This is a genomic window from Acetobacter sp. KSO5, from assembly GCF_044094635.1.
Classification (GTDB): Bacteria; Pseudomonadota; Alphaproteobacteria; order Acetobacterales; family Acetobacteraceae; genus Acetobacter; species Acetobacter cerevisiae.
The window spans coordinates 1,970,343-2,085,685 of sequence record NZ_CP172014.1; the positions used below are offsets into that span (position 1 = coordinate 1,970,343).

The 115,343-nt window shown below is 54.4% G+C and carries 88 protein-coding genes and 1 pseudogene (2 of these 89 cut by a window edge); 35 read left to right on the plus strand and 54 right to left on the minus strand.

Annotated features, from left to right (window positions below; translation table 11 throughout):
• The 3 genes in view from ACHQGU_RS08955 to ACHQGU_RS08965 are tightly spaced (at most 38 nt apart) and all read right to left on the minus strand, a layout consistent with a single transcriptional unit that may run on beyond the window.
• Window positions 1-170 carry the 5' portion of a dihydroorotate dehydrogenase-like protein gene (locus ACHQGU_RS08955; RefSeq protein WP_395494726.1) on the minus strand. 835 nt of this gene lie to the left of the window's left edge, so only the first 170 of its 1,005 coding nucleotides appear in the window; the start codon lies at window positions 168-170; its stop codon lies off the left edge, out of view.
• A gap of 38 nt (window positions 171-208) precedes the next feature.
• On the minus strand, window positions 209-3,784 hold the full coding sequence (gene nifJ / locus ACHQGU_RS08960; RefSeq protein ID WP_395494728.1) for a pyruvate:ferredoxin (flavodoxin) oxidoreductase: 3,576 nt from the start codon (window positions 3,782-3,784) through the stop codon (window positions 209-211).
• Window positions 3,785-3,798: 14 nt separating this feature from the next.
• Window positions 3,799-5,496 (minus strand): NAD(P)-binding protein, encoded by a 1,698-nt coding sequence (locus tag ACHQGU_RS08965; RefSeq protein ID WP_395494729.1) that lies wholly within the window; start codon window positions 5,494-5,496, stop codon window positions 3,799-3,801.
• 356 nt (window positions 5,497-5,852) lie between these two features.
• On the opposite strand from ACHQGU_RS08965, the gene ACHQGU_RS08970 reads away from it, so the two are divergent.
• The 10 genes from ACHQGU_RS08970 to ACHQGU_RS09015 all read left to right on the plus strand — a co-directional run bounded on the left by ACHQGU_RS08970 (window position 5,853) and on the right by ACHQGU_RS09015 (window position 20,430).
• Entirely contained in the window at window positions 5,853-6,836 is a 984-nt protein-coding gene (locus tag ACHQGU_RS08970) for an HlyD family secretion protein (protein ID WP_395494731.1), read from the plus strand.
• The gene (rbbA, locus tag ACHQGU_RS08975) at window positions 6,836-9,574 is read left to right on the plus strand and encodes a ribosome-associated ATPase/putative transporter RbbA (RefSeq protein ID WP_395494733.1); all 2,739 of its coding nucleotides are present in this window, start codon (window positions 6,836-6,838) and stop codon (window positions 9,572-9,574) included. The genes ACHQGU_RS08970 and rbbA overlap by 1 nt, the downstream gene beginning before the upstream one ends.
• Window positions 9,574-10,701: an ABC transporter permease gene (locus ACHQGU_RS08980; protein WP_062143882.1), complete on the plus strand. Its 1,128-nt coding sequence runs from the start codon at window positions 9,574-9,576 to the stop codon at window positions 10,699-10,701. The genes rbbA and ACHQGU_RS08980 overlap by 1 nt, the downstream gene beginning before the upstream one ends.
• Window positions 10,702-12,150 (plus strand): TolC family protein, encoded by a 1,449-nt coding sequence (locus tag ACHQGU_RS08985; protein ID WP_395494735.1) that lies wholly within the window; start codon window positions 10,702-10,704, stop codon window positions 12,148-12,150.
• 109 nt (window positions 12,151-12,259) lie between these two features.
• Window positions 12,260-12,952 (plus strand): TetR/AcrR family transcriptional regulator, encoded by a 693-nt coding sequence (locus ACHQGU_RS08990; protein ID WP_395494736.1) that lies wholly within the window; start codon window positions 12,260-12,262, stop codon window positions 12,950-12,952.
• 776 nt (window positions 12,953-13,728) lie between these two features.
• Window positions 13,729-15,120 (plus strand): NAD-dependent succinate-semialdehyde dehydrogenase, encoded by a 1,392-nt coding sequence (locus ACHQGU_RS08995; RefSeq protein WP_062250001.1) that lies wholly within the window; start codon window positions 13,729-13,731, stop codon window positions 15,118-15,120.
• Between the two features lie 180 nt (window positions 15,121-15,300).
• Complete coding sequence (locus ACHQGU_RS09000; RefSeq protein ID WP_395494737.1) at window positions 15,301-16,593, plus strand: NAD(P)/FAD-dependent oxidoreductase; 1,293 nt, start codon at window positions 15,301-15,303, stop codon at window positions 16,591-16,593.
• 192 nt (window positions 16,594-16,785) lie between these two features.
• Complete coding sequence (locus tag ACHQGU_RS09005; protein WP_062247694.1) at window positions 16,786-17,277, plus strand: acetate uptake transporter; 492 nt, start codon at window positions 16,786-16,788, stop codon at window positions 17,275-17,277.
• 158 nt (window positions 17,278-17,435) lie between these two features.
• The gene (locus ACHQGU_RS09010; RefSeq protein WP_395494738.1) at window positions 17,436-18,494 is read left to right on the plus strand and encodes a Rieske 2Fe-2S domain-containing protein; all 1,059 of its coding nucleotides are present in this window, start codon (window positions 17,436-17,438) and stop codon (window positions 18,492-18,494) included.
• A 286-nt stretch (window positions 18,495-18,780) separates the two neighbouring features.
• Window positions 18,781-20,430 carry a phospholipase C gene (locus ACHQGU_RS09015; protein WP_395494740.1) on the plus strand — a complete coding sequence of 550 codons (1,650 nt, stop codon included), beginning with the start codon at window positions 18,781-18,783 and terminating at the stop codon, window positions 20,428-20,430.
• 52 nt (window positions 20,431-20,482) lie between these two features.
• On the opposite strand, the gene ACHQGU_RS09020 is transcribed toward ACHQGU_RS09015, so the two are convergent.
• Complete coding sequence (locus ACHQGU_RS09020; RefSeq protein WP_395494741.1) at window positions 20,483-21,070, minus strand: NADPH-dependent FMN reductase; 588 nt, start codon at window positions 21,068-21,070, stop codon at window positions 20,483-20,485.
• A gap of 33 nt (window positions 21,071-21,103) precedes the next feature.
• On the minus strand, window positions 21,104-21,973 hold the full coding sequence (locus ACHQGU_RS09025; RefSeq protein ID WP_062248763.1) for a pirin family protein: 870 nt from the start codon (window positions 21,971-21,973) through the stop codon (window positions 21,104-21,106).
• 119 nt (window positions 21,974-22,092) lie between these two features.
• On the opposite strand from ACHQGU_RS09025, the gene ACHQGU_RS09030 reads away from it, so the two are divergent.
• Window positions 22,093-23,037, plus strand: a complete 945-nt coding sequence (locus tag ACHQGU_RS09030) for a LysR substrate-binding domain-containing protein (protein ID WP_062274589.1) — start codon at window positions 22,093-22,095, stop codon at window positions 23,035-23,037.
• A complete protein-coding gene (locus tag ACHQGU_RS09035) occupies window positions 23,034-24,227 on the plus strand; it encodes a low temperature requirement protein A (RefSeq protein WP_395494743.1) in 1,194 nt (397 codons plus the stop codon). Before ACHQGU_RS09030 ends, ACHQGU_RS09035 begins: the two co-directional genes overlap by 4 nt.
• A 42-nt stretch (window positions 24,228-24,269) precedes the next feature.
• On the opposite strand, the gene ACHQGU_RS09040 is transcribed toward ACHQGU_RS09035, so the two are convergent.
• From ACHQGU_RS09040 to ACHQGU_RS09055, 4 genes are read right to left on the minus strand one after another with little or no spacing between them, the layout of a single operon-like run.
• Window positions 24,270-25,004, minus strand: a complete 735-nt coding sequence (locus ACHQGU_RS09040) for a hypothetical protein (RefSeq protein WP_395494745.1) — start codon at window positions 25,002-25,004, stop codon at window positions 24,270-24,272.
• A gap of 10 nt (window positions 25,005-25,014) precedes the next feature.
• A complete protein-coding gene (locus tag ACHQGU_RS09045) occupies window positions 25,015-26,538 on the minus strand; it encodes an efflux transporter outer membrane subunit (RefSeq protein ID WP_395496409.1) in 1,524 nt (507 codons plus the stop codon).
• Between the two features lie 4 nt (window positions 26,539-26,542).
• On the minus strand, window positions 26,543-27,619 hold the full coding sequence (locus tag ACHQGU_RS09050) for an HlyD family secretion protein (protein WP_395494746.1): 1,077 nt from the start codon (window positions 27,617-27,619) through the stop codon (window positions 26,543-26,545).
• A 15-nt stretch (window positions 27,620-27,634) separates the two neighbouring features.
• A complete protein-coding gene (locus ACHQGU_RS09055; RefSeq protein WP_395494748.1) occupies window positions 27,635-29,272 on the minus strand; it encodes an MFS transporter in 1,638 nt (545 codons plus the stop codon).
• 120 nt (window positions 29,273-29,392) lie between these two features.
• Between ACHQGU_RS09055 and ACHQGU_RS09060 the strand changes: the two genes are divergently transcribed.
• On the plus strand, window positions 29,393-30,316 hold the full coding sequence (locus ACHQGU_RS09060; protein ID WP_395494749.1) for a LysR family transcriptional regulator: 924 nt from the start codon (window positions 29,393-29,395) through the stop codon (window positions 30,314-30,316).
• A gap of 39 nt (window positions 30,317-30,355) precedes the next feature.
• On the opposite strand, the gene ACHQGU_RS09065 is transcribed toward ACHQGU_RS09060, so the two are convergent.
• The 3 genes from ACHQGU_RS09065 to ACHQGU_RS09075 form a co-directional block, all read right to left on the minus strand.
• On the minus strand, window positions 30,356-30,763 hold the full coding sequence (locus ACHQGU_RS09065; protein WP_395494750.1) for a lytic transglycosylase domain-containing protein: 408 nt from the start codon (window positions 30,761-30,763) through the stop codon (window positions 30,356-30,358).
• A 143-nt stretch (window positions 30,764-30,906) separates the two neighbouring features.
• Complete coding sequence (locus ACHQGU_RS09070) at window positions 30,907-32,178, minus strand: NAD(P)/FAD-dependent oxidoreductase (protein WP_395494752.1); 1,272 nt, start codon at window positions 32,176-32,178, stop codon at window positions 30,907-30,909.
• Complete coding sequence (locus ACHQGU_RS09075) at window positions 32,175-33,608, minus strand: aldehyde dehydrogenase family protein (protein WP_395494754.1); 1,434 nt, start codon at window positions 33,606-33,608, stop codon at window positions 32,175-32,177. The genes ACHQGU_RS09070 and ACHQGU_RS09075 overlap by 4 nt, the downstream gene beginning before the upstream one ends.
• 29 nt (window positions 33,609-33,637) lie before the next feature.
• On the opposite strand from ACHQGU_RS09075, the gene ACHQGU_RS09080 reads away from it, so the two are divergent.
• The gene (locus ACHQGU_RS09080) at window positions 33,638-34,297 is read left to right on the plus strand and encodes a methylamine dehydrogenase (protein ID WP_395494755.1); all 660 of its coding nucleotides are present in this window, start codon (window positions 33,638-33,640) and stop codon (window positions 34,295-34,297) included.
• Here the strand turns inward: ACHQGU_RS09080 and ACHQGU_RS09085 are convergent.
• The 10 genes from ACHQGU_RS09085 to ACHQGU_RS09130 form a co-directional block, all read right to left on the minus strand.
• On the minus strand, window positions 34,294-34,797 hold the full coding sequence (locus tag ACHQGU_RS09085) for a cystathionine beta-lyase (RefSeq protein ID WP_253556341.1): 504 nt from the start codon (window positions 34,795-34,797) through the stop codon (window positions 34,294-34,296). The genes ACHQGU_RS09080 and ACHQGU_RS09085 overlap by 4 nt on opposite strands.
• Window positions 34,775-35,248 carry a cytochrome c gene (locus ACHQGU_RS09090; RefSeq protein WP_062143320.1) on the minus strand — a complete coding sequence of 158 codons (474 nt, stop codon included), beginning with the start codon at window positions 35,246-35,248 and terminating at the stop codon, window positions 34,775-34,777. Before ACHQGU_RS09090 ends, ACHQGU_RS09085 begins: the two co-directional genes overlap by 23 nt.
• Entirely contained in the window at window positions 35,245-35,847 is a 603-nt protein-coding gene (mauA, locus tag ACHQGU_RS09095; protein ID WP_395494758.1) for a methylamine dehydrogenase (amicyanin) small subunit, read from the minus strand. Before mauA ends, ACHQGU_RS09090 begins: the two co-directional genes overlap by 4 nt.
• Window positions 35,834-36,427, minus strand: a complete 594-nt coding sequence (locus tag ACHQGU_RS09100) for a redoxin family protein (protein WP_395494760.1) — start codon at window positions 36,425-36,427, stop codon at window positions 35,834-35,836. The genes mauA and ACHQGU_RS09100 overlap by 14 nt, the downstream gene beginning before the upstream one ends.
• Window positions 36,427-36,951, minus strand: coding sequence for a MauE/DoxX family redox-associated membrane protein (locus ACHQGU_RS09105; protein WP_395494762.1), 525 nt, complete (start codon window positions 36,949-36,951; stop codon window positions 36,427-36,429). Before ACHQGU_RS09105 ends, ACHQGU_RS09100 begins: the two co-directional genes overlap by 1 nt.
• Window positions 36,948-38,153 carry an amine dehydrogenase large subunit gene (locus tag ACHQGU_RS09110; RefSeq protein WP_395496410.1) on the minus strand — a complete coding sequence of 402 codons (1,206 nt, stop codon included), beginning with the start codon at window positions 38,151-38,153 and terminating at the stop codon, window positions 36,948-36,950. Before ACHQGU_RS09110 ends, ACHQGU_RS09105 begins: the two co-directional genes overlap by 4 nt.
• Before the next feature lie 68 nt (window positions 38,154-38,221).
• Window positions 38,222-39,547 (minus strand): amino acid permease, encoded by a 1,326-nt coding sequence (locus ACHQGU_RS09115; RefSeq protein WP_395494764.1) that lies wholly within the window; start codon window positions 39,545-39,547, stop codon window positions 38,222-38,224.
• Window positions 39,544-41,526: an NAD(P)-binding protein gene (locus ACHQGU_RS09120; protein WP_395494765.1), complete on the minus strand. Its 1,983-nt coding sequence runs from the start codon at window positions 41,524-41,526 to the stop codon at window positions 39,544-39,546. Before ACHQGU_RS09120 ends, ACHQGU_RS09115 begins: the two co-directional genes overlap by 4 nt.
• Window positions 41,527-41,572: 46 nt before the next feature.
• A complete protein-coding gene (locus ACHQGU_RS09125) occupies window positions 41,573-43,564 on the minus strand; it encodes a TonB-dependent receptor (protein ID WP_395494767.1) in 1,992 nt (663 codons plus the stop codon).
• Window positions 43,516-43,809 (minus strand): hypothetical protein, encoded by a 294-nt coding sequence (locus ACHQGU_RS09130; RefSeq protein WP_395494769.1) that lies wholly within the window; start codon window positions 43,807-43,809, stop codon window positions 43,516-43,518. The genes ACHQGU_RS09125 and ACHQGU_RS09130 overlap by 49 nt, the downstream gene beginning before the upstream one ends.
• Window positions 43,810-44,473: 664 nt before the next feature.
• Between ACHQGU_RS09130 and ACHQGU_RS09135 the strand changes: the two genes are divergently transcribed.
• A complete protein-coding gene (locus ACHQGU_RS09135) occupies window positions 44,474-45,016 on the plus strand; it encodes a cupin domain-containing protein (RefSeq protein WP_043551040.1) in 543 nt (180 codons plus the stop codon).
• Here ACHQGU_RS09135 and ACHQGU_RS09140 read toward each other — a convergent pair.
• From ACHQGU_RS09140 to ACHQGU_RS09160, 5 genes are all read right to left on the minus strand, one after another.
• Window positions 45,006-46,256 (minus strand): c-type cytochrome, encoded by a 1,251-nt coding sequence (locus tag ACHQGU_RS09140; protein ID WP_395494771.1) that lies wholly within the window; start codon window positions 46,254-46,256, stop codon window positions 45,006-45,008. The two genes, ACHQGU_RS09135 and ACHQGU_RS09140, sit on opposite strands and share 11 nt — an antisense overlap.
• Window positions 46,253-48,430, minus strand: coding sequence for a molybdopterin cofactor-binding domain-containing protein (locus ACHQGU_RS09145; RefSeq protein WP_395494773.1), 2,178 nt, complete (start codon window positions 48,428-48,430; stop codon window positions 46,253-46,255). Before ACHQGU_RS09145 ends, ACHQGU_RS09140 begins: the two co-directional genes overlap by 4 nt.
• The gene (locus ACHQGU_RS09150; RefSeq protein WP_062248735.1) at window positions 48,420-48,881 is read right to left on the minus strand and encodes a (2Fe-2S)-binding protein; all 462 of its coding nucleotides are present in this window, start codon (window positions 48,879-48,881) and stop codon (window positions 48,420-48,422) included. The genes ACHQGU_RS09145 and ACHQGU_RS09150 overlap by 11 nt, the downstream gene beginning before the upstream one ends.
• Window positions 48,882-49,151: 270 nt before the next feature.
• The gene (locus ACHQGU_RS09155; protein WP_062144536.1) at window positions 49,152-49,544 is read right to left on the minus strand and encodes a tautomerase family protein; all 393 of its coding nucleotides are present in this window, start codon (window positions 49,542-49,544) and stop codon (window positions 49,152-49,154) included.
• Between the two features lie 43 nt (window positions 49,545-49,587).
• A complete protein-coding gene (locus ACHQGU_RS09160; protein ID WP_395494776.1) occupies window positions 49,588-50,937 on the minus strand; it encodes an aspartate aminotransferase family protein in 1,350 nt (449 codons plus the stop codon).
• A gap of 128 nt (window positions 50,938-51,065) precedes the next feature.
• Here ACHQGU_RS09160 and ACHQGU_RS09165 point away from each other — a divergent pair, with 128 nt between their 5' ends.
• The 5 genes from ACHQGU_RS09165 (at window position 51,066) to ACHQGU_RS09185 (ending at window position 66,149) form a co-directional block, all read left to right on the plus strand.
• Complete coding sequence (locus tag ACHQGU_RS09165) at window positions 51,066-52,469, plus strand: PLP-dependent aminotransferase family protein (protein WP_395494778.1); 1,404 nt, start codon at window positions 51,066-51,068, stop codon at window positions 52,467-52,469.
• A 185-nt stretch (window positions 52,470-52,654) separates the two neighbouring features.
• A complete protein-coding gene (locus tag ACHQGU_RS09170; protein WP_062144703.1) occupies window positions 52,655-53,218 on the plus strand; it encodes an RNA polymerase sigma factor in 564 nt (187 codons plus the stop codon).
• Window positions 53,196-54,095, plus strand: a complete 900-nt coding sequence (locus ACHQGU_RS09175) for a DUF4880 domain-containing protein (protein ID WP_395494781.1) — start codon at window positions 53,196-53,198, stop codon at window positions 54,093-54,095. Before ACHQGU_RS09170 ends, ACHQGU_RS09175 begins: the two co-directional genes overlap by 23 nt.
• A gap of 97 nt (window positions 54,096-54,192) precedes the next feature.
• Complete coding sequence (locus tag ACHQGU_RS09180; RefSeq protein ID WP_395494783.1) at window positions 54,193-57,069, plus strand: TonB-dependent receptor; 2,877 nt, start codon at window positions 54,193-54,195, stop codon at window positions 57,067-57,069.
• A 521-nt stretch (window positions 57,070-57,590) separates the two neighbouring features.
• The gene (locus ACHQGU_RS09185; RefSeq protein ID WP_395494785.1) at window positions 57,591-66,149 is read left to right on the plus strand and encodes a GH36-type glycosyl hydrolase domain-containing protein; all 8,559 of its coding nucleotides are present in this window, start codon (window positions 57,591-57,593) and stop codon (window positions 66,147-66,149) included.
• Between the two features lie 106 nt (window positions 66,150-66,255).
• Here ACHQGU_RS09185 and ACHQGU_RS09190 read toward each other — a convergent pair whose 3' ends face one another.
• The 7 genes from ACHQGU_RS09190 to araD all read right to left on the minus strand — a co-directional run bounded on the left by ACHQGU_RS09190 (window position 66,256) and on the right by araD (window position 74,258).
• Window positions 66,256-66,741 (minus strand): heme-binding protein, encoded by a 486-nt coding sequence (locus ACHQGU_RS09190; RefSeq protein ID WP_062273283.1) that lies wholly within the window; start codon window positions 66,739-66,741, stop codon window positions 66,256-66,258.
• Between the two features lie 71 nt (window positions 66,742-66,812).
• Window positions 66,813-67,466: a heme-binding protein gene (locus tag ACHQGU_RS09195; RefSeq protein ID WP_395494788.1), complete on the minus strand. Its 654-nt coding sequence runs from the start codon at window positions 67,464-67,466 to the stop codon at window positions 66,813-66,815.
• Window positions 67,467-67,590: 124 nt separating this feature from the next.
• Complete coding sequence (locus ACHQGU_RS09200; RefSeq protein ID WP_233419988.1) at window positions 67,591-68,460, minus strand: DoxX family protein; 870 nt, start codon at window positions 68,458-68,460, stop codon at window positions 67,591-67,593.
• Between the two features lie 86 nt (window positions 68,461-68,546).
• The gene (locus tag ACHQGU_RS09205) at window positions 68,547-69,917 is read right to left on the minus strand and encodes a carbohydrate porin (protein WP_395494790.1); all 1,371 of its coding nucleotides are present in this window, start codon (window positions 69,915-69,917) and stop codon (window positions 68,547-68,549) included.
• Window positions 69,918-70,070: 153 nt separating this feature from the next.
• Window positions 70,071-71,564 carry a CoA-acylating methylmalonate-semialdehyde dehydrogenase gene (locus ACHQGU_RS09210; protein ID WP_395494793.1) on the minus strand — a complete coding sequence of 498 codons (1,494 nt, stop codon included), beginning with the start codon at window positions 71,562-71,564 and terminating at the stop codon, window positions 70,071-70,073.
• Window positions 71,565-71,607: 43 nt separating this feature from the next.
• Window positions 71,608-72,447 carry an HpcH/HpaI aldolase/citrate lyase family protein gene (locus ACHQGU_RS09215; protein ID WP_253551040.1) on the minus strand — a complete coding sequence of 280 codons (840 nt, stop codon included), beginning with the start codon at window positions 72,445-72,447 and terminating at the stop codon, window positions 71,608-71,610.
• Between the two features lie 32 nt (window positions 72,448-72,479).
• Window positions 72,480-74,258, minus strand: a complete 1,779-nt coding sequence (araD, locus tag ACHQGU_RS09220; RefSeq protein WP_395494795.1) for an L-arabinonate dehydratase — start codon at window positions 74,256-74,258, stop codon at window positions 72,480-72,482.
• Window positions 74,259-74,384: 126 nt separating this feature from the next.
• Between araD and ACHQGU_RS09225 the strand changes: the two genes are divergently transcribed.
• The 7 genes from ACHQGU_RS09225 (at window position 74,385) to ACHQGU_RS09255 (ending at window position 83,120) form a co-directional block, all read left to right on the plus strand.
• Window positions 74,385-75,302, plus strand: coding sequence for a LysR family transcriptional regulator (locus ACHQGU_RS09225; RefSeq protein ID WP_253551038.1), 918 nt, complete (start codon window positions 74,385-74,387; stop codon window positions 75,300-75,302).
• Window positions 75,303-75,460: 158 nt separating this feature from the next.
• Entirely contained in the window at window positions 75,461-76,834 is a 1,374-nt protein-coding gene (locus tag ACHQGU_RS09230; RefSeq protein ID WP_082779527.1) for an MFS transporter, read from the plus strand.
• Between the two features lie 50 nt (window positions 76,835-76,884).
• Window positions 76,885-78,084, plus strand: coding sequence for an L-dopachrome tautomerase-related protein (locus ACHQGU_RS09235; protein ID WP_395494799.1), 1,200 nt, complete (start codon window positions 76,885-76,887; stop codon window positions 78,082-78,084).
• A 75-nt stretch (window positions 78,085-78,159) separates the two neighbouring features.
• Window positions 78,160-78,885: a gluconate 2-dehydrogenase subunit 3 family protein gene (locus ACHQGU_RS09240; RefSeq protein WP_395494801.1), complete on the plus strand. Its 726-nt coding sequence runs from the start codon at window positions 78,160-78,162 to the stop codon at window positions 78,883-78,885.
• A gap of 77 nt (window positions 78,886-78,962) precedes the next feature.
• Window positions 78,963-80,738 (plus strand): GMC family oxidoreductase, encoded by a 1,776-nt coding sequence (locus ACHQGU_RS09245; protein WP_395494803.1) that lies wholly within the window; start codon window positions 78,963-78,965, stop codon window positions 80,736-80,738.
• A gap of 2 nt (window positions 80,739-80,740) precedes the next feature.
• Window positions 80,741-82,009, plus strand: a complete 1,269-nt coding sequence (locus tag ACHQGU_RS09250) for a c-type cytochrome (RefSeq protein ID WP_395494805.1) — start codon at window positions 80,741-80,743, stop codon at window positions 82,007-82,009.
• Between the two features lie 259 nt (window positions 82,010-82,268).
• Complete coding sequence (locus ACHQGU_RS09255) at window positions 82,269-83,120, plus strand: alpha/beta hydrolase (RefSeq protein WP_395494807.1); 852 nt, start codon at window positions 82,269-82,271, stop codon at window positions 83,118-83,120.
• A 14-nt stretch (window positions 83,121-83,134) separates the two neighbouring features.
• Here ACHQGU_RS09255 and ACHQGU_RS09260 read toward each other — a convergent pair whose 3' ends face one another.
• Window positions 83,135-84,346, minus strand: coding sequence for an MFS transporter (locus tag ACHQGU_RS09260; protein WP_395494809.1), 1,212 nt, complete (start codon window positions 84,344-84,346; stop codon window positions 83,135-83,137).
• A 200-nt stretch (window positions 84,347-84,546) separates the two neighbouring features.
• On the opposite strand from ACHQGU_RS09260, the gene bdcA reads away from it, so the two are divergent.
• The 4 genes from bdcA to ACHQGU_RS09280 all read left to right on the plus strand — a co-directional run bounded on the left by bdcA (window position 84,547) and on the right by ACHQGU_RS09280 (window position 87,340).
• On the plus strand, window positions 84,547-85,260 hold the full coding sequence (bdcA, locus tag ACHQGU_RS09265; RefSeq protein WP_395494811.1) for an SDR family oxidoreductase: 714 nt from the start codon (window positions 84,547-84,549) through the stop codon (window positions 85,258-85,260).
• A 63-nt stretch (window positions 85,261-85,323) separates the two neighbouring features.
• Window positions 85,324-85,935, plus strand: a complete 612-nt coding sequence (locus tag ACHQGU_RS09270; RefSeq protein ID WP_395494813.1) for a TetR/AcrR family transcriptional regulator — start codon at window positions 85,324-85,326, stop codon at window positions 85,933-85,935.
• Between the two features lie 172 nt (window positions 85,936-86,107).
• The gene (locus tag ACHQGU_RS09275; RefSeq protein WP_395494815.1) at window positions 86,108-86,869 is read left to right on the plus strand and encodes an SDR family NAD(P)-dependent oxidoreductase; all 762 of its coding nucleotides are present in this window, start codon (window positions 86,108-86,110) and stop codon (window positions 86,867-86,869) included.
• A 30-nt stretch (window positions 86,870-86,899) separates the two neighbouring features.
• A complete protein-coding gene (locus tag ACHQGU_RS09280; RefSeq protein ID WP_395494817.1) occupies window positions 86,900-87,340 on the plus strand; it encodes an SRPBCC family protein in 441 nt (146 codons plus the stop codon).
• Window positions 87,341-87,357: 17 nt separating this feature from the next.
• Here ACHQGU_RS09280 and ACHQGU_RS09285 read toward each other — a convergent pair whose 3' ends face one another.
• A complete protein-coding gene (locus ACHQGU_RS09285; RefSeq protein ID WP_395494818.1) occupies window positions 87,358-88,623 on the minus strand; it encodes an AGE family epimerase/isomerase in 1,266 nt (421 codons plus the stop codon).
• Window positions 88,616-89,476, minus strand: a complete 861-nt coding sequence (locus ACHQGU_RS09290) for a glucose 1-dehydrogenase (RefSeq protein ID WP_395494820.1) — start codon at window positions 89,474-89,476, stop codon at window positions 88,616-88,618. The genes ACHQGU_RS09285 and ACHQGU_RS09290 overlap by 8 nt, the downstream gene beginning before the upstream one ends.
• A gap of 315 nt (window positions 89,477-89,791) precedes the next feature.
• Here ACHQGU_RS09290 and ACHQGU_RS09295 point away from each other — a divergent pair, with 315 nt between their 5' ends.
• The gene (locus ACHQGU_RS09295; protein WP_395494822.1) at window positions 89,792-90,880 is read left to right on the plus strand and encodes a glycosyltransferase; all 1,089 of its coding nucleotides are present in this window, start codon (window positions 89,792-89,794) and stop codon (window positions 90,878-90,880) included.
• Here ACHQGU_RS09295 and ACHQGU_RS09300 read toward each other — a convergent pair.
• The 7 genes from ACHQGU_RS09300 to glgA all read right to left on the minus strand — a co-directional run bounded on the left by ACHQGU_RS09300 (window position 90,789) and on the right by glgA (window position 101,789).
• Window positions 90,789-91,421, minus strand: coding sequence for an SAM-dependent methyltransferase (locus tag ACHQGU_RS09300; RefSeq protein WP_395494824.1), 633 nt, complete (start codon window positions 91,419-91,421; stop codon window positions 90,789-90,791). The two genes, ACHQGU_RS09295 and ACHQGU_RS09300, sit on opposite strands and share 92 nt — an antisense overlap.
• Window positions 91,418-92,149, minus strand: coding sequence for a PIG-L deacetylase family protein (locus ACHQGU_RS09305; RefSeq protein WP_395494826.1), 732 nt, complete (start codon window positions 92,147-92,149; stop codon window positions 91,418-91,420). The genes ACHQGU_RS09300 and ACHQGU_RS09305 overlap by 4 nt, the downstream gene beginning before the upstream one ends.
• Window positions 92,146-93,279, minus strand: a complete 1,134-nt coding sequence (locus tag ACHQGU_RS09310; protein ID WP_395494829.1) for an acyl-CoA dehydrogenase family protein — start codon at window positions 93,277-93,279, stop codon at window positions 92,146-92,148. Before ACHQGU_RS09310 ends, ACHQGU_RS09305 begins: the two co-directional genes overlap by 4 nt.
• A 228-nt stretch (window positions 93,280-93,507) precedes the next feature.
• Window positions 93,508-96,084 (minus strand): malto-oligosyltrehalose synthase, encoded by a 2,577-nt coding sequence (gene treY, locus ACHQGU_RS09315; RefSeq protein WP_395494831.1) that lies wholly within the window; start codon window positions 96,082-96,084, stop codon window positions 93,508-93,510.
• Entirely contained in the window at window positions 96,081-97,838 is a 1,758-nt protein-coding gene (treZ, locus tag ACHQGU_RS09320; protein ID WP_395494833.1) for a malto-oligosyltrehalose trehalohydrolase, read from the minus strand. The genes treY and treZ overlap by 4 nt, the downstream gene beginning before the upstream one ends.
• Before the next feature lie 33 nt (window positions 97,839-97,871).
• A complete protein-coding gene (glgB, locus tag ACHQGU_RS09325; RefSeq protein ID WP_395494835.1) occupies window positions 97,872-100,100 on the minus strand; it encodes a 1,4-alpha-glucan branching protein GlgB in 2,229 nt (742 codons plus the stop codon).
• Window positions 100,101-100,151: 51 nt separating this feature from the next.
• On the minus strand, window positions 100,152-101,789 hold the full coding sequence (gene glgA, locus ACHQGU_RS09330) for a glycogen synthase GlgA (protein WP_395494837.1): 1,638 nt from the start codon (window positions 101,787-101,789) through the stop codon (window positions 100,152-100,154).
• Window positions 101,790-102,018: 229 nt separating this feature from the next.
• Between glgA and glgX the strand changes: the two genes are divergently transcribed.
• Together glgX and ACHQGU_RS09340 are read left to right on the plus strand one after the other, a co-directional pair.
• Window positions 102,019-104,139 (plus strand): glycogen debranching protein GlgX, encoded by a 2,121-nt coding sequence (glgX, locus tag ACHQGU_RS09335; RefSeq protein WP_395496411.1) that lies wholly within the window; start codon window positions 102,019-102,021, stop codon window positions 104,137-104,139.
• Window positions 104,140-104,327: 188 nt separating this feature from the next.
• A pseudogene (locus ACHQGU_RS09340) lies at window positions 104,328-104,625 on the plus strand (plasmid stabilization protein).
• A 246-nt stretch (window positions 104,626-104,871) separates the two neighbouring features.
• On the opposite strand, the gene ACHQGU_RS09345 reads toward ACHQGU_RS09340, so the two are convergent.
• Window positions 104,872-105,375, minus strand: coding sequence for a ferritin-like domain-containing protein (locus tag ACHQGU_RS09345; protein WP_062248181.1), 504 nt, complete (start codon window positions 105,373-105,375; stop codon window positions 104,872-104,874).
• Between the two features lie 138 nt (window positions 105,376-105,513).
• Between ACHQGU_RS09345 and ACHQGU_RS09350 the strand changes: the two genes are divergently transcribed.
• Window positions 105,514-105,894 carry a hypothetical protein gene (locus tag ACHQGU_RS09350; protein WP_395494839.1) on the plus strand — a complete coding sequence of 127 codons (381 nt, stop codon included), beginning with the start codon at window positions 105,514-105,516 and terminating at the stop codon, window positions 105,892-105,894.
• Window positions 105,895-106,052: 158 nt separating this feature from the next.
• Here ACHQGU_RS09350 and ACHQGU_RS09355 read toward each other — a convergent pair whose 3' ends face one another.
• The 9 genes from ACHQGU_RS09355 to ACHQGU_RS09395 all read right to left on the minus strand — a co-directional run.
• Window positions 106,053-107,396 carry an IS1182 family transposase gene (locus ACHQGU_RS09355; RefSeq protein ID WP_395494532.1) on the minus strand — a complete coding sequence of 448 codons (1,344 nt, stop codon included), beginning with the start codon at window positions 107,394-107,396 and terminating at the stop codon, window positions 106,053-106,055.
• A gap of 53 nt (window positions 107,397-107,449) precedes the next feature.
• Complete coding sequence (locus ACHQGU_RS09360) at window positions 107,450-108,718, minus strand: MFS transporter (protein WP_395494841.1); 1,269 nt, start codon at window positions 108,716-108,718, stop codon at window positions 107,450-107,452.
• Between the two features lie 92 nt (window positions 108,719-108,810).
• Complete coding sequence (locus ACHQGU_RS09365) at window positions 108,811-110,334, minus strand: carbohydrate porin (protein WP_395494843.1); 1,524 nt, start codon at window positions 110,332-110,334, stop codon at window positions 108,811-108,813.
• Window positions 110,335-110,735: 401 nt separating this feature from the next.
• A complete protein-coding gene (locus tag ACHQGU_RS09370) occupies window positions 110,736-111,671 on the minus strand; it encodes an electron transfer flavoprotein subunit alpha/FixB family protein (protein ID WP_395494845.1) in 936 nt (311 codons plus the stop codon).
• Window positions 111,671-112,432 (minus strand): electron transfer flavoprotein subunit beta/FixA family protein, encoded by a 762-nt coding sequence (locus ACHQGU_RS09375; RefSeq protein ID WP_395496412.1) that lies wholly within the window; start codon window positions 112,430-112,432, stop codon window positions 111,671-111,673. The genes ACHQGU_RS09370 and ACHQGU_RS09375 overlap by 1 nt, the downstream gene beginning before the upstream one ends.
• Before the next feature lie 15 nt (window positions 112,433-112,447).
• Window positions 112,448-113,305: a sugar phosphate isomerase/epimerase family protein gene (locus ACHQGU_RS09380; protein WP_395494847.1), complete on the minus strand. Its 858-nt coding sequence runs from the start codon at window positions 113,303-113,305 to the stop codon at window positions 112,448-112,450.
• A gap of 2 nt (window positions 113,306-113,307) precedes the next feature.
• Entirely contained in the window at window positions 113,308-114,459 is a 1,152-nt protein-coding gene (locus tag ACHQGU_RS09385) for a dihydrodipicolinate synthase family protein (protein ID WP_395494849.1), read from the minus strand.
• 8 nt (window positions 114,460-114,467) lie between these two features.
• A complete protein-coding gene (locus ACHQGU_RS09390) occupies window positions 114,468-115,235 on the minus strand; it encodes a 3-ketoacyl-ACP reductase (protein WP_395494851.1) in 768 nt (255 codons plus the stop codon).
• Window positions 115,232-115,343, minus strand: the 3' portion of a protein-coding gene (locus tag ACHQGU_RS09395; RefSeq protein WP_253551108.1) for an acyl-CoA dehydrogenase family protein. The gene runs 1,031 nt beyond the window's last position; the window shows 112 of its 1,143 coding nt (coding positions 1,032-1,143); its start codon lies beyond the right edge, outside the window; its stop codon occupies window positions 115,232-115,234. Before ACHQGU_RS09395 ends, ACHQGU_RS09390 begins: the two co-directional genes overlap by 4 nt.

A 115,343-nucleotide genomic window follows, 5' to 3' on the forward strand; every position in this document is an offset into this window, starting at 1 on the left:
TGCACCTCCTGCGCGGCAATCTCCTCCTCAAAAATGGAGGCCATGACAATGGCCGCCGCCCCTGCATCCGCTACACGCAGAATGTGATCCAGATCGGCCGTCAGAGGTGATGCGGACGCCACAATGGGGTGCCGCAGGGAAAGGCCCAGATACTGTGTTTCAAGGTTCATGCTCTTTAACTCCCCGGTTCTTTGAGACCCTGCGGTTTTCAGTTCACATCTTCCCAGTGCGGCAGGAAGCGACTGCCGTCACGGGCGGCCAGATCCTCATAGAGACGATAGCGCTCATTCAACGCCGCCTGCGCCTGATGGAGCATATGCGCCGCTGCTTCCGGATGCGTGCGGGTAAGCGTTTTGTAGCGCAGTTCCTGATAGGCATAGTCTTCCAGCGGGATACGGGGCCGGGTTGAATCCAGCCGGAACGGGTTCAGCCCGCTTTTGCGCATGGTCGGGTCAAACCGGAACAGCGGCCAGTAGCCAGAGGCAACAGCCCGGGCGGCCTGCTTCATGCCTGTGCGCATATCAATGCCGTGTGCAATACACTGGGAATAGGCGAGGATAATGGACGGCCCCTCATACGCCTCGGCTTCCCGCATGGCGATGACGGCCTGCTCCGGGTTTGAGCCCATCGCAATCTGCGCCACATAGACATTCCCGTAGGAAATAGCCTGCATAGCCAGATCTTTCCGCGGAGACCGCTTACCAGCCGCCGCAAACTTGGCGGAAGCCCCCAGCGGCGTCGCCTTGGAGGACTGACCACCCGTGTTGGAATACACTTCCGTATCCAGCACCAGAACATTCACATTCCGCCCCTGTGCCAGCACATGGTCCAGACCGCCGGAGTCAATGTCGTAAGCCCAGCCGTCACCACCAATAATCCAGACAGACCGGCGGATGAGGAAGTCCGCCACGGACAGCAGCATGATGGCATCGGGGGCGTCCACATCCTCCAGCTTCTGCTTAAGAGCCGCAACCCGTTTCCGCTGCTCGGCAAAATCCGCTTCCGTATGCATGGAAGCGCTCAACAGAGCCTTGGCCAGATCCTCACCCACCAGAGCGGACTGTTTCTGCACCAGCTGGCGCGCCAGAGCCGTCTGTTCATCCGCGGCAATACGGAAACCCAGCCCGAATTCGGCATTGTCTTCAAACAGCGAGTTGGACCACGCCACCCCGCGCCCTTCAGCATTGGCTTTCCAGGCATGGGCTGGCGTATTACCCGCAAAAATGGCGGAACAGCCTGTGGCGTTCGCAATCTGAAGCCTGTCACCAAACAACTGGGAAACCAGCTTCAGATACGGTGCCTCACCACACCCAGCACAAGCCCCGCTGAACTCAAACAACGGCTCAAGGAACTGCACGCCTCGGACGTTGGCTTCATTAATACTGGCCCGATCCATATCCGGCAGTTTTTCAAAAAACGCGATATTCTGGCGTTCCTGTTCCAGAATAGGCAGTTTCTCTTCCATATTAATGGCGCGTTTTTCCGTTTCCGGCACAATGGCCGGGCAGTTTTCTACGCACACGCCACAGCCGGTGCAGTCTTCCACGTAAAACTGGAGCGTAAAGCGAGAATCCGGATAACCCCGCGCGTTAATCTCAGCCGTTTTGAAAGACGTCGGAGCCCCTTCCAGATCCTCCACATCATACATTTTCGCGCGGATGACACTGTGCGGACAGACAATGCTGCACTGGCCGCATTGTAGGCAGGCATCCGCGTCCCACACAGGTACTTCCACCGCAATATTCCGTTTTTCATACTGCGTGGTGCCACCGGGGAATGTTCCATCCACCGGCATATGGCTGACAGGGATCAGATCTCCCCGCCCGGCCATGATCTCACCCGTCACCTGTTTGACAAACAGCGGCGCAGTCTCCGGCACAACCGGCGGCATTGGCACCGTGCCAGTGGCCTGTGCCGGCACCTTGACTTCATGCAGGGCCGCAAGGGCCGCATCCACAGCGCGGAAGTTCAGCTGAACAACAGCATCCCCCTTCGCCCCGTAAGATTTCTGAATAGCCTTCTTGATTTCTGTAATCGCTTCATCCGCAGGCAACACATTGGAGAGATGGAAAAAGCAGGTTTGCAGAATGGTGTTCACACGCGGGCCAAGCCCCAGAGTCAGCGCGACATCAGACGCGTTGATGACGAAGAACCTCAGCTTTTTGGAAACAATCTGATCCTGCACTTTTCTGGGCAGATGGTCCCAGACCTCCTCTGCGGAATAGGGGCTGTTCAGCAGGAAGGAAATGCCATCATTCGCTGCGCCCAGCACATCGCGCCGGAACAGAAAATCAAACTTGTGGCAGGCAATAAAATCGGCATGGCGGATCAGATACGGCGCATTGATCGGGCTTTTACCAAACCGAACATGCGAAGCCGTCTGGCCGCCGGATTTATGGGAATCATAATCAAAATAGGCCTGTGCAAACCAGCCGGTTTTTTCGCTCAGGATCTTAACGCTGTTCTTGTTGGCCCCCACCGTGCCATCGGCCCCCAGACCATAGAACAGGCAACGCACCGTGCCTTCCGGCTCAATGTCAAAGTTTTCATCATAGGTAAGGCTGGTGTGCCCCACATCATCCAGAATACCGACGGTAAAGTGGTTTTTAGGTGACGGCCTGGTCAGTTCATCAAACACCGCCCGCGCCATGGCTGGGTTGAAGTCTTTGGAAGACAGACCGTAACGCCCGCCAATCACGCGCGGCATATGCGGGAAGGCCCCTTCCCCTACCCCTTCGGCCAGCACGCCCACCACATCGGCATGCAGCGGTTCCATCGGCGCACCCGGCTCCTTCGTGCGGTCCAGCACCGCAATAGATTTGACGCTTTTCGGCAAGGCATCCAGAAAATGCTTCGCCGAGAACGGGCGGAACAGCCGGACCTGCAAGACACCAACCTTCTGCCCCTGCTGGCACAACCATCTGGCGGTCTCCCGCACCACTTCCGCGCCCGAGCCCATACACACCACAACGCGCTCGGCATCCGGTGCGCCCTCGTAGCGGAACAGCTGGTACTGGCGGCCCGTGAGGGAGGCAAAGCGATCCATGGCGGACTGCACAATATCAGGCACGCGCTCATAGAACGGGTTTACGGATTCACGGCTCTGGAAATACGTGTCCGGGTTTTGCCATGTGCCCCGGATAAACGGATTTTCCGGGCTCAGCCCGCGTTTACGGTGGGCCAGCACCAGCTTGTCATCAATCATGGCGCGGATGGTCTCATCCGGAAGCAGATGCAGCCCGTTATATTCGTGCGATGTGCGAAACCCGTCCGTGAAGTGAATGAACGGAACACGCGCCGCCAGCGTAGAGGCCTGCGCAATCAACGCCAGATCATGCCCTTCCTGCACGGTGCCTGCGCCCAGAATGGCAAAACCCGTGGTACGCACAGCCATGATATCCTGATGGTCCCCAAAGATGGAGGACGCCCCGGCCGCCAGCGCACGCGCCGCGACATGAAAGACAACGGAGGTCAGTTCCCCCGCAATCTTGAACATGTTGGGGATCATCAGCATAAGCCCCTGTGAGGACGTAAAAGTGGTGGTCAGCGCACCACTTTGCAGGGAACCATGCACACACCCGGCTGCCCCGCCTTCGGCCTGCATTTCCTGCACCACCGGGATCGTCCCCCAGATGTTGCGGATCCCCTGATCCGACCAGGCATCAGCCAGTTCCGCCATGGTGGAGGACGGCGTGATGGGATAAATGGCGCAGACTTCGTTTACGCGATACGCAATATGGGCAACTGCGGTGTTGCCATCCATGGTCACACTTTGATCGGTCATGACGCTTTCCCTTCTCACGCGCGCACTTTGAAATCGACCGGCGCAATGGGCTCGCCAAGACTGCCGGTGGTCGCGTTTTCATCCTGTGGTTCAGGCTGCATTTCTATGGCGTGGCAGGGGCACTGGGCAGCACACAGCGCACAGCCCGTGCAGAGATCGAGAGAGACCTCATACCTCTTCCCGCGCCCCAGCCGGGTAATGGCCTGCTCCGGGCAGGCGGCAAAACAGTTGTCACATTCAAAGCAGTTACCGCAGGACAGGCAGCGGCCAGCCTCATAGCGCGCCTCCCGCTCACTCAGCCCTGCGGTGACTTCTTCAAAATCGCTGCGGTCAGTCAGAGGCCGTTCCTGCTGCGTGCGGCGCGGCGCATTCCGGTAGTCCGGCAGATGCAGCATGTCAAAGCTCACCACCGGATGACTGACCGGGTGCACGTAGGTCTCGCCGTTCAGATAGGCATGAATGGCGTGCGCGGCGCGTTTGCCGTGCCCCGTCGCCGTTGTCATGGTCCGTGCACCGCCAATGCAGTCACCGCCAGCAAAAATCCCGGCCTCGCCGGTCATTAGCGTGGTGGCGTCCACCGCAACCGTATCGTTTTTCTGCACGGTGATTTTGGGCGTCGTCGCCAGCAGAGACAGATCACTATGCTGCCCCACCGCCATCACGACAGAGTCCGCAGCCAGCGTGGTGGTCTCGCCGGTGGGCGTGACGCTGCCATCCGCATTCATGGTCACGTTTTCAACGGTAATTCCGTCCGCGCCAAAGTGATCCACCACGTTCAGCCAGCGGATTTTTACACCCTCGGCAAAGGCCTCAGCAGCCTCACCCGGCAGGGCTTCCATGTGGTCTTTATCGTAACGGAAGACGATCACAACATCTTTCGCGCCAAGGCGTTCAGCCGTGCGCGCGGCATCCATCGCCACGTTACCCCCGCCCACAACGGCCACCACACGGCCAAGCTGTGGCTTTTTCTGCTCGCTGACATCATCCAGGAGACTGACGGCATCGACCAGACGCTTCCCGTCCCCTGTTGGCACGTTCAGATGGTTGGCCAGTTGCGCGCCCACGGCCACAAAAACCGCATCAAACCCACCTTCTGCCCTGGCTTTTGCCAGATCATCCACCCTTACGCCGCATGTCAGCGTCACGCCGGGCATGGCTGTAATCCGGGCAATTTCCTGCTGGAGCTCTGTGCGCGGCAGGCGATAAGCCGGAATACCGTGCATCATCATCCCGCCCGGTTCCGCTGCGGCATCCCGCACTTCCACCGCATGCCCCTGCCGCGCCAGATGATAGGCGCAGGACAAACCAGCCGGGCCAGCGCCGACAATCAGAACCTTCTTGCCGGTTGAAGGGGCCGCTTTAAACGTCCAGCCGTTTTTGAGCGCTTCATCCCCCAGAAACCGCTCCACCGCATGGATGGAGACCGACTCATCCAGAGACCCGCGGTTACACCCGCTCTCACACGGATGGTAACAGGCACGCCCATGCACAGCAGGCATGGGGTTGTTCGCCACCAGCGCACGCCAGGCCTGCTCATACTCTCCGGCCTGCGCGTGGGAAAGCCAGCCCTGAATATCCTCACCTGCCGGGCAGGCCTGATTACAGGGCGGAAGGAAATGTTCGTAAACCGGCTGTTGCCACCGTCGGCTTCCTACACCGCGCCGCGCAGTGTCCTGCATAATCTGCGTCATATCGTGGAGCTTCATAGGCATTGTCATTCCCCCGTCGCGTGCGGCACGAAATTTAAGGCACTGAGCAAAACTGCCGCAGGCACGCCCGACACGTCATTCAGGGTGCCACCATATAAAACCCGAACACTCTGTCAACTTTACAACTTTATGAAAAATGAAGAATTTTTATGGATTTATTGATCTAGATTATTGCACCACAGAAAAAGCTAAATTTCCGCATGAAACCAGCATCAATCCAGACTTAAACGGTTCCGTATGACGCTCAATCAGGTTCTGAATAATAACTTGACGTTTCCGTCATAAATTAAGCATAGTGCCGCCTCCATACATGACACCTCATCATCACCCATCTGCTTTTTTGCCATACAAGGTTTGTTGTGAAAGCTCCTGTAAAAATCGCGATTATTGCCGCCTCCCTTCTTGTGATCGCTGGGGGAGCCTTTGCATGGCACCATCATCAGCTGACCGAAAGCGTGCCTGAAGGTATTCTCTACGGAAACGGGCGGCTGGAATTTACCCGCGTGGATGTGGCCGTAAAATATCCAGGTCGGGTTACAAAACTTCTGGCGCATGAGGGCGATACCGTCGCGGCCAATCAGGTTCTGGCGCAGGAAGATACCGCCACCGTGCAAAGCCAGTATGATCAGGCCGCAGCGCAACAGAGCCGAGCCAGCAGTGCGGCAGACCGCGCCGCCGCGGAACTGGCCGCGCATCAGGCGTCCCTTCGCCTTGCGCAGGATGAACTGCGTCACGCACAAACCATGCGGCGGCAAAACCTTGTTTCTGACATGGAAGTGACGCAGCGGCGCACGCAGTTTGAATCCGCTCAGGCTGCCGTCCGCGCCGCGACACAGGGTGTGCAGGAAGCCCTGCATGCAAAGGAAGGCGCTGCCGCACAGGTCCGGCAGATCCAGACTGTTCTGGATGATATGACAATCCGCGCCCCCGTTGCAGGCCGCATTGAATATCGCATTGTGGAACCCGGCAGCGTGCTGGCACCGGGCGGGCGCGTTTATTCCATGCTGGACCCGGTTGACCCGTATATGACTCTCTTCTTCCCCACCGCCGCCATGAGCACGCTCAAGGTAGGAGATGAAGCCCGCATCAAGTTTGACGGCGTGGCCTCTCCCGTCCTGGCCACTGTCTCCTTTATTGATAGTCAGGCCCAGTTCACGCCCAAATATGTGGAAACGGCGACAGAGCGGGAGCAGCTTGTCTATCGCGTCAAACTGCGCGTCACACCGGAAGAGCAGCAGCATCTCGGGGCACTTCTGAAGGCAGGCATGACGGGTGAAGGCTATATCAGGCAGCGCCCGGATGCCGCATGGCCACAGGCAGCTCAGCGGAGCGGCGCTGAGTAATGAGCGCCCCTCCGTCTGAAATCCGTGTAGAGGGCGTGCACCATGCCTATAATGGCCGCGACGTTCTGCATGATGTTTCGCTCACCCTCCCCGCCGGGCAGACCATTGCCTTTGTCGGGCCGGATGGTGTTGGCAAATCTACCCTACTGGGGCTGATTGCCGGCGTGCGGCGCCTGCAAAGCGGCAGCATCCACACGCTGGGCGTGGATGTCAGCAACAAGGCCGAGCGCGAGGCATTTCTCACCCGCCTCGCCTTCATGCCGCAGGGTCTGGGGAAAAACCTCTACCCAACCCTGTCCGTGCGCGAGAATATCGACTTCTTTGGTCGCCTGTTTGCGCTGGATGCACCCACCCGCGCCAATCGCATTACGCATCTGCTGGACTCAACCGGCCTTGCGCCCTTCCCCAACCGGCCTGCCGGCCAGCTTTCAGGGGGTATGAAGCAGAAGGTCAGCCTGTGCTGCTCTCTGGTCCATAACCCCGACCTGCTTATTCTGGATGAACCCACCACCGGCGTGGACCCGCTCTCCCGCCGCCAGTTCTGGGCGCTGGTGGACCAGATGCGTGCCGAGCGGCCGTCCATGACCGTAATCGTCTCCACGGCCTATATGGATGAAGCCGAGCGCTTTTCCTGGCTGGTCGCCATGAATGACGGACGTATTCTGGCCTCCGCTCCCACAGCGGACGTTAAAAAACAAACCGGCACCACCACAGTGGAGGCCGCCTATACCTCCATGCTGCCGGAAGCCGACCAGAAGGAAATTTCCGACTTCACCATCCCGCCCTATCAGGATGATGGCAGCCCCCCTGTCATTGATGCGGAAAATCTGACCCGCCAGTTCGGCTCCTTCAAAGCGGTGGATAACGTGAGCTTCCGCATCAAACGCGGCGAGATTTTCGGCTTCCTTGGCTCCAATGGCTGCGGCAAATCCACCACCATGAAGATGCTGACCGGACTGCTGGACATCACCAGCGGCACGGCCACCCTGTTTGGCCGCAAGGTCACACCGGGGGACATGTCCACGCGCATGCGCATTGGCTACATGTCTCAGGGCTTCTCACTGTATGAAGAACTGACCGTCCGGCAAAACCTGATGCTTCAGGCTGAACTCTTCCGCCTGCCGGTCGCCGAGGCCAAAAAGCGCGTCGCAGACATGCTCTCAAGCTTCAAGCTGGATGAGCACGCCGACAGCCGCCCGACGGGCCTGCCACTCGGCATCCGGCAGCGCCTGCAACTTGCCGCAGCCTGCATCAACTCCCCCGACATTCTTATTCTGGATGAACCCACCTCCGGCGTGGACCCGGCTGCGCGAGACATGTTCTGGAAGCATCTTGTCGCCCTCTCGCGCGACCAGCATGTGACCATTTTTGTCTCCACCCACTTCATGAATGAAGCGGCACGCTGTGACCGCATTTCCCTGATGGACAAAGGGAAGGTTCTGGCCATGGGCACCCCCGATGAAATTATTCAGGAAGCCCACGCCGCCACGCTGGAAGATGCGTTCATCGCGTTTCTCGAACATGCCGGCAACAGCGTCAACGCCGCCAGCACGCCGCAGCAACAGGCTCGCGCCAGCACGGCTCCAGCGCGTAAAATTCCGCCTTTCATCCGCTGGTTCTCACGCTGCTGGGCTTTTGCCCGGCGAGAGGCCGTGGAACTGACGCGCGACCGCCTGCGCCTGATGTTCGCCATCCTTGGCCCGACCATCCTGCTGCTTATTTCGGCCTATAGCGTCTCGTTTGACATCAACACCATTCGCTACACAGTAGCGGATTATGACCACACCCACGCCAGTCGGGAGCTTGTCGAGCAGTTCCGCGGGTCGCACTATTTCCATGAGACCGCCTATTCTCCCGACCGGGAGACTGTGGAAACCCGTATTCGGCAGGGGAAAGTCGCCCTGGGGCTGGATATTCCGGATGGCTTCGGGCGGGATCTGGCCGCAGGCCGCAACCCGACAGTCGGCGTGGTGATTGACGGCGCAATGCCGTTCCTCAGCGCCAACGTCCGCGCCTATGTAGATGCCGTGTTGCTGACCTACGCCGCCAGTATGCAGAAAACCCTGCCACCCTCCGCCACGGCGCACCTGACACCCGTCACTATTGTGCCCCGCTTTGTCTATAATCAGGAATTCCGCAGCATCTACGCCATGACACCGGGCACTATCATGCTCGCCCTGATCCTCATCCCCACCATGCTGACAGCGCTTGGCGTGGTGCGGGAAAAGGAAATTGGCTCCATCATGAACCTCTATGCCTCCCCGGCCAGTTCCGGGCAGTATCTGGTGGGCAAGCAGCTCCCTTACGTGATGCTGGCCATCATCGCCTATCTGGTGCTGGTCGTGTTGTCGGTCACTGTGCTGGGCGTGCCACTCAAAGGTTCCTTCATTGGTCTGACCATCGGGGCGCTGCTCTATATTCAGGCCTGCACCGGGCTGGGGCTACTGATTTCAACCTTCGTCAGCTCTCAGGTCGCGGCCATTTTCGGCACGGCCATCATCTGCCTGATCATGTCCGCCAACTTCTCTGGCCTGCTCTATCCCATTTCCACCCTTACCGGCGTGACCTACTACCTCGCCGAGACGTTCCCGGCCTCATGGTTCCAGCTTATCTGTCTGGGCAGCTTTACAAAGGGGCTGGGGGTTACGTCCTTCCTCTCCATGTATGCCGCTCTGGGAACGTTTGCGGCGGTTTACATGCTGGGGGCACGCCTTTTCCTCAAGAAGCAGGATTCATAATGCTGCGCTGGGTCATGAATGTCGGCCTGCTGTGCCGCAAGGAATTCTACAGCCTGATGCGGGACTTCGTCCTGATGGGGCTGATTGTCTTCTCCTTCTCCTTTGCCATTGTGCTGGTGGCGCATGGCGTGAAGATTGACGTCTCCAACGCCACCGTGGCGTTTATTGATGAGGACCATTCAGCCCTCTCCCGCCAGCTCCGCTCCGTGGTGCTGCCGCCTTACTTCAAACCGCCAACCCTGACGGACCGCGCCAACAGCAAGGCTGGCATGGATAACGGCACCTATAACTTTGTGATTGATATCCCCCCGCGTTTTGAGGCGGACACGCTGGCAGGCCGCACCCCGGACATACAGGAACTGATTGACGCCACCGCCATGACACAGGCCGGGCTAGGCGCTGTCTATCTGCAACAGATCTTTATGGGGGAAGTGCAGGCTCAGCTGCACTCTCCTGACCTGAACAAGCTGATGCCCTTCCACGGGGAAAGTCGTATCCGCTTTAACCCCAATAGTGAATCCGCATGGTTTACCTCCGTCATGCAGGTCGTCACCAACGCGACGGTTCTCTCTATTGTTCTGGTCGGGGCTGCCGTTATCCGTGAGCGAGAACACGGCACCATTGAGCATCTGCTGGTGCTGCCCGTCTCCGCCAGTCAGATTGCCGTGGGCAAAATTCTGGCTAATGGCGCGGTCATCCTTGTTGCCAGCCTGCTCTCCCTCTGGCTGACGGTGCATCTGTGGCTTGGCGTGCCCATTGCGGGCAGCCAGCTGCTGTTTGCCGCCTGCCTCATTCTGTATCTTTTCTCCGTCACCTCTCTGGGCATGATGCTGGCCACCATCGCCCCCAACATGCCCCAGTTCGGGCTGCTGGTCGTGCCGGTGTATGCCGTGGCCTACCTGCTCTCCGGCGCGGCCACACCGGTGGAAAGCATGCCGGACCTTGTGCAGTCCCTCGTGCGGTTCTTCCCCACCACCCAGTTCGTGAAAATCTCACAATCCATTCTGTATCGCGGTGCTGGCCTTGAGAGTATCTGGCCCTCGTTGCTGGCCATTGTGTTCTCCTCCACTCTTTTTCTTGCCATGGCGCTGCTCCGCTTCCGCTCCATGCTTGCCCGTCAGGACTGAATGCCGATGTCTTTTTCAGCACCTTCCGCCCGGCTGCTGCTCACCACGCTTCTGTGCTCGGGTGTGGTCGCCTGCTCCCCTTTCAAGACTAAGATGCCTGCCTCACAGGTCGCTGTGCCCACGCAATTCACGGCAGCACCAGCCTCTACGCAGGCCACCGACCTTACCGCATGGTGGACCGCCTGGCAGGACCCGCTGCTAAACCAGCTTGTGCAGCAGGCTCTGGCGGCCAACCCGGATATCCGTGTGGCGCAGGCCCGCGTGCAGGAATCCCGCGCTTATACCCAGATGGCCAAATCCGCCCTGTATCCAACCATAGGAGCCACAGCGGGCATGATGGGCGGCGGTTTAGACTGGCGGCACCCGGTTCCACCGCTGATGAAAATGGCGGCCCCGAATATTCAGGACCCCGCAACGGATGGTCACCTTGCAGGCATCACCATGGCGTGGGAGCCGGATATCTGGGGTGGCAATCTGGCCAAAAAACGCGGTGCAAAGCAGATGGCGCTGGCATCAGAAGAGATGCTGCACGGCACCCACATGGCGATTGCTGCCGATGTTGCGGCCAATTACGTAACGGCACGCGGCCTGCAACAGCGCATTGTGCTGCTGGACCAGTCTGTCAGCACGCTTCAGTCTCTTCTGCGCTACGCTTCTGCCCGCTTTGATGCCGGCCAGACCACGCAGGCTGATCTGGAAACCATCCGCGGACAGATTGCGCAGGCACAGGCGCAGCGCCCCATGCTGGTCTCCTCTCTGGATGCCTGCCGCCACCGGCTAGCCATTCTCTCAGGCCAGCCGCCCGAGCAGGCTCCGGACCTCTCCTCTCCGGCCCAGTATCGCGTCCCTGCCCCACCGGCGACCGAACTGCCCTCCACCGTTCTGGAACGCAGGCCGGATGTCCGGCTGGAAAAGCATGTTCTGGAAGCCAATCTGCAACGGTTGATCAGCACCAAGACCGACCTCCTGCCGCGTTTCGGGCTGGAGTTTTTTGGCGGTGATGGCCGCCTGCGGTTTGATGGCATTCCCGGCGTTTCCAGCACCGGCGGCCTGATGGCGGTCAATGCCTACCTGCCCATTTTCACCGCAGGCCGAATACAGGCCAAAATCCGGGCCTCCGATGCCCAACTGCATCAGGCTCTTGCCACGTATGATCAGACCGTCCTGACGGCTCTGGCAGAGGTGGAAGATGCGTATGAAAGCCGGAGCAGCGCAGACCAGAACATCACCAGCCTGACAGCGGAGGTCACCGCGCTCACACAGGCGACCTCTCAGGCCCGTGGATTGTATGAAGGCGGCCAGTTTACCATGCAGGACGTTCTGACAACGCGCATCAAGAAGATTACCGCGCAGGATGATCTGGTGAGCGCGCAAACACGGCAGGCGCTCAGCACCATTCAGCTTGCCCGCGCTCTGGGTGGCGGCTGGAGCAGCCAGTCTCCGTCATAACCGGCACGCTTGCTTTCCGTAGGACATTGGAACACAAAGATTATTCAAGGATTGAATAATAGCCACCCCGTCACTCAGCCTAAAAAGGCCTGAAGGAGCCTAAAAAGAATTGAGCACCCAGCAGCAGCCCTCTCCTGAGGACGTTCCCGTAGAAGCGCCCGCCAAACGGAAAGCCTACCGAACCTCCAAGAAGAGAGAAATGACAAGAGCCTTCAAGGAGGAGGCTTTTGAGCGTGCGGCGTGGAATGTGTTTTCAACCATCGGGCTGGATGCCGCAACGGTGCGGGACATTGTCTCCCTGAGCAATGTTTCCCCCGGCAGCTTCTATAATTATTACAAAACCAAAGAAAAAATCTTTGATATCCTGCTGATCAAAGTTGCTGATCGCGTCAAGAATATTGTCCTGCAATCGCGTTGCCCCATGGACAATCTGGAAATGATGCTCACCAGGAGCCATCAGGCTGTTCTGCGCGAACTGATTAGCATTAACGGCGCACCGCGCTTTTTTGAACTCAACCAGCATCATATCCGCGCCCGCCTGTTCACCATGAAGGAAACGCGGGACATGCTGGAAGACCTCAAGCAGAACATCCTGCGCCTGATGCCGGTGAAAACCATCTCACCAGACCGGCTAAGCTTTATTGCCGCCACTCTGCTCACGATGGGCCTTGAATCCCTTCTCTATATGGCGCGCAATCCGCTGCTGGATATTGATGAAACCGCCCGCCTTTCAGGCTGTATGGCCGCAGGTAATGTCCGGGGGGCCATGGCCTTCCTCTCCGGGATGCAGTCCGGGGACTGAACAAACGCCCCGCTTGCTGCCGACTTGTGGACTGCTCCCTCTATAGAGACGCACTTTAGAAAATGCAGACTCATCTATATTCAAACGAATACAGAATACTGCGCAAATTTCCCGACAAATCTTCTCTAACAAGACAGAGAACATCTTTTTCACCCTGCCGATCTTGGCATTTCTGTCCCGAACAAGAGAAAAATCGACATGTTCTGCCCCACTCGTTAGATAAAAAAAACGAATGGATCGATTTCTTTTTATTCTACTGCCCAGCATAAAGCATCGACCAACAGTTTTCTAAATCAACTCCCCAGAAAATATATTTTCAGAAGAAAATTTCAAATATCATGTAAATAAAGAAGAATGACCTTACAATCTATGAAAACACCAAAATTTCTGACCACTTAGACTTGTTAAAATAATGTCATTGTCATCACGAAATTATGATATTGTCCAGATCATGCCGTTATTTCCATACTGATTCAGATTAAGTGTTATCAAAAATCCCATATTATTTATAGATTGACCATGTCTATATCCACTAATATACAGACAAACACCAACTGAACGGTTTGCAGCAGCAGTGAGCGAGGCCCCCTTTTGCTCCCCCTACACAGGGTTTGCAGAAGCGCACCCCCTTTCTGCCGGAAAGTGACCGGTCTATATTTTTCTCAGGCCTAAGGGTTGGCGATGATGCAGCGTGTCTCACTCTGCTCGTCCTGATCGGATACCGCAGCGGCGGGATCGCTCTCCTTTTCCTGTTTTTGAGTTTTTATGAGGTACTAATGGCTTACGCGACAACGAACCCTTATACAGAGGAAGTGGTTGCTACTTTCCCTGAGGCAACAGATCAGGAAGTTCAGACTGCGCTTTCCGAGGCCCATGCTGCCTTTGAAAAATGGCGTGACACATCTTTTGCTGAACGTGCGCGTATTATGAACGCCGCCGCCGCCATTCTGCGGCGTGACATTGACAAGTATGCCGGTCTGGGCACGCTTGAAATGGGCAAGACTTTTGCTGAATCCAAAGCTGAAGTCATTCTTTCAGCCGAAATTTTTGAATATTACGCAAAATATTCGGAAGAGCTTCTGAAGCCGGAAGCCCTGCCCGTAGCTGACCCGGCAACCGGCAAGGCCCAGCTGGTGCATGAACCGCTTGGTATCGTGTTCGCCGTTGAGCCGTGGAACTTCCCGTTCTATCAGGTCGTCCGCATCATCGCACCGCAGCTTTCTGCCGGTAACGCCGTGCTGCTCAAGCATGCGTCCAACCTGCCGCAGTGTGCTGCCTCCTGTGAAGATCTGATGATCGAAGCCGGGCTGCCCAAGGGTCTGTTCCGCAACCTGTACACGGCCCGCTCTCACACGGCCATGATCCTGGAAGACCCCCGCGTTTGCGGTGTGGCCCTGACGGGTTCTGAAGGTGCTGGCTCCATCATTGCTGGTGTTGCTGGTAAAGCCCTGAAAAAATCCATGATGGAACTGGGTGGCGCAGACGCATTCATCGTTCTGGATGATGCTGACGTTGAAAAAGCCGCCAAATGGGCTGTCATGGGTCGCCACTGGAACGCTGGCCAGGTCTGTGTGTCCGCCAAGCGTCTGATTGTGGCTGATGCGATTTATGATCGCTTCCTGGACCTGTACAAAAAAGGCGTTGCCGAGCTGAAGGCTGGCGACCCGATGGACCCGTCCACCACACTGGCTCCGCTGTGCTCCCGCGCAGCAGTTGAAGATCTGCACCGTCAGGTTGAAGAAGCCGTCAAGCATGGCGCCAAGGTTGAAGTCATCGGTCCGGAAATTCCGGAAAAAGGCACCTTCTTCCGCCCGCTGCTGATGACCGGTCTGGACGGTGAGAACGCAGCACGCCACTGGGAATTCTTCGGCCCCGTGACGCAGCTTTACCGCGCCAAGGACGAAGCAGATGCCATCCGCATCGCTAATGACTCCCCCTATGGCCTCGGTGGCGCTGTCTTCACCAAAGACGAAGCCCGTGGTGCCCGCGTTGCAACCAAGATCCGCACCGGCATGGTCAACATCAACCACCCGCTGATCCCCAAGGCAGACCTGCCCTTCGGCGGTGTGAAGCGTTCCGGCTTTGGCCGCGAGCTGGTTGGCCTTGGCATCAAGGAATTCGTCAACCACAAGCTGATTAACATTGTGGACATCGACGCTCCGGCCTGATCACGCTTACTGGCAGGCTCCTTTACGGGGGCCTGCCTTTTTACACAGTAATTCTTCATAAAAATTAAGTCTTCTTTTTATTCATGAGACCTCGTGTTTCATGAACCGATCCTTTGCGCGCAAAGCCTTTTCCAAAAATCACCCTTCGGCTGACTTTCTCAAAAGAGGCACGTAAAACTCATGGCACCCAGGTCTGAAATTCTGATTGTCGGTGGCGGCGTGGCGGGGCTGGCTCTTGCAACACGTTTAGGAAAAACGCTTGGCAGGCAAGGCAAAGCACGCATTACGCTAATTGATAAAAGCTTCTCGCACGTCTGGAAGCCCATGCTGCACTGCTTTGCAGCGGGCACCGTGCTGAATGAAAATGATCGCATTAGCTTTATCTCTCAGGCCAGCCAGCATCATTTTGAATTCTGGCCGGGCGAGGTCATTTCGGTCGACCGCGCCAAACGCGAGGTCGTTTTAAGCCCCTTTCATGCGTCTGACGGCACCAAAGTGCTGGAAAGCCGCACCATGACGTATGATGCCATTGTTCTGGCCGTCGGCAGTTGCGCCAACGATTTTGGCACCCCCGGCGTGACAGACCATTGTCTGTTTATTGACAATCTTGTTGAAGCCAATGCTTTCAATGAGAAGTTCAGAATGGAAATTCTCAAGTCCTTTGCCAATAGTTCCAAGCTGGATATTGCCATTGTCGGCGGTGGAGCGACAGGCACCCAGCTTGCGGCTGAACTCCATAAGTCTTTGGAAATTGTAGACCCGGTCAGCCTGCATGCCTTTGGCAAAGCGCCTCCCAAACTCAGCGTCACGCTGCTTCAGTCCGGCCCGCGCATTCTTCCTGCCTTTCCTGAATCCGTCTCTGCCGCGGCGCAGCTGGAGCTTGAGCGGCTGGGTGTTAATGTCCGCACCTCAGCCCGCGTTGCTGCAGCGGACGCAACCGGCTTTACCCTGAAGGACGGCTCGCACGTATCCGCCACTCTGCGGGTGTGGGCAGCGGGCGTCAAAGCCCCGGAAGTCACCAAGGCCTATGGCGGCCTGTCCCTCAGCCGTTCCGGGCAGATTGTGGTCAACCCCAATCTGAGCTCCGTAGATGATGACAGGATTTTTGCCATGGGGGATTGCTCCTTCATTACCGAGGAACCATTACCTGCAACAGCACAGGTTGCCCGACAGCAGGCCTGCCACTTAGCCACACACCTGCCTGCCTGGCTGGAACAAGGAAAACCCGTCCCCTCCTGTATTTTCCACAATAAAGGGGCGATTGTCGCACTTGGCAATTACAATGGCTGGGCCGCTTTTCCGGGAGGCCGCGTGGTAGGTGGCGGCCTGATGCATGGGCTCTCCGCCCGCATGGGCCACATCATGTTGTATCGCCGGCACCAGATGGAACTGTTCGGGGTCTTCCGCGGCATGGCGTCTATTTTTGCCGATTGGGTTGAAACCATCATTCGGCCGCCGGTGCGTCTGGATTAAGCTCGCCAGACCCAGCCAGCCCCCCGTTCTGACAGATTTGTGAGCAATCCAGAATGTGATCAGAATACCATCGGATTTTAATATCTTTTCCGCCTCACACAGTCATAGGATAAGGAATAACACTAATAAAAAACAGGAATAAATCCGGTGAATAACGAAAAATTCTATGCCAATCCGGGCCCGCTGGGCCTGATGGGATTTGGCATGACGACGGTTCTCCTCAACCTTCATAATGCCGGGCTGGTGTCCATGGGGTCCGCCATTCTGGCCATGGGCCTCATTTTTGGGGGTGCCGCGCAGATTTTTGCCGGGATCCTCGAGTTTTTCAACGGGAATACGTTTGGGCTGACGGCCTTTACCTCCTATGGCGCGTTCTGGATTTCTTTTGTTCTGCTCATTGTTCTTCCCCATTTTGGGGTGATCGCGGCCTCCTCCCCTGCCCTCATCGGTAGCTATCTGCTCATCTGGGGCCTTTTTACCGCAATCCTTTTTATCGCGACCCTCAGAGCCTCCCGGGAATTACAGGTTATTTTTGCAACACTTGTCATTCTCTTCGGGCTCCTCGCAGCCGGAGAATTCACCGGGCAGGCTATTTTCACCACCATTGCGGGCTTTGAAGGGCTTATCTGCGGATTTTCCGCCATCTATCTGGCAGGCAAAGAACTTTTACAGGTGCGAAACTGAGAATTTGGCAGAAAGTGAGAAGCGCTTTCTCCCCCCGCTCTCATTTCCAGAATGGCCACACCGTAAAACAAGTATATCCATAAGAATATAATCAATGACATAGTTTGCCTGAAGGGGTGACTGTAGCACCCCGCTTTCGCCCCCTCAGGAGCTTTGACGTGACGACATCAGCCAGTGCCAGCAAGACCGACGCCAGACTGCCCCGGGATGTGAGTTTTCATGAAGAGGACTGGCTCATTCTGGCGTCTTACTGGTATCCGGTCGCCCTTGTTCGGGAACTTGAAGAAAAACCGCTGGGTGTAACGCTGCTCGATGCCCCCCTTGTCCTGTATCGGGCCGGGAATGAGATTGTTATTGCGGATGATCTCTGCCCCCATCGTGGCGTGCCCCTCAGTATGGGTAAGGGAAATGGGCAGACCGTGGCCTGTGCCTATCACGGCTTCCAGTTTGGCCCGCATGGCCGGTGTGTAAAGGTCCCGGCGCAACCCGACAACGCCATCCCCAAACGCCTGAATTTGCAAACTTATCCCGCAGTGGAGCGGTATGGGCTGATCTGGACCTGCCTGCGCCCTCAGGGAGAGGCTTCACTTCCCGCTATGCCCCATTGGGACGAAGCGGGTTTTCAGCAGATTACCTGCCCGTGGATTGATATTGGCGGCTTTGCGGGGCGACAGGTTGAAGGATTTATCGACGTCGCCCATTTTGCCTTTGTGCATACAGAAACATTTGCAGACCCGGATAACGCGGTTGTGCCCTCATACATGCCCAAAATCACGCCCTATGGCTTTGAGGCCGAGTATCGCAGCGATGTAAGCAACTATCCGGTTGGGCATAAGGACCATAAGGACCATAAGGGCAGCGGGTTCGAATGGCTCCGCCATTTCCGGGTGCATGTGCCCTTTACGGCAACGCTGGAAATTCATTTCCCAGAGGATAAACGGCTGGTGATCATGAACGCTGCCTCGCCCGTGTCTGCCCGAAAAACCCGGATGTTTGCCCCCATCTGCCGTAATTTTGATACGACACTCCCTGTGCAGGATGTTTACGATTTTAATCGTAAAGTGTTTGAAGAAGACCGCGCTCTGGTCGAAGCCCAGAAACCTGAAAACCTGCCACTGGATACGTCTCTGGAAGTTCACGTCATGGCGGACCGTAGCTCCATTGCCTACCGGCGCGCGTTACGCACCATTGGCCTGAGCCAGTTTTTTACATCCTGAAATCGTTCGAAAGGCCGGAGAGGCTCGCGGCGCACTCTCCGGCTCCCTATGCTGTTTCCGGCGTGAGCACGTATAGAAATCGCCCGGCGCTATGTCCTTACTAGCAAGTAATGTTAATGTTTTTTGAAATTCACACAGAGTCCTTCACCGCGCGCATTCCAAAAAACCGCCCTCTCACTGTAAAAACCTCTAAATTTTTATAGAAAACGCTTTTTTTCTGTTCTTCATCAAAGACGAGACCTTATGCTATAAGCCCCGCTTCGAAGCCGATTTTGCAGGGATGCCCATGTTCAAAACTTTTTGCAGCATTTTGTGCCTGAGCACATCACTGCTGACACTCGCCTCTTCCGCATGGGCAGCCGAGCCTGACACTACGACCAAAACGCCAATCAAACATCTGGTCGTGATCTATCAGGAAAACGTCGCGTTCGATCATTATTTTGGCACTTATCCTGTAGCAGCCAACCCGGCCGGGGAACCTGCTTTTAAAGCCTCTCCCCAAACGCCGCACGCCAATACCCTGCTCAGTGCCCATTTGCTGGAAACAAACCCCAATACAAACCCGGAAAACGGAAAAAATGCGTCGCTCCCGTTCCGGCTCGATCGCACGCAGGCCAGTACCGCAGACCAGAACCATCTCTATACCGCCGAACAGATGGCCTATCATGATGGCCATGCCGACCTGTTCCCCCGTTATACAGGCCGCGGCACGTCCGGCGGCACCGGAGCATTTGCCACCCGCGGGCAGGTGATGGGCTATTTTGACGGCAATACCGTCACCGCCCTGTGGAATTACGCCCAGCGTTTTGCCATGAGCGATGCGGCTTATACTGACACCTACGGCCCCTCCACCCCCGGCGCGCTGGAGGCCGTCTCTGGCCAGACCAATGGCATGAAAATTATTGCCACTACCCAGAAGCCCTCCACCAAAGAGGCTGTCTCGCCTTACATTGCGGACGGTCAGGGCGGCTGGACGATGATCAATGATATTGATCCGGCTGGCGATGTCTGCTCCGTCAAAGGCAATCAGGTGATGATGACCGGTAAGAATATCGGTGACCTGCTGACGGCCGGCAATGTGTCCTGGGGCGGCTTTATGGGTGGCTTCAATCTGCAAACCAAAAATAGTGACGGCACAACAGGCTGCCAGCGCGCGACATACTCCCCCGTCGTGCATGAAATGATTACAGACTACATTTCACACCACAACTGGTTCCAGTATTACGCCAGCACGGCAAACCCGACGCACGCACGCCCCAGCTCACTCGCCGCCATTGGCCATACCCTGAGTGCAGATGGTAAAACACCCGACCCTGCCAACCATGAATATGATCTGGAAGACTTCAAAGCTGTTGTTGCAGCCCATCGTCTTCCGGCCGTCTCCTTCATCAAACTGCCAGCATTTCAGGATGGCCATGCTGGCTATTCCGACCCGCTGGATGAACAGCAGGGCATCGTCCCACTGGTGAACATGCTGCAACAGCAGCCGGAATGGCGCGATACCGCCATCCTTATTGCCTATGATGATTCAGACGGCTGGTATGACCATGCCTTCATCAAACCTCAGCACGGATCTTTTGATGGGGAAGTTGACCAGTTGAATGGTCCGGGCCGCTGCGGAACCGGCACGCCTTTCCCGGGTGTTGAAGGCAAACCCGTCAATGGACGGTGCGGACCGGGTACACGCATCCCGTTTATCCTCATCTCGCCGTGGGCACGCAGCAATGCCGTGAGTCATGTCCAGATCACCCAAAGCTCCATTCCCCGCTTTATCGAGGATAACTGGCTAAACGGTCAGCGCCTTGGTGGTGGCTCGTTTGATGCCGTGGCCCACGACCTCAACGATCTGTTCGACTTCACCGCGCCGCCGCGTCTCACCCCACTCCTGCTTGATCCGGAAACGGGAACGCCTCTTTCTCAGCCGGCGTCCAAGTAAAGTTTAATCGCTGATCAGGCTGGATGCACCATCACATCCAGCCTGAATGCTTTCAGACGTCTTCGGATTTATGCGGTGCAATCTGATGCGCCAGATCAGCAAGTGCAGCAATCTGGCGCGTCAGATAAGCCCGGGTTGACTGGTCCGTCAGTTCCAGCCGGTCCGTATCAAACTTGCTCATTGCCTGCCCGATCATCACTTCAGGCCTGTTCAGAACAAACGCATCCAGAAAAACAAGGCTCTGCCGCAGGTGATATTGCGCCCGCGCGCCACCGATAGCTCCGGGAGAAACCGTCTGCAAAGCCACCGCTTTTCTGGCCAAAGGCTGCGGTGTTACGCGGGACAGCCAGTCCAGCGCGTTTTTTAAAACACCGGGGATGGAATAGTTATATTCGGGCGTCACAATAATCAGTCCGTCTGCCGCACGGATCTGCTCTGCCATGGTCAGAACGGGAGCAGGAAATCCCTGCTCCTGCACATCCTGATCATAATGCGGAAACTCCGCTACGGACCCCAGAGGCGTAATGGTAATGCCTTCCGGAGCCAGTTCGGGCAATGTCCGGGCCACAATACCGTTCAGTGACCCTTTACGCAGGCTCCCCAAAAGCGTGACAAAATGAAGTGGTGCAGACTGCGTCATCAACTTTTTCCTTTTTTGCTCTTTTCTGATTTATCAGGCGTGAATGCCGCCAAATCGCCCGCCATTGAAATCCTCAATCGCCTGCCGGATCTCTTCCTGCGTATTCATGACGAAAGGTCCGTATCCTGCAATCGGCTCATTCAGCGGCTCTCCCGTCAACACCAGAAAGCTGGACGCTCTGGAGGCTTGCAGCGTCACAGTAGCCCCCTCATGCCCTAACAAAGCGAACTGCGCGGCACCGAGTTCCTGCGTCCCGTTCAGAATCAGATGCCCCTCCAGAGAAACAATGGCCGCGTTGTGCCCTTTGGGCAGATCCAGCGTAACCTGCGCCCCTTCATGCAGCACACCATCCCACACGTTCAGTGGAGAAAAGATGCGGGCTGGCCCATGGGTTCCCTCATAGTCCCCGGCAATAATCCGCAGATGGCCAGCCTTGTTGGCCAAAGGCACCGTCGGGATATTCCCTGCAAGGATGGTCTGGTACGCCGCAGGCACACCTTTGTCCTTTGCTGGCAGGTTCACCCACAGCTGTACCATGCGGAAACTGCCGCCGGTTTTGGCGTAGGCGGGAGAATGGAATTCCTCATGCTGGACGCCATTACCAGCCGTCATCCATTGCACATCACCCGGGCCGATAATGCCACCGCCGCCTGATGAATCCCGGTGTTCAACCTCACCATCGTAAACAATGGTTACGGTCTCAAACCCCTTGTGCGGATGCTCCCCTACGCCCCGCCGTGCGTCGGTGGGTTTGAATTCATGCGGCCCGGCATAATCGAGCAGCAGAAACGGGCTGAGATGTGTGCCGAACTGACTGTAGGAAAACAGCGAGCGGACGGGAAAACCATCCCCCACCCAGTGGCCCCGATCATTCCCATACGTGCCAAGAATTTTCTTTTGCATTGTCATCATCCTGTCTGATTGCCCAAGGCCTGTGCCTCTGTGCTTGATAAGGACTATGCGTTGCTCTTATTGTCGCAGGAAGAGCGCTCAATCGAACAATGCGTTCCACAGGCAGGACGATGAGAGACCTCAACGACTTTGAATATTTTGCGCAGGTCGTCAAACACGGCGGCTTTTCTGCGGCGGCGCGGGCAACAGGCCTCCAGAAATCCCTCCTCAGCCGACGGGTCCGCCTGCTGGAAGACCGGCTGCATACGCGCCTCATCCAACGCTCGTCCCGCCATTTCAGCGTAACAGAAACCGGGCATCGGTTTTACGAACATTGTCTGACCATGCTGGCAGCCGCCGACACCGCCGAGCAATCCGTCGCCCAGCTTCAGGCTGAGCCGTGCGGGCAGATCCGGCTAAGCTGCCCGGTGGCCCTTCTGACTTTTCAGTTCGGCGCGCTGCTGGCCCGCTTCATGCTGCGCTACCCCGCTGTCACCCTTCAGCTTGAAAGCACCAACCGGCAGGTGGATGTCCTGAAGGAAGGGTTCGACCTCGCCATCCGCGTGCGCTTTCCACCGCTCGCCCCGTCCGACCTCGTCATGCGGACGCTCGACACCAGCACGCAATGCCTCATTGCCGCGCCCTCTCTGGTGCCCAAGCCTCTTGCCTCGCCTGCTGATCTGAACGGCCTGCCCAGTCTGGACTTCAAAACCCATCCCGGCACCCATTCCTGGCTGCTGGAAAATCAGCAGGGGCAGACCGCCACGGTTTTTCATGAACCCCGCCTTGCCACGGATGATATGGCCGTGCTGCGGGAAGCCGCCCTGATTGGCAGCGGCATTGTGCAACTCCCCACCATGATGATCTGGCAGGATATTGAGGCCGGACGCCTTGTGCAGGTTCTTCCCGGCTGGCAACCCCGCGCAGGCATTATCCACGCGGTTTTCCCATCCCGACGCGGGCTTGTGCCCGCCGTACGCGCCCTGCTTGATTTTCTGGCGCAGGAATGTGCTACGCAACGCGGGTTTGCCGCAGAAGCGTTCAAGGCGCCCCCTTCTCAACGGAGTTCTTCATGACTGCACAGGATGCCTCATCTCATCCCCTCATGCGCCAGCCGGGAGCAGACAATACCCGCGTAATGAATGAGGAACTGTTTTTTGATCTGGTCTATGTGTTTCTTGTCACCCAGATCAGTCATGGCCTGCTGCATCATCTAACGCCTCTGGGCGGCCTGCAAACCCTTATCCTGTGGTTCGCCGCATGGCTGGGCTGGCAATATACCGGCTGGGTGACAAACTGGTTTGACCCGCGCGTGCCCGCCCTGCGTGGCGTACTGTTTCTCACCATGGCACTGGCCCTTGTGTGCGGCGCAGCTGCTCCGGAAGCGTTTGGGGAACGTGGGCTGGCCTTTGCGCTGTGTTACACCCTCATGCAGGTCGGCCGCTCCGCCTTTATTGTCTTCAGCCTCCCGGCCTCTCATCCTCTCGCCCCCAATTACCGCCGTATTCTGGGCTGGGGCATCATTGCCGCCTGCTTCTGGATTGCCGGCGGGTTGGCCTCACCGGAAGCCCGCGTGCCGTTATGGGCCGCCGGGGTCGCCTGCGAATATTTTTCTCCCATGTTCGGGTTCTGGCTGCCAGGACTGGGCCGCTCTCACACATCGGACTGGACCATTTCAGGCAGCCATATTGTGGAACGCTGCCAGCTGTTTGTAATTGTCGCCCTTGGGGAAACCATCATGGCCTCTGGTCTTTCCCTTGCGGAAAGCGAGCACTGGTCATGGATTGAGTTTGGCGGTTTTGGCGCAAGCTTTCTCTGCACCCTCGCCATGTGGTGGCTGTATTTTGAAACCTCCAGCGAGGAAGCCGAACACGCCATCAGCAGTTCCTCCGATCCGGGCCGGATGGGAGCGTACTTCCATTATCTGCATGTCATTCTGATTGGCGGGATTATCGTCACCGCTGTCGCCATGGATATGCTTCTGGAAAATCCAGTTGAGGAGGCCAAAGGGGCCCCCGCTCTGGTCATGACACTCGGCCCTGCACTCTACCTGCTGGCCAGCACTGCTTACCGCTGGGTCGCCACACGTCGGCTGGCCTCCAGCCAGATGGTTGGTGTGGCTCTGCTGCTTCTGGTCGGGTTTGCCGGGCAGTCGCTTCCTTTATGGATGCTGGCGTTCTGCGAAACGATGCTTTTCCTGATCATCAGCGTTATCGGGTCCGGCAAAATTGCACGGAGCAAGGCCTGTTTCGGCAAAGCCCCCTAACAGCCTGCGCCCTGACCTGCGGCGTACCCTGCGCCGCTCCGGTCAGGTCGAAGCCACATCCGTCAGCAAAACAACAGCCTGCTCCTGCGCCATCACCGTCAAATCTCTGACATCGCTCACAGCCGCAGCATCCCCCGCCTGCAACACAGCATCCGCAACATTGACCATCCCCGACACTACCAGCAGATACAGGTCACGGTTTACACTGGTGCTGTAAGCCGCCCCCTCTCCCGCTGGTATAACGGCATGTAGCAGGCGCGCGCCCGCACTCAGGGCCACTGGCGCGCCATCTGTAACGACCTCACTTTCCTCGGGATCATCTTCAGGGAAACCGGACGCCAGAATTCTAAAGCCACCATCTTCCCCTTGCGGAAAACTGAGGCGGCTTTCCTGCCGTGGCATCCCTTCATCCGTATCCGGCAAAAACCAGAACTGGAGAAAAGACGCCCCCTCCGGCCCGGCTTGCCATGCCAGCTTCTGGCAACCTGAACCCGTGCTGATCAGATGCAATCCGTCGGCCTGAATCTCCTCCGGTGCAAACGCGTCAATCTGTGCCGTCAGGCTCCCTGCCCGCACCCATGTCACCACGTCAACCGCAGCTTCAGGCCCCAGATGATAGACCTCAGAGGGACGCAGCGTGCCCTGATTGAGAACCCGCAATCGCCCATCATGCTGATGGGCAGGGTCCTGATAATCCGCAAAAGCAAAATGGCACTGGAGCGTCAGCGTATCCGACTGCGCGGAACTAAGCGTCGCGCCTCGTCTCACTGTTATCATGGATTATCCCTCAGGCCGGTATTCTGGCAGGCGTCTTTTCAGGATAGATATCCTGCCACCCTCCGCCCACAGCGCGATAGAGATGCGTGACAGACCCGGCCACCTGCGCCGTGGCTGTAGCCAAAGCGCTCTGTGAGGAGAGCAGCGCATTCTGCAAAGTCAGCACATTCAGGAAGTCAGACGCCCCCTGCACATACTGAGCTTTGGCCGTTTCCACAGCAATCTCGTTTTCATGCACGGCTTCCGCCAGTTCGTCGCGCCGTCTTTGAGCCGCAGTGAAATCCGCCATGGCGTCATCAATTTCCTGCCAGGCTTTCAGCACCGTGCGCTGGAACAGGGTGGCGGCTTCCTTCTGCTGCGCCTTGCGTAAGTGCAGCTGGCCAGTCAGGCGTCCACCTTCAAAAAGTGGCAGCGTCGCCGTCGGACCAAAGCCATACTGGCGCGAAGCCCATGACCCTAACCCACTGAACTGAAGCGCCTGAATATCCAGACTGCCGGAGAGCGTCACACGCGGGAAAAAGTCCGCAATCGCCACACCAATGGCTGCCGTCGCCGCATGCAGATGGTCCGCCGCCATGCGGATATCTGGCCGACGCTCCGCCAGTTCCGACGGCAGGCCAACCGGCACCACAGCTGGCACAGACGGAATGCCCGAAGGTTTGCCCAGTTCGGCATCCAGCGCACCCGGCTCCCGCGCCACAAGGAAACTCAGCGCATTCAGCATATGCGTTTCCTGCGCTTTAAGGGGAGCCAGACGAGAGGTGAAGGTATGCAGCTGGCCCGTCGCCTCCGCCACATCCAGCCGCGTTGCCGCCCCCTGCTGGAACCGCAGGCTCGTCAGCCGAACACTGTTGTTGGCCACGTCGATATTATGCTCAAGAATGCCAACCTGCGTTTGCGTAGCCCGCAGGTCGATATAATCCTGTGCCGTCTCCGCCATCAGGGAAACCAGCGTATCGCGGCGCATTTCCTCGGTTTCCTGCGTCGCTGCTGTCGCTGCTTCTACTTGACGCCGGACATGCCCCCAGAAATCCACTTCCCACGAGGCATTCATCCCGTATTGCGGCAGGTTGAAGGAGGGATTGCCCACGCTCCCCGGCAGCGCCGTCGGACCAAAGCCCTGTGAGCCGGAGGCAATAGAGCCCGCCTGCTCCCGCTCCATGGTGCCAAGCAGCCCCAGCACACCATTCGTGCTGGCCCGCTCCCGCCCATAGGAGGCATTGGCTTCCACATGCGGCATTTGCGCCGCACTGGCTATGCGCCGCTCTGCCTGACTTTGCATCAGGCGCAGACTGGCGGCTTTCAGGTCCAGATTGGAGGACGCGACCTCATGTTCCAGCTTCGTCAAAGCGGGATCATTAAACAGTTTCCACCACTGCGGATCGGTGGACGCTGTGGTGACGCGGCTTTCCGCTGGCGGCTGCGTATCCCGCCATGCGGCAGGCGCTTTGACCTGCGGCTTGTGATAGGTCGGCCCGACCGTGCAGCCCGCAAGAGCCACCATTGAAAAGCTGGCAAGAAGAAAGCGCTTCATGGCGTTACTGCCAGACATAGCGAGCGTCATTGGCATGCGGCCCTTCCGGCTTTGATGACGTATCGATATTGGCTTCCACCGACATGCCAACCCGCACCCTGGCCGCCAGCGGCTGGTCCGCATCAAAGGTCAGCTTGACCGGAATACGCTGGACCACCTTGGTAAAGTTGCCGGTGGCATTGTCTGGCTGGATAGGAGCAAAGGCCACGCCCGTTGCCGGAGCCAGTGAGTCCACATGCGCCTTGAGCGGATGGCCGGGGAACGTATCCACCCAGATGGTCGCCCGCTGCCCGGCCTGCACTTTGGTCAACTGGGTTTCCTGAAAATTGGCCAGCACATAGGCCGCATGGGTCGGCACAACCGCCAGAATACCCGAGCCCGGATGCACATAATTCCCCACGCGCACGCCACGTTCACCCACCACGCCATCCATGGGGGCCGGAATGGTGCAGTAGGACAGGTTAAGGTCCGCCTGCTTTTCATCCCCCTGCGCACGCACCAGCACACCACGAGCCCGCTCAAGCTGACCTTTCAGCACAGCCACCTGACGGATGGCGGCATCTACCCCGGCCTGATCCCGCGCAATAGCCGCTTCGGCTTCCTTCTCATGCGCTTCGGAGGACTGCTTCTGCTCAATGGTCCCCGCCCCGCCGGAAGAGAGGTTGCGGTATCGCACCGCATTCTGCCGGGCAAACATCAGGTTGGCCTGATCCGCCTGCACGGCCGCCCGCGCTTCCGCAATGACCGCATCCTGCCGGGCCAGTTCGGCCTCAAGGTTGGTCACATCCCCCTGTGCGGCCAGCCTGTTCCCCTTCGCCACATCCAGTGCGGCGCGGTAATCATCGTCCTCAATATGGGCCAGTTCCTCGCCCGCATGCACCTGCTCGTTGTCCTGCGCAATAACGCGGTCAATACGCCCGGAGACCTTGGGCGCAACCGTGGGGAAATCCGCCGTTACATACGCATCATTGGTGTACTGGTTCACACCATCCCCATTGACCCAACGCGCCCCACCCCACGCAATGAGGGCAAGAACACCTGCGGCACAGCCTGCGTAAAGCAGAGGTTTTTTGTAAATCATGGTCAGAGTTCCGGATTAACGAGCGGGAGTGTTGGGAGACGGCGCACGGGGCGGGTAGACACGATGCGGCAGCACCAGGTTCATCACCGCATAGCCAAGGCAGACGACAATCAGCAGGGCGTAGATATCGTTGAGTGCGAGCACGAGAGACTGCTCATGCACGTAGGTATGAAAGACCTGCAGGGAGTTCCGGGCCACATGCCCGCTATCGGGCGACGTGCCGGAAAGCTGCTGCGTGATGGGGTTCCCCATGCCCTGCAAAGCCAGAGCATGCGTGCCGTGATGGTCCAGCAACATGGTGGAATGATACTGCTCACGCCGGCGGCTGAGTGCGGCAAACAGCGCGTAGGCCACTGCATTGGCCAGCCCCTTGAGCATGTTCACCATGCCGGAGATAAACGGCCCATCCGCAGGCCCCATGGCCATAGTCGCCAGCATCAGGGTCGGGATCACCGTCATCGGCTGGCCGAATACCTGCAGGATCTGGAGCGGGTAGAAATTGTCCCGCACCCAGTCCACCGTCAGCCACGTGCCCAGCCAGGCCGAAGCCGCAAGGCACAGCATGCCCCCGGCCAGCACAAAGCGGCAGTCCACCATGCGGCGGTTACAGATGGCCGCAATCAGCGGCAGCATAATCAGCTGTGGCAACGCCACCACCAGTGAGACAGGGGCCGCCTGAATAGGCCTATAGCCGCGCACAGATTCCAGATAGAGGGCGGGAATTTCCCCCATAATGGAGCAGATCGCCAGAATACCGACCAGTGAGAGCAACGACGCCTGAATATTGCGGGACCGCCAGTACTGAATGCGGAAATAGGGGCTGGGATGATAGGCCTCGTTAATGACGAACACGATAAAGGCCGCCATGCCCCAGAAGGTCAGATTAGTGATGAGGGGCGAGCGGAACCAGTCGAGCCTGTCCCCCTGATACAGCACCGTCACCAGCGAGCAGATGGCCGGCACGCCCACAATCAGCCCGAACCAGTTGAACTTCTCAAACCGCTCAAAATGCATGGGGTCACGCGGCAGGCCATACGCCATCATGCCCACGGCAACCACGGCAAGCGGGATAATCTCCCAATACAGCCAGTGCCAGCCCACATGCTCAAACCAGAAGGCTTCCAGCGGCAGGCCAAGATTGGGGCCAAAGGTCGCGCTCATGGCATAGCCACCAATACCGAAGACGCGGATCTGCGGTGGCAGATATTTGAGCATCACGGTCATCAGCACCGGCGGCAGGCAGCCCCCCGCCAGCCCCTGAAAGGCCCGCAAAATGCAAAGAGAGGTCACATCCGGCATGAACGGCGCGGGGATGGACAGGATCGCCATCACCGTCGTCATAAAAATGGAAAAACGGTAGATTGAGAACGTCATATAGAACCACGGCGTGAAGGCCATGGCCGCAATATTGAACGCCTCATAAATGGAGATGACCCACGTCCCCTCATCGTGGCCGATATGCATCGCACCCCGAATGTCGGACAGGCCTATTTCAGTCACATGTTCATTAAAGCCTGCAATATGCACCGCCAGCAGCATGCCAAGGCAGCCAATGACAGTCCGCAGACCAAAAGGCGGAATATAGGACGGTCGCGGTGGCGAGGCGTGAACGACAGGCTCACCGACCGCCTGTGGAGGGGCGACGTTGTTCATGGCCGCACATGATCCTGAGAGCCAGCCTGCCGACAACCCTCATTTGTGGAAAGCGACGACTTCGATTTTCGGAAGAATAATTTCTGGTCAATCCGCCAGACAAAATCTATTTCTGGAGGGATGAAACGCTACGATCTCGATCTGCTTCGTTACCTCAAGGTGTTGACTGAAGAAGAGAGTGTATCCCGTGCGGCCCGCCGCATGAAGGTCAGTGAACCTGCCATGAGCCGCCAGCTCGGCAAGCTCCGGACCACCTTTGCAGACCCCATTTTAGTGCAGGCCGGTCGGCGTATGATCCCTTCGGCCTTTGCTACCGGCGTTCTCAGTCAGGTGCAGGATCTGGTCCACAGTGCGGACAGCCTGCTGGAAACGCGTGCCCTCGCCAATCTGGCCAACATGGCCCCCACCTTCACCATCCGCGCGAATGATCTGGTGGTGGCCGCCCTCGCCCTGCCGCTTCTGAAAGCCCTCAAGCAGGAGTGCCCGCGCTGTGAAGTGATATGGGCTCCGGAGCTGGATGCCGCGGCCTCTGACCCGTTACGGGATGGCGGCATTGACCTGTATCTTGGCGCGACCGACCTGATGAAGCCCGAAATCCGCCGCCAGACAGTCCTGCGAGACCACATGCAAGGACTGGTGCGGAAGGATCACCCTATTCTTGCCGCTCCCATCACGCCTCAAAGCATGGTGCTTTACGATTACATCAGCGTCTCCCGCAGAGGCCGGGCACGCGGCCCCATCGACTGGATGCTGCAAAACCAGCACGGCCTGACACGCCGGATTGCCATGGTGGTTCCCACCTATCATTGCATGGTGGAAAGCATGAAGGAGACGGACCTCATCCTTCCCCTCCCCGGCCTTGTCATCAACCATATCTCGTTGAAGGCTCTGGGGCTGGCCTCTTTTGAATTCCCGCTCTCCCTGCCGAGCGTTGAAGCCTTTCAGGCCTGGCACCCCCGGCGGGATACGGACCCCGTCCACCGCTGGCTGCGGGAAACACTGTTCCGGGTCTCCCGCAAAGTGTTTGAAAAATGCACCCCTTAAAGCGCACCTTGCTGGCTGACCGCGCGAAATCACACCCCGTCACTTATTGGTGGCAAACATGGATGAGGCCATGTTCAGCACCTTCCGCCTGTAAGCCGCACTCAGCGTTGGCGTGTGGGAATGATAATAGCCGATAGCCCGCATCACATCGCCATGCGCCTCATCAATATAAGTCCGCATGATGAGCGCTGAGGCCGCCACATTAAAACAGGGATCTGAAATCAGGCGCGTGGCGGTCGCTGGCACCGAGAGATGACGGATATCAGCCAGAGGCTGCACCCAGCGCGTGTTGATCTGCATCAGGCCCAGATCCGCACTGCCATCCCCGTTCGGATGCACCATCCCTGTCACACCCCCTTCGACCTTCTGGATCACGGGCAGAACACGCGGGGGAATATGGTAATGGTTGGCGCTGGCAATCATGCAGGCAAGAAGTGAAACGGGCATAGTCATCCTGAGTTCAACGGGCTGTGGCTGCTCCCCTTTTTGACGTTTGTCTTAAAAGAGCACCGGAGCATCCCACTTTTCTCCCTATGGACCCAGTCAGACTTTTTCAAGGCGTGGACTGGAAGCCCAGCCCTCACCGTGCATCAGACGCGCCCCAGCCGATCCGCCAGCCTCCCCCATAAGATGCGCCCTGCCACACCCATTTTCCACCCAAAATGCCCGGCTATGGGTTTGACCGGGGTTGGCGGAAACAGCGCCGTGCCCTGCCCCGTCACGTATTGTGCGATATGTTGCCCCATAACCGTCGCCATCGCCACGCCACGCCCATTATAGCCCACACAGGCCAGCAACCCCGGCTCCGGCTCATGCCAGTGGGGATAATGGTCCAGCGTGACACCCAGCTGCCCGTTCCAGCCATGGGTCCAGCTGATATCGCGCAGTTCCGGCCAGAGCGTTAACGCCCGCTGAACCAGATACGGAAAAGCCGAAGCCCCGTGTAAATGATGAGAATAGGATCGGCCGCCCATCAACAACCGTCGCTGCGCATCCACCCGGTAGTACGTAGTAATCTGGCCCAGTTCATACAAAACCTCATGCTGCGCCAAAATCCGGGCGGCATGCCCCTCTGGCAGCGGAGTGCTGGCGACAATACCGCTATAGACCGGCACGACAGACCGCCGCAGAGCGTCCCACGCTTTGTCTGTATAACCGTTTGTCGCGAAAAGCAGTCTATCAGCACGGACAGAACCCTGCCCTGTCTGCACCTGCCACGCGTCACCCTGACGGGCAAAAGACGAGACCCGCGTTCCCCCGTACAGGCTCGCCCCGGCTTTGACCGCAGCCTGTGCAAGACCCCGCGTATAAGCCAGCGGATCAAGCTGGCCGCCCCGTGCATCCAGCATCCCACCGCAATACAGCGCATTGCCGGAGCGTGCCTGCATGTCCGCTGGCTCCAGCCATTGCACCGGCCAGCCACGCCTCAGGCACTCGTCGGTCAGTTGCCGCAAAGGCGCAAGTTGGGCGGGCGCTGTAGCGGCTCTCAGCGTTCCGCCACGCAGGGCCGAGCACGCAATGCCATGCTGCTCAATCAGATCAAAAACCAGATTGGGCGCATTCCAGGCTGCGTCCACAAGAGCCGGACCATACACCGGACCGAAATCCTGCTCCACTTGCGAGGGAAGAGGTTTGAGGCCGGGATTCACCTGCCCCCCGTTGCGCCCGGAAGCCCCCCAGCCGGGCTGTTCGGTCTCCAGAACAACCACCTTCACACCTTTTTCGGCAAGGTGAAGTGCTGTCGAAAGCCCGGTCAGGCCAGCCCCTACAATGACAATATCGGCATGCGTGCTGCCATCCAGAGGCGGATAGACCAGACCATCCCCGCCATCTGCTGCGTAAAGGCTGGCTACCGTGTTCATGCGCCCTCGCCATATCCAATAATAGCTTTAATTTCCAGAAAGTCTGTCAACCCGAACGAGCTGCATTCACGCCCGTTGCCGGACTGGCCATAGCCACCAAATGGTGCCGCCACGGTCCATGCTGCCCCGTTGATATTCACGTTCCCCGCGCGCAGACGGCGCGCCACGGCTCTGGCGTGCTTCAGGTCACCAGACTGAACGTAAGCTCCCAGACCATAAGGCGTATCATTGGCAATCTGAATGGCCTGCTCTTCATCATCATAGGCCAGAATAGACAGAACAGGGCCAAAGATTTCCTCGCGTGAGACCGTCATATCCGGCGCAACATTCCCAAACACGGTGGGCTTGACGTAATACCCGGTTTCCAGTCCTTCCGGTTTCCCAAGGCCGCCTGTTACGAGGGTCGCCCCTTCTTCAATACCTTTGGCAATCAGTTTCTGAATACGGTCATACTGCACGGCACTCACAACCGGGCCAAGCTGCGTGGTTTCATCCGCCGGAGAACCCATTTTGAAGGACTCAGCAGCCGTTTTAGCAATCTGCATAGCCTGTTCCATCTGTGCACGCGGCACCAGCATGCGCGTTGGCGCATCACAGGACTGGCCGGAATTGCTAAAGCAGCCTTTAACCCCTCTCGTCACCGAATCTTCAAAATCTGTATCAGGCAGAATAATGTTTGGTGATTTCCCACCAAGTTCCTGATGCACACGCTTGACCGTTTCCGCTGCCAGTTTTGCAACAGCAATACCGGCACGGGTCGAACCGGTAATGGAAACCATATCCACATCCGGGTGGCTGGCAATGGCTTCTCCCACACCGGGGCCATCACCGTTCAGCATATTATAAACACCCGGCGGCAGGCCTGCCTCATCCAGAATTTCCGTAAAGACCAGCGCACTGAGCGGTGCAACTTCGCTGGGCTTCATCACCACCGTGCACCCTGCGGCCAGCGCGGGCGCGACCTTGCACATAATCTGGTTCATCGGCCAGTTCCACGGTGTAATAAGCCCCGCAACCCCAACTGCCTCACGGGTGATCAGAATATCACCCCGCATTTCGTCAAACACGTAGGTTTTAAGAGCTGAAATCATTTCTTCCAGATGCGCCATGCCAGCCCATGTCTGGCTGTCCCGCGCCCGGGCAATGGGGGAGCCCATTTCCTGAGAAATCGCCTGCGCCATATCTTCAGAGCGCTTTTTATAGACAACAAGAATACGCTCCAGCACAGCCAGACGCTCTTCCCGCGTGGTGACGGACCATGCCGGAAAGGCCTTGCGGGCAGCGGCCACCGCCCGGTTTACATCCTCAGGTTCCCCAAGTGCGATCGTGCTGCACACCTCTTCCGTTGCAGGATTGATAACATCCAGCGTGCGGCTGCCCACCGGGTTAACCCACTGGCCGTTATAATAAAATTGCAAAGCATGAGACATGGCGTGCGCGTTCCTTAAAGGAGGATATTTTGATCGACCATCAGGCCATTTGTTGCAATAGTCAGGCAAACAACCGGGAACTGATGGATATGAAGGCTCTGATACTGGCGCAGGGCACACTGTGGATCATCATGGTGCTGACTGCCACTGTCGCCCTGCTGCTGCTCAAACAGGTTAAAGCACTGTACCGCAAAATTGCGCCCCTTGGCGCTCTGGCTCCGGTCAACCCCACGGCCTCCCGGCTGGATGCCCATCCCCAGACAACCCTGGACGGGCAGGACGTCATCATCGGTGGTCAGAGGTCCAATGGCAGAAAATTGCTGCTGCTGTTTATCTCCGGAACCTGTCCGATCTCGCAAAAAATGGTGTCCATTACCCGTGATTTTTGCGTTCGTGAAAAACTTGACCTGCTGTTTGTGGGGGATGACACCCCGCAGGCGCAGGAAGAAGCGGTCTCCACCCTTGGCATTACCCCGTGTGACATGGTCAATTCCGCCACAATCGGCCGCCTGCTGGGCGTAGACCGCGTTCCCTTTGCAGTGCTTCTGGCCCCGGATGGCACGGTGGAAGCGCGCGGGCTGGTCAACAACCGGGAACATCTGGAAAGCCTGCTGAGCGTTATGGAAACGGGCCACAGCTCCATTCAGTCTTTTCTGGAAGCCAACCCGCATGCTCTTTCGCCCTCTTAACGGGGGCACTGCGCCGCAGCGCGGGCCAGCACCTCGGCGCGCAAGGCCAGAAGATCCGTTGAGGCAATCGGCTGTGCCCTCAAGGTATGAATTTCCGCAGCCGTAAAAGGTTTGGTGCCTGCCGGGGTGCTGGCCCCGCCCATACGAAACAGCACAAAATTCATGACATCTGCCAGGTCCTGATCATCCCGAATCAAGGACATGGAAACACCCGGCACCCGCCCGATATAGGCCCGCCCCTCTGCTGAGCAGGCAAATGTGCCGACATGGTCTCGCAAAATCGGTACAAATGTGCGGGCTGAAACACCCTCAATCCCGTGGCAGCCACCACAATGAGTCAGATAGTTTGTCGTCGCATGGTCCAGCATCGCGGCCCCTGCTGTGGGCGCTGTGTCAGCCCACAACAGAAACGCAGACACCGCCCCTGCCAGACAAACCATGCGTCTGGCAGGCCGCAGCGTGCATTCCCCTACAACATTACGGAATAGGGTGAGCAGCATTCAGCGCATTCCGTTCAGCCTGAACTTCCGGACCTTTCTTGGGGGTTGCGCGGGCTGCCTTCACATCATCCGCCGTAATGGTCGGGGCCGGTGAGGTATCCCCCAGAGACGCAACATAGGTCAGCACAGCCGCAATATCATCATCAGAGAGCGCCTTGAGAGACGGCATGAACCCGGCATAAGCCGCGCCACCGGCCTGAATGGGGCCGTGCAGACCGTTCAGCACAACATCCATCAGATATTTCTTGCCTTCAGGCGTGGCTGCAATTTTATCAATCCGGTTTTTCAGAACAGGAAACTGGCCCGGCATCCCTGCCCCACCAGCCTGATGGCATACGGAACAGTTGGTGTTGTAAACCGTCAGCCCGTCAGAGGCTGCGTGGGCAGAACCCGCCAGAACCGGAGCCGCGGCAAGAACACCAGCCAGAAGACGTAAACCGTGTTTAATCATGATGCATTCCCAACAATAACAGAAGTCGAACAATTATAGATCAGTGCGCCTGTACCAAAGCACCAGATGATATCATTATTGGCCTGAGGCCGGTAGCTCGGCTGGTCACCCTCCGTGCCAACGCACAGGGGCTGGCTGCACGCATCCTGTCCGCAACAGTCCCGATACGCAACAAGGTAGGACTGCCCGTCTCCGGGATTAAAGCAGGTGCCAATCCATGAGGTAGGTGAAGGGCTCGTCCCCGGCGGGCAGCTATGAACACCCCCGCCACAGGATGCGCACAGGAACCCGTCAATCGCGCAATAGCGCCAGTAATTACAGGCCGTAGGGTCCGTCGTCTGGGCATCAGCCGCAAAGGGTGTGGGGGCCTTGAATTTGGGTTTAGCGGCCTGTGCGGCAGACGCCCGCTCGACCGGCAAAGTCGGGATCAACGCCCCGAACGTCACCCATGCCCCAACGCGCCCAAGCAGGCCCCGGCGGGAACTATGACCTGCAACGTGGCGGGTCAAACGCTCAATCGTGCGGTCCAGCAGGCTGTGTGCCGTGCCGTCCTTTTCAGCGCGCGCTCCGGAATGTGCGGACACATCAGACTGCGACATGAGAGGTCTCCTTCATTTGGGCCTGACGTGCCTGCGGCAACGTAGCAACCAAAGATTCAATTTCGCGGCGGCTGCTGGCAACGTCCCGCGCCGTGATGACACCACGGGGGTCAAGCACCACCAAAGTCGGCAGGCGGCCAATCTGCATCAGCAAAAGCAGTTCCATGCTGACCAGCAACGGCACGCCCTCAAGTGGCGTCCGCTGCGCCATGGCCGAAAGGGCGGCAACATCGCCCTCGCCTATCAGCGCCAGATCAAGCCCATGCTCCTGCGCCACAGCACGCGCCACAGGCAGAGCACGCTTACAGACGGGGCAATCAGCCGAGACAAACATCAGCATCATGGCGCGGCCAGCAGCACTGGCGCCCCCAATGGCAACCGGCGCATCGGCCAGCGTGCGGGCGGTAACCTGAGGCAGCGCCTGCCCAGCCTGCAAGCCGGACAAAACCGGCTGCACGCCAATGGGAGCCAGCCGCTCATGCAGCACACCAATCTGGCGGGCCAGCACAAACACACCTAGCGCCAGCCCCAGCGTAAAGACGGTCAGCAACAATGTGGACACTGTGAGAATAATCAGCATCAGCTCAGCGCCTCCGCGCCAGTAAGAGACGCCGTTGCTACGCACAGCAGCAGAAGGGAAACGCCCATAAGCAACCCTTCAACACACAGCAGGCCAAACTCCGGCTGACCGCATAGCCCAACCAGAAAAACCAGCACGGCCAGCGCCACATTGCGCAACACAGAAGCCCATGACAGGCGCGCATCCACACCCGGGATACACCCGCAGGACAGATGCGTGCGGCCTCGCGCCACGTTGATCCCCATCGCAGCTGCAAACACCAGCAGCAACACCGCCGAGACCAGTCCAGCCGCCAGTGTAGCAGCACCAGAGAACAACCAGATCCCGAGAAGGGTTTCCGTCACAATAATGGTGTAGGCAGCCGGAAACGCCCCATCCAGCGGCAACAGGCGATAGGCTGCAATATCTGAGGCAAACCGGGCGCTGTCAGTAGCTTTGCCAATACCGGTGAACAGGAACAGCGCACCAAACGCCCCGCTGCCCAACGCCCCCAGCATCTGAAGTAAAAGGTTATGCACGCTCATTCACCCAGCGCGACAGTGAAGTACAGGTCATCGCCCAGATGAGACATCTTGTGCAGCTGCCTGCCGCTTTTCATGTCCCAGATAAACAGATCCCCCGCATTATCGTTGGTAAACAGGAGCGGTTTATCATCCTGCGTGACGCCTACCATTGTGGCCGGCACAGGCAACGGAATACGCCGCACCAGTTTATGCGTTGCAGTATCCAGTTCCCAGATTTCCGTGCCCGGCTTTTTATGGGTCCAGAATGTGCCTTCATGCATCAGCACAAACAGGTGCCCGCTGGCATAATGAAGAGCCGAGAGCTGCCAGCCGCCCGGACGCCATGTTTTAGCGAAAGGTGCCTCAGCAGCAGGGGCTTTTTTCATACCAGCTGCTTCCTGAATAGACCAGGGTGCTTCCACCTTGCTGTCAGCAGACAAGGCGGTGGGATAAACAAGGCCGCTATAGGAAATAAACCACGTTTTGCCATCAGACCGCCGGGTGGGGCTGTGCTCAAAAACAGCGTCCTTTTCCGGGTCAAAAAACGGCTTGGTGTGCGCAACCTTTGCTGTGCCATTCTTCAGGCTGACATTGGCAAGGCCACCGTCCGCACAGATGGACGTAAATCCGTCATTCCCCCACGGATAGGCCAGGGCGCAACCCGGCAGATCAACAGTCTGGGTGACCTTATGCGTGGCCGTATCCACAACATGCACCGCATTGGTGGGCACCATGGAAAATACATACACACGTCCGCCATCCTGACTGATAGCAAGATCATTTTTCTTGGGCGTGACCAGCGCCCGGCCCGGCAGCACTTCATCATTCGTAATGGTCAGCGTCTGCGGGTCATACGCGGGCAGAAGGTCAAGTCGATCCCCGCGATTACCGCGAGACCAGACAGTCTCCGCCACATAAAACGCCCGGCCTTTGGGGTCCTGCACAACGTTGCCGTTATAGGCCGCCTGCACCATGCCGAGCAGCTTCCCCTTGTCCGCATCCACAACGTAAATACGGCCATCCTTGGCGTGTGTGCCCGCAGTATCCTGCACCAGAATACGATGCGGCGTGACCGGAGAAAGCTTGATAATGTCGCTTTCTTCTTCCTGCACAACCGGCTCATCTGCCCACGCTTTAAGGGACGCTACGGAAGACGCTCCCAGTGCCACAAGACCCAGCACAAGAGCCGCCGAGCCGGACCGGAGAGCTGTGGAATAGCGCATAAAATCAAACCCCTTGGCTGATAGAGCAGATGAATACGCAGCCGCACTGCGCAGGGAGAAAAAGAGTGTCATTCTCTGGCTCCAGATGCAACGCCACCGGAACGAAGTTTTATCCAGCCACCCAACGTAATAAGGCACAGGGCGACCGCCCCGACAGCCAGTTCATGCCGTGTTTCCGGCGCACCCAGCATGGAAAGCAGAACCCCCACGAGCATGATGATCGCCAGCCAGCCCTTCCATGCGCCCGGCCGATACAGCCGCAACCGCGCACAGACAATGAGGATATTATAGACCATGATAAATGCCCCGGTTGTGGCCACCAGAAAGGCAAACACCACACCGGGCGAGAGAACGGCCGTGGCAGAAACCAGCAACGCTACAGCAGCACTGGCCAGCACCGCCCGGCGCGGCAGATGCGCCTGTGGCGCCATGACCTGCAAGGCGCGTGGCGCATCCCCCCTGCGGGCCATTTCATACACCACGCGGGATGTGGCGTATAAACCTGAATTGAGCGTCGACAATGTTGCGGACAGAATGACCAGCGTCATCACCACACTGGCATAGGGCACATGGAAGCGCTCAAGCGTCATGAGGAAAGGTGAAATTCCACGCACGCTCTCCGACCAGGGCAAAAGGCACAAAATCAAGGTAATTGAGGTCAGATAAAAGACCAGCAACCGCACCGCAACCGTGCGCGTAATCCGGGCAATATTGCGATCCGGATTATCTGATTCCAAAGCCGCAATGGTCGCAATCTCGCTTCCCGTCATGGAAAACAAAACAGTGGGCACAGCAGCCAGAAAGGCAAAAGCGCCCATCGGCATAAAGCCACCATGCCCCAGAAAATTGTCTGCAACCGGCACAGAATGGCTGCTGAGCAACACAACACCAATCACGACAAACAGACAAATGGCGGCAACTTTGATCAGCGCAAACCAATATTCACATTCGCCATAATTTCTCACAGACATCAGATTGATGGCCGTCATAACGGCAAGAATGACAATTTCAATCACCGCATACGGCACAGGCACATACGGCGCGATGAGAGACGCCGAGGCAATCACTTCCACACCAAGCGTCGTCACCCAGACCATCCAGTAAACCCACCCAGCCACAAAACCGGGCAACGGTCCGAGTGCATGCCGGATCTGGCTGACAAAAGACCCATGCCCCGGCGCATGCAAGGCAATATCTCGCAGCATGATATTGACCAGAAAAACCATGAGGCCAGAGAGGGCGTAAGAAATCAGGACGCTCGGCCCTGCCGTCAGAATAGCCCCCGAGGACCCAATAAAAAGCCCCGCGCCAATTACACCACCAAGAGAAATCATGGTGATATGACGCGGCCTCAGGCTTTTGGCCAGCTGTGGGCCAGAAGATTGCGCCGTCACAGAGTACTTCCCCCCGGCATTGCTGAAACAAACGGGAACGTCTGCCGCTCCAACAGTTCTACAACAGCACGGTGCGCCTGTTCAAACGCCGCATCGGTATGCGGGCTGGCGCCGGCATCTGAATTCGCAATAGCAATCCGGCCAAACGGCTGACGCGCTTTAACGCAAGGCCGCTCAGACGTTTCTGTAAAGACCCAGTCCAGTGGCTCGTACAGGCTATTATACGTATACGCATAACCATGAGGCCACCGATTGACTGTTATGGCTGCAATATCCCGGGGGGCATCAAAGCCGCCCGGCCCCAGAATACGCTGTAACTGGCTGCGGATTTCTTTTTCAAACTGTTCAAACGTCAGCCCCAGAAGCACGCTGCGTCCGGCCCGATATTGCTCACGCTTTGAAAGACCGGGCACCCCGAATGTCTTGATCATCCGGACGACAATCGGCTTTTCCGGGTCCGTGGGGGCTTTCAGTCCGCCGAGAGACATCGGTTCCGCTAGTTGCACTTCTTCAAAAAACATTCCTGGACAGGAAATTTCTGCCACACCCAGTTTTTTAAATGCACGCCAGTTTTTTAAGGCAACATTGACGTACGCAATCGGCCCTTTAACACCATAAGCCAGCGCTTCTTTTTGCGGAGCAGGCAAGCTGGGCACCATGTAAGGGATAATCATGTTCCAGCATGCCAGCACCACCTGTCGCCCCTGCACTTTGCTGATCTGCGCCGGAGTCGCTTCTCCGGCAGGGGCGCAAAGAACGGAAACTGTTTGCGCCGTCTCCGGCACACCATCATGCGCAACGTGCAGCGCCAGCGTGCCTAACCGGATACGAACAGGCTGATTTGGCTGGTCGAGTTTTTCATAAGCAAACCCGGCAAGACCCATATCATCCTGAGACCGCGCTTTTGTCGCCCCCGGCACCAGATGTGAGACCAAAAGCCGAGCCAGTGTCGCATTGCCATCAGGAAAGTGAGCAGTCTCTTCGGAATCTTTCTGCCGCCCATGCTGGCCGCCCTGTAAATCAGACAGCAGGCCATCCGGCACATCGCCCAGCCCCAGACCGGAAAAACCCGGATACCCCATGACCCACGCAAACAGCGCGGGCAGAGCATCCCCTCCAACGCAAAAAATACCTGCGCCTGTTTTTTGAAATATGGCGACGGCTGTAGGATCAACCTTAGCAATAATCAGCAGATAATCTTTGTAAGAGAGAGTCGCGAGCGCCTTCTTTTTCTCAGGAACGCTTTGGCCTGCCATATAATCAGGCTGCGTTGAGGAGACAATCCTGACAAGATCCTGCCGTGCTTTTTCAGAAAGCGGTGCATTTTTCAATGCCTCTTCTGAAATATAGCGCCATTGCGCGGCGGCATTCTCTTTGCTTTTAGGCATCAGATAATCATGCGGCCAGATTTCCTGATTGAAAAACAGCCCGGAACGCAGCCCCATCTGCTCATACAGGTGGCTTGTTTTAATATTTTCCTTTTTATACGCGTCTATATTCACACCGATGTCAGACAGGATCATCGTCGCCCACTGGTTATAGCGTTTCGGAGATTCCATCTCCAGCGTGCCACCGTTGAGAACAAGTCTGTGACCATCAACAGAAAACTCATTCCTCTTGGCGTGCCCACCAAAATCATCATGATTTTCAATAATCAGAACAGTTTTTTCAGGTCCGGCATATTTGCGATAAAAATGCGCTGCGGCCAGACCACTCAGTCCACCGCCCACCACAACAAGATCATAAACTTCATCGGTTGCTTTGATATTTTTTTCCTGAAGGGTGCCATCCCGCAACGCGTGAGCTGCTTCAAACGCCCCGGGATGGCTACCCCGCAAACCTGTGCGCAAAGGAGGAGCCACAAAACCCTCTGTTGACGCAGCCTGCGCAGAAGCCGAAAGCCCCTTCACAACCCCACTCAGCGCGGTGGGAACCAATATTCCCCCGATAAAATCTCGACGTGTGATGCGTGCTGGCATTCTGACCTCAGTGTATGACGTGTGCAGGATAGACAGAATTGTAAGGTCAGAACTCCGCGCTAACCGTCCCAAAGAATTCACGCACTGCACCACGCTCAAGAGACTGATAATCTCCCGACATCGGGTTCCCATTCTGCCCCATCATGGAGATATATTTTGAGTTGAAAAGGTTATAGACATTGAAGTCTACAGAAAGGTTTTTCGCGAAACCAACTTTACCGAAATTATAGCGTGCTCCCGTGCTTGCCAGCCAGTAACCGGGCACTGAGGTATCATTCACATAGCTGAAGTAACGCCTTGAATAATAATGCACGTCAAAATGTGTTTCAAGCCCCTTCCAGCGATAAGACAGATTGGCCTTATACATAAACTGCGGGAAGTTAACGATTTTCTTTCCTTTTGTGTAATAAACACCCTCTGATGTATTAATATTTCCGCCATATGTGGAGTGGTTGTAGCTCACGCTATTATAGATCGCCAATCCCTTGATCGGTGTAAGGGTCACTGCAGCATCAACACCGTTGGTATGCACCGTTGTGGGCACCACAGTATTGACCGGTGCCAGAATTGTGCCTTCCGTTGCCGTCTGCAAACGGTTTCTGGCATCCGCATGATACCCTGCCAGACTGGCCTGAATCAGCTTGTCTGTATACCGATACCCCACCGCATAGACCCAGTCTTTTTCTGGTGAGAGGTTACGCTGCAACCTACGGAACGTATCCTGATCCTGCACAGACCAGGGAGACTGCCCGACACCATTTGCCGTAACCTGATAGCTCCGCATATTTTCGGCCAAATCAAAATAGAATTCATGGTTTTTCAGGAAGCGATAACTCGCCCCAACATGCGGGAGGAAGGCACTTGCTGCCGTCATGCCGCCGTTAGGAAGCGCATCCACGCCGGTATAGTCGGAATTATTGTAATTTGCGCCACCCGCCGTCGTTGCCAGCATGGATTTGAACCCCGCAGTAATCCGCAGGTTGGTAATGGGCCGCCAGGTATCCTGCAAATGATAGGTAAAGTTGTTGGTGCGCCAGCTAAACCCATACCCCTGCCGGAAGGCGCGGCCATAGACATTGTAAGGCCCTACAGTTTTAAGAGGTGCCCCTTCCCCCAGAGCCGGTTCGTTATACCAGAAAAGCCCTGCATCCTGATTGTTGTTTTCATACCAGACGCCTGTATCAATGGTATGATTAGCAATTTTATAGAGAAAGCTTGTCGTAAAGCCATACCGTTCCTGACGGTTCTGCCACACTTCTTCGGAAAGCGGGGCACCGGTCCCTTCAGACGGCACGGTGGCATCGGAATACGTGTAATAACCAGTCTGACTGGTGCCATACAGCGTGGTACGCCACCGCAGCGCATCCGTCAGTTCAAGATCAAAATTCAGGCCGCCCGTATAGTCAACTTCATGCTGGCCGCCGTCATAAAGATACGGAGAGTCACCATTGGCATTAATCGCATCCGTCGTCGGAAGCGTAACGTTGCCTGCAGCGTAGTTATAGGCCAGTCCATAATTGGGATAGAGATGTGGGGTGCGCCAGCCCAAGCCATCCAGCATGGCCAGAGAGGTATCCCAATATCCCCATTCCTGCAGGTCGCTCCAGTTGAAAAAGGCTTTCATGACACTGTTATTGCCAATCGGCTGTACCAGCTTGGCATCAACCTGCTGCTGAAACTGGGACCCGCCACCAGCCCACAATCCTTCATCAGAGCGGGAATAAGCCGTCATGAACTTGGTGCCGGTATTATTCAGCTTGCCACTGTCGAAACGTGCATACGTGCGATAAGAGCTATAACTCCCAAAACCCTGAGAGATCTTGCCGCCTAGTTGGTCTTTCGGGTCTCCGGTCTCAAACTGCATCGTTCCACCCAGCGTGGAAGTAGAGGGAACAGCAACGCCCCCCGGCCCTTCGGACACAATTGTGCGCTCGATATCGTCTGAAATAGCCGCCTGAACAATGTTGTATCCGTTGGTGCTCTGATACGTCATATCGTTAAGCGGAATGCCATCCAGAGTTGCGCCCAGCTGATCCATAAAAAACGCACATAAATGCTGGAGCCCCACAGGTCCAACCCCATTGGATCTGTAGAACTGAAGCTCACACCAGGCAGGCGATCAACCGCTTTCAGCACAGATGTCCCCGGCGTGAACTGCTCCATGATGGCTTTGGAGACAACGTTATCCGCACCCCGTGAAACACTACGGTGCGAACTGACTTCCAGCGCCTCACTGCCGCCCTGTACAGGCCCATGATCACGATGCCGAATAGCAGGCGCCACCCGCCCGGACGCCTTTCGCGATGCACCTGATGCAGCCAGCACCGCAGGCTTGCTGTGAGGGACATGATGCACCTGCGTTGACACAGGAGCAGAGACCTCTCCCGAGGCCGCCTTTGCGGGATCTGACACAAGAAGCGCAGGCATTGTTAAGGCCGAGAAGGACAATGCACATCGAAGAGGCAGTTTCCGGCGGGAAGTGACCATCTCTGCGAGTTTCATTTTTCTGCTCACGTCTGTTTCTTCCACTTTGAAATGCCGAAAAAGGCAGGATTTAAAACGCTTTTCTGCGTTCAGATGAGCCTGAATTCTACGGAGACATAAGACTTAAAGCTGCCCGGAAAACCTCTGCGCGTTCGCCTCGCAATGTGAACTTTCTTGCACAGATACAAAACAGATTCGGTATCAGCAGTATCTTACAGACCTCACAAGAAACGTTTCTTTTGTGTGATGATATGGAGAACAATGCCTTATCGCAACAGTTTTATAAGGTTTTTCAATCTCCGCGGCCTTCAACAGTTCCCCGGAGCATGTGTTCATTATCAAAAACACTTCAAACACTAATAGGATGCAAAGATATCGAACGCACCCTGCGCCTTCCCCTTGTCAGAACGCCTGTTTTTTCATTACGGTTAAAAAATAGAGAGCAGCGAAAGAATCAGACGTTATGGATGTTGGCGGCACACTTTACGCTTTACGCACGCAACGCGGCCTGTCCCAGCGCGAACTGGCGAGACGATGCGGCGTTGCCAATGGCACAATCTCACTAATTGAATCCAACGCCATCAACCCTTCAGTCGGGCTGCTGCGTCAGATTGTCCATGCTCTGCCAATGAATTTATCGGAGTTTTTCGCCTTCGAGCATCTTGAAGAGCGTAAGCTTTTCTACCGTGCGTCTGAACTGCGTGAGATTGGCGGCAAAGGGATTTCTTACCGCCAGATTGGCACAAACCTGAATGGCCGCGCCCTGCAAATGCTGGATGAAGTCTACGCCCCCCGCACAGATACGGGCAAAACCATGCTGCATCACACGGGGGAAGAAGGGGGCGTGGTCATCAGTGGGGAAATAGAAGTTACTGTGGCCGACCAGCGCGCTATTCTCGGCCCCGGGGACGCCTATTATTTTGACAGCAATCTTCCCCACCGCTTTCGCAACATTGGCAAGGAACCCTGCCACATTGTCAGCGCTGCAACGCCCCCTAGTTTTTAAAAGCAGACGGTTTGATGTCCGTCTGTGTGTTGCCAAAATGGGCCAGAACGTAAGAGGCAATGGCTGCAAGCTCTTCCTCTGTATAGGCTTTTGAAAAACCGGGCATAAAAACGCGTCCTTGCCCCGTCTCTAGCGCTGTGCCGCTGCGCAAAACCTGCACCAGATTATCCGCCGCAGGATCTGACACACTATGTGCCCCAGCAAGCGCGGCCCACTCAGACTGTCGGCCGCGTCCATCCGGTAAATGGCACCCGGCACAGGCCTGTGCAAAAAGCCCCTTCCCTCTGCGTGCAACATCGCTCAAGGCATGGTCTGCCTGAGGCGACATAGCCTGTGCCACCGGCCCTTCTGCAATAGGCGGCAGACTGCGCAAATACGTAACCATGGCTGCAATATCAGCCTGCGTCATATAGCGCAGACCATGTTCCACAGCTTCTGCCATCGGGCCAGAGGCCGCCCCCTTGCCACTGGCTTTACCGGTCGAGAGGTAAGAGGTCAGTTGTTCGTCTGTCCAGCCTCCCAAACCGTGCTGCGTATCTGAGGTCAGATTATAAGCACGCCAGCCAACCTGCACGGCCCCGGCGTAAGCTTTACTACTCAGGCCGTACGTTATGGTGCGAGGGGTATGGCACTGGCTACAATGCCCTAACGCTTCCGTCAGATAAGCCCCGCGGTTCCATTGTTCCGATTGAGCTGGATCAGCCTGGAAGCGTTTGTTCGGGTTATTCAGCCAGTTCCAGAATATCATGCTCCATCGCTGGTTGAACGGAAAATACAGCTTATTCTGAGGAGCAGGCACATTCTCAGGCTTCACGCTAAACAGATAGGCCTTGATAGCCAGCGCATCTGCATCACTCAGCAGTGTATAAGCCGTATAAGGCATGACGGGATAAAGATGCTTCCCTCCACGCCCCACACCGTCTCGCAACATTTTCAGCCACTCGTCATCTGTATAATTGCCAATCCCGGTTTGCTTGTCTGGCGTAATGTTAACAGCAAAAATTGTGCCAAAAGGCAGCACGAAAGGCCGGCCGCCTGTAAGACTTCCGCCTTTAGGTGCTACGTGACACGCCGCACAGTCCGCCGCCCGGAAAAGATACTCTCCTCGTTTGATGAGCTCGGGCCGCGTATCGGCCTCAGCTCCCGGAGCACTGTCAGCAAACGCCATGCCACTGTAGAAACTCAGCGCAACGGCTGTCGCCCCGCGCAAAACATGCTTCAAAGAGCAAAGCGACATCATGCCTTTTCTCCGCCAAGCTGTTTGGCAAATGGAATGCGGCGCAGGCGTTTTCCGGTTGCGGCGAACAGAGCGTTTGCCAGCGCGGGGGCCGCTGCAACAGTGCCCACCTCCCCAATCCCGCCAATTTCTGCTTCAGGATCTGGTACCAGATGCACCTGGATATCCGGCGTCTCGTTCAGACGCATCATGCGGTAGTTGTGGAAGTTGGTTTGTTCAACCCGTCCGTCTTTCAACGTGATTTCATTATAAAGCGCCATCGTCAGCCCAAAAATGAGGCCACCCTGAATTTGCGCCACAATACCATCGGGAAAGACAATCGGCCCGCAATCCACGGCGCTATGCACCTGAACAAGACGGATCGACCCATTTTTCTCAACAGCAACTTCCAGCACGGTTGCCGCCCATGTCTGAAAAGAATAATGGAGCGCAATCCCCATCCCATGGCCCGGCGGAAGCGTCTTCCCCCAGCCGGACTGCTTTTCCACTTCGTTCAACACTTTCAGCGCGCGGGGCTGATGAGCGGCCAGCTTTTTACGAAGCGCCAGCGGGTCCTGTCCGGATTGATGTGCGAGTTCATCAATCATGCTCTCAACAACAAACACATTATGTGTTGGGCCCACCCCCCGCCACCAGAGGGTCGTCACCGCATCGGGTTCATCCCGGACAAATTCAACCAGTTGGTCCGGCATGGCATAAGGGGTTTGCGCAGCCCCTTCCACAGCATCCGGGTCCAGCCCTTTCTGCATCCCCTCCGGATACCAGCGCGCCGTGACGGATGAACCCGTCGTACGATGATGCCATCCGCTAATCGCACCATCCTCAGTCAGCCCCGCAGAAATCCGATCATAATAATACGGGCGGAACTGATCCTGCGTCATATCTTCTTCCCGCGTCCAGATCAGCTTCACAGGGTAAGACACCTGTTTTGCAAAACGCGCTGCCTGACCGATGGAATGGGAATCCAGCCTGCGCCCAAAACCCCCGCCAATCAGGTGATTATGCACGGCAATATTTTCCGGACGTAAACCCGTTGCATCAGCCACTTCCTGCCGCGCTCGCCCAGGCACCTGCGTGCCAACCCAGACATCCGCCCCGTCAGGCCTGATATGCAGGGTTGTATTAATCGGCTCCAGCGGCGCATGCGCCAGAAAAGGAAGCTCATAAACAGCATCAATACGCGTGTGCGCCTGCTTCAAAGCCTCCTGCGCATTACCGTTTTTGACAGCCACTACACCAGACTGTTCTGATGTCTTTTTCATACGGGCAATAATATCATCGGTGGAGGTGGTTGCGTTTGGACCATACTCCCATTGCGGAAAAGCCGCTTCCATCCCCTTCATGGCTGCCCACATATGCTCGCCTATGACGGCAATCGCATCCGGCAACGTCACCACATCCACCACACCCGGAACAGCTAGTGCTGCCGCCCGATTATAGCCGGTCAAATGGCCGCCTTTAACCGGGCACGCCATGATACGCCCGATTTTCATGCCCGGTATCTGTGCATCTATCCCGAACTGCGCGCTTCCGTTTGTTTTCGCTTTTGTATCCAGCCTGCGGGGGCTTGTGCCAATCAGGGTGAAATCAGAAGCGGGTTTAAGAGAAACTTTTGTCGGCACAGGCTGATGCGTCGCTGCCTCCGCAAGCTCTCCATAAGACAGGCTCCGCTCACTGCCCGGATGAAAAACGCGCCCATCCCGGGCCTGACAGGCACTTTCTGCCACACCCCAGATTTGTGCAGCAGCAGCAACCAGCATCATGCGGGCCGCAGCCCCGGCCTCCCGCAAGGGGACCCAGCTATCCCGCGTCGAGGATGATCCGCCCGTTTCTTCCTCGCCTGCCACACTATCAACATAGGCAGGATCAGCCGGTGCGGCCTCAACAGAAACCTGATCCAGTGTCACGCCCAGCTCTTCTGCCAGCAGCATGGAAATACCGGTGTAAATTCCCTGCCCCATTTCTGCATAACGCATGATCAGCGTCACAGCGCCCTGCGGCGTAATCCGAATGAACGCATTCGGCCTGAATACAACCCCCGTCGCTGTATCCTGCGCCTGAGAAGCCTTTAAAAGCGGCAACCCCGGCAGAAAAGCAGACAACAGAAAACCGCCGCCCCCGCTTAACGCAGCTCCCAGCAAAGCCCGGCGGGATGTGGGCAAATTTTTACGCTTCATGGCTGGCGGCTTTATGAATGGCTTTGCGAATACGTACATAGGTCCCGCAGCGGCAGATATTGCCAGCCATAGCCTCATCAATATCTGCATCCGTTGGCTGCGGGATCTGCTGTAACAGGGCCGTTGCAGCCATAATCTGCCCGGACTGGCAATAACCACACTGAATGACTTCCTCATCCAGCCAGGCCTGCTGCACCTTCGCCCCGGTTTCTGTATGTTCAATTGCCTCAATGGTCAGAATATCATGCCCGGCAGCAGCGGCGACCGTGAGCAGGCAGGCTCTGACAGGCTGCCCATCCAGATGCACCGTGCATGCCCCACACTGTGCAACTCCGCACCCGTATTTTGTGCCCGTCAGACCAAGAATATCGCGCAACACCCAAAGCACCGGCATATCCGGCGGCACATCGACCTCGCGTAATACATTATTGACTTTGAGATCAAACCTCATGCGAGCCCAGCCTTACTGCGATTATTTTGGATATCCGCCAGACAGGATACCTCATTCTCGGCCAGAGAGCGCACTAAAAATGCACATGCCCGTCTTTTTAGAAGATATTTCCGTTATGGAGACCCAATACACACATAAGGCAACTGCCTTATTGTGCATTTCTCTCCTTACCTTCCGCCGGAAATCCTATTTGATTTCTTAAAATCAGGGCGAGAATGCATCAGCCATCACGAACTATATTTATAGAAACATAATGGCTGATATTTGATGTCAGAGGTCGCCAGTTAGAAACTGCGCACGCCCCAGACCAAAGCTCCAGTGTTCGTCAGAATTCTGCACAATGGACACCATGAGGTCAGCCGGCTTCAGCCCACAGTCTTTCTCCAGCTTTTCCGCCAGAAGGCGGTAAAACTCGGTAATCTGTTCTTTTGAGCGAGGGCGAGACACAACCTGAAGCAGCACCACCTTATCGGTACGGGGAATATCCAGCCCGGTATCTTCAATGATCATGTGGGTTTTATCGTGCTCAGAAACGAGCTGATACCGGTCACGCTCCGGCACTTTGAAAGATTCCAGCATGGCAGCATGCGCGGAATCCAACAGTTCGCGAATTTCCGTCGCGTTACGGCTACCTTTGACAATATGAAAATGCAGAAGGGGCATAAAGAACAATCCTTTTCAGAAAGAATGAGTAAAAACTCGCAACTCAGCCGACGGTTTCAATCACATTTCGGAGTGTGAGCATCATGTCTTTCAATTCCTGCTCAGTGGAAATGAAGGGAGGTCCAAAGGAAATGATGTCCCCCGTCACCCGCAACAGAAGCCCCTGACGGAGCCCTTCTTCAAACACGGCTGTGCCACGCACCCCGGCTCCGGCTTCCGCAGGTTTCAGTTCAACCGCAGCGGTCAGACCAATATTGCGAATATCTGCAATATTTTTCAGGCCTTTCAGACTATGAGCAGCATCTTCCAGAACCGGTTCCAGCGCACGCACACGCTCAAACAGCCCTTCACCCTCCATTACATCCAGCACGACATGCCCCACGGCAGCGGCAAGCGGATGGCCGGAATAGGTATAGCCATGGCAGAATTCGATGGCGCTCTTCGGGCCCGTCATGAAGGTGTTGTAAATCTCATCCGTTACAATCACGCCGCCCATCGGTACAACACCGTTGGTGACCGCCTTGGCAAATGTGATGATATCCGGGGTCACCCCAAAACGCTGCGCTGCAAAAGGCGCGCCCATGCGCCCAAAGCCGGTAATCACTTCATCAAAAATCAGCAGAATACCGTGCTGGGTGCATATCTCGCGCAGCCGCTGCAGATAGCCAAGTGGCGGCACAATCACGCCCGTTGAGCCCTGCACAGGCTCCACAATGACCGCAGCAATGGTTGAGGCGTCATGCAACGCCACCAGCCGCTCCAGATCTTCCACCCGATGCGCGCCCCATGTTGGCTGCCCACGGGTAAACGCCATATGCTGAGGCTCATAAGTATGCCGAAGATGATCAACTCCCGGCATCATACCTGCAGCAAACATCTTGCGGTTAGAGAGAATCCCTCCCACCGACATGCCGCCAAACCCGACGCCATGATACCCCCGCTCCCGCCCGATCATACGGAAGCGATTGCCCGCACCTTTAAGCCGATGATAGCCCAGAGCCACCTTCAGAGCTGTATCGACGGCTTCAGACCCGGAATTGGCAAAAAACACATGGTTCATGCCTTCAGGTGCCATGTCAGCAATACGCTGAGCCAGAGACAGCGCGCCTTCATGCGTCACCTGGAAACAGGGTGCAAAATCAAGCGTCTCCACCTGCGCTTTGACAGCCTCGGCAATCAGCGGGTGCCCATGCCCCAAAGGGGTGCACCACAATCCAGACAGCGTATCAAACACCTTCTTGCCATCAAGTGTCTGATAATAAGCCCCTTTAGCAGACACCAGCGTGCGGGGTGCCGGGTTAGCCTGCAACACCCGGGTCGCCGTAAAGGGTTGCCAATATGCCCCCTTTTCCACAGCGGCAACTGGATCAAAGTTTCCCGTCCCATTCGGCATTGACTGCTGTTCCTCTTATTCCCGCCAACGCAGTGCATCAGGCGTATTCGATAACAAACAGTAACGGCTTCCCTCTTTCAGGCCTATGTACAGTTGCGCATATTTTCCACAAACTGTACTGCATTCTTATGGTTAAGATAGCATCTCCATCCATTGCGCTTGATCCAGGGCTGCCTGCCTCCCTCATTTCCCAACTTGTTGCGGCTATTACCGAGCAGATCCACACTGGCACCCTTCTGACGCAGGAGCGCCTTCCGTCCATTCGTCGCATGGCAACGCTCTGCAATGTTAGCCCTATTACTGTCGCCAACGCTTATACGCGGCTTGTGTCCGCAGGCCTGCTCGATGTGCGTGATCGGGGTGGCTATTACGTCAAAGCCTCACCGCTTCTGGCGACACAACGGCCGCCCATCGACTCACTCTGGCTTTTGCAACATGCGTATGAGGACAACGCCCCCATCATCAAAGCCGGATGCGGCTGGCTGGCCCAGCCTTACATTTTTGCAAATGCTGTAAAGCAGGGCCTGAAAGCCCTTGAGCAATCACCCCACCTCGCCTCCATACTGGATTATGGAAGCCCTTATGGCCTGACGGAACTCCGCCGAGCCATTCGTCGGCTTCTGGCAAAACGTGACATTCCCTGTGCTGAAGACGGCATCATTCTGACGCATGGCGCCAGTCAGGCACTGGAACTGGTCTTGCGGACCTTAACCCAACCAGATGACACCGTGCTGGTGGATGACCCCGGCTACTGCAACCTCTATCCGCTTCTGCAAAGTCTGGGTCTCAACGCTGTCGGCATAGCCCGCACACATGCCGGCCCCTCCCCCGAATTATTTGAGCGCGCCCTCAAAACGCATCAGCCCAAGCTGTTCATAACAACCTCAATTCTCCACAACCCGACAGGCAGTTGTGTGACGACTGACAATGTGGCGGCGATCCATGCCCTCGCCATCAAACACGGCGTTGCCATTATTGAGGACAATATCTTTCTGGATTTAGCGCCGGAAAGCCAGCCCTGTCATGCGCGGCATGATAAACTCCAGAATGTCATTCATATTGGTAGTTTTTCTAAAACCATTGCGCCCGGCCTGCGCGTCGGCTATCTGGCCTGCGCGCCTGATGTTGGTAAACGCATCCTGCGCTACAAAATGGCCGCCAGCCTGACCAGCGCTGGATTAAACGAAGCAACGGTCCTGCATATTATAAAAACTGGACAATACGGCCCTCACTTGACCGACCTGAGAGAACGCTTGTTTCAGGCCCAGAAAACTGTCTGCCAGTCTTTAGTCGCCGTTGGCATGACGCTGTCTCTGCGCCCGATGGGCGGCCTGTTTGTGTGGGCACGCTTCAGGAAAGACGTCACCACACACGCCATTGCAGAACGGGCCGCAGCGGAAGATATCCTGCTAGCACCCGGCTCCCTCTTTCGCCCGGAACGCTCGGAGTCACAGTGGTTCCGCTTTAACGTCACCCACTCCAACCACGACCGTCTCTACGCTTTTTTAGAGAAAGAAAATAAAGGTCGGTAAAGAGACGCAGACTTTGCTCTGATACCTTACCTGAGAAGCATAATCGCTGCATTCCTCCCGGACATACATCCAGCTCAAGCAGAGAATGACGAAAATGTCATAATACTCAGAGTGTCATAATAGTTTCACAAACAAACAATGGCAAACTGCTAAATAGCCTCTGCATTAAGAGGTGACATAAGGTTATGCTAGAGAACACAGAGCGTAGCCATTGGCTGGCGAGTTATATTTTACCAAATGAGCATATAGTCCGCTCATGGCTTGCACGTTTCCCGGACTTTGAGGCTGATGATATTATTCAGGAAGCCTATGTTATCCTCTCCGAAGCAGACGTTAGCAATGTTACAAATCCCGTCGGCTATTTTCATACCATTTGCCGCAATCTGGTTATACGCCACTATAAAAAAGCGCAGGTCGTTAGTGTTACGGCTATTGCTGATTTGCAACATGACATTCTGATAGACCAGACACCTTCTGCGGAGGACATTACCACTGCCCGCGCAGAACTCCGGTTTCTGGAAGACATCATAAAACAACTCCCCGAAAATTGCCGATATGTCTTTATTGACAGAAAAATAAATGGCCACACACAAAAAGATTGCGCAAAGAAACTCGGCATATCAGAAAGAAGTGTCGAAAAGCGGCTTGCCAGAGCGCTTGTCCTGATCTCCAAATTTTATGGACAGCGTGAAAAAGCCCCCCAGAACACACAAACAGGACTGACCCGTGGCAACAAAAGACTCTCTTGATGACGTTGCCGCACGCTGGGTTGCCCGCATAGACCGTGGTAGCCTTACAAACCAAGAAAAAGATGATCTGGAAACCTGGCTACAGACCGATATCCGGCACAAAGGCGCTTTTTTACGCAGTCAGGCCGTATGGCACGCGACAGACAGAGCCAAAGCCCTTTACAGCCCAACGCTTAACCTGCCTCAACACAAACAAAGACCATCCCGACGGGCATTTATGTCTGCTGCTGTGGCTGCCTCTGTAGCGGCATTTTTCATCCCTGCAGAAAGCGGGGAAGCCAGCACACGCTATAGTACGCAAAAAAACATCCTGCATTGCGAGAATAGCAAGCAACACAGAATAGTGCTGGATTGCTATACTCAGCTCGAAGACAAATCAGAACAGACCTCTTTGCTCATGGGGCAATGCTTCATTACCGACAGGCACCGTTACGTCAAAACGCAAAATTTGCGGTTTGTGCTTGATGGCAGTCTTTTGCTCACAAAAAGCTCTTCTTACGAGAATGCCGTTGTAGTTGATGGCACAGCGATCATGCATGGCCACAGGCTGAATGAGCACAAACACTTCTCTGTGGGAGCGCAGGTGACTGTAACACCACAAGGCAGGTTGCACTTCAGCACTGTTGATCAGGATAACCTTGCACGTCTGACGGCATGGACCCAGGGCCAGGTCTCTCTGGCGACAGAAACACTCTCTGAAGCCACAGATATTTTTAACCGATACAACCAAAAACAGCTGGTTCCTTCCTTCAGACTGGCAGACATGCGCCTTTCAGGCCTGTTTGACCTTAACCGCCCAGATGTCTTTGCCCAGGCCGTCAAAGCCATTCTCGGCGCTCATATCAAGGAAGATGCTGGCCATATTTTTCTTGAATAAGAGCCGTCTCGAAACTGTCACAAAAAAAGACGGAGGGAATGAGCGGGGGAAAGACTCATTGAAAGTATGATGTGTCTATCTCACTAAGGTTCCAAGAATGTCTTTTTCAGGTCGGTCTCGCCTACTCGCTCTTTCTACTTCTGTAGTGTGCCTTATCCCAACCCTTTCCATTGCACAGGACAAACAAAGCACCTTTGCTATTCCCGCACAAAAACTTACGGCTGCCCTCATGGCTTTCAGCCGGCAGACAGGGCTTCATATTGCGTTTGACGGCAAGGTAGCAGATAACCTGCGCTCTGCCCCCCTTTACGGAAAGATGGATAACTTCTCAGCACTGCATAAGCTTCTCGGAACAAACATCTTCAAAATTGATGCTTCTAACCAAAATTTCATAACACTCCGAGCAAAAACAGCCCAAAAAACTAAAACATCGGAACAGGCCAGAGAAGATAACCTGACCGTACAAGGGCATAGAAGAGAACTTCGTACTAAACGCAATTTTGCCGGTGTGGTAGACACCGCCACCTATGACGATATCTCCAACCTTGGGGGTGCCACCTCTATTGCCCAGATGCTCACGCAACTACCGGGTGTTACTGGCATTCGTAATGGGGATGAACCCCGCTACATCAGTGTGCGTGGCGTTTCTTCTGACCTGAACCAGACAACATTAGATGGCATAACACTCGCCAGCATTAGTGATGGTGGCAGCATCAGGCGCCGTGTAAACTTACAGAACATACCAGCCGAAATGACGGGTGAAGACAGTATTTATAAAACTTTTACCGCCGAGCAGGATGGCGGGGCCATTGGTGCGGTTATTGATATGAATCCCCGGAGCGCTTTTGACCACAAAGGCCTCTACAAATACATTAACGCTTATGGCATCTACTCGACCGAAAAAGGGTCCGCAGGCGCTAACAGGATCCCTGGTATGTCCCCCCACCTGGGGCAAGGCGCTAAAGCTGTTTTTTCCGATAGATTTGGGAAAAACAATGAATTTGGGATTATGACCTCATTCCGGTACCAAAAACGGACGCGCAATACGAGCAAAACATGGCAGGAAGATAGCTACAACTATTACGACACCAAAGGTAAAATCCTTAAACCCAACGCCTCCACCACCCCCGGCTGGAACGGCATGACGGCCCCCCGCTACGTTGATGGTGGCAGCTATTCCAATGACCTCAATACTTTAGGGGGAGCAGCCCGTTTGGAATGGCGTCCGAAAAATACCGGATTAAGTGCGTCAGTCATGGGCTACGCCTACCAGAGGTGGGAAGACTCCTTTATGGAGCATAACGAATATCTGCTTGACGATACGGGGATATGGAACCAAACGCCCACGAGTGGGCGAGAATATATTTACAGAGCCCGCACTATTGGTCGTAAAGATAACTGGAAAATGAATACCAATGGTGTTTTGGGCAATTTGAACTGGCACGACAATATTTCAACCCTTAAATTACGCGCTGGTTACACTTGGGAAGATTACTTCAATCATGAGCCCTATGTCACCGCCAGAGTTTACCCCAGTGAAAAAGGGAATAAGGCCGTTTTTGCGGACTACACCATCGACAAAGAAAGAGTAGCAACTCTTACAGATATTAGCGATATGAATAAACTGCTTAACAGCGGTTATACATTTCAGACAGTACAACAAGAGTACGACCGCGACCATGAAGGCGTGGCAAACGTGCGTCTGGACTACACACGCAACCTTAATCCTGACTCTCACGGATTTGGGTTTGCAAGTGGGTTTGAATGGCGCAGCCTGGATGCGACCAATTCCTCTAACCAGCTTTGGTATAACCCTGGAGGAGATGCGACTTCCAGTATGTTTATTCCAGACATGAAAAACCCTAATGGACCTTTTTTTGATCTGACCCATTTTGCGTGGGATAAGCAAACGCTTGACGCAGACAAGTCACGTAGTTACACGCAACTGGCTTATTTCCGCTATAAAGAACAGCTTTTTGACGGCTACGTCTCCCTTCACTACAAATGGCGGCATTCACAACTCATTGCAGGTGTTCGGGCAGACGCTGTAAATTTCAATGCGTTTATTCCTGAAACAGACGGGGCAAATGCAACTGGAAAAATCAATAAGAAGAACGGTGGTTACATCAACCCCTTGCCTTCTTTAACCTTTGTGCATGAATTTCCTCGTGATTTAATACTTCATGCAGTTTACAGCCAATCTGTTGGGCGCCCACAACCAACAGATCTTGCTCAGGCCGAACAATATAGCTGTGGTAACAGTGACGATACGCAGGCTGGGAGTGTGAATTGCTCACTGACGCGCGGCAACCCCAATCTGCGCCCGCGTCAGGCGCAAAACTTTGATGTCTCAATAGATAAATTCTTCAACCATGGTCGTGGTGTTTTTAGCGTCGCTTATTTCAACAAAATAATAAAACACGACATTTACACAACGAGATCTACAGAGCTTATTAATGATGAACTCACATACGTTAAACAACCGCGCAATGCCAACACCTCAACACTTATGGGTGTTGAAGTTTCTGTTGTGAACCGCAGCATTAAAGGCCCATGGAATCAGTCTTTTGACGTCAATGCCAGCGGCACATGGATGCGTGGCCGGATGACTTATGAAGGTGCAAATGTTTCCTACAAACTCAATCAACTCCCTGAGCAGCCAAAGTATATTTTTAACGGGAGCGTAACCTGGCACATTCCGCAAATACGCGGCGCACTGAAAGCATCCTTTTCTTACTCAGCAAAATACCTCGAAGGACTGAATGATGATCCGACGCAAATTTATGGTTATGGCTCGCAGCCAAGTTTAGACATTGGCGCATGGCACGACATTACGGACAGTCTTCGCTTTAAATATGAAGTTTATAATCTGGCTGGGTCACATACACGGATGTATTACGGTAAAAACCTCAATCGCCTTGAAGCAAAAGAAAACTACGGCCGCAGCATCTATTTTGAGGTCGTTTACAACTAACGGACTCTCCACGCCAACGACAGATCACTCCCTTAAAACCACTTTCCCTCCTTTTACTCCGTGGCCCTTTACGGGGTCACGGTATTTCAGCCTATAAGGGTGACCTGTCTCAACCAAGAGCAGACCGGCTCTGTCAGGCCGAGTGCACTGGCAGCAATATTCGCGCCCAGAGGGCGGGGAACTATTCCCTATGCCCCACGTTGTTGTTCGTAGTGACTCATCCCCTCCATCGCAAAAGCTGGAGAGAGGTGAATACTCTTCTATATAAATCAAAGCGTTTCAATTCTTCTGTGACACCTGGTGATCAAGGAGAAAACCATGAAGATGCAGCCTCATCTACGTCGGGCTGCTTCCCTTACTGCCAGGAGCGATACGGCAGAACGACTGAAAACGATTTTCTAAACCCAACTGGCTTACAAGAAAAACTTGCATAATGTCAGCAATCCGCTCGCGCAGAAGCCTTTTCCGAAAACAAAGACAAAAACCCTTTTCTCTTCCAAGCGCTAAGACGGAGCAACAGCATGGACGGCTCTACGGATTTTCCTCAACATGCAGCGGGTCGGGCCGACCGCCCGTCTTTCTGGCTGCGTCTTTTCAAACCCGATACATCCCTTTACTGGCAGAATGACGGAGCACCGGTAAAAAGTGAGATTTTCGGCATTGAGCGCCTTGAGGCACATGCCCGTAGTCTGGCCGTTGCTCAGACAATTACTCACAAAAGCAAGACGAGCAGTTATCCATTAAAACACCGCCTCGCAGAAAATGGTATTTTCCTTCGCAAAACAGATGCCGCTATTACAGAAGCGCTGCAGGCCGGGAAACAGTTAACACCTGCAGCCCAGTGGCTTGCCGACAATTATGCGCTTATTGATATGCAGATCAGGGAAACAAGCCTTGACCTGTCTCCCGGTTACTATGCCCGCCTGCCCAAGCTGGCAAACGGACCGTTTGAAGGATTACCCCGGATTTTTGGCGTGATGTGGGCGCTTGTCGCCCATACTGACAGCCACCTGCATCAGGATGTCCTTTGCCGCTATCTTCTGGCCTACCAAAGTGTGACGCCTCTCACCATTGGGGAACTCTGGGCTGTTCCCATGACCTTGCGGATTGTGCTCATTGAAAATCTGCGCCGGACCGCTCACGCCATCATCGACAATAGTAACAGTCGCCGCGCGGCTGATCTTTTTGCCGATAAACTTGAAAAAACTCGTAAAGACGAAGGCCTTTCTATCCAGAAGGTTCTCTCTCTCGTTGAGCCAGAAAGCCTGACCCCGGCTTTTGTTGCCCGTCTCGTTCATCGGTCAAGAGGGCTGGATCTGGAAAAGGATCCCGCTCTGGTCTGGCTAGAGCAACGTCTGGCAGACAAGAAAAGCAGTATTGAAAAAACCATTCAGGACGATTTTCAAAATCAAGGGGCGTTCAACGCTACTGTTCGCAATATCATCACGAGTCTACGCTTGATTACCGGGCTGGACTGGACAGAAATCTTTGAGCAGATCTGTTTGATTGATAAAGCCTTCACCAACTATCCGAGCTTTACTCAGGCCGATTTTGCAAGCCGGGACCTGTACCGCAAGGCCATTGAAGATCTGGCGCTTGGCAGCAAGGCCTCGGAACTTGATATTGCCCATCGCGCCATTGCCTTTGCACAACAGGCGCAGGAAACGCACGCCTCGGACCCGCGCAAAAGCGACCCTGGCTATTACCTTCTTCTGGACGGTCGCCTGGCGCTCGAAGCCGAAGTGGGGTTCACCCCTCCCCTTTCCAGAAAAGTTATACGGGATTTCTGCCATCGTGGAATTACCGGATATAGTCTGGCTATTTTCATCCTGTCACTCTTTTTCCTTAGCATTCCCATCTGGATTTCAGAAAAAGAATACACCCCCACCTTCTGGCTGGTCCTTGTCGTAATCTGCGCCGCAATCCCAACATCTGAGGCTGCTGTCGCCTGCATCAACAGGCTCGCCCTCCGTGCGGTTAAAGTCACCATGCTGCCGGGTCTTGAGCTGTTGCAGGGCATCCCGGACCATATGCGCACTCTTGTTGTCATTCCCGCCCTTCTAACAGATGCAAAAACTGTCAAAGAGCTTCTGACGCGACTTGAAATCCACTATCTGGCCACGCACGACAGGAGCGTCCATTTTGCCCTCCTGACCGACTGGAAAGATTGTGACACCGAAGCCAGTCCGGATGATGGCGTGCTTTTGCATCAGGCCGTTACCGGTATTGCTCTATTAAATCAGCGCTTTGGCGCATCTCCTAATGGAGACAGATTTCTGCTTTTGCATCGTCGCCGCATCTGGAGCGAGAGTGAGGGCGCATGGATGGGATGGGAGCGCAAGCGCGGAAAGCTCCATGAGCTAAACCGACTGCTACGCGGCGCCACCGACACGACGTTTCTTGACGACCAGAGCCGTCTTCTGCCGCAAAATGTTCGCTATGTTGTCACGCTGGATGCGGATACACGCCTCCCTCTGGAAACAGTGCGGCGCTTGGTTGGCAAGCTTGCTCACCCTCTTAATAGCCCGCAATTCAATCCTGAAACCCGAAGAATTGAGAAAGGCTATGCCATCCTGCAACCGCGGGTGACGCCTTCTCTCCCTGTTGGGCATCACAGTACGGTCTTTCAAAAAATCTATTCCACGTCCAGCGGGATCGATGCCTATTCCGCAGCCATCTCGGACCTTTATCAGGACATGTTTGGAGAAGGGTCCTACGCGGGGAAAGGCATTTATGACATTGATGCTTTTGAAGCCGCTCTGGCCGGCCGTGTACCGGAAGGCACCCTTCTGAGCCATGATCTGTTTGAAGGCATTTTTGCACGCGCTGCGCTCGCCTCTGACATTGAAGTTGTTGAGGAATTCCCGACCGATTACATGGTCTCTGCTCAACGGCTGCATCGCTGGACGCGCGGCGACTGGCAACTCTTGCCGTGGATCATTTCCGGCACAACAAAAACACCGCGACCGCATGACCGCCTGTCCGGAATTGCGCGCTGGAAAATGCTTGATAACCTGCGCCGGACACTGTGCGCTCCGTTCACACTCATCACCTTACTGGCATGCTGGCTTCTTACGCCAGACAACGCGGCCATCTGGACGCTCTTTATCCTTTTGATAGTCGCTCTTCCCGCCTTCCTGCCTGTTCTGCCGGATCTTTTCCCACGGCGAGAATGGATCACCTTCCGGAGCTACTTCACCGTCATTACGTCACACCTCATGACCGCAGCCATCATGACGGCGCTCAATCTCACGTTTCTGGCCCATCAGGCCTTTCTTATGATGGATGCAATCTGTCGCACCTTCGTGCGGGTCTTCATAACGCGGCGCCTGCTGTTGCAGTGGGTTCCGGCGGCCCATACGGCCCACCTGCTCCAGTCGGGCATGGCGCAATATTATCAGAAAATGCTGGCAGCTCCCATTTTTGCTGGCGTGCTCACCCTTTACGTCATGTGGACAGACCCAGAGACCCTCCTCTTATGTGCACCTCTTGCCTGCCTGTGGGTTCTGTCCCCCGCTCTTGCTCTATGGACCAGTCGCTCTCCGATCATCCCGTCTCAGTCACGTCCATCGCGCACTGATATCAGAACACTCCGCCTCACTGCGCGCAGGACGTGGCGTTTTTTTGAAACCTTCGTGACGCCAGCAGACAATATGCTGCCACCAGACAACTTTCAGGAAGACCCCAGCCCCGTTCTGGCCCGACGCACATCGCCAACCAATATTGGTCTCTATCTTCTCTGCGCCATCAATGCGCGGGACTTTGGCTGGTCAGGCCTTCAGGACACAGTGGAACGGCTGGAATCCACCCTGAAAACAGTCCGCAAAATGGAGAAATACCGGGGCCATTTATACAACTGGTATAGCACAGAAACCCTTGAGCCTCTGAATCCTCTTTATGTTTCTACAGTGGATAGCGGCAATTTCGCCGGGCATCTCATTACCGTTGCCAGCACCTGCCGTGAATGGCTCACGCAGGAAACTGAGCCTCATGACTGGCGGCCCGGCCTTTCCGACGCCATCACAATCGCCATTATGGAAATTACTTTTAGAGACGGAATACGCCTTCAGCTCACCAAACAGCAGCGCGTTCTGCTCAGATCTCTTGGAAAACTGAAAAATGCAGTCCTGTCCGCACCAGAAGACAAAACGAGCCTGACTCTGACGCATTTCCTCCAGCAGGCGAAAATTATTGCTGAGCATGCAGCCCATCTGTTTCCGTTCCCGGAAGAGTCATCCATACCTTCATCCAGAGACCCGGCCTTCTGGGCCTCTGCTCCGCTCCGCACGCTGGAAAGTCACCTTCGTGACTTCGACCAGTCCCGAAAATCCGGCCTTCTTGAACGGATCCAAGCGCTGGAATATCAAGCCCAACAGCTTGCGAACGAGATGGATTTCAGTTTTCTGCGCGATACATCGCGCAAACTGCTGTCCATTGGCTTTCTGGTGCAAGACGATACGGCGGATGCCAACTGTTACGACCTTCTGGCATCGGAAGCACGGCTGGCTGTGTATTTTGCCATTGCCAAAGGGGACATTCCCGCACGGGACTGGTTCCGCCTTGGCAGGGCCATAACGCCTTCTGGCAATGGGGCAGCGCTTGTCTCATGGTCCGGGTCGATGTTCGAATATCTCATGCCGTCTCTGGTCATGCGGGCACCCGTCGGCAGCCTGCTGCAGGAGACAAACGCCCGGATTGTCCAACGCCAGATCGCCTATGGACAAAGCCGAAACATTCCATGGGGTATCTCCGAGGCCGCTTATAATGTCCGGGATCTTGACTATACCTATCAGTATTCGAATTTTGGTGTGCCCGGACTCGGTCTCAAACGTGGCCTTGCGCAGGATATGGTTGTGGCTCCGTATGCTACCTTGCTGGCCGCGATGATTGATCCACAAAAAGCTGTCGCCAACCTCTCCGTTCTGGAAAAAACCGGTGCACAAGGACGATACGGCTTTTTTGAAGCACTGGATTACACGCCCGAACGTATTCCAGAGAACCAGACTGTGGCGATTGTCCGCGCTTACATGGCACACCATCAGGGTATGTCCATTCTCGCAGTTGCCGATACTGTTCTGAACGGGGTCATGAGAACCCGTTTTCATAATGACCCAACCATGGCCTCTGCGGAACTCCTCCTGCAGGAGCGCGCGCCAGACAAAAGCGCTGTGGCCCGCCCTCTTCCTGCCGAACAGGCTATTCCCGCCCCGGCCCCCGAAGCAACGATACGCGCAGGCCGTTACTATAGCACGGCCTACACGCAGGAGCCGGTAACGCATCTGCTTTCAAACGGTCGTTATACTGTCATGCTCACATCCGCTGGTTCTGGTTATAGCAGTTGGCAGGGACAGATGCTTACCCGGTGGCGGGAAGACCCTACGCTCGACCAGCATGGTTCTTATTTCTATCTGAAAAACGTTAAAACAGGTTTTGTCTGGTCTGCGGGCATCCAGCCCTGTGGCACTATACCCGATGACTATCTGGTTGGTTTTCACGAAGATCGTGCAGAAATTTCCCGCCGGGATGGGGCACTCACCACCACTCTGGACATCATGGTTTCCGCAGAAGATGATGCTGAGGTTCGGCACCTCACGCTCTCCAATGCAGGCCATGAGACGCAGGAAATCGATATTACCTCCTATGCTGAACTCGCGCTTCTGGCCCAAGACGCAGACCTGGCACATCCAGCGTTCACCAAGCTGTTTGTTCAGACCGAATATCTTCCTGAAGCCAAAGCGCTTATTGCCACGCGCAGGCGCAGAACCCCGGATGAGGCAGAAATCTGGGTAGCCCATCTTGCCGTTTCTCCGCTTCCCATCCGCATGGGAACAGACCGGGCAGACTTCATCGGTCGCAACCACACCGTGCGATCTCCGGTCGCCTTGACGAGAAAAACCGCGTTATCAGGACAAACAGGAACTGTGCTTGACGCCTCTTTCTCTCTTCGTTGCCGGGCAGCGCTCAAACCGGGCACCACAACGCGCATTTCTTTCTGGACCATGGCAGCATCGTCCCGGGAAAAACTTCTGGACCTGATTGATACGCACAAGGATGCTGCCGCTCTGGACCGCGTGCGCACTCTGGCCTGGACACAAGCACAAATCCAGTTGCGTCACCTTGATATAAACCCGACGGAAGCAGACCTGTTCCAGCGTCTGGCAAGCCATATCCTATTTGCAGGCTCTTCTTTGCGCGCATCATCCCCTGCCATCAGGCTTGGCGCGGGCCCCCAGACGGGATTGTGGGAACTCGGCATTTCAGGCGACCTCCCTCTCGTTGTTCTGACAGTCAAGGAAAATTCAGGGACAGACATCGTACGTCAGGTTCTGCTGGCTCATGAATATTTCCGCCTCAAACAACTTCCGATTGATCTGGTTATCCTGAACGACCACCCCTCTTCCTACCTGCAGGATCTCCAGATCTCTTTGGAAAATCTGGTGCGTTCCATTCCTAAAGCCGCAACAGGGGCCGGGTCAGTTCGTATTTTACGGACTGATCTGCTCTCCCCCGGCACTCTGGCTCTTCTCCTGTCCGTTGCGCGCGTTGTTCTGGGCGCAAAAGACAGCCTTGAGGAACAGCTTGATCTGGCAGAATCCCAGCCTGCACAGACGCCGCCTGCCTTTCAGCCTCTTCCCATTTCCGAGCCTGCCGCATTTGATACGCCCCCCGTGCCAGAACTGGAGTTCTTCAATGGTTACGGTGGGTTTGCAAATAATGGCGAAACTTATGTTGTTGTGCTGTCTCCGGGCACGTCCACACCAGCTCCGTGGATCAACGTCATAGCCAACGAGACATTCGGCTTTCTGGCCTCAGCAGAAGGCAGCGGACACACATGGGCTCTTAACAGCCGGGAACATCAGATCACACCCTGGTCCAATGACCCGATCAGCAATCCTCCAGGTGAGATTTTCTATCTGCGAGATGAAGAAACTCATACTGTCTGGAGCCTTACCGCCGCAGCCCGACGAGACGCCGGCGCAACTTACGTCACCCATCATGGGCGGGGCTATACGCGCTACGAGCGGATAGCCCACGGCATTGCCAGCAGCCTGTTGCAATATGTGCCACCAACAGACCCGATAAAACTCTCACGCATTCAGCTGCATAATCTTTCAGGACAGTCCCGCACCCTGTCCCTCACCAGCTATGTGGAATGGGTTCTGGGAACCTCCCGAACGAAAACAGCACCTTTCATCACTACCGAAACAGACTCAAAAACCGGCGCCCTTTTTGCCAGAAACCAATGGGATGGGACCTATGGCTCCCGTATAGCCTTTGCCGATCTGGGCAGCTACGTCACGACCATTTCCGGAGATCGCAAGAGTTTTGTTGGGCGCAACGGGTCTCTGGATAACCCGGGTGCCTTTACCCATTCTGATGGCGTGCACAGCGCAACAGGAGCCGGGCTGGACCCCTGTGGCATCCTCCAGACCCTTATTACGCTGCCTGCCAATGGCCGTGTTGAAATTGTCTTCCTGCTTGGTGAGGCGTCGGACGAAGCTGAAGCAAGGCGGCTTATTCTCCAGTATCGCACGGCAGACCTTGATGACGTTCTGCAAGCCGTTACTGCAAAATGGAATACAGTCTGCCATGCCATTCAGGTCAAAACCCCTGATAGAAGCATGGATATCATGCTCAATGGCTGGCTTTTGTATCAGACCCTCTCCAGTCGCGTTCTGGCCAGAGCGGGCTTTTATCAGGCCAGTGGCGCCTTTGGCTTCCGGGATCAGTTGCAGGATGGCATGGCGCTCGCAACATCCTCCCCGGAGCGTGTTCGGGAGCATATTTTACGGGCAGCATCTCGCCAGTTTCCTGAAGGCGATGTGCAACACTGGTGGCTTCCCCAAACTGGCTCTGGTGTCCGTACCCATATTTCTGATGATTGCACCTGGCTGGCCTACACAGTAGCCCACTATGTCACGACAACCGGAGACAAGGCAGTCCTGGACGAAAGCATAGGCTTCCTTGAGGCTCCCCCTCTGCCGATTACAGAACACGACCACTTTACGGTTCCCGCACTCTCTTCTGAAAAAGCCAGTCTGTTTGAGCATTGTGCGCGGGCACTGGACCATAGTCTACCTGTGGGAGACCACGGCCTGCCACTTATGGGAACAGGAGACTGGAATGACGGGATGAACAGGGTGGGAGAACAGGGTCGAGGAGAAAGCGTGTGGCTTGGCTGGTTCCTCTACACCACGCTGAAGATATTCATTCCTCTTGCCCTTGAGCGACATGACACGGCTCGAGCCTCAGCCTGGCAGAACCACACTGAAAAGCTGGCCAATGCTCTGGAACGCGCATGGGATGGAGACTGGTATCTGCGTGCCTATTTTGATGACGGCACGCCCCTTGGCTCTCACAAGAACACTGAATGCCAGATTGATGCCATTTCCCAGTCCTGGGCCGTTCTGTCTAATGCGGCTTCTCCCGAACGCACGCATCACGCCATGTACTCGGCTGTTGAGCATCTTGTCCGCCCGCAGGATGGACTGATCCTTGTTCTCACACCGCCTTTTGACAAAGCGCTGCCTGATCCCGGTTATATCAGAGGCTACCCGCCCGGAGTGCGGGAAAATGGAGGGCAATATACCCATGCGGCACTCTGGACAGTAATGGCCATTGCAGCACAGGGAGACGGCAATCAGGCTCATGCTTTGTTCAGCATGCTTAACCCCATCCAGCACGCCCGCACACAGGAGCAGGCAAACCGTTACAAACTGGAACCTTACGTGGTTGCTGCGGATATTTATTCAGTAGCTCCGCACATCGGGCGAGGTGGCTGGTCCTGGTATACCGGGTCAGCCGGATGGATGCAGCGCACAGGCATTGAATCCCTTCTCGGCATTCGCATTCAGGGAGACATGCTTTTGATAAGCCCGTGTATTCCACAGGAATGGCCTGAATTTGAAGTCACGCTCCACTGGCGCAGCAGTCAGTATCACTGCATCATCAAGAACCCCAACCGGGTCAGTCACAGCACATCACCAGGCCTGACCGTCGATAATATCTCTTTGGGGAAAACAGACAGACTTCAACTCCAGGATGATGGAGCAAGTCATACAGTTATTTATACGATTTAGTTAAAATTATTTGCATAACTGCGATATTAAGAGAACAAGATATTCTCTTAATATCGCGTTGTAGGCAGGAAAAATTATTACCCGATATCGTCCTGCTCCTTAAAATTTATGGGTGAAAACCGCCAGCGGTATCCGTCGCAACTGCATCATCCAGATCATCCGTAGCACCACTCACCCCCACGGCACCAATAAGATACTGGCCGTTCATGACAGGGGCAGAACCCGGCACGGCCGTAATGCCCGGCAGAGTTGTGAGAAATGCCTGATTCTGGCTAACCCGTTCTGCCAGAACTTTCCCACGGGAACTGTAGAGAGCCGCCGTTCGGGCTTTCTTGATGGCTGTTTCGTCAGTGCCTGTCTGAGAATCATCCATCCGCGTAAATGCCAGCAACCTGCCGGATGCATCCACAATGGCAATGCTCACTTTCATGCTCCGCTGCTTTGCCGCGGCTTCTGCTGCATTCAGCAAACTTTTTGCGCCAGCACTGCTGAGCACAGTGCGCGTCAACACCTTGCTGTCATCAGCCTGCGCCGCAGCCATTGTGGAGAAGCTTGCAAGAATGGCCAAAGGCCCGAGAAATTTAAGTTTCATGTGACGTCCTGACCTGAAGAAGTTTTACCAACTTTTATTTTTGTAAAAAGCATTTCCTGTCGCATGACGCTTCAGTGAAAATGCTTTGCCGTATCGACCACAAGCGCCTGCTCAGCTTCGTTCGTATCACCACTGGTGCCAATGCTACCGACTACAGTTTCACCCTGCTTGAAGACCGCACCACCCGCTGAAGGCAGAATGCCAGGAACAAAACCGATTGGAAGATTTTGCGCACGTGCCGCATCAAAAAACTCAATCGTATTGCGGGCAAAGCGTGCCGCAGATTTTGCTTTGGCAATTGAAGCCTCTACGCATCCTGCATAGGCGCCCTGCATCCGAATGAAAGCGACAAGATTTCCATCGGTGTCTTCAACAGCAATGCACAGCTTAAGGTGACGGCTTTCAGCCAGACCAACCGCATAATGCGCCATATCCATCGCAGCATCTGTCGTAATGTTGAGCTGCGGCGCCGTTGAGGCCGCCTGCGCCAAAGCGGGTGAGGCACACAAAAGAGTGGACGCAAAAGCTGCAAGTATTTTTTTCATTGCAAAGGGTACCTTATTGGAGATGTTCTTATTGACCCAGTCGTGACGTTTACTCTTTCCCTCCGCCAAGATTGCAAAATCATAAACGTCACACAGTAGAAAACTCGATACCGAAACCATCGGATCAAAAAAGAACTTACAATCAATACAGTATAAATCAATAAATATTTTATTTATCACGCTTATGTGATGATTAATTCCAACAATTACTACAGGTTAATATTTTTTATTTTAATCTATACCGACAAAATGACCCATCCCGGTATCTGCCTATCCTGACATCTCCCTCAAAAGCATAACCCATTCAGTCCCTGGTCATCACATAATCGGGGCGCGTTGAAACGCAGAATGGCATCAGGAATCGTGGCATCCGTCCATGCGCAATCAGCCAGCCATCAAGGGAGAATTTTCCTGCTCCTGCAATGGCAAAACTGGCAAAAAATACGATCATGAGCATCGGATATTCCCAGCCGCCGACCGGTGCATTATTCCACGTAAAGCCATCCTCAAAATGGCGGCCATATTGGTTGGCAATCAGATAATAAAGCGCCGCGCCAACCCCAGCCATCCGGGTCAGAAACCCCATCCCGACACCAATCGCGATTGCAAGCTCACACAGGCCCGCCACAATAACCGCATTACCCCCAGATGAGAGTCCAAACCCAACAAACACCTGCGCCATATGGTGGAAGGAGTCCGCGCCGGCAAAAAGCTTTTCAGCAAAATGCCCGACCATATCAAAACCAAAATAGATGCGGATTACCGCCAGCTGCCATTGCAAATGCCCATTCCATCCAGATGCCCGAAATCGCGTCCAGTCATGGATCATGCAATCCGCATAGAGGGCCAGATAAATCAGGAACGTGATGCTGGAGCTCGCCATGCCAGGAAAAGAGTCATGAATAGCCGCAACCCGCCAACTGATGACAAAAGGCAGGAGCGCCCCCAGGAAGCCAATCACAAAGCTTTTTGGCATCACAAAAACTGCAATGCTCAGGGCAAGGATATCCAGCCCTATTGTGGACCAACGTGCAAAATCTGGAATAACGGGCACGATAAAGGACGAATAGACCATTGTGCCGACAGACACAGCCAGAGCCACCCATAAGAGCCAGTAAGGCACATAACGCGGGCTTAACGCTGCAAAAGACGGAACCAACACATTTGGCTTCATGAACATTGTTTTTCTTCTTGTGAAAGATGCCAATTTTTAGCCATACAAAACGCATGACCTTATCCGAAACTCTTCCTTCAGCACCGTCATAACGTTACATGGGCATTCACCCCCAGCACCGCAGCATTCCTGACACGTCCGGAGCCTCCCGGCCGCCAGAAATACTGAAAATCCGGCGCAATATCGATGCCATTGCAGACGTGTACATTGTAAGTCGCATCAAATATGGACTCACGGCTTGCCAGAAGAGGTTTGTTTGGGGAGAGAGGGTCCAGCAGAATAGTCCCCTGCCCCGGCTGCCAGACCGATTTGACATTTGGACCATAACGCAACGCAGACCATGTCAGACCCAGCGCATCACGCGGACGGCCAGCAAACTGCCCGACATCTTCAATCCCCACATACGCCTGATCCGAGATAACAGAGATCCCGGACGTCACATGCGTATAACCACCCAGAATGATGATGCCACTATCTGAATATTTCCCGTTCCGCACCAGCATCTGATCAAAGGCAACGTAGCTGATCATCTGGCCGTGCCGCCACCGTGTGGGGGCGTCTGTCGTTGCATCATTGTACGCATGCGGGGAAGAATCCCACAGCATGCCTGCTTTATAATGACCATTCAGCCTATGAGGCCCAAACGCAGGCTCATACCCTCCCCCAAGAGCCAGTGTTACACCTGTTATATGGTCACCACCCCAGTCCGTCCCCGCTGTGCCGCCTTTGAGGGGACTGGTCTCATACGCTCCAAACGTAACATACGTTGGCTTGGTTGGACGCACGCGCAGGACTGCGGACCATGCTGTTCCCGGCCAGGAAGAATAGCCGTCGGTCAATGACGTTGCACGAGGCTGACTACAGGTGGCCCCGCCCATGACCAGACATTGCAACGGGCTGGAATCAAAATCCGGGCCCGGTGCATACCGTCCTGCCGTCAAAATAATCCTGCCATGCAACCATTTTTTTTGTGCATAGAAATACACCAGATGTATGAGCACGTTCCCGCCCCCACCATAAATCTGTTGTGGGTTAACCACCCCATCCTGCAGGGCATCTGTTGAAAGCCTTCTGCCATGACGCTGAACGACAGTGATTGTGGTCGTGAAATCCGGAATATTGAAGATTTTTCCCCAATCCAGATCAACCTCCATGGCAACCTGCCCAGCGAAATCCTGTGCCTTGCGTGTGCCTCCCGTAAGATTGCCTGCAAATTCCGACCAGTCATCCAGCAGAATATCAACACCTTTTTTTGAAAGCGATGAGCGCCAGCGTCCCACTTCGCCTTCCAGAAGATGTGTGACGGGCGGAGCAGGCGGATAATCGGAATCAGGCGGTATCGCGTTAAGAATTTCTGGCCGAGCGCCTGGGCCAGTCACTGTGGACTGTGCCCAGGTTTCGGTCGCAGGAACCAGCATCGCAACCACCAAGGCCACGACGAGTGAAAAACACCGCATGACGCGCGGCCACTACAAAGTTGAACGAAAGTAAAACATTCTGAAACCTCTTTTATTTTTCTTATTATGGATTTCTTTGTTGTTGTTTTTGTGAGGACGGAACGCTGCCATCTTTCTGATGGCTTACGCGCTCCTTTTTAGTCTGCTACCGATTTAGCCGTGCGTCGGCATAGAAAATTCTGCCCCGGCCCGAATACCTGTCGGCCAACGCTGGGTGACAGCCTTCATACGTGTAAAGAAACGCACCCCCTCCGGGCCATGCATATGATGGTCACCAAACAGGGAATCCTTCCATCCCCCAAAGGAATGAAACGCCATTGGCACCGGGATCGGCACGTTAATCCCGACCATTCCAGCGGTTACACGATGCGTGAAAGTGCGTGCGCTATCACCATCCCGCGTAAAGATGGCAGTACCATTCCCGTAGGGGCTGCCATTAACCAGCTCAAGGGCCGTTTCAAAATCTGGCGCACGCATCACGCACAGGACCGGGCCAAAAATTTCCTCGCGGTAGATCTCCATTTCCGCTGTCACATTATCGAAAAGCGTGCCGCCGAGGAAAAATCCGTTTTCATGCCCCTTCACCACAAGCTCACGCCCGTCGACAACCAAAGTCGCGCCCTGTTCAACACCTGTATCAATCAGCTGCCGAATTTTTGCCCGGTGCTGCGCAGTGACAACCGGCCCCATCTCACTGCTTTCATCCGTGCCGACGCCAATCCGTAGCGCCTTAGCGCGGTCTACAATCATTTCAACAAGCGGGTCCGCTACCGGCCCAACGGCCACAGCAACGGAAATAGCCATACAGCGCTCTCCGGCTGATCCATAGGCTGCGCCAATCAGGGCATCAACGGTCTTTTCAAGATCGCAATCAGGCATGACGATGGCATGGTTCTTCGCCCCACCAAGGGCCTGAACCCGCTTGCCGGCTGCCGTGCCGGTTGCATACACATGCTTTGCAATAGGCGTTGAGCCAACAAAGCTGACCGCTGAGATGGCAGGATGCTCAAGGATTGCATTGACCATATCCTTGTCACCATGCACCACCTGGAACACACCGTCCGGAAGCCCGGCTTCCCTGAAGAGATCCGCCAGAAGAACAGACGCTGACGGATCCCGCTCAGACGGCTTCAGGATGAAACAGTTCCCCGTCGCAATAGCCATGGGCGCCATCCACAAAGGCACCATGACCGGGAAGTTAAACGGTGTGATACCTGCGGTAATCCCCAGAGGCTGGCGCATGGTCCATGCATCAATGCCACGGCTGACCTGCTCGGTATATTCACCTTTGAGAAGTTCAGCCGCACCCGTGGCGAACTCCACCACTTCCAGACCACGTGTCACTTCACCTTTGGCATCCGAGAGCACCTTACCGTGTTCAGCGGTAATAATAGCCGCCAGCTCGTCACGATGCGCCTCGATCAGATCACGCGCTTTAAACAGGATACGTGCACGCGTCAGCGGGGGCGTTTCGGCCCAGTCTGGAAAAGCCTTCTGTGCAGCAGCAATCGCCGCTTCCAGGTCATCCGCATCACCCAATGCCACCTGATGCGCAACCTCACCCGTCGCCGGGTTAAAAACATCAGACCGACGCGTGCCATGCCCCTCCGTATGCTGTCCACCAATAACGTGAGGAATTGTCACCATTTTTTGCTCCTGCTGTTCAGAGATATTGAATAGAAAAGAAAGGTTAATAAGAGGCCGGGACTTCGTGCCGGATAGGCCCCTCTTTTTCCGGCGCAGACGGTGAAGCAATCAGCCGTCGCACCTCTGCAACGCTGTCCTGTGCGGCTTGCGCAAGCAGGCGCACATCATTGGAAACTGTGACCAGATCACACCCCCATGAAAGCGCTTTGGCGGCATAGGCAGCAGAACCGTTATGCAACCCCATGCGGAGACCGGCAGCGTGCGCCGTCTTCCTGATATGATGGATGGCCTCCAGCATCTCCGGCTCTTCACGATCAAAACCAGTGCGGTAGCGCCTGCCTGTCAGCCCGAGCGTGAGGTCTGCCGGACCGACATAAACGCCATCCAGACCGGGTGTGCGAACAATCTCTTCCAGATTGCTCACCGCCTCGGCTGTTTCGATCATCGCAAAGCACAGCACTTCATCATCAGCGACAGCCGCATAATCGCTTCCAAGTGCAAAATTTGCCCGCGTGGGGCCGAAGCTCCGGCAACCATGCGGCGGATACCGCACATAGGAAACCAGTCGCTCTGCATCTGCGCGAGTATTGACCATCGGGCAGATGACGCCCCACGCCCCGGCATCAAGCGCCTTCATGATAGCCCCCGGTTCAAGCCAGGGAGCACGCACCATAGGCGCTACGCCTGATGCCCGCAGAGCCTGAAGCATGAGCAGCATGGTTTCATAGCCAACGGCGCCATGCTGCGTGTCAATCGTCACGGAATCATATCCGCAGGACGCCATGATCTCGGCTGAAAAAGGGCTTGCGATAGAAAGCCAGCCGTTGATGGCCCCTCTTCCCTCTGTCCAGATTTTGCGTATCGGATTTCTCTGCATGTTCATCACCCTGTACCTGCCTGTTCGACCGGAGAGGCTTAATAAATGACCGGTTCCGGCACGGGCGTGCCAAAATCTGTCTGGAGAAAATCGAAATCACAGCCTTCATTGGCCTGTCGCATATGGTGGGCGGCCATCCAGCCATAACCACGCTCATAGCGGGGTTTAGGGGGCACCCACGCAGCACGGCGTCGCTCCAGTTCATCCTCTGGAACATCCATGGAAATTGAACGCTGCTCGACATCCACGGAAATGATGTCTCCCGTTTTCAAAAGCGCTAATGGACCGCCGATATAACTCTCCGGTGCCACATGCAGCACGCAGGCCCCATAGCTGGTCCCGCTCATGCGGGCGTCTGAAAGGCGCAGCATGTCGCGCACGCCCTGCTTGATAAGCTTTTTAGGGATTGGCAGCATGCCCCACTCCGGCATGCCGGGCCCACCCAACGGACCCGCATTACGCAGCACGAGAACGTGATTAGGCGTAACATCCAGCGTTTCGTCCTCAACCGCTTTCTTAAGGCTGGGATAGTCATCAAAGACCAAAGCCGGTCCGCTGTGTTTATGAAACTTCGGATCACAGCACGCAGGCTTCATCACACAGCCATCGGGGGCGAGATTTCCGCGCAGAACCGTCAGCGCTCCCCCGTCTTTCCCGGTAAACATCGGTTTATCGAGCGGCCGGATCACATCATCGTTATAAACCTCAGCTTTCCCGATATTTTCACCCACAGTTTTGCCCGTTACCGTCAGGCAGGTCAGTGTCAGGAAATCGGAAATCCGGTTCATCAAGGCCGCAATGCCACCGGCGTAATAGAAATCCTCCATCAGATAGGTCTGACCAGTAGGCCTTACATTTGCGATAACTGGCACAGTGCGGCTAGCACGATCGAAATCGTCAAGACCGATATCCACCCCTGCACGTCGAGCCATAGCAATCACATGGATAATGGCGTTTGTTGAACACCCCATGGCCATTGCTACAGCAATAGCGTTAAAAAATGCCGGTTTTGTCTGAATTTTTGATGGCTTCAGGTCTTCCCAAACCATCTCGACAATGCGTCGGCCAGAACTTTTGGCCATCCGGATGTGATTGGAGTCAACCGCAGGGATCGAGCTGGCTCCGGGTAACGAGAGGCCAATCGCTTCCGCAATCGCCGTCATGGTGCTGGCCGTACCCATTGTCATGCAGGTGCCAGCACTCCGGGCAATCCCGGCTTCCACACCCTGCCAGTCTTCCTGTGTGATTTTTCCGGCCCGCAGCTCGTCCCAGTATTTCCAGGAATCCGCTCCGGAACCAAGGGTTTTCCCATGCCAGTTCCCCCGCAGCATCGGTCCGGCTGGCACATAAATTGCGGGGATATCCATGCTGGTTGCACCAAGCAGAAGGCCGGGTGTGGTTTTATCGCACCCGCCCATCAGTACCGCCCCATCTACAGGATAAGCCCGCAGCAGTTCCTCGGCTTCCATCGCCAGCATGTTGCGGTACAACATGGTTGTGGGTTTCATGAAGTTTTCGGAAAGCGAAATGGCGGGAAGTTCCAGCGGAAACCCGCCTGCCTCCAGAATTCCACGTTTGACGTCTTCTGCCCGCTGCCGGAAATGCATGTGGCAGGGGTTAATATCCGACCAGGTATTAAGGATGGCAATAACGGGTTTTCCCGTCCAGTCTTCGGGGTCATACCCCATCTGCATTGCGCGGGAACGATGCCCGAAACTACGTAAATCGGCCGGGCCAAACCACCTCTCACTCCGAAGCTTGCGCTTTTCGGGAGCATTCGCAGCCGCATCTGGCTGAGCTCCGGCATCTTTCGTCATGCTCTCACTCTCCTTGCCCCCGCCTTCTCCAAAACAGGGGGCGGGTGTTTGTGCGGCAAGTTAGGACGTGACAGAGGAAGAGTGTCCAACTTAGATACAGCATTGATCGAGATAGGATTGATATCGATGCTTCAGCTCACCCAGGTGCGTTGTTTTGTCGCCGTTGCAGAAGAGCTTCATTTTGGGCGCGCTGCAGCCCGACTGAATATGACGCAACCGCCCCTCAGCCGGCAGATCCAGTTGCTTGAGCATGCTCTTGGTGTCGCACTGCTTGAACGCACCAGCCGCCATGTGCGCCTTACACAGGCCGGAATTGTCTTCCTGCCGGAAGCAAGACGCCTGCTGCGGGGGGCTGAGGATGCCGTCCTGGCGGCTCGCCGTGCCGGGCGCGGGGCACTGGGGCAAATTGCCATCGGGTTCACCCCCTCCAGCAGCTATGACTTCCTGCCGCGGCTGATTTCCGCCCTTCAGGCCGAATATCCGGACATTGAACTCATTCTGGAAGAGATGATCACGCGGGATCAGATCACCGCACTGACATCAAACCGGCTGGATCTGGCCTTTGTGCGACCGCCCTTTGGCGCGACCGACGTTACCTTTCAGCCCGTCCGGTCCGAGCGTATCGTGGCGGCCTTACCGGCCCATCATCCTCTGGCAAGCCGTGAGGCACTGACCCCCATGGATCTGGATGGGCAGGATCTCATTATGTATTCCGTGCTGGGCGGCGGCTATTTTCACGATCTTGTGCAACGGCTCCTCGTGAGCGCAAACATCCAGCCACGGCTGATCCATCACCTCACACAGATCCACGCCCTTCTCTCTCTCGTCAGAAGCGGTGTGGGAATGGCGCTGATTCCCGAATCCGCATCACGGCTTGATATCGGAAATGTTATCTGCCGTCCGCTGGCATTTGGGGATGACATTCTGGCCGAGCTTTACATGGCCCATCGCGCGCAGGACACCAGTCCCCTCCTGCGCAGCGTGATGGCTGTTGTCAGCCAAATTACGAAAGAGACCACGCCGGTTCTTGCGCTCACGTTATAACATCCCTGACGTCCGCTCCCCCTTTTCCCCGTCAGCAATGCTGATCCTGCATCGATCCATACGAAGTTTAATTTTGACCTAATCAAATCGAATGCGTTCCCTGTTTTCTGAAAGATCGCGTGAAGTCCCGGCACAACACGCACAAAGGAGAAAACAGGGTGACCAGAACAAGAGGGCCGACAAGCTCCACCGTCACACATGCTACAGGAACGCCCGAAACAGCGCGCGTGGGGCAGCGGACCGCCGTACGCTATAGTGTTCTTGCGTTCCTGTTCACCATCACCGCCATCAACTACGGGGACCGCGCGACACTGGGGATTGCAGGCACCAGCATCTCGCAGGATCTTGGTCTTACCCCTATTTCGATGGGTTACATCTTTTCTGCCTTTGGGTGGGCCTATGTGCTGAACCAGGTGCCTGGCGGCTGGTTGCTGGACCGGTACGGCTCCATCCGCGTCTATGGCGTCAGCCTCTTTGCCTGGTCCGTCTGTACACTGGCCATCGCGGGTATTTCCCATGTTCCGCATGCCCTGATGTTCCCGACCCTATTCCTGCTGTGGGCCGCTCTCGGGCTTGTGGAAGCCCCTACGTTCCCCGCCAACAGCCGTATTGTATCAAGCTGGTTCCCAACCTCAGAACGCGGTCTGGCCACATCCATTTTCAATTCTGCGCAGTATGTGGCGGTCGCGTTCTTTGCCCCGTTAATGGGCTGGGTCACGCAGACCTTCGGCTGGAAATACATTTTCAGCCTGATGGGCGCACTGGGCATGGTGCTGGCCATTATCTGGCTGGCGAGAATGTATTCTCCTGCCCGGCATCCCGGCGTGAATGCCGCAGAGCTGGCCTATATGCGTGATGGCGGGGCGCTGGTGGATATTGATGACCGGGCCTTGCAGGTCAAACAAACACTCACCCGCAAACAGATCCGCTTCATGCTGACCAACAGAACGCTGCTTGGCGTGTATGGCGGGCAGTATTGTATTACGGCTCTGCTGTATTTTTTCCTGACGTGGTTTCCCCTTTATCTGCACCAGTCTCGCGGCTTCTCACTCACGGCAACAGGGTTTGCTGCCAGCGTTCCGGCCTTGTGTGGCCTTGCCGGGGCAATCTTCGGCGGCGCACTGTCGGACAAGCTTCTCCGTGCCGGTCGTTCTGAAAACATCGCCCGTAAGACGCCTTACGTGCTGGGCATGACGGTCGCCTCCTCCATTTGTCTGTGCAACTTCATCCAGTCCGGGTGGCTTATTGTTGCTGTCATGTCCTTTGCCTTTTTTGGAAAAGGGATTGCGGCCATTGGCTGGGCTGTCATTTCCGATATTGCCCCCAAAGAAACACCCGGCCTTGCGGCTGGCATCTTTAACGGGGTTGGTAACATTGCCGGCATCGTCACACCAATCGTTATTGGATACATTGTCGCATTGACAAAATCCTATGATGGCGCACTTATTTTCGTCGCGGCACACTGCATTGTGGCGATTATCCTCTATCTCTTTGTTGTCGGTAAAATCCGGAGGCTCTCCCTTCCCACCTAAAGTGCTGCTCTCTCATAAAATTCCAAAAATAATAAAAAGAAGAGACGACCATGTTCAATAACCTCCCTCTGTTAAGTCACGCCCTGTCACGGCGTTCCGCCCTCAAGGGCCTTGCTGGTGGTGTTGCGCTGGGTGCCCTTGGCGCAACCGGTGCCTCACACGCGCTAGCAGCAGAGCAGCCACCGCATCTGCCCGCAACGGTTGTGGCATCGTCTCCCCGTTTCCTGTGTAACGCCATTGCCGCGACACGGAATGGCACGCTCTTTCTTGGCGCGCCCCGCTGGGAAACTATGGATGATACACCCGGTGTTTTCCGCGTTTCTGCAGACGGCACGCTTCAGCCGTTCCCCGGAGGCACATGGAACCAGTGGACACCCAGCGCAGACCCGGCCACGGCGTTTCTGATGGTCAACGGCCTGCATATTTTTAGTGATGATACCTTGTGGGTTGTGGATCAGGGCATAGACCCCACGACAAACGCCACCGTGCCCGGCGGCCAGAAGCTGGTTCAGCTTGATCCGCAAAGCGGCAAAGTGCTGCAAATTCTGCGCTGGGGAAAAGATATTCTGCCTCCGGGAGCCACAATGAATGATCTGCGCATTGCCGGTGATCTCATGTTCGTCACAGATTCCGGATTAGGCGGCATTATAGTTCATAATATGCGCACCGGAAACACGGTGCGATGTCTCTCCGAGCATCCTCTGCTACGGGCGACATATGCCAAACCCATGATCGGGCGAGACGGACACATCTTCCGGGATAAGGATGGCAAACGCCCGCTCGTCCACTCGGACATGCTGGAAATCACGACGGACCGGAAATGGTTTTACTTCTCCACCCCTATCGGCCCGCTGCGTCGCCTCCCTACCTCGGCTCTGCTGGATAACAGCCTGACGGATGCGCAACGCGCAGAGAAAATTGAAACAGTGACCGATATGCCCACCATGATGGGAACGGCTATTGATACACTGGATAATTTCTACTTTGCCGATGCAGAACGCGGTCGGCTTATGGTCCTGACGCCCGAGAAAAAGAAACTCGTTCTGTTTGAAGACCCGCGACTGATCGATGGCGACGCGCTGTTTATTACCGCTGATCGTCACATGTTGGTGCCAATTCCGCAGACAGAACGCCTGCCGCCCAACAACGCAGGGGTAAATGCCTTAAAGCCGCCTTTCATCAGTCTTTCCTTCCCGCTGCCGGAAAGCCTGCACGGCCACCGTTTGGGCAATTCAGCCAGCAGTCTCTGAAGACACTTTTCAAAACCATCAAAACACTTGGCCTTTCTGTCTATTTTTCCACAGAAATCCGAGAGGACGACAGTTATGAGACGCCGTGACGCCTTAAAAGGGGGGCTGGTGCTGTTAGCAACAAGCACGCTGGCCTCCATTTATAAACCTGCTTATTCAAAAACGCTTGTTGGTGGGAGTGGCGCGTGGAAAGCGCAACCTCCGCCGCCGTTGTCAGTCGTTGATTCCAGCCGGCTGGTGTATTTAACGCAGGATGAAGCAAAGCTGGTTGGGACAGTGTTTGACGTTCTCATTCCCCCCGATGAACTTGGCATGGGTGCGACCGAAGCCGGATGCGTGACCTTCCTTGATCATCAGCTTGCCGGCCCCTTTGGCTCCGCTGCAAAAGATTACAAGATGGGGCCGGTCGTAGAAGGCACGCCGCAACAGGGACCGCAAAGCATTGCGACCCCTGCAGAAATTTACCGCAAAGGGCTGGCTGAACTGAACACTGTTACCCGGAAAAAATTTGACAAAGCCTTTCCGGATCTCACCGAAGACCAGAAAGTCGCCTTCCTTGAAGACATGGAAGCCGGAACGATCCAGTTCGAAACAGTGAAAGCCAAGGATTTTTTCACCCTCCTTCTCCAGAACGTGCGTGAAGGATATCTGGCGGATCCAATGTATGGGGGCAACCGCGATATGGTGGGCTGGAAACTGGTTGGGTTCCCGGGTGCAGTTTATGATTACCGTGACTGGATTGTTTCCAAACGCGGGCAAAAAATTGATGTGCAACCCGTCAGCCTTCTGAGAACGACCTGAAAGAGGCCGCGTCCGTCTGATCTCTGAAAAAGATGATTTGGCGCTCTACGACACAGTAAAAAATAAGGTGCAGATTAATGCATTATAAAAGACCAAAAGCCGATGTTGTTATTGTCGGGCTGGGATGGGCTGGCTCCACAATGGCCGAAGAACTGACTCGCGCAGGCCTGAATGTTGTGGCTATTGAGCGCGGTGCGTGGCGCGATACCTCAACAAGCTTTCCGACAACGCGCAATCCGGACGAATTAAGCGGGTCTATCCGCAAGGACATCCTTCAGGCGCCCGTCACCGAAACCTATACGGTGCGAAACCGACCGGGAGAGACAGCACTCCCCCTCCGCAAATACCATAACCTTACACTGGGCAATAACGTGGGCGGGGCCGGAACCCATTGGGCGGGTGCGAGCTGGCGCTGGCAGTCCTTTGACCACCAGCCTTATAGCCGCGTTATGGAGCGCTATGGCGCCAAACAACTTGTGGATGGCCTGATCTTGCAGGATTGGGGTGTGACATACAATGATCTGGAACCGTTCTATGACCGGTTTGAGAAAATTGCCGGCACATCCGGCACGGCAGGCGTCATCAATGGTGTGAAGCATCCCGGCGGTAACCCTTTTGAAGATTCCCGGACCAGCCCTTACCCAACCCCGGCCTTAGAGCGAACACGCGCCAACATTCTGTTTTCAGAAGCCACAACACGGATGGGCTATTCCCCCTTCCCGGTTCCGTCCGCCATGATAGGCGGCCCCTACACCAACGCACTTGGCATTAATCTGGCCCCATGCACCTACTGTGGCTACTGCCAGCTTTACGGGTGTGGCAACTGGTCAAAATCCAGCCCGAACATCTGCATTCTGCCAGTCCTCATGCAGCGGCCGAATTTTACCGTTGTTACAGAATCAGAAGTCGTCCGCATCAATACAACGCCTGATAAAAAAATGGCCACGGGCGTCACTTTTGTTGATTCAGACGGCAATATTGGGGAGCAGCCAGCCGATATTGTTATCACCGCCACATTCACGCTCGATAACACGCGACTGCTGCTCTTGTCCGGGATCAGCACACCGTATGATGTCAGCACCGGACAAGGTGTCGTAGGGCGTGCCTTCACGTTCCAGACCTTGTCCTGGGCCTTCATGTTTTTTGAAAACGAATATCTCAACCCCTTCATGAACACGGGTGCTCTCGCAACCCAGATTGACGATTTCAACGGCGATAACTTTGACCATACCGGACTGGGATTTATCGGCGGGGCCGGTATTCAGTCCCTGTGCAATCAGGGGCTCCCCATTGGCATGTCCGGCCTTGTGCCGGAAGGCAGCCCAAGATGGGGCAAAGGCTGGAAAAAAGCTTTCCAGAAAAGCTACCAGAATTACGCACAAATTCAGGGCCAGGGCACCAATTTTGCACACCGTGAACAGTTCATGGATCTTGACCCAACCTACAAGGATCGGTTTGGGCAGCCGCTCCTGCGCATTACCTACGATTATAATGAAAATGATCGCCGGTCAGGCCGGTTCATTCGTGATAAATGCGTGGAAATTGCCAAGGAAATGGGAGCGCGGGAAGTCAAAGGCGTTTCGTTGGCTGACGATCCCTATTCAGGCTACACGCCGTGGGATTCCTCTCACGTGCAGGGCGGTGTCGTTATGGGAGAAGACCCGAGAACCAGTGTGCAAAACCGCTATCAGCAGAACTGGGACGTGCCCAACCTGTTCGTTATCGGCGCATCCTCTTTCCCTAACAATGCCGGATACAATCCTACGGTTGCTGTGGGCGCAACGACCCTATGGACGGCCAAGGCCATAAAAGAACTGTATCTCAAAAATCCTGGCCCACTGGTGAGATTATAATCATGACACGAAATCTGCTTCAGCGTGCTCTGCGCATCAGTTTTCGCAGTGGCGTTGTTTTGTCTCTCGCGGCGCTTCCGGTCTGCACGGTCCATGCTCAAAATGCACCTGTGAATGCGCGCATGGAACATGGCCGCTACCTCGCAGTTGCGGGGGACTGTCTTGCCTGTCACACCGCCACAGATGGCAAGCCTTTTGCCGGTGGCCTCGATCTGAAAACACCTTTCGGGATCATCACCACCAGCAATATTACCTCTGACAAAGAAACCGGTATTGGCAACTGGACATTCGAACAGTTTGATAACGCCGTGCGCCATGGCAAAGGCCCGAACGGGCATCTTTATCCCGCCATGCCTTACACGGCTTACAGCCAGATCACCGATGCCGACATTGCGGATCTGTGGGAGTATATCCGCACCCTTCCCCCTGTAAGCCATAAGGTAGAGAGTAATAAGCTCCCCTTCCCTTACAATATCCGCACCCTGCTCGTGTTCTGGAACTTCCTGTTCTTTAAGGATGCCATTTTTGTGCCTGATAGTTCAAAAAGTGACGAAATCAACCGAGGTGCCTATCTGGCCCAGAGCCTCGGACATTGTGGCACATGCCACACACCCAAGAATGCCCTTGGCGGCGATACGAAAGACACTTTTCAGGGCGCATCTCTTCAGGGATGGTTTGCGCCTGACCTGACCAACAATGCCCACACAGGTCTGGGCCAATGGACTGCGGACGATATCGTGACGTATCTGCGCAGCGGCACCAATCGCTATACGGCAGCATCAGGCCCGATGACGGAAGCCATCGTAAATTCCACCCAGCATCTGACGGATGCAGACCTGAAAGCCATTGCAGCCTATTTCAAAGCCCTGCCGCCCCGAACTGTCTCCCCTCCCCAGCCTCTGGCTGCCTCGAATGCGCAGGTCACCGCAGGCCAGCGGGACTTTATGGTGGAATGTAGTGCCTGCCATCGGAGTAGTGGCGCGGGTATCTCCAACATGATCCCGGACCTCCGCAACAACCCGGCCGTCAATGCATCAAACCCCGACAGCCTGCTGAATATTGTGCTCAAAGGCACGGAAGGCCCGGCAACACACGCAAACCCTACAGGGGCTGCTATGCCTGGCTTTGGCTGGAAATTGCAGGATGAGCAAATTGCGAACATTCTGACTTACATCCGCAATAGCTGGGGGAATGCGGCTCCCGCTCTTTCCGCTGCGGATGTCAGCAAAGCGCGCACCACTATCAGCGCTCAGCCAGCCGTTCCACGCTGACAATTTCTGTCAACGCGCCTTAGAGTGCAGAGCACTTTCAGTCCGAAAAACTCATTCGTGGCTGAAAGTGCTCTGCAAATTCATGAATGCATGGCGCAAAACATCCTCTGGATCATTTGATCATAGTCCATGCAGTCAGCGCTGCCATAAGACGTGCAGACTATACTCCACCGACCGCCTGGCTCTCCTGCCCCTCACTGAGGCCTGTTGCGTTTTGAGGAAAATCTGAAGCATGCTTCAATCCTCCTGACGAAAACCCATGCCAGTAAAGCTCATGTGGAAATATTTATATAATGCGGCCGCAATACTCTTCTTTTCGGCGCTTGCACCAATAGCGGTACATGCCCAGAGCCATCCTGCACCGGGCATACCCATTAGCTCTATAAATTCTGGCATGAATGAAAGGGTTGTTAACATCCCCCTCCGTGATGGCGACTCTGTAAGAGCTCTATTGTGCACCCCAGCACACCCACGCGCGACACTTATCATGTTTCCCGGTGGCTCTGGCGATATTGGCCTGGAACAGAATGGCAGCATCCGTCATGGGAATAATTTTGTGGTGCGAACGCGAGGGTTATGGAACCAGCGCCATTACGCAGTTCTCATTCCAGATACGATCAACCATGTAAATCTCAGGGGGCACCGCAGTTCCGCATCCTATGCGCGTGTTATCGATGATATCCTCACTTTTGTTCATAAAGAGGGAACAGCCCCTGTTTTTCTTTTCGGCACGAGTCAGGGCGCAATCGCGGCAGTCAACGGCGCGGCTCATACACCACCGGGCACTCTTTCCGGGGTTGTGGTGAGTGAAGCTGTCTCCGTCATGGGTGGCAGTAAGGAAACTGTTTTTAACGCTCCCCTTCAGGACATCCATGCACCAGTTCTCATCGTTGCAAACCAGACTGATCGCTGCAACGTGGCCCCACCGCACAACGCAGACCGTATTGCTGCTTCTATGACAGGCAGTCCCGATGTGCAGATATTAAGAGTGACAGGAGGTCTCACCAAATCGAAAAAGACGTGTGGTTCTCTTAGCCCTCATGGTTACTTTGGTATTGAAGATGACGTCATTGATAAAATCAGTGCATGGATGGAGACAAAATTGAAATAAGCCTATTAAGAGAATTACGGATTTTCCGAGTATCGGGGCGCGAGGCGGTGACCTGCTGGAAACCCATGCGAGCACGCTTTCCACGCAATCCCAAAGCCACAGACCAGAAGACCCAGCATCGCCCAGGGGAAAGACGCTGCCCCCCACAAATCAAGCAAAGCTCCTCCCAGCAAACCGCCTCCGGCAATGGCGCTGTTCCAGGCCACGACATTCATGGAGAGCGCCACGTCAGTTCCCTCTCCGGCCGCATCCGCCAGAGCCGTCTGGAGCAATGTTGCTGCCCCGCCGAAAGTCAGTCCCCATACGGTGACACCCGCCCAGATCACCGCGGGTGAATTCGCTCCAATGGAAAAAGCAACGCAGACTAGTGCAAACACTGCCAGACTGACCAAAACCGCTGCACGTAACGCATGGTCCACCAGTCGTCCGATCAGACCGATCCCGCCAAGGGCCGCCATACCAAAAACCAGCAACACAAGATCAGCCTTCTCTGCCAGCCCTGAAGGCACAAGAAACGGTACGATATAGGTGTAGAGAATATTGTGCGCGAACATCCACATCATCACGACGCCCAGCACCGATCTGACCCCGGGCGTCATCAGGACATGCCGGAAAGGAAGACGTTCCGTATGGGGCGTCCCCGGAAAATCCGGCACCGTTGCCAACACCCAGCCAACCAGCAGCAGAGTGAAGGCCGACATCACCCCAAATGCCAGCCGCCAGCCCAACGCGGCCCCCAACCATGTGCCTGCCGGCACGCCCAGAGATAACGCAATGGGTGTTCCCACCATGGCAATGGCCAGCGCCCGCCCCTGCTGGGCCCGCGTTACCATCCGTCGCGCATACCCCGCCAGCAGTGCCCACGCCAGACCGGCTGCGGCACCCGCACAGTAACGGGCCACAAGGGTCAGCCAATAATTTGATGAGAGCGCCGTGATGGAATTAAACATCAGAAAACCGATGATCGCCAGAAGCAACACGGCGCGCCGTCGCCATCTTTGTGTGGCAAGCGTCAGCGGGATAGCCGCACTCAGGGAACCCACGGCATAAGCGGTGACCATCTGCCCTGCATAAGCGGCGGATACATGCAGGCCTGTACTAATCTCTGGCAAGAGACCAGCAGGCAGCGTTTCAGTCATGATGCACAGGAAGCCGGTCATCGCGAGAGCCAGAAGACCCGCAACCGGCAGGCGGTCGTTTGAAGAGGGGGGAAGACTTTTGGTCATCTGCAACTCACATAAATGGAACGGTTGATACAGATATAGCGATAGGAAATGGGCGGCAATGATTTTCTCTACCGCGTGGTCTGGAAGAGCGTTTTTCGAGAGGTAAAAAGACTAAATTCCATACCATTCGATATAGAATTAACTTGCATAATCCCCTTTCTTATTTTGTATTGACCGATACAGAAATAGGAAAATACGACATGGAAAACTTTTCAGGCAAGAAGGCCTTCGTCATTGGCGGAAGCCGGGGGATTGGGGCCGCTATCGTCAGACGTCTGGCAAGCGAAGGCGCATCAGTGCGCTTCACATGGGCCGGTTCGCGCACAAAAGCCGAAGACCTTGCCCGTCAGACCGGGGCGGAAGCCATTCAGGCGGATGCAACAGACCGTTCAGCCATTCTTGAAGCCACGCGCAATGTCGGCCCCATCGATATTTTCGTCTTCAACGCCGGAATCTGCATTGCCGGAAATCCGCTCACGCTTGATCCTGATGACGTTGATCGCATGATCGATATCAACATTCGCGCAGCCTATCACTGCTCGGTGGAAGCCGCCCGTTCCATGCCGAACGGTGGCCGGATCATCCTGATTGGCTCCACAAACGCTAACCGCGTTCCCTTCAAGGGACTAGCAGCCTACAGCATGACAAAATCCGCGCTGCAAAGCATGGTTCGTGGTCTGGCACGAGATTTTGGAGAACGTCATATCACAGTCAACGTCATTCAGCCGGGACCAACAGATACAGACATGAATCCCGCCAATGGTCCGGAAGCCGATCTCATGCACAGCGTTATGGCGATCAAGGAACATGGCACTGCCGAGGATGTTGCGGCTTATGTGTCATTTCTTGCAGGACATACAGCACGGGGCATTACCGGAGCGATGCAGACCATTGATGGTGGCTTCAGCGCGTAAGGCTGGCAATCCACTTCCGGACCGCTTAGTATAGAAAATTCTTTACACGAACGGAGACGACACATGGCCCGGACAGGACGGCCCCGCGAGTTTGACCGGGACAAGGCGCTGGATGCGGCGCTAACGCTGTTCTGGACGCAGGGTTATGAACCAACGTCGCTCAACCAGCTCAAGGCCTGCATGGGCAATATTTCGCCGGCAAGTTTCTATGCTGCATTTGGGTCGAAGGAAGCTCTGTTCCGGGAAGTCGTGCAGCGCTATGTGGAAACTTATGGGCAGGTGATGGCGCCCTTGTGGGATGAAACACTTGCACCGCGTGACGCCATCGAACAGACACTCCGCCGCTCCGCCCGCATGCAGACGACGCGCTCCCACCCCACCGGCTGTCTGATTGTGCTGGGGGCTTCTAACTGCTCGCCTGAAAACGAGCCGGTACAGACCCTTCTGGCTGCGCAGAGAGAGCGCAGTCGAAAGGGCTTCCAGGACTGTGTTGCGCGGGCTGTGGCAGACGGTGAACTCACTGACACGCCCGTCACCAAAACTCTCCCCACCTTGTTTGTTACTTTTCTGCACGGCATGGCCTGTGAAGCCAGGGATGGCAACAGAACCAAGAAGCTTGACGAGGCCATCACGACACTCATGCAGGTGTGGGACAGCCTCACCGTGAGCCCGTAAGGCATCCTAACAGACCCGTTGGCACTCATCCTGTTGAGGTAATATCTGTATCAGTCGGTACGTAATTTGTTGACGAACCACTCCACTCTATTTATGTATCGATTAGTCTTTAAGTATAACCGACTCATTCCGGCAGTCTGTGCCCTACAAACTCCTTCAAAGGAAACCGGTCATGAACCAGAAATATGCAGCCCTTGTTACAGGTGCCAATCGCGGGATCGGTTATAGTATCGCAAAACATCTCATTGCAGCAGGCATTGATGTGCTTGGCACCTATCTTACCAATGAAGCCGAGGCGAAATCTGCTGAGGCTGCACTTAGCACCGAAAATTCTAAACTGCGTATGCTGAAACTGGATATTTCAAACCACACCACTTTTGCGACCTTTACGGCGCAGGTCAGAAAGCTCCTTGATGAAGACTTTTCTCAGGCCACATTGAAATACATTGTGCAAAACGCCGGGAATATCATTCACACCCGTTTTGATGCGGCGACAGCCGAACAACTCGACAACCAGTACAATATTCACTTCAAGGGGCCATATCTGCTGACCGCAGCCCTTCTGCCGCTGCTCTGTGATGGCGGCCATATTCTCAATATCACCTCGGCGGCCACGCGTTTCTATCTTCCGGATCATGGCCCCTATTCAGCCATGAAAGGCGCAACCGAAGTGATCTCGCTCTACATGGCAAAAGAACTGGGCGAACGCCGCATTACCGTCAATGCCGTAGCTCCGGGCGCCATTGCATCTGACTTTGGTGGTGGGCTGGTGCGAGACAATGCTGAGGTTAACAACAGTCTGGCAGAGATCACCCCCCTCGGGCGTGTCGGGCAACCGGATGACATTGGTTCTGCCGTTGCTGCATTACTGTCCGACAACATGCGCTGGGTGAACGGTCAACGGATCGAAGTCACCGGCGGCCAGTCACTTTAAGACCATCCAGTGATGATGAGGAAAAATACGATGATAGATGTCATGGCCAGCAGTGTTCTCAATACCCCTATTGCCTCCGTCTGGCCCCTTATCCGGGATTTCGGCGCCATTGGGGCATGGTTGCCGGGTGTAAAAAGCTGCAAGATCGAAGGGAACGATCCGGGTGATCGCGTCGGTGCCATACGGTCCCTTGAGATGGGCGATGTCGGATTTATCCGCGAACAGCTTCTCGCCCTCTCCGACACCGATCATGCGGTGACATTTTCAATCATTGAATCAGCACTGCCGATCTGGAACTATCGCTCGACAATCACGCTGTTGCCCGTAACAGATGGTGACCGCACCTTTATCCGCTGGAAAGGACAGTTTGAAGCTGATCCCGACCATGCTTCTGCAATGCAGACGCGCATGCCTGTCCAGATTTACCAGCCTGCATTTGATCGTCTGGCAAGCAAATTATCTGGCAAATAATCTGCGAGAGTTTTCCCTCAAAACAGATCACGCGCTGCGGTCGCAAAGCTGGGAGATAACGGCAAAAGGGGTGCCAGGGTAGACTGCCAGGCGTGATAGAGATCAGCCTTGCCGGTATAAACAACTTCAGAGGGCTGGTTATCGGGATCAACTTCCTGAATCCAGCCTCCCTGCTTACGATCGATCATGCAAAGATCAATATAATCCCAGATTGTCCGATACCATGTTTCATATCGGGCATAGCCAGTGCGTTTTAAAAGGGCTGCTGCGGCGGTCAACGCTTCAGCCTGCACCCAATGGGGTCGGTTTTCGATCACGGGAACCAGATCATTATCCACGGTGTAAAGAAGGCCTCCCTTCCCGTTCGTGCTCCACCCTACCGACATACCTTTTTCAAACAGCGCAATGCTGTCCGTAAGCAGCCATGCCGGAGCATCCCCTTCTTCACGCAGGAAAGCAGCCTCAAGCTTAAGGAGCAAATGGGCCCATTCCACAAAATGGCCCGGCGTTAACCCATAAGGACGTAAATCATCAGCGGGCTTATCCTGATGGTAGTTTGGCAAATAGTGCCACTGGCGGTCATAGTGCTCACGCACGACGTAATCCGCTTCCCGTGCCAGATCGTGAATAAAGCGTTTAACGATGCGCAAGGCACGATGCCGCCAGATAGGATCACCGGTCACATCCGCAAGGGCCATGCAAGCCTCTACTGAGTGCATGTTGGAATTAGCTCCCCGGTAATTTTCTTCATCAGACCAGCTGGCAGAAAAGCTTTCGCGAAAAACTCCTTCTTCTTCACTCCAGAAACGCTTTTCCCACACCGTTGTTGCCAGTTCCAAAAGCTGCGCAGCGCCCGGAAGCCCTGCCACGACAGCTGTCGAGCCCACGAGGCATACAAATGCGTGCAAATAGTTCTGCTTCCGGGTTTGTTCCTGTGTCGGGCGACCATTTGTCAGGCCCCCGAACCATCCTCCCTGCTCTGCATCACGCAACGGTCCGAGAAGCGACTGCACGCCATGCTCGGCCACAGCCAGACACCCCGGCACACCACGCAGACCACCGATAGCGTAAGAATGCGTCATTCGGGCCGTCAGCGTCGTATCTGGCTGCGCATGCGGGACAAGTAAGCCTTTGTTATCCAAAGGACCAAAGCCGACACTCAATCGGGAGGCTTTGGAAAAATCAAGCAACCTTAACCCCTGATGCTCCAGCCAGTAGTGATGCGGCGTAGAGCGCAACCAGCTTGATGCCGGAACCATCAGAGATGGCAGCATTTCAACCATTGACGATCCTTCCGCCATTCACATGCAAGGTCTGACCTGTCACAAAACTTGAGTCCTCCGACGCAAGATAAACATAGGCAGGTCCAAGCTCTGCAGGCTGCCCGCAGCGACCCAATGGCGTATCGGCTCCCAGATCAGCCACGGCCTCTGGATCAAGCGGGCCCCAACTGGCAGGCTGGAGGGGCGTCCAGACCGGCCCCGGTGCTACGGCATTAACACGTATGCCTTTGTCGGCAAGCTGCAGCGCAAGGGCGCGCGTAAAGCCCATCTCAGCAGCTTTAGTCGTCGTATAGGCAACCAGAGATTTGTTGCCTACAAAAGCGTTAATGGAGGATGTCGAGATAATCGCAGCGCCTTTTTTTAAATGCGGCAAAGCGGCCCGGGTTATATAAAAATAGCCGTTGATATTCACATTCATATGATGTTGCCAGACCTCATCCGTAATATCAGTCAGATCTTCACTGACGTATTGTACGCCGGCATTGTTCACGATGATATCAAGCCCGCCCAGTATCTTCACCGTTTCCGCAACAGCATCATTACAAAAAGAACTGCTTGCAACATCGCCCGCAATCGCCAGCGCTTTGCGCCCTTCTGCTTCAATCAGCCGCACTGTTTCCTGCGCATCTTCATGCTCATCGAAATAAAGAATGGAAACATCGGCCCCTTCTCGCGCAAAATGAAGGGCTGCTGCGCGGCCAATACCGCTGTCACCCCCAGTAATAAGGGCCTTTTTCCCTTCAAGCTTTCCGCTTCCTTTGTAATCAGGACGGATATGAACAGCCAAAGGCTTCATGAGCTTTTCAACGCCGGGTTGATGGTCCTGGCTCTGCGGTGGAATGGCGAATGTCATGAATCTGCTCCTATAACACTTTGATGTGCGCAAAACATTTAGTGTTAGCGAGAGGTTCGTTTGAAAGTTTCATAAAAAATCATCACGATATCAACAAATGGGAATTTTTCCTTTTTCTAAAACAAGAAAAATTTACTACTCTTTTTATATTCAGGCTATTTCCATGCATCACAATGCTTTATAGCCAACCAGCAGCACCCTTTGGCATTATTATAAAATAATCTTAATGCTCATTCAGAAACAAAGAATGAACTTTTTCAGGGACTGATACGTCTCAGGAAGAAAACATATCTTCTTGCGACGAGGCCGCTCATTATGTCTTTTCAATACCTTGATAATGGGATTACTGGCACGCCTTCAGTAACAGTTCGAGAAAGCCTTTTCTGGAAAAAACAAAGAATTATTGCCATTCCAGCCTGTAATGAAGAAGAGCACATTATTCCCTGCCTGATCGCTCTGGCAACGCAATCCTACGCTCTGCCAGATAAGGTTGTTCTGTGGCTTAACAACACCACAGATAAAACCTGTGACCGGGCACGCTCCCTACAAGACAAGCTCCCCTTTACCCTGGAGATTGTTCAGGTTGTCTATCAACCGCACTTAGCGAGTGCAGGAACAGCCCGCAGAGAAGCCCTGGCGCATGCCGCCAGACATGCGCCCCTTGATGCTCTGCTCTTTACAACCGATGCGGACGCAGAAGTCTCGAAAGACTGGATATACCGCACGCTTGAAGCGTTTGCTCATTACCCGGTAGAAGCCGTCTTTGGACGAGCCCTTCTTCTGCCGTCTGAATCCGCAAAAATTCCCCTGCATTTGCATCAGGATGAACAAGCAGAGCAGGCCTATGGCGCACTTCTGGATCAGATTACTCTGGAATTGTGCCCGGAACCTCATGACCCATGGCCCCGGCATATCGAACATTCAGGCGCCAGTATCGCCGTAACACGGCAGGCCTGGGCGCAGGTGGATGGAATACCAGATGTTCCGACGGGGGAAGATCGTCAGTTTTATAAAATGTTAAGACAGAACGGCATCCCCGTGCGTCATGCACCAGACGTTATCGTTTACGTTTCAGCCCGCCTTTCTGGCCGTGCGCAAGGCGGCATGGCGGAAACCCTTGCGCGCAGGCTACGCGCGCAGGACGAATATATTGACGAGGTTTTTGAGATGGTCTCAAGCCGATTGCGCCGTATTCGTAAAGAACTGGCCTACCGGGGCAAAAACCAGCCCGGACCTGCTCTCGCGGACTGTCCTCCCACACGTATCCGGCGAGACGATCTTGAAAAACACGTCAAGCGCGCGCGGCGCGTGCTCAGCTTTCTTCGCCAGACGCGCCCCTGCCTTTCTGAGAATTTAAGCCATACGCCAGCCGATCAATGCGATAGCTACTCCCCCGCACGCTAAGATCAGGTTCCCAATGCAGCGCCCGACACGCTTCAATAAAACAGTCAGAAGCTTCATCACCGGTGCAGGGTGTATCCGTCGGGCCTGTCCAGTTTACAATCAGAATACTCCCTGCGGCAGTCGGGCTCTGTGTCACCATGCCTGCGAGGCGCTGAATATCATCGACACTCAAAAAATAAAGAATTTCAGAAATGAGAACGAGATCGCACCCTGACGCTGCCGAGGCAGGGTAGTCTTCCGGCAGGAACGCCTTGATGAACGTAACGTGCCCCACTCCCTCACAGCGCTTCTTTGCTCTCTCAAGAGCTGTTTCTGAAGCGTCCACGCTCACTATACGTTTGCAATATTGTGCAAGGGCCAACGTGCTAACCCCTATTGCACACCCCAACTCTACAGCGAAAGACACAGGACGAATTGGGAGGCATTCCAGAACCTTTGCTAATTTCTTCTGTTCATAAAGACTGCTTTCAAAATCCCACGGATCATCACTCTTTTGAAAGAGATTTTCAAAAACGTCTGGTTTCCAGGTTTCTTTGCTCATGAGACAATAAAAATTTCATACGATTGAAGCATTTTTTCCAGTAAGTGTTCGGGCAAAACAAAGCCACTGGGATCATCCTTTACGACGAGCCCCCGCTGACTCCTATGAGCCTCAATGGCGCGTCGTTTGGAATGCAGGAAAGCTTCAACATTGAGACGCCATCCAGCGGTCTGCGTCTCTTGAAGGTCTTTTTCAGGGGGCAGTGTCAGCCCCCATACAGGATAAGCCAGTATTCTGAGTTCTGGTTGCAAAGCTTTTACTCTCTGCCCCATGATCCAGACCGCTTCATGATCACAATGGGGATCGTGACGCCAGGGTACGAGAATATTCTGGCAATGATACTGTTCCACCAGCTCCTGCAAATGGCGAACAGTCTGCTCAAAAACAGCCCCTTCAGTGGGAACCGCTGTATCCGGAAGGCCTAGAAAAAAAAGACGATCGGAAGAAAGACCAAGCGCACTAGCCGCATTTCGGCTTTCTTCCTGCCGACACAGAGCCAGTCGTTCAGGCGGCCAGAGCTGAGAACCGGGATGGGACGCAGCCCCATCTGACACGATCACCACAACGGGTGGACACCCATGTTTGATGGCTGTTGCTATAAATCCTGCACACCCCAGACTTTCATCATCAGGATGAGGTGACAGTATAAGAGACGTTCCCGGCGCAATTTTATCAAAAGAGGCAACCGGAAATCTGGAAAAATTCTCAAGGACTTCCCTGACCTTCATAGACTTTCTTCCGGCCAGTCATGGTCGACAAACCACGCAGCGGCATCTGTGAGCGCCTCATCGGGTGCTGGCTGCCGCAGATAGGTCATCAAATCTCTCATGACCTGCTCCACCGCTTTACCTTTCACAAAAGCAGACAACCCCAAACTTCTTTGAACAAGCGTAATCAACTCCAACGCCGCCCGTTCAACGGCAAGACGGGCAAGATTAACGATTGCCACCACGTCTTCTGGCGTCATCCGGGGCGCATAGGCAGCTTTAGCGGCCTGCTCTACCCACATGGCAGCCGTTTTCTGCAAAATAAGGGCTTCCCCGATCCGGCTGAGTTGATGCGGATTATCTGCCCGGCCTCGCTCCAGCAATTCTTGCCTGAGAAGGTCAATCAGCCGATCTATTGCACCTAAGGCGACAGCAGAGCCCCGCCAGGCTCCTGCTGAGAATTCAGGCTGCCGCAAATAATCTCCTGCTGAGCCGAGAATATGATCTGAAGAGATAATAACATCTGTAAAATCATAGGCGCCCGTGCCACTAGCCTGCATCCCGGTTAATGTCCCCGGCCCTGCCCGCCTGCGATTGGGCTCCGTTGTGGGCGCCAGAAGCATGATGGAATGCCCGTCCTGGGTGGTGGCTGTTATCAGAGCCACACTGACGTGCCTGACGCCGCTGGCAAACCCTTTAATTCCGGCTAGCCTGTACTGCCCGTTCTCTTGCCTGATCGTCACAGACGGGGCGCCGTCCGTAACCCATATACCGGCCAGTATTCCGCTTTGCAGACGGCGTGCAAACGCGCGGCGCTGCTCATATGTCCCGTAAAGCTCCACAAGACGCACAACATTGACGTGCCCTTCCAGGCAGCGCCCTAAAGACAGGCTCACGTAACCTGTTCGCCGCAGAAGGGTCATAAGAACCAGTCCCCCTTCCGGTGTTCGGCATAGATCCAGACCACCTTCCTCGCGCGATAACAGAGCGCCTAATGCACCAATCTCACGTAAGGCCTTCAGAAATTCGGCAGGGAAAAGATTTTCTTCCTGCACATAAGGACTAGCTTTCCATCCATCGAAGAGATTTTTTATGTCGGTTCGAAAACCAGAAAGATTTTTTATGGAAGTCTTCTCATCTGAAATTAACATCCTTCAGCGTCCATCCCCACTAACGTCCTTCCTGCAACGTATGAGCCTTGAGGGAAGATGCGACGCTAAAAGGGAATTTGCGGTCACTTTATGTTGAAAACCACTCTTCTTTCCCGGTGAGCAGGAACGTGAAAGTCGTCACATCTCATCCAAGCATATTATCTCGTCATAACGAGCACCCATCCATTTATCTAAAAAACCTACTCCCCTTCCTACGCGCGCCATGACCTAACGTGACGCAATAAGCACATCGAAAGGCACAGACCCATAAAAATAACCCAGACCAAAAGCAGATGAATTTTTAAAAGAATTTCCCCACAAAATACTTTCCCACGCTTCACCCTCTTCCTCTTCGGTCAGGGAAAGGTGTGTTGTATTCCATCCCTTCTCATGGCTTTGCAACGAATCATCCATAGAAAGAGACGACCCAAAGCGCGTTACAATGACCAGCATTTTCATGTCTTCTGCAAAACATTGAAATGCCACAACATGATCAGAAAGTTCACCTTGAATTGAAACAGCTTCATAGCGGGAATTTATAAAGAGCTGCGGATAATTTTCTCTGAGCTTCAGAAGTTTAAAAAGAAGATGCTGTTTGATCCGCCCATCTCGCCAACTGGACGCCAATGTTGCCAGACGATTGTCAACCTCAAGATCTTTCCCGAGGCGAGAGTAATCAACCGGCCGCCTGTTATCCGGATCAACAAGACTAAAGTCCCATCCTTCCCTTCCCTGATACAAATCAGGCACTCCGGGAACTGTAGAACGCAGTATGACCTGCGTAAGGCTATTCAGAGCGGCTGCCGGAGAAATGTGATCTACAAATGCAGAAAGTTCTTCAACAAATGAGGTTTGCAAAAGCTGCCTTACAAAATGCTGGCAGCTTTCTTCATAATTCGCATCAGGGTCTGCCCAGCTTGTTCTTAAACCTCTCTCGCGCAGAGCTTTGGTCAGATACGTCTCTAATCTTTTTGGAAGGTCAGAAAGCTCGCCTGTATCAACAGGCCATGCAGAGATAAGTGTCTGGTAGAAAAAGAATTCATCAGCCCTACTCACAGAAGAGTCTGCGCGCGCCTGCATGTGTAAGGCTTTATTTTTTTCAAACCAGAGCGTTACAATCTCCGTCCAGTTGGCTTCAGGCTCACTAAGGACCATAAGGCGCGCTCTGCCATCCTCTCCTCTTTTATGATCGTGTGTGGCTGTACAGAGCAGCGCCTGTGGGTGTGACGCAAGACGTGTCAGGTTTGTCTGATGAAACGCCTCAATGCCTTTACAGAAAATAGCAGGATCTGTTCCAACTTCATTCCGGGAGAGCAGACGATCATAGCGGTAGAAAGCCGTATCCTCGCCCGACTTGGCAACAAGCGGGGCTGTCAGATGCACAAACATATCCTGAAAACTTTTTCTGTCAGAACTCAGGGGAGAAATCTGGCTTAAAAGCTTTTTCAGGGACATCAGTAGAGGAATGGAGTGTACTGGCAGCCTTTTCTTCGCATGCTCACAGGCTTCAGACAAATACGAACGGCTCTGTTCACTCAGCTCCGTCTCAGAAAAATAAATACGGTACACCGGAAAAGCTAATAAAATTTCTTGTAATACACACGCAATAGCGTGCTGGGTAATATTCTGCTCTGGTGGAAAAAACTCCTTAAGAGACTGCGCCAGATCCTGAAACATCTTATAAAATGATGAGTTCAGTTTTTCATCACGTGCAGTCCTCATGACTTTGGGATAAGGATGCGGGCCCAGTTGCGCCCATAAGGTATTCAGCTTTTCTTCTCCCGCCGGATGATGCAGAAGCAAAGAGAGCTGTTCGAGAAAATCATAGCCGGTGGTCCCGCTTACAGGCCAGTTTTCGGGCAAACGTTCTCCGGATGAGAGGATTTTCTCTACAAAAATGATGGGCGCATCACGTAGGTTTTCTGGCCTTTCAGGCGTCAGAGCGTTCAGGGTTTGCAGCAACGCCTGACAATACCGCGCAGGCTGAAGCAATCCATCGACATGATCAACACGCACGCCATCAATCAGACCACGCCGATAGAGATCAAACATATAGGCATGCGTGCGCGCAAAAACCTCAGGACGTTCCATCCGCAGAGCGATAAGCGCTGTAACGTCAAAAAACCGACGCCAGTTGAGCAGATCACCAGCAGTCTGCCACCAGACCAGCTGATAATGCTGCTTTTGCAAAAGTGCCAGAAGATTGGATTTTCCCTCTAGAGTCTCGGGATTAAAGAAATCCGCAAAAAGCTCTTTTTCAGTATCTGAGAGGCTTTCTGGTGCGAGAGGAAAAACTTTATCTTCGTAAGTGATGACAAAAGAATGTGTGTTCTCCTGATAAGAGACGCGGATCTTTTGATCTTCTAAAATTTCTTCCAATGATTTTTCGAGAAAAGGAAGAATGATTTTATGCGTCTCCTGCTCAGCGGAAACACTCCAGTTGATATCAAAGTAATACGCATACTGGCTCTCTCTTCCGTATTGCAAAACATCCTGCCACCATGCGTTCTGAGGGTTTGTCGTCATATGATTAGGCACAATATCAAGAATGAGGCCCATATCGTGCGCACGCAGCGCTTCAACCAGAGCCAGCAACCCCTTCTCCCCGCCCCTTTCTGAGTCAATAAAATCCCAGCTTATCGTATCATAGCCATGAAGAGAGCCTGATGCTGACGCTAAAAGGGGAGACGCATAAATATGGCTGATACCGAGTTTTTTAAGGTATGGAACCAATGAGATTGCATCATACAAAGTATAGTCTTTATGGAACTGAATCCGGTAGGTCGCACGAAGTGATAGTGTCATGCTACATCCTCCACACAGGCAACCAGCGAGAACGCAGGCAAGAGCCCAACCCGTCTATTCTCAGAAGATTCATAAATCAGATAATATGTTTCTGGGATCTCATATTTTGTTTCAGAAAAATTGATAAACAGAATAAGGATTTTCTTGTTATCTAAACGCCAGCGAGCATGTAAAGCGCCAGTGCCTAATACCTGCACGCCAGCACTCTGAACGTCATGCAAATATGGGATAATCCACTCTCTGCGCAAAGCCAGAAGCTGCCGGGTCAGGGCAAGCCACGCCCTTCCCCTCTCAGTCTCACGCGCAACTCTCTCTGGCCGGGAGGCTTCAAAAGTCGCCAGCGCATTAGGATCAGGAATACGTTCCCGGTTTTTCTCATCTTGAAAAGCCGGAAACTGAGCAAACTCTTTTCGCCGCCCTTCCCTTATTTGCTCTGCCAGTTCACCATGAAAATCACAGAAAAAATAAAAGGGGGTCAGGCTACCCCACTCTTCTCCCATAAAAATCATAGGAATCATTGGGCTTAAAAAAAGCAACGCATAAGCCGCTTTGACTGCCTCTGGTTTTGCCAGCGCCAGAAGCCGCTCTCCTAAGGCACGATTGCCAGTCTGATCATGGTTTTGCAAAAATAGAATGAATTTCGTAGCTGAGAGATCTCCACTTGCCATTCCGCGATTTTTACCGGAATACGGGTTGAACTGCCCTTGATAAACAAAACCTTCAGCCAGGACCCGTGCGAGATCCTGCGTAGGATCTTTGGCAAACATCTTGTAATATCCGTCATGTTCTCCGGCTAGCAAAACATGCAGAGCATTATGCCCGTCATCATTCCATTGGGCTGTAAAGCCGTCCCGAAGCAATCCTGCATCATTATTCTCGTTTTCAAGAATTAAATGGACATGCCGCCCGGACTCAACGGTCCCCTCTACCCTCTCGCGTAAAGCGCCAAACCATGCATGATCAGAAATGGCGGACGCGGCATCAATCCGCACTCCATCAAACCGATATTCCATCAACCAGTACAGCACATTTTCTATAAAGAAATTGGCAACTTCCGGTTTGTCAAAGGCAATGCCCGTGCCCCAGGTCGAGTTCTTTGCATGGTCAAAAAATGCGGCCGCATAGACAGGCAGAAAATTTCCTTCGGGCCCAAAGTGGTTATAGACCACATCCAGAAAAACCATGAGCCCGCGAACATGAGCTGCATCGATCAGGCTTTTCAATTCATCTGGGGAACCGTAAGGAGCCGCAGGCGCGTAAGGCAACACCCCGTCATATCCCCAGTTTCTGGTTCCTCCGAAGCTATTGATGGGCATAAGTTCAATGGCCGTTATGCCAAGCGCCGCCAATTCATCAAGCAGTTGCTCTATGCCGTTATATCCTCCCAGCAAACCGGCGTGGAGTTCATAAATCACAGCTTCATTCCATGGCCGCCCCTGCCATTCCGGACACTGCCACTGATAAGCCTCAGGATCAGTCACGACGCTCACCCCCAGCACTCCATCCGGCTGCCTGCGGCTTGCAGGATCAGGAACAGACTGGCCGCCGGAAACACGAAAACGATACCGTGTTCCTGCACCGCAAGTAGCCTTCAAACTGAAGAGACCCTGCCCATCAGAATTCATTCTCTGAGCAGGTTTCCCTGCAATCTCTAAAAACACCTCCTCACTGGACGGGGCCCAGAGCGTGAAAGCTGTCCGCTCTTCTGCTTCCAGTTCCGCACCAAACGTTTTTCTAAACCGAAATGTCTGCATGGTCAGAAGCCTTTTTGTGCAGGGGCAAAATGCTTAGGAAGCCGCTGGACTGAAATAAAGAACCGAAAGAGGGGGCAGCGTTGCCAGGACAGAAGCAGGCACTCCATGAGCCGGCACATCCTCGGCATGCAGTCCTCCTGCATTTCCAACATTGGAGCCGCCAAAGCACGAGGCGTCAGTATTGAGAATTTCGTGCCAGTATCCTGCATGCGGCACGCCAATGCGGTAATTGTGACGTGGCACGGGCGTCATGTTGCACACAATCAGAACAGGGGCGGCATCCGGCGCATACCGCATCCAGGCAAAAACACAGTTCTGTGTATCGTCGGCAATAAGCCACTGGAAGCCATGATCGCTATAATCATCTGCATACAAGGCAGGATAGGCGCAATAGAGGCGATTTAAGGCGGCAACAGTCTCGTGCATCCCCTTGCCCGTGGCATCTTCCAGCCGCTGCCAGGAAATCTGCCCGTCATGATTCCATTCTTCCCTCTGCGCCAGTTCTCCGCCCATAAAAAGCAACTGCTTGCCGGGATAGGCCCACATGAGCGCATACAGACACCTGAGATTAGCGTGCTTCTGCCAGTCATCTCCGGGCATGCGGGACAGGAGAGAACCTTTGCCGTGCACAACCTCATCATGAGAAAGGGGAAGAATAAACCGCTCTGAATAGGCGTAGATCATGCCAAAAGTCAGGTCATGCGCATGATACCCACGCCACAGCGGGTCCAGTTGCATGTAGCGGAGCGTGTCGTGCATCCAGCCCATATTCCACTTGAAGCGAAATCCCAGCCCCCCAGTTTCCGGTGGCGCGGTCACGCCCGGCCAGGCAGTCGATTCTTCAGCAATGAGCATCACATCATCATGCATATCCCGGATCAGTGTCGAGAGTTCATGAAAGAAGGAAACAGCCTCAAGATTTTCACGGCCGCCATAAATATTGGCCTTCCATTCGCCTTCTTTGCGGCTGTAATCGCGATACAGCATGGAGGCAACCGCATCGACCCGCAGGCCATCAATATGAAAACGCCGAAGCCAGTAAAACGCGCTCCCCAGCAGGAAACCACGCACCTCATTGCGGCCAAAATTGAAAATCAGCGTGTGCCAGTCCTGATGAAACCCTTCCTGTGGATCTGCATGTTCATACAGATGCGTGCCATCAAAACATGCCAGTCCATGCGGGTCAGAGGGAAAATGGGCCGGCACCCAGTCCATAATCACCCCAATCCCCACCTGATGGCATCTGTCCACAAACGCAGCAAATTCCTCCGGAGAACCATGCCGGACCGTGGGGGCGTATAAACTGACAGGCTGATACCCCCAGGACCCCGCAAAAGGATATTCAGTGATCGGAAGCAATTCTATGTGCGTAAAACCCAGCTCCTGAATATACGGAATAAGGGCGTCCGCCAGACTGCTCCACGAGACAAACTGCTCCCCACTGCGAGGAAACTTCCAGGAAGGTGCATGAATTTCGTAAATGGATAGAGGAGCATTTACGGCCTGCCGTTTGCCTCTTTGCTGCATCCAGTCCGCATCATGCCATTCATACGTTAGCGCCCCGGCAACACGCGATGCAGTCGCTGGCGGCTTTTCCGCAAAACGGGCATAGGGATCTGCCTTTGCTGGCAAAACCTGACCGCCTGCAGAAACAATTTCATATTTATACCGCTCACCAACGGCAAGACCCGGAACAAAAAGCTCCCACACTCCTGCCCCATGCCGCACGCGCATCGGGTGACGACGCCCATCCCATATGTTGAAATCCCCAATAACAGAAACCCTACGGGCGTTAGGGGCCCAGACTGTAAAGCGAATGCCTTTCACACCGTTTTTTTCCAGACAATGCGCCCCCATCATTTCATCAGGTGAATGGTGACGGCCTTCTGAAAATAAATGCAGATCCAGGTCCCCCAGTAGTTTCCCAAAACTGTAAGGATCTACAACATCCTGCCAGCCATCCGCCCACCTGACCCTTACAAAATAACTCTTACTCCGCTTGGGGATGGTAGCACTATACACCCCATGAGGATGGATACGATACATCTTCTGCTCAAGCGGCAGACCTTTTGCCGGAGTGGAGACCACTGTGACTTCAAGAGCATCAGGGAAAAAGACACGGATAATGTCGCCTCGTCCATCAGGATGACGGCCCAGCACGGCAAAGGGGTTGGAACTCATGCCATGCGCAAGATCTTCAACCTGCTGCTGAAGCGCAATATCGGCTGCTTTTCGGTTTTTCGGTATAGAATTAGAAGTCATTGCAATACATACCGCTTTATCCTGCAAATAAGAGGAGTGCTTATCGTGCCATCAGGCGTGGGTGCCTGTACGCTTCTGGCTTTCCGGGTCTGTGCTTCTTAAACCACCGGGCGGCATACGGGCTGGCTGAATTCTGCGCAGCGTACGCGCCTGACGTTTCAAAACATCTCCGCGGCGTGGCGCAATATCATCGTGCGATGTCTTGTAAGAAGAAGAATGCCCTGCCAGTTCCCGGAAAAGTTTGGCATAGTCAGCAGCCTTCCCCTCCCACGAAACATCGTGAAGAGCACCGTTACGCTGCAAGCGGGCCCAAACAGCCTTCTGCTGGAACAGAACATAAGCCCGGCGCACTGCTCCCATCAGCGTTTCAGAATTGGTGGGAGCGAACAAAATGCCATTTGCCACACCTTCAGAAATGGCAGCAGAGTTTGCATCAACAATCGTGTCAGACAATCCCCCAACACGTGCCGCAATAGGAACAGACCCATAGCGCAACGCATGCAGCTGCGTCAGACCACATGGCTCAAACCGGGAGGGAATAAGAGAGGCATCAACAGCAGAATGAAGTTTATGCCCGAGAATTTCACTATAATTCAGATGGCACGCCAGTTGATGCGGGTATCGGTTTTGCAATTCCGCCAGAGAATGCATGATCTCCCGGTCACCCACACCGACAATGGCAAGCTGCACATCCCACTCAAACAGGCGAGGCACAATTCCAGCCAGAATATCAACGCCTTTTTGAGTTGTCAGGCGGCTGACAAGACCAAGGAGAAAGGTATCTGCCTTTTGCGGCAAACCAAACTCTGCCTGAAAAACTCTTTTATTTGCACGCCGCCCAACAATATCACCAACAGCATAAGGAAAAGTCACGGCAGGATCTGTCAGGGGGTCCCATTCCTTGAGATCCAGACCATTCAGAATACCTTTCAGCGCCGCAGAGCGGGTCAGTAACAAACCATCAAGACCCATCCCATACTCAGGCGTCTGAATCTCTTCTGCATAAGTCGGTGAGACAGCGGTCAGGCTATTGGCAAACAAGAGCCCCGCTTTCAAAAAGCTAATCTGTCCGTGGAACTCCAGGCCTTCGAGTGCAAAAGCCGTTGGCGGCAAGCCATATGCTTCAAGATTCTCCCGTGGAAAAATTCCCTGAAAAGCGAGATTATGAATCACGTGAGAAACAGGCGGAGCCTCCACGCCATCATAATGCAGGTAAGCCGCCACCAGTGCTCCCTGCCAGTCATGGGTCTGCACAACATCGGGGCGCCAATGCTCAAGGCAACCCTGAGCGATAAATGCACCAACACGTGCCAGAACCGCATACCGTAGGCCATTATCCGGCCAGTCCTGCCCCGTCGGGCTTCCGTAAGGGTTCCCAGGACGATCATACAGAGCAGGCACATCAACCACAAAAAGTGACCGTCCTCTGGCAACCCCTTCCCACAAAGTCACTTCATGACCGAGCACGTTTTCAAAATGCTTTACAATCCGGCGCTCGTTCAGACCTTTCATGACGGATGGATAGCCCGGCAACACTGTATGTGTTCTTATTCCATAAGATATCAGAGCACCCGGCAGAGACCCAACGACATCCCCTAGCCCACCGGTTTTTATCAGTGGATACATCTCTGAAGCGACTGAAAGGACGTTCAGAGTGGCAGGCAGCATTGCAACAGGTATCTGCGTCATGGCTCATGCCTCTTTAGAGTTTTGGTGGTATCGCTGCACACCGACGGACATGATGCGGGCTGTCTAAGACGGTTAAACAAAAAACGCGGCCTATGCCGGAATGTCCCCGACACACGATTATGTTATCAATTTTCTCCACAGGACATGCGTTACCACCCCATGGATGCCACGGTTTCGCCATATGGCGAAAAACCAGAAGAGCATTCTGAGTCAGGATGGACCGCTGCCGATGAGCTTTCCGCTTCGCCAAGGATTACGTGAAGGCAACCCCGTCGAGAGAGGTGCCTCGTATGATGGATCAGGTGTCAATTTTGCAGTTTTTTCCGCGAACGCAACAGCAGTCGACATCTGTCTCTTTGACGCAGACGGTAAAACTGAAACAGACCGCATTCGTCTTCCTGAATACACGGATCAGGTTTTTCATGGCTGGATCCCCGATCTGCATCCGGGTCAGCTTTATGGCTTGCGTGTCCATGGCCCCTATGAGCCTGATGCCGGACATCGCTTTAATCCGAACAAACTCCTGCTGGACCCTTATGCCAGAGGGCATTTTGGCAGCCTGCAATGGAACCCTGCCCTGTTTGGTTATCAACTGGGTCATCCCGATCTTGATCTGAGTTTCGATGACCGGGACAGCGCGCCATTTATCCCAAAATGTATTATTTCCGCTCCGTCACGACGGAGAAATAAACCTCTGAAAACACGTTGGTCTGATAGCATTATTTATGAGACCCATGTCAAAGGCTTTACACAAACTAACCCTCTGGTCCCTAAACGTCTGCGAGGCACCTATGCCGGTCTCTGCCATCGCTCCGTGCTCGATTACCTTAAATCTCTGGGAATAACCTCCATTGAACTTCTCCCCATCCAAAGCTTTGTCAATGACCAGTATCTTATAGAAAAAGGCCTCACAAATTACTGGGGTTACAATACGATCGGTTTTTTCTCCCCTGATACACGCTACGCGGCTAACCATGCGGACCCGGCGACTGAGTTCAGACATATGGTGGCCGGTTGCCATGCTGCGGGCCTCGAAGTGATTATGGATGTTGTCTATAATCACACAGCCGAAGGGAATGAGCTTGGGCCGACCTTGTCCTTTAAAGGGTTAGACAATGCGTCTTACTACCGTCTGGTTCCTGATAATTTACGCTATTATATCAATGATACCGGCACGGGGAACACATTCAACCTGAGTAATTTGCGGGCTATACAGTTTGTAGCCGACAGCCTGCGTTACTGGGCAGAGGATATGGGCGTAGATGGTTTCCGCTTTGACCTGGGCACCATTTTGGCACGCGAAAAAGAAGGGTTTGATCCCGAAGCTGGTTTTTTACGCGTCTGCCGACAGGACCCAACTCTGGCGCACCTGAAGCTAATTGCAGAACCGTGGGATATCGGGCCCGGGGGCTATCAGGTCGGTAAATTCCCGCCAAGCTGGGCAGAATGGAATGACAAATTTCGTGACACAGCCAGAGATTTCTGGCGCAACGAGGCGCGCGCTTCCGCTTTAGCTACGCGTCTTCTTGGCAGCCCGGACCTGTTTAACCATAGCGGTCGTCAGGCGTGGTCCAGTGTCAATTTCATTGCTGCGCATGACGGGTTTACACTTAAAGATTGCGTCTCCTATGAGACCAAACATAATCAGGCAAACGGCGAAAATGGCGAAGACGGCTCCAATGACAACCGCTCTTGTAACTACGGAGCCGAAGGTCCCACTAATGATGACGCCATTAATGCATTGCGCTGGCGACAGTGCCGCAACATGCTGGCCACCCTTCTGCTCTCCCAAGGCACCCCCATGCTTCTGGCGGGGGACGAGTTTGGCCGCACGCAAAATGGAAATAACAATGCCTACTGCCAGGACAATACGATTTCATGGCTGAACTGGGCTATTGAAAAAGAAGGAAAAAATCTACAATCTTTTACACAGCGCATCATCAGTCTCAGAAAACGCTTCCCCATTTTAAGACGCAGCCGCTTTCTCACAGAAGCCTACAACAAGGATCTCGATGTTAAAGAACTGACATGGGTCAGCGCTAGTGGTCAGGAAATGAGGCAAGAAGAGTGGGATCATGCGCAATGTTTTGGCCTGATGCTGGATGGTCGCGCCCAGCCGAGCGGTATCATGCAACGCGGTGCAGATGCCACACTCCTCCTCATTCTCAATAGCTGGAATGACGTTGTGGAATTCACCCTTCCAGAAGCAGAAGGCGGCGCATGGAAAATGCTTCTCGACACTAATCGCCCGAATGACGGAGCCGAGATAGAGAAAAATATTTTCCAGCAGAAAACACTGTTTACCGTAACGGGACATTCTCTTTTAGTTTTTGAGCTGCTCGGAACTTAGAGGGGGAGTTTTTCTTGGAAATATACAATTTTTATTCCAGAGGCTTAGTTGGACGCATTCCGGCGCATACCCTGCTATCAGATTTACCCTCTGGCAGGATGACAACGCCCTGCGTCCATCAAAGTCAGGAAACTTTTCTGGGGATTGATCTTTTATAAGGTAATAGCCAGCAAGCAGGAGTATCGGCCATGCCTCGCGGTGACAAATCAGCCTACACGGATAAGCAGAAAAGACAGGCAGAGCATATCGAAGAAAGTTATGAACAGCGTGGCGTCAGCGAAAAAGAAGCTGAGCGTCGGGCATGGGCCACCGTTAATAAAGAAACAGGGGGGGGGTAAGAAAAGCGGTTCAGGGAGAGGCCATGACGTGACGCATGAACCGTCCCGCAAAGGCGGAAAGAAAGGTGGCCAGGCATCGGCTCACCGGCCCGCAGACGCACGTTCTGCCACAGCACAAAAAGGCGCTGAAACCAGAAAAAGAAAGTGACGATCCCGCCCTTAAGTTACTATTAAAAAAATCTACCTCATAAGGGCTTTTTATTTTTGTAGCCTGGTTAGCGATATAGTCTTCGCGGATATTTCGTGAAGGGCTCTCAGATGCCTTTAAAAGAACCACCTCAGCCATTTCTGTGCTTAGGAAGTGAATACCGCAGAGAACAATATCGCCACTACTCGTCTCATAGGCCTTGTCTCACTAGACTGTCGCTACCGTGCCCATCTTAAAAACACGGCTTTAGAGAGCGTGCTGGTTCACGCTTTTCCCGGCAATACGTGTCAGTTTCTGATCGGCAGATTTTTCTTCTTCCAGCGTCTGCTGCAGAAGAGCCGCACAATCCGCACGACCGAGCTGTGTTGCATAGGCAATAAGACTGCCATAACGGGTTATTTCATAATGCTCGACTGCCTGTGCGGCAGAAAGCATGGCAGCATCACGAACTTCGGGATCGTCACAATCACTGATGATATCCTTTGCCTCAGCAAGAATTCCATCCATCGCCTGACAGGTTACACCCTTAACAGGCTGCCCGTGGAGTTCAAACACCTGCTCCAGCCTACGCACCTGCCCTTCTGTCTCCGTCAGGTGATGCTGGAACGCAGCCTTCAGTTCCGGGTCCGAAGCCTCTTCGGCCATAACGGGCAAGTTCTTAATGATCTGGTTCTCAGCATAATAAATGTCCTGAAGAGTATGCACGAACAAATCATCAAGGGTGTTTATTGGTTTCGAAAAGAATCCCATTTTTCAGTCCCTTTCCAAAAGAATATCTGCTCTTGGCGGATATCTAACATGTGGCAAACTGGTCGAAATGTTGAGGTCCCGGGAGCGCCAGCAGTGTTGCCGGCGCCCCCGACACTCAACGTGATGTCAGGATTTTTTATGACTCTGCTGACCAGCTTTGACATGCTGCTCATGCGTGCCACCACGGGTGCCAGAGCTATGTTCGCCCGCGCCCTTTTCAGTCTGGGAACCAGTGGTATTTTTGTGGCTTTGTTCGCCAGCCTTCACATGCTGCTCATGCGTGCCACCCCGGGCACCAGAGCTATGGTCACCCGTGCTCTTTTCAGTCTGGGTGCCACTGGTATTTTTATGACTTTGCTCACCAGCTTTAACGTGCTGGTCATGGTTACCGCCTTGGTTAGCCATTTTACCATTCCTTTTTCTGAGAAGAGACGGTCCTTTTTATCTGGCCGTCTTATGGCAAACCCCGTCCAGCAGTCAAAGTTGCCATCCAAAGAAATAATTACAAATATTTTATAAATAAATATAATACAATCGAAATAAAAATACATTTTTTTATTTTAATTTCATAATAGTTAGAAAACATATTTATGAAATAACACTGAAATTTCTCTTTACCCCCTAGCAGCCTGTCGGGTTGGGCATTTTGCGGCTGATAACGCCGAGGCTGACCCGGCTTATGCTGCGTGAAGCCGTGCCATTCTTTTGCAGTTGTATGCGAGAGCGACGAGTGTCCATTCGGTCGTGACTTTTGCAAGGCTGCGCAGACTGAATCTTCTGAACCCCATGATGCTTTTGATAATTCCAAAGACCGGTTCAACGGTCTGTTTTCGTAGTCTGTAAACATCTCCGGCTTCTGTGGTTTCCAGCCTGTCCTTCATGGCAAGCCGCCAGGGTTCGGTTATCCGGCGTGGCTCCGTGTTTTCAGGAGGTGGCCGGAAATCATATGGCCTGCGGGCGCGAGGCCGTCCGATGGCGACCAGCGGATCGATGCCTTTTTTCCGCAGGTCCCGGACCGCCTGCCCGTTGGCGTAACCGGTGTCGGCGAGCACTGTCTTTGGGAGACCGATCGTGCTTTCCATCGACAGCACGGTGCTGGCAAAGGACGGCGCGTCCGCTGATGTGGCGACAACGTCGGTTGTCACGATCAACTGACTGCCTTCGGCGCAGACCACGGCCTGGGCATTGTAAGCCTGCCGGAACTCGTGAGCGTCCGAACGCCGCATGAGGCGGCTGTCGGGATCGGTCAGACTGATCTGCCGGTCGGGTGGTGGTTCATCATCGGGCGGTTTGGGCGCCCGGCCGCGACGCCCTGTTTTTGCGTCATACACCGCCTTCTTTTTCTCGTATGCCGATCGCGCCGCCTCGGCCTGCGCCTTCGCATCTGCTTCCAGCCGGGCGCAGGCTTCGTCCAGCTTCGCTTTCAGTGTTTCCCGTCGGGCAAGCGCTTCCGGCAATGCCTGCGGATCGCTGTCTGTGGCATCTGCGTGCTCCGCCTGGTCCATCAGTTTCGCGATATCCACCGCCAGCTGTTCGCGCAGCGCCCTGATCCGGTCGTAGCGCAGGGAACGGTATTTCGAAGCGTCGGCATCAATTTTCGTGCCGTCGATCGATACTACACCCAGACGCAGCAGACCCGTCTCGCGCGCCAGAAGCAGGACCTGCGCAAATGCAGCTTCAATGGCTGTCCGGTTCGTCCGGCGGAAGGTCGCAATCGTATCATGATCCGGATGCAGGTTCGCCGCCACGAAGCGTACCCCGATGTCGCGATATGTCGCCCGCTCGATCCGGCGTGAGGAAAACAACCCGTTCGCATAGCTGAAGATCAGAAGGGCCAACATCAGACGCGGATGGTACTGTGCCTTGCCACCCGTGCGCACTGGCACGCAGAACGCACTCATCGGAACCCGCTCAACGGCTGCGACAATGAAATGCGCCATATCGTCAGCAGGAAGCCACGACTTCAGATCAGGAGGCAGAAGATACGGCTGAGACCGGTCAAACGGGATGAAGCTGCTCATCTCACCACCTTACAACCTCACCCCTTCACAGGGTACCCCAACCCGACAGGCTGCTAGTCCAGCGCAGATGCCTTCCTTGTTAGCAGCTGAATAAACAACCATGACAGCATGTAAGCACTACCGCAGACAGCAAACAGAACATAATACCCTGTGTTAATGCTATTTATAGACCTGTAGTAATCCAGAATGATACCAATAAAGACGGGGAAAAACATTCCTCCTATGGAGCCTGCCATGCCTCCAATACCCTGCACCGAGGCTATCATGCTTTTGGAAAAATAGTCTGCGGGCATGGAATAGATATTAGCTGACCAGCCCTGATGCGCAGCAGCTGCCACACTCAATAGCGCAATCATCCCCCACATGGAGCCAACCTGCGCAGAAAAACACAGTGGGATCACCAGCAGCGCCATCATCAACATGGTAAAGCGCCGCGCGGTTGCAACTTTCCAGCCCCGACCGATCAGAAAAGAGGAAATCCAGCCACCACCAACACTTCCGACAGATGTCGAGCAATAAACAGCCATCAGCGGAAATCCAAGATGCTGAAGATCAAGGTGGTATCGATCCGAAAAATAGGATGGCAACCAGAAGAGAATGAAAAACCAGATTGGATCCGTCATGAATTTGCCAAGCGCAAAAGCCCATGTCTCTTTCATTTTCAACAGATCTAACCAGCGCCCTTTAAATTCCGGCACTTCAGCAATACCTGAATCCTGAGCAATATAGTCTCGCTCTTCAGGTGACAGACGAGTAGTCTCCTCAGGCAGACGGTAAATACGCAGCCATATGATCAACCAGACAAAACCAGAAAGACCCGTAATAATAAAAGCAGCCTGCCATCCATATTTAACAGCAAGCCATGGCACTGTAGCCGGTGCCATGATGGCACCAATACTTGTTCCTGCCGTGACAATCCCAACAGCCAGAGAGCGCTCCGTAGAAGGAAACCACTCTGAAACAGCCTTCAAAGCTGATGGAAAATTACCCGACTCTCCAAAACCGAGCAGACCACGAACTGCCGCAAAGGTTGCTGTTCCTCCCACAAAGGCATGACTGATTGATGCAATACTCCAGATAAACATACAGACTGCATAGCCCAGACGCGTGCCAATTCTGTCTATCAATTTCCCAAAGGAAACAAAGCCCAAAGCGTAGCAAGCCTGAAAAACAATAACCAGATAGCTGTAGTCTTTTTCAGTCCAGTCGAATTTCTGTTCCAGAAGCGGCTTGAGTAAGCTGAGAACCTGACGGTCCACATAGTTGATTGTTGTTGCCGCAAAAAGAAGTCCGCATATTATCCAGCGATATTTACCAATCATCACGACCTCCGGTTTTTCTTTTTTGTAGGAGATGCAAAATGTCCGAGTGCAGGCACAGACTTCTCGCGCATAAGTATTAAGGCAGGCGCACCCTAGAACTGCGCGACAAACCGGAATCCAGCAAGTAACGCGTTAGGGTAAACTTTGTTTGCATCGGGATTGATAATATATTGCAGGTCCGGCAAAAGCTTGATCCCGCGCGCAATAAACGCTGTGTAAGTCAGTTCGAGAACCTGAAAATCAGACTGCGGCGCTGCAACACCATTGAGCAAAGGCAAACCCATATCTGCCTGCATTTCCTGCTGACGGGTAATTTTTCTGTTTACTGTCTGGCGCGTCCAGAAAAATGATATGGCATCGGTTATTCTGCCCGGAAACATACCCTGTGAAATAATCCCCAGCGTATACTGGCTTTGATTAGGAAGTGACGCCCCCATATTCCATCCTGCCAGACCGTAAAGAAGAATTCCCTGATTAGCAGCCGGACCGTAGCGATACACCATCTGGTCCGCACCGATATACCACGCCCCCCTTTGTCGTTCGGTTTTCCCCGGCAAATGAGACACCAGCTTTGGGCTGCCATCTGTGGATGTAAACGGGTCCGGATGGTTTGAGGTATCAATATATCCACCTATTTTATAGTGACCTCTCAATTTATTGCGTCCCAAAACAGGCTCCCATCCAAGTTCTACAGGAATAACAAAACCGTTTTGAGCAAAGGAGAAATTGAACCCTGCCCGTCCGCCTTCCGTGGGAGAGACTTCATAGAAACCCGCCTGTGCGTACAAATGGTCACCCGGATTGACGCGTGCCATAATCCCCCATTGTGAAAAAGGCCATGAACGCCATTTCGTAACATTTGAAAGCCCTGATGGGTGGGCACAGGTAATCATGTTCAGAGCATAACAGCCAAGGTAGGACGTCCCAAATTTCATGTTGGCAGGCATCCGCCCAAAATCAATGATGAGTTTTTTATCAAAAAGGGACTGCTCCATATACATATAGACAAGCTTATACAGAACATTTCCCCCCGCCCCGTAATCTTCCTGCGGCTGCGTCAGGGGGGTTACGCCCATATAATCGGTTGCAATATTACGGCCGGCGCGTTGTATGCCAAGCATATGGAAAGATGTTCCTTTCCATCCTAACATTTTCTCAAAATCCAGATCCGTTCCCATAACAACCTGATGGGTATATGTGACACCCCGTTTTCTGCCCCCGGCAACATCTCCAAGGGTTTCAGTCAGGTAGGTCAAGGTAAAAGCAAGACCATGTTGTTCCATTTTCGTACGCAGGCCACCCAGAGTGCCCAAAATACGGTCGTCTTTTGGAACAATCCGAACTTCGGGCCATGCAGACCCCAGGGGACTGGCTGCCATACCTGCCTGCTCTTTCTGCCGCGGTGATGCTGACACATTATCCCGCAAAAAAGCAGGAAGGCGGCTTTCATCCCAAAAACTTTTAGAAACGGGCTTAACCGTTACCGTCTCAGTTCTTCTGCTTGCCGTTTCATACTCTGCAGAAGGCGCCTGCGCAAACGCCCAGGATGCAAAACTTATGTGTAACACAGTCAAAAGCAGCATAAACGCTGCCTTAGATGCAAAGATGGTCTTCATAACGAACACCAATCAGGAACGCAGTTCTACTGCAGGCCGCACTGTTTTTGCGCTGGCCTGCATGTATCTCTTGGCGTTATTTCTGGAAAAAGGCAGTTGCAGCCTTTCGGTATCTACCAACCAAACGGACTTTGCGTTTAGTCGATTTCCACGATTTTCATGTCTTGTCTACTTACAGTCATCTGGCCATCTTTCTTGTTTTTGTTAACCAGTTTTGGATCTGCATAGGCTGAGTATATTTTAGAGCCTCATCCATTAAGTAACTAGGTAGAGCGTTAAGGGGTAGTCGTCAATTACCTTCCCTTTTATTTAAAATTTTTTAGATAGGCTTCTTTCTCGGCAATCAAAAACTACTGTTTGGAAAGAAACTTTCTATCTAAAGAACTGAAAAGAAAAATATTTTATCCGACTTTTCCTGTCAGTTCAGGCAGCAGTGTGAACAAATCTCCCACAAGCCCGTAATCAGCAACCTGAAAAATAGGGGCTTCTTCATCTTTATTGATTGCAACAATCACTCTGGAGTCCTTTATCCCTGCGAGATGTTGAATAGCCCCGGAAATTCCAACAGCAACATAAAGCTCCGGTGCCACAATTTTACCTGTCTGCCCCACCTGCCAATCATTGGGCGCATAACCTGCATCAACTGCGGCACGACTGGCGCCTACTGCGCCCCCCAACTTATCGGCAAGCAGTGTGATCTGATGGAAATTATCCTCAGACCCAAGGCCCCTCCCCCCAGAAATAATAATTTTGGCTGATGTCAGATCCGGTCTTTCTGAAATAATAGTTCTGTCCTCCACCCATTCAGACAACTTTGGGTCTGCTGGAACAGGAATATTTTCTATAAAGGCCGCTCCTTCCTCCCTCATGCCAGATGGAGAAAATGCTGCTGTGCGCACAGTAAAGACTTTTACAGGGTCACGAGATTTTACTGTCTGTATCGCATTGCCAGCATAAACCGGCCTCTCGAATGTCTCCACATCCAGCACATGCGTTACATCTGCCAGAACCATCACATCCAGCACCATGGCCACACGCGGCAAGACGTTGCGCGAAAAAGCCGTCGCCCCGGCGGCAATATGGTCATAGGACTTTGCAAGGCTCTGGATGAGCACAGCCAGCGGTTCTGCCTGACCGTGAGCCAGTGAGGCATCATCAGCAACCAGAACCTTCGCAACGCCTTTCAGCCGACTGGCTTCTTCGGCAGCCGTTTTGCAGTTCTGGCCGGTTATGAGCACATCAGCCTGCCCAAGCGGTGCCAGGGCTGTCAGTGCCCGGGCCAGCATATCTTTCAGAAGGTGGCCGTTGTTGACTTCAGCTAAAAGCAGAACAGACATCACAGAACTCCTGCTTCATTTTTCAGTTTGGAGATAAGTTCATCAACAGAGTGAACCTTGACACCCGCTTGCCTTTTAGGAGGCTCTGCTGTGCTCAAAACAGTCAGGCGTGCCGCAATATCCACGCCTAGCGTTGCAATGTCTACTTCCTCAATCGTCTTTTTCCTGGCTTTCATAATGGCGGGCAGCGCAACATAGCGAGGCTGGTTGAGACGCAGGTCTGTTGTTACAACCGCTGGAAGTTTGAGGCGCAGCGTTTGCAGGCCGCCATCAATTTCACGGGTTACCAGCACCGCCCCCTCTTCGACTTCAAGCGCGGAGGCATACGTGCCCTGCCCCCAACCCAGGGCAGCAGCCAGCATCTGGCCTGTAGCATTCATGTCATTATCGATCGCCTGTTTTCCGGCAATCACCAGTTGCGGCTTTTCAGCCTCAACAATTTTTTCCAGGATTTTGGCGACCGCCAGAGGTTCTATGTCCTGATGAACATCATCAGTGGCATGCACCAGGATGGCCCTGTCGGCCCCGATAGCCAAAGCCGTGCGCAAGGTGTCTTTGACCTGAGGCACCCCGATGGAAACCACCACAATTTCTGTTGCCACACCCTTTTCCTTAAGACGAACTGCTTCCTCCAATGCAATTTCATCAAAAGGATTCATGGACATTTTGACGTTACCGAGTTCCACGCCAGAGCCATCTGCCCGGACTCTTACCCGAACGTTGTAATCAACAACACGTTTTACCGGAACGAGAATTTTCATAACAATCTCCAGCACTCAGCACACGGTTCGGAAGCGTTCCACCATGACGTCCAGCACATCATTCGGATCACGCTTCCACCAGTTTTGTGCAGAAAAAATTTCAACTTCGCAGAACCCTGCATAGCCAGCTTTTTCAACTGCGCAGCGCAGGCCTTTAAGGTCTGCCACCCCATCGCCCATCATCCCGCGGTCAAGCAGAAAATCTGTCGTGTGTGCCAGCCAGTCACATAAATGGAAGCCGAAAATACGCCCGTGTGCACGATCAAGCTGCCGCGGCAGATCCGTATCCCACCAGACATGATAAACATCTATAGCCACCCCGAGATTAGGGGCCGCAATCTGATCACACAGGTCCAGCGCATCCCGCGTGGTTGTCAGGCAGGAGCGATCTCCGCCATACATCGGATGCAAGGGCTCCAGTGCAAGCCGGACACCGCACTGTGCGGCATAGTCACTGACAGAAGCTACACGCTCTGCGACATATTTCAGGCTTTCCCGAATACCTTTTGTTCCGGCCTCCACGCCCCCCACAACAATAGTCAGCACATCACCACCGAGAGCAGCGGTTTCATCAATCGCCTTAAGAAAATCATCCTGAATGTCTTTGGAGTTCTGAAGGGAGAGAGGTCCTGTTAAAAACGGTGAACGGCAAAGCCCCACAACCTTTACTCCAGCCTGTCTGGCATAATGCCCGATAGCAGTCGCGCGCCCGGCTATTTCCGTCCGCCAGAACACAATGCCGCCAATCCCCCTCTGTGCGCAGGCATCCACTGTCTGCTCAGGAGACCAGCCACCTCCGGCACCGGGCATATTATGCCCAAGGGTGGCTGTGTTTAGGGCCAGTGCAGCAGTATTCTGGCTAAAATCCCGCATAATCAGTCCACCCCATAAAGAGTCAGCAGACTACGCATACGCACTACGGCAAGGTCCGGGTCCCGGAGAAGCCCACACGCATCCGCATGACGGAAAATACCTGTGAAATACGGCAGAGCACGCATGGATTGCGCCCCGTTCAGCATAATGAAATGCTTCTGGAAGCCATTCAGCCAAGCCAGAAAGACAACGCCTGTTTTGTAGTATTGGGTCGGGGCCTGAAACATAAGCCGGGCCAGAGGCACCGTCGGGTCCAGTAGTGCATGGAAACCCGCTTTATCTCCCTCCCCCAGTCGGCTTACAGCAGACGCGGCCAAAGGCGCGATGGGGTCAAAAATACCCAGCAAGGCGTGACTGTAGCCCTGATCATCTCCGGCAATAAGCTCCGGATAATTGAAGTCATCGCCCGTATACATTTTCACGCCGGCAGGCAGACGTCGGCGCATAAGAATTTCTTTCTCCTTATCCAGAAGAGAAATTTTTATGCCATCTACTTTGCTCTTATTTTGTTCAATGACATCAAGAGCAATTTCCACAGCATCTGTAAAATCAGCAGCCCCCCAATAGCCTTTTAAAGCCGGATCGAACGCGCTCCCCAGCCAGTGCAGAACCACAGGTTCATCACAGGCGTCCAGAACCCTGGCATAGACCTTTTTATAATCCTCAGGGCTTTTTGCCACGCGAACAAGCGCCCGGCTCGCCATGAGAATGATGCGCGCCCCCACGCGCTGAATGGCTTCCACCTGCTCCAGATACGCCTGAATTACATCATCCAGAGTGCTGGCGTCTGCCGGATCCAGATGGTCTGTCCCACATCCATTGACCACACGTGCGTGGGGCAAGTCTTCCCTGGTGCGCTTGATCAGTTCCAGGGCATTGGGCCAGTCCAGCCCCATACCCCGTTGAGCGGTATCCATGGCTTCCGCAATACCTAGTCCAAGCCCTTCCAGATACCGCCTGAAAGCCAATGTGGCCTCCCAATCGATCGCCCCGCGGCCAGAGGGGGCCGATGCGCTGAATGGGTCAGCCGTGACATGGGCTGCAGAATAGACAATACGGGCTGGATCAGCAGGCAGGACACTCTGCGGAGCCGTCTTGCCACTGAGTTGATATGCTGTTTTCAGCCCTTCGCTATCAGGAAGAAATATTTTCATGGCTGATCTCAAAATCGCGGCACAAGCATTCCGGCGTCTGCCGAAATAACCTGGCCAGTTGTGTAAGGAAGGTTGCCTGCTGCAAGGGCAGCCACAATACGGCCTATCTCTGCGGGTTCTCCCACGCGAGGGAACAGCGTCAAGCCATCCGCTGCCCGTTTCCGATAGTGCTCAATGACGGGTACCGTCATCTCGGTCGCAATCAGTCCGGGCTGAACATCGTAAACCGCGATATTTTCTGCTCCCAGCCGCACCGCCAGAGTTTTGGACACCATGGCCGCTGCGGCCTTGGAGGCACAATATTCTGAGCGTGCTGTTGCCACGGCAACGGCATTGGACGAGGTAATATTAACAATAGAGCAGAACACCTCAGCCGAACGCGGTCGTGCAAGAAAATAACGTGCAAATTCTTGAGACAAAAAGAAAACGGCCTTTGCATTCACAGCAAAACAGCGGTCCCAGCTTTCCGGGGAAACATCCAGCATGTCTCCGCGATGCATCACTCCCACGCCAGCATTATTAACCAGTGTTGTAACGGGTCCGAGCGTAGCTTCAATTTTTGCAAAGATATCTCTATAGAGCTCCTGTTTCGTCACATCAAAGGGAAGTGGCATAACTGCCCCCCCCAAAGCTGAAAGATGCCTGACGGCTGCTGCCAGTTCGTCATCATCAGTCAACCCATTTACGGCAAGAGAAAATCCCTCTTTTGCCAAAGCCTCAGCCACCGCCAGCCCGATGCCTCTGGAAGCTCCGGTGACAAGCGCAACCTGTGTCATGCAGAAGCACCCTTCCGCAGCAGTTCGCGCGCGATAATCATGCGCTGAATCTGGTTTGTTCCTTCATAAATCTGGGTGATTTTTGCATCCCTATACAGGCGTTCAACT

Coding starts and splice junctions, on each gene's coding strand:
- ACHQGU_RS09070 (WP_395494752.1), bottom strand. CDS start 32,178: ATGAACACGGTAGCCAGCCTTTACGCAGCAGATGGCGGGGATGGTCTG.
- glgA (WP_395494837.1), bottom strand. CDS start 101,789: ATGACGCAGATACCTGTTGCAATGCTGCCTGCCACTCTGAACGTCCTT.
- ACHQGU_RS09240 (WP_395494801.1), top strand. CDS start 78,160: ATGAGACGCCGTGACGCCTTAAAAGGGGGGCTGGTGCTGTTAGCAACA.
- ACHQGU_RS08980 (WP_062143882.1), top strand. CDS start 9,574: ATGCTGCGCTGGGTCATGAATGTCGGCCTGCTGTGCCGCAAGGAATTC.
- ACHQGU_RS09200 (WP_233419988.1), bottom strand. CDS start 68,460: ATGAAGCCAAATGTGTTGGTTCCGTCTTTTGCAGCGTTAAGCCCGCGT.
- ACHQGU_RS09210 (WP_395494793.1), bottom strand. CDS start 71,564: ATGGTGACAATTCCTCACGTTATTGGTGGACAGCATACGGAGGGGCAT.
- ACHQGU_RS09040 (WP_395494745.1), bottom strand. CDS start 25,004: ATGATAACAGTGAGACGAGGCGCGACGCTTAGTTCCGCGCAGTCGGAT.
- ACHQGU_RS09120 (WP_395494765.1), bottom strand. CDS start 41,526: ATGCCAGCACGCATCACACGTCGAGATTTTATCGGGGGAATATTGGTT.
- glgB (WP_395494835.1), bottom strand. CDS start 100,100: ATGACTTCTAATTCTATACCGAAAAACCGAAAAGCAGCCGATATTGCG.
- ACHQGU_RS09085 (WP_253556341.1), bottom strand. CDS start 34,797: ATGCTGCTCACCCTATTCCGTAATGTTGTAGGGGAATGCACGCTGCGG.
- ACHQGU_RS09285 (WP_395494818.1), bottom strand. CDS start 88,623: ATGGTTGAAATGCTGCCATCTCTGATGGTTCCGGCATCAAGCTGGTTG.
- ACHQGU_RS09170 (WP_062144703.1), top strand. CDS start 52,655: ATGCTAGAGAACACAGAGCGTAGCCATTGGCTGGCGAGTTATATTTTA.
- ACHQGU_RS09155 (WP_062144536.1), bottom strand. CDS start 49,544: ATGCCCCTTCTGCATTTTCATATTGTCAAAGGTAGCCGTAACGCGACG.
- ACHQGU_RS09180 (WP_395494783.1), top strand. CDS start 54,193: ATGTCTTTTTCAGGTCGGTCTCGCCTACTCGCTCTTTCTACTTCTGTA.
- ACHQGU_RS09000 (WP_395494737.1), top strand. CDS start 15,301: ATGGCACCCAGGTCTGAAATTCTGATTGTCGGTGGCGGCGTGGCGGGG.
- ACHQGU_RS09235 (WP_395494799.1), top strand. CDS start 76,885: ATGTTCAATAACCTCCCTCTGTTAAGTCACGCCCTGTCACGGCGTTCC.
- ACHQGU_RS09005 (WP_062247694.1), top strand. CDS start 16,786: ATGGGATTTGGCATGACGACGGTTCTCCTCAACCTTCATAATGCCGGG.
- ACHQGU_RS09390 (WP_395494851.1), bottom strand. CDS start 115,235: ATGACACAGGTTGCGCTTGTCACCGGAGCTTCCAGAGGCATCGGGCTG.
- treZ (WP_395494833.1), bottom strand. CDS start 97,838: ATGCAGACATTTCGGTTTAGAAAAACGTTTGGTGCGGAACTGGAAGCA.
- araD (WP_395494795.1), bottom strand. CDS start 74,258: ATGACGAAAGATGCCGGAGCTCAGCCAGATGCGGCTGCGAATGCTCCC.
- ACHQGU_RS09160 (WP_395494776.1), bottom strand. CDS start 50,937: ATGCCGAATGGGACGGGAAACTTTGATCCAGTTGCCGCTGTGGAAAAG.
- ACHQGU_RS09190 (WP_062273283.1), bottom strand. CDS start 66,741: ATGAAACTTAAATTTCTCGGGCCTTTGGCCATTCTTGCAAGCTTCTCC.
- ACHQGU_RS09150 (WP_062248735.1), bottom strand. CDS start 48,881: ATGAGGTTTGATCTCAAAGTCAATAATGTATTACGCGAGGTCGATGTG.
- ACHQGU_RS09020 (WP_395494741.1), bottom strand. CDS start 21,070: ATGACGCAGTCTGCACCACTTCATTTTGTCACGCTTTTGGGGAGCCTG.
- ACHQGU_RS09100 (WP_395494760.1), bottom strand. CDS start 36,427: ATGCTGATTATTCTCACAGTGTCCACATTGTTGCTGACCGTCTTTACG.
- ACHQGU_RS09365 (WP_395494843.1), bottom strand. CDS start 110,334: ATGAAGACCATCTTTGCATCTAAGGCAGCGTTTATGCTGCTTTTGACT.
- ACHQGU_RS09015 (WP_395494740.1), top strand. CDS start 18,781: ATGTTCAAAACTTTTTGCAGCATTTTGTGCCTGAGCACATCACTGCTG.
- ACHQGU_RS09030 (WP_062274589.1), top strand. CDS start 22,093: ATGAGAGACCTCAACGACTTTGAATATTTTGCGCAGGTCGTCAAACAC.
- ACHQGU_RS09380 (WP_395494847.1), bottom strand. CDS start 113,305: ATGCGGGATTTTAGCCAGAATACTGCTGCACTGGCCCTAAACACAGCC.
- ACHQGU_RS09140 (WP_395494771.1), bottom strand. CDS start 46,256: ATGATGTCGCTTTGCTCTTTGAAGCATGTTTTGCGCGGGGCGACAGCC.
- ACHQGU_RS09345 (WP_062248181.1), bottom strand. CDS start 105,375: ATGGGATTCTTTTCGAAACCAATAAACACCCTTGATGATTTGTTCGTG.
- ACHQGU_RS09295 (WP_395494822.1), top strand. CDS start 89,792: ATGTCTTTTCAATACCTTGATAATGGGATTACTGGCACGCCTTCAGTA.
- ACHQGU_RS09185 (WP_395494785.1), top strand. CDS start 57,591: ATGGACGGCTCTACGGATTTTCCTCAACATGCAGCGGGTCGGGCCGAC.
- ACHQGU_RS09310 (WP_395494829.1), bottom strand. CDS start 93,279: ATGTTAATTTCAGATGAGAAGACTTCCATAAAAAATCTTTCTGGTTTT.
- ACHQGU_RS09145 (WP_395494773.1), bottom strand. CDS start 48,430: ATGAAGCGTAAAAATTTGCCCACATCCCGCCGGGCTTTGCTGGGAGCT.
- ACHQGU_RS09125 (WP_395494767.1), bottom strand. CDS start 43,564: ATGGATCAGCTGGGCGCAACTCTGGATGGCATTCCGCTTAACGATATG.
- ACHQGU_RS09110 (WP_395496410.1), bottom strand. CDS start 38,153: ATGCGCTATTCCACAGCTCTCCGGTCCGGCTCGGCGGCTCTTGTGCTG.
- bdcA (WP_395494811.1), top strand. CDS start 84,547: ATGGAAAACTTTTCAGGCAAGAAGGCCTTCGTCATTGGCGGAAGCCGG.
- ACHQGU_RS09075 (WP_395494754.1), bottom strand. CDS start 33,608: ATGTCTCATGCTTTGCAATTTTATTATAACGGCCAGTGGGTTAACCCG.
- ACHQGU_RS09225 (WP_253551038.1), top strand. CDS start 74,385: ATGCTTCAGCTCACCCAGGTGCGTTGTTTTGTCGCCGTTGCAGAAGAG.
- ACHQGU_RS08985 (WP_395494735.1), top strand. CDS start 10,702: ATGCCGATGTCTTTTTCAGCACCTTCCGCCCGGCTGCTGCTCACCACG.
- ACHQGU_RS09270 (WP_395494813.1), top strand. CDS start 85,324: ATGGCCCGGACAGGACGGCCCCGCGAGTTTGACCGGGACAAGGCGCTG.
- ACHQGU_RS09060 (WP_395494749.1), top strand. CDS start 29,393: ATGAAACGCTACGATCTCGATCTGCTTCGTTACCTCAAGGTGTTGACT.
- ACHQGU_RS09065 (WP_395494750.1), bottom strand. CDS start 30,763: ATGCCCGTTTCACTTCTTGCCTGCATGATTGCCAGCGCCAACCATTAC.
- ACHQGU_RS09135 (WP_043551040.1), top strand. CDS start 44,474: ATGGATGTTGGCGGCACACTTTACGCTTTACGCACGCAACGCGGCCTG.
- ACHQGU_RS09025 (WP_062248763.1), bottom strand. CDS start 21,973: ATGCAAAAGAAAATTCTTGGCACGTATGGGAATGATCGGGGCCACTGG.
- ACHQGU_RS09360 (WP_395494841.1), bottom strand. CDS start 108,718: ATGATTGGTAAATATCGCTGGATAATATGCGGACTTCTTTTTGCGGCA.
- ACHQGU_RS09290 (WP_395494820.1), bottom strand. CDS start 89,476: ATGACATTCGCCATTCCACCGCAGAGCCAGGACCATCAACCCGGCGTT.
- ACHQGU_RS09280 (WP_395494817.1), top strand. CDS start 86,900: ATGATAGATGTCATGGCCAGCAGTGTTCTCAATACCCCTATTGCCTCC.
- ACHQGU_RS09165 (WP_395494778.1), top strand. CDS start 51,066: ATGGTTAAGATAGCATCTCCATCCATTGCGCTTGATCCAGGGCTGCCT.
- ACHQGU_RS09350 (WP_395494839.1), top strand. CDS start 105,514: ATGACTCTGCTGACCAGCTTTGACATGCTGCTCATGCGTGCCACCACG.
- rbbA (WP_395494733.1), top strand. CDS start 6,836: ATGAGCGCCCCTCCGTCTGAAATCCGTGTAGAGGGCGTGCACCATGCC.
- ACHQGU_RS09305 (WP_395494826.1), bottom strand. CDS start 92,149: ATGAAGGTCAGGGAAGTCCTTGAGAATTTTTCCAGATTTCCGGTTGCC.
- ACHQGU_RS09355 (WP_395494532.1), bottom strand. CDS start 107,396: ATGAGCAGCTTCATCCCGTTTGACCGGTCTCAGCCGTATCTTCTGCCT.
- nifJ (WP_395494728.1), bottom strand. CDS start 3,784: ATGACCGATCAAAGTGTGACCATGGATGGCAACACCGCAGTTGCCCAT.
- ACHQGU_RS09275 (WP_395494815.1), top strand. CDS start 86,108: ATGAACCAGAAATATGCAGCCCTTGTTACAGGTGCCAATCGCGGGATC.
- ACHQGU_RS09215 (WP_253551040.1), bottom strand. CDS start 72,447: ATGAACATGCAGAGAAATCCGATACGCAAAATCTGGACAGAGGGAAGA.
- ACHQGU_RS09385 (WP_395494849.1), bottom strand. CDS start 114,459: ATGAAAATATTTCTTCCTGATAGCGAAGGGCTGAAAACAGCATATCAA.
- glgX (WP_395496411.1), top strand. CDS start 102,019: ATGAGCTTTCCGCTTCGCCAAGGATTACGTGAAGGCAACCCCGTCGAG.
- ACHQGU_RS09105 (WP_395494762.1), bottom strand. CDS start 36,951: ATGAGCGTGCATAACCTTTTACTTCAGATGCTGGGGGCGTTGGGCAGC.
- ACHQGU_RS09205 (WP_395494790.1), bottom strand. CDS start 69,917: ATGCGGTGTTTTTCACTCGTCGTGGCCTTGGTGGTTGCGATGCTGGTT.
- ACHQGU_RS09370 (WP_395494845.1), bottom strand. CDS start 111,671: ATGTCTGTTCTGCTTTTAGCTGAAGTCAACAACGGCCACCTTCTGAAA.
- ACHQGU_RS09375 (WP_395496412.1), bottom strand. CDS start 112,432: ATGAAAATTCTCGTTCCGGTAAAACGTGTTGTTGATTACAACGTTCGG.
- ACHQGU_RS09055 (WP_395494748.1), bottom strand. CDS start 29,272: ATGAACAACGTCGCCCCTCCACAGGCGGTCGGTGAGCCTGTCGTTCAC.
- ACHQGU_RS09250 (WP_395494805.1), top strand. CDS start 80,741: ATGACACGAAATCTGCTTCAGCGTGCTCTGCGCATCAGTTTTCGCAGT.
- ACHQGU_RS09090 (WP_062143320.1), bottom strand. CDS start 35,248: ATGATTAAACACGGTTTACGTCTTCTGGCTGGTGTTCTTGCCGCGGCT.
- mauA (WP_395494758.1), bottom strand. CDS start 35,847: ATGTCGCAGTCTGATGTGTCCGCACATTCCGGAGCGCGCGCTGAAAAG.
- ACHQGU_RS09050 (WP_395494746.1), bottom strand. CDS start 27,619: ATGATTTACAAAAAACCTCTGCTTTACGCAGGCTGTGCCGCAGGTGTT.
- ACHQGU_RS09045 (WP_395496409.1), bottom strand. CDS start 26,538: ATGAAGCGCTTTCTTCTTGCCAGCTTTTCAATGGTGGCTCTTGCGGGC.
- treY (WP_395494831.1), bottom strand. CDS start 96,084: ATGACACTATCACTTCGTGCGACCTACCGGATTCAGTTCCATAAAGAC.
- ACHQGU_RS09300 (WP_395494824.1), bottom strand. CDS start 91,421: ATGAGCAAAGAAACCTGGAAACCAGACGTTTTTGAAAATCTCTTTCAA.
- ACHQGU_RS09035 (WP_395494743.1), top strand. CDS start 23,034: ATGACTGCACAGGATGCCTCATCTCATCCCCTCATGCGCCAGCCGGGA.
- ACHQGU_RS09245 (WP_395494803.1), top strand. CDS start 78,963: ATGCATTATAAAAGACCAAAAGCCGATGTTGTTATTGTCGGGCTGGGA.
- ACHQGU_RS08995 (WP_062250001.1), top strand. CDS start 13,729: ATGGCTTACGCGACAACGAACCCTTATACAGAGGAAGTGGTTGCTACT.
- ACHQGU_RS08965 (WP_395494729.1), bottom strand. CDS start 5,496: ATGCCTATGAAGCTCCACGATATGACGCAGATTATGCAGGACACTGCG.
- ACHQGU_RS09255 (WP_395494807.1), top strand. CDS start 82,269: ATGCCAGTAAAGCTCATGTGGAAATATTTATATAATGCGGCCGCAATA.
- ACHQGU_RS09260 (WP_395494809.1), bottom strand. CDS start 84,346: ATGACCAAAAGTCTTCCCCCCTCTTCAAACGACCGCCTGCCGGTTGCG.